97 protein-coding genes, 1 tRNA gene and 1 other RNA gene (1 of these 99 running past the window's edge) are annotated in these 115,343 nt (G+C 37.3%); 35 read left to right on the forward strand and 64 right to left on the reverse strand.

All coding sequences use genetic code 11. The features are described 5' to 3' along the window. Nucleotides 1-693 precede the first annotated feature (693 nt). From CBE70_RS08790 to CBE70_RS08805, 4 genes are all read left to right on the forward strand, one after another. Nucleotides 694-2,220, forward strand: coding sequence for an L-lactate permease (locus CBE70_RS08790; protein ID WP_100159048.1), 1,527 nt, complete (start codon nucleotides 694-696; stop codon nucleotides 2,218-2,220). 119 nt (nucleotides 2,221-2,339) lie between these two features. After that, a complete protein-coding gene (locus CBE70_RS08795) occupies nucleotides 2,340-3,059 on the forward strand; it encodes a (Fe-S)-binding protein (protein WP_100159049.1) in 720 nt (239 codons plus the stop codon). Nucleotides 3,060-3,071: 12 nt separating this feature from the next. Further along, nucleotides 3,072-4,493: a LutB/LldF family L-lactate oxidation iron-sulfur protein gene (locus tag CBE70_RS08800; RefSeq protein WP_075670932.1), complete on the forward strand. Its 1,422-nt coding sequence runs from the start codon at nucleotides 3,072-3,074 to the stop codon at nucleotides 4,491-4,493. 1 nt (nucleotide 4,494) lies between these two features. Beyond that, complete coding sequence (locus CBE70_RS08805; RefSeq protein WP_100159050.1) at nucleotides 4,495-5,199, forward strand: LutC/YkgG family protein; 705 nt, start codon at nucleotides 4,495-4,497, stop codon at nucleotides 5,197-5,199. A gap of 123 nt (nucleotides 5,200-5,322) precedes the next feature. Here CBE70_RS08805 and umoC read toward each other — a convergent pair whose 3' ends face one another. Further along, complete coding sequence (umoC, locus tag CBE70_RS08810) at nucleotides 5,323-5,727, reverse strand: lysozyme inhibitor LprI family protein (RefSeq protein WP_100159051.1); 405 nt, start codon at nucleotides 5,725-5,727, stop codon at nucleotides 5,323-5,325. A 453-nt stretch (nucleotides 5,728-6,180) separates the two neighbouring features. Between umoC and CBE70_RS08815 the strand changes: the two genes are divergently transcribed. Then, nucleotides 6,181-6,525, forward strand: a complete 345-nt coding sequence (locus CBE70_RS08815; protein ID WP_100159052.1) for a DMT family protein — start codon at nucleotides 6,181-6,183, stop codon at nucleotides 6,523-6,525. Nucleotides 6,526-6,931: 406 nt separating this feature from the next. Beyond that, complete coding sequence (locus CBE70_RS08820; protein ID WP_100159053.1) at nucleotides 6,932-7,315, forward strand: YkgJ family cysteine cluster protein; 384 nt, start codon at nucleotides 6,932-6,934, stop codon at nucleotides 7,313-7,315. 475 nt (nucleotides 7,316-7,790) lie between these two features. On the opposite strand, the gene CBE70_RS08825 is transcribed toward CBE70_RS08820, so the two are convergent. From CBE70_RS08825 to galE, 10 genes are all read right to left on the reverse strand, one after another. Beyond that, nucleotides 7,791-8,369, reverse strand: a complete 579-nt coding sequence (locus CBE70_RS08825) for a DUF1287 domain-containing protein (protein WP_100159054.1) — start codon at nucleotides 8,367-8,369, stop codon at nucleotides 7,791-7,793. A gap of 226 nt (nucleotides 8,370-8,595) precedes the next feature. Next, complete coding sequence (locus CBE70_RS08830; protein WP_100159055.1) at nucleotides 8,596-9,762, reverse strand: MFS transporter; 1,167 nt, start codon at nucleotides 9,760-9,762, stop codon at nucleotides 8,596-8,598. A gap of 398 nt (nucleotides 9,763-10,160) precedes the next feature. Further along, nucleotides 10,161-11,018: an alpha/beta hydrolase gene (locus CBE70_RS08835; RefSeq protein WP_232797382.1), complete on the reverse strand. Its 858-nt coding sequence runs from the start codon at nucleotides 11,016-11,018 to the stop codon at nucleotides 10,161-10,163. A 112-nt stretch (nucleotides 11,019-11,130) separates the two neighbouring features. Then, complete coding sequence (locus CBE70_RS08840) at nucleotides 11,131-13,167, reverse strand: IreA family TonB-dependent siderophore receptor (RefSeq protein WP_100159057.1); 2,037 nt, start codon at nucleotides 13,165-13,167, stop codon at nucleotides 11,131-11,133. Between the two features lie 257 nt (nucleotides 13,168-13,424). Continuing rightward, a complete protein-coding gene (locus CBE70_RS08845) occupies nucleotides 13,425-15,059 on the reverse strand; it encodes a sodium/sugar symporter (protein WP_100159058.1) in 1,635 nt (544 codons plus the stop codon). A gap of 323 nt (nucleotides 15,060-15,382) precedes the next feature. Beyond that, nucleotides 15,383-16,393 (reverse strand): substrate-binding domain-containing protein, encoded by a 1,011-nt coding sequence (locus CBE70_RS08850; protein ID WP_100159059.1) that lies wholly within the window; start codon nucleotides 16,391-16,393, stop codon nucleotides 15,383-15,385. 183 nt (nucleotides 16,394-16,576) lie between these two features. After that, the gene (galM, locus tag CBE70_RS08855) at nucleotides 16,577-17,647 is read right to left on the reverse strand and encodes a galactose-1-epimerase (RefSeq protein ID WP_100159060.1); all 1,071 of its coding nucleotides are present in this window, start codon (nucleotides 17,645-17,647) and stop codon (nucleotides 16,577-16,579) included. Next, nucleotides 17,647-18,807, reverse strand: a complete 1,161-nt coding sequence (gene galK / locus CBE70_RS08860) for a galactokinase (protein WP_100159061.1) — start codon at nucleotides 18,805-18,807, stop codon at nucleotides 17,647-17,649. The genes galM and galK overlap by 1 nt, the downstream gene beginning before the upstream one ends. Nucleotides 18,808-18,939: 132 nt before the next feature. Further along, a complete protein-coding gene (locus CBE70_RS08865) occupies nucleotides 18,940-19,995 on the reverse strand; it encodes a UDP-glucose--hexose-1-phosphate uridylyltransferase (protein ID WP_100159062.1) in 1,056 nt (351 codons plus the stop codon). A gap of 45 nt (nucleotides 19,996-20,040) precedes the next feature. Beyond that, entirely contained in the window at nucleotides 20,041-21,057 is a 1,017-nt protein-coding gene (gene galE, locus CBE70_RS08870; RefSeq protein ID WP_100159063.1) for a UDP-glucose 4-epimerase GalE, read from the reverse strand. A 680-nt stretch (nucleotides 21,058-21,737) separates the two neighbouring features. On the opposite strand from galE, the gene ghrB reads away from it, so the two are divergent. Then, complete coding sequence (gene ghrB, locus CBE70_RS08875; protein ID WP_100159064.1) at nucleotides 21,738-22,697, forward strand: glyoxylate/hydroxypyruvate reductase GhrB; 960 nt, start codon at nucleotides 21,738-21,740, stop codon at nucleotides 22,695-22,697. 94 nt (nucleotides 22,698-22,791) lie between these two features. Here the strand turns inward: ghrB and CBE70_RS08880 are convergent, their stop codons facing one another. Next, entirely contained in the window at nucleotides 22,792-23,706 is a 915-nt protein-coding gene (locus CBE70_RS08880; RefSeq protein ID WP_100159162.1) for a cation diffusion facilitator family transporter, read from the reverse strand. A gap of 534 nt (nucleotides 23,707-24,240) precedes the next feature. On the opposite strand from CBE70_RS08880, the gene CBE70_RS08885 reads away from it, so the two are divergent. Beyond that, entirely contained in the window at nucleotides 24,241-24,678 is a 438-nt protein-coding gene (locus tag CBE70_RS08885) for a universal stress protein (protein ID WP_023581562.1), read from the forward strand. 88 nt (nucleotides 24,679-24,766) lie between these two features. Here the strand turns inward: CBE70_RS08885 and eco are convergent, their stop codons facing one another. Further along, on the reverse strand, nucleotides 24,767-25,258 hold the full coding sequence (eco, locus tag CBE70_RS08890; RefSeq protein WP_100159065.1) for a serine protease inhibitor ecotin: 492 nt from the start codon (nucleotides 25,256-25,258) through the stop codon (nucleotides 24,767-24,769). A 252-nt stretch (nucleotides 25,259-25,510) separates the two neighbouring features. On the opposite strand from eco, the gene CBE70_RS08895 reads away from it, so the two are divergent. Both CBE70_RS08895 and CBE70_RS08900 read left to right on the forward strand, forming a co-directional pair. After that, nucleotides 25,511-25,726, forward strand: a complete 216-nt coding sequence (locus CBE70_RS08895; protein WP_023581560.1) for a DUF465 domain-containing protein — start codon at nucleotides 25,511-25,513, stop codon at nucleotides 25,724-25,726. A 110-nt stretch (nucleotides 25,727-25,836) separates the two neighbouring features. After that, on the forward strand, nucleotides 25,837-26,076 hold the full coding sequence (locus CBE70_RS08900; RefSeq protein WP_100159066.1) for a YecH family metal-binding protein: 240 nt from the start codon (nucleotides 25,837-25,839) through the stop codon (nucleotides 26,074-26,076). Between the two features lie 133 nt (nucleotides 26,077-26,209). On the opposite strand, the gene CBE70_RS08905 is transcribed toward CBE70_RS08900, so the two are convergent. Then, nucleotides 26,210-26,455, reverse strand: coding sequence for a DinI-like family protein (locus tag CBE70_RS08905; protein ID WP_036934877.1), 246 nt, complete (start codon nucleotides 26,453-26,455; stop codon nucleotides 26,210-26,212). Between the two features lie 179 nt (nucleotides 26,456-26,634). Here CBE70_RS08905 and CBE70_RS08910 point away from each other — a divergent pair, with 179 nt between their 5' ends. Beyond that, nucleotides 26,635-26,985 (forward strand): nitrous oxide-stimulated promoter family protein, encoded by a 351-nt coding sequence (locus CBE70_RS08910; RefSeq protein WP_100159067.1) that lies wholly within the window; start codon nucleotides 26,635-26,637, stop codon nucleotides 26,983-26,985. Here the strand turns inward: CBE70_RS08910 and CBE70_RS08915 are convergent. Together CBE70_RS08915 and CBE70_RS08920 are read right to left on the reverse strand one after the other, a co-directional pair. Next, a complete protein-coding gene (locus tag CBE70_RS08915; RefSeq protein ID WP_100159068.1) occupies nucleotides 26,942-27,520 on the reverse strand; it encodes a GNAT family N-acetyltransferase in 579 nt (192 codons plus the stop codon). The two genes, CBE70_RS08910 and CBE70_RS08915, sit on opposite strands and share 44 nt — an antisense overlap. Nucleotides 27,521-27,601: 81 nt before the next feature. Next, complete coding sequence (locus tag CBE70_RS08920; protein ID WP_226892275.1) at nucleotides 27,602-28,117, reverse strand: bactofilin family protein; 516 nt, start codon at nucleotides 28,115-28,117, stop codon at nucleotides 27,602-27,604. A gap of 1,211 nt (nucleotides 28,118-29,328) precedes the next feature. On the opposite strand from CBE70_RS08920, the gene CBE70_RS08925 reads away from it, so the two are divergent. Then, nucleotides 29,329-30,165: a helix-turn-helix transcriptional regulator gene (locus CBE70_RS08925; protein ID WP_100159069.1), complete on the forward strand. Its 837-nt coding sequence runs from the start codon at nucleotides 29,329-29,331 to the stop codon at nucleotides 30,163-30,165. A gap of 84 nt (nucleotides 30,166-30,249) precedes the next feature. Continuing rightward, a complete protein-coding gene (locus tag CBE70_RS08930) occupies nucleotides 30,250-31,125 on the forward strand; it encodes a T3SS regulon anti-activator ExsD domain-containing protein (RefSeq protein ID WP_232797383.1) in 876 nt (291 codons plus the stop codon). 59 nt (nucleotides 31,126-31,184) lie between these two features. On the opposite strand, the gene CBE70_RS08935 is transcribed toward CBE70_RS08930, so the two are convergent. Further along, nucleotides 31,185-33,887 (reverse strand): sugar transporter, encoded by a 2,703-nt coding sequence (locus CBE70_RS08935; protein ID WP_100159071.1) that lies wholly within the window; start codon nucleotides 33,885-33,887, stop codon nucleotides 31,185-31,187. A gap of 5 nt (nucleotides 33,888-33,892) precedes the next feature. Continuing rightward, nucleotides 33,893-34,390 (reverse strand): hypothetical protein, encoded by a 498-nt coding sequence (locus CBE70_RS08940; RefSeq protein ID WP_232797384.1) that lies wholly within the window; start codon nucleotides 34,388-34,390, stop codon nucleotides 33,893-33,895. Nucleotides 34,391-34,826: 436 nt separating this feature from the next. On the opposite strand from CBE70_RS08940, the gene CBE70_RS08945 reads away from it, so the two are divergent. The 3 genes from CBE70_RS08945 (at nucleotide 34,827) to CBE70_RS08955 (ending at nucleotide 36,602) form a co-directional block, all read left to right on the forward strand. Then, the gene (locus CBE70_RS08945; RefSeq protein WP_100159073.1) at nucleotides 34,827-35,375 is read left to right on the forward strand and encodes an NADPH-dependent FMN reductase; all 549 of its coding nucleotides are present in this window, start codon (nucleotides 34,827-34,829) and stop codon (nucleotides 35,373-35,375) included. A 505-nt stretch (nucleotides 35,376-35,880) separates the two neighbouring features. Then, the gene (locus tag CBE70_RS08950; RefSeq protein ID WP_098942235.1) at nucleotides 35,881-36,090 is read left to right on the forward strand and encodes a sigma-S stabilization anti-adapter protein IraP; all 210 of its coding nucleotides are present in this window, start codon (nucleotides 35,881-35,883) and stop codon (nucleotides 36,088-36,090) included. Between the two features lie 308 nt (nucleotides 36,091-36,398). Continuing rightward, nucleotides 36,399-36,602, forward strand: a complete 204-nt coding sequence (locus tag CBE70_RS08955; RefSeq protein ID WP_100159163.1) for a hypothetical protein — start codon at nucleotides 36,399-36,401, stop codon at nucleotides 36,600-36,602. Between the two features lie 400 nt (nucleotides 36,603-37,002). Here CBE70_RS08955 and CBE70_RS08960 read toward each other — a convergent pair whose 3' ends face one another. From CBE70_RS08960 to xerD, 8 genes are all read right to left on the reverse strand, one after another. Continuing rightward, the gene (locus CBE70_RS08960; protein WP_100159074.1) at nucleotides 37,003-38,553 is read right to left on the reverse strand and encodes a methyl-accepting chemotaxis protein; all 1,551 of its coding nucleotides are present in this window, start codon (nucleotides 38,551-38,553) and stop codon (nucleotides 37,003-37,005) included. A gap of 546 nt (nucleotides 38,554-39,099) precedes the next feature. Further along, entirely contained in the window at nucleotides 39,100-39,582 is a 483-nt protein-coding gene (locus CBE70_RS08965; protein ID WP_100159075.1) for a GNAT family N-acetyltransferase, read from the reverse strand. A 252-nt stretch (nucleotides 39,583-39,834) separates the two neighbouring features. Next, nucleotides 39,835-39,908 (reverse strand) — tRNA-Gly (locus CBE70_RS08970). 207 nt (nucleotides 39,909-40,115) lie between these two features. After that, nucleotides 40,116-41,630, reverse strand: a complete 1,515-nt coding sequence (gene lysS / locus CBE70_RS08975) for a lysine--tRNA ligase (protein ID WP_100159076.1) — start codon at nucleotides 41,628-41,630, stop codon at nucleotides 40,116-40,118. An 8-nt stretch (nucleotides 41,631-41,638) separates the two neighbouring features. Continuing rightward, a protein-coding gene (prfB, locus tag CBE70_RS08980) for a peptide chain release factor 2 (RefSeq protein WP_098942229.1) occupies nucleotides 41,639-42,737 on the reverse strand; the annotation gives its coding sequence in 2 pieces (ribosomal slippage) (nucleotides 41,639-42,661 and nucleotides 42,663-42,737; 1,098 coding nt in all). A gap of 170 nt (nucleotides 42,738-42,907) precedes the next feature. Next, nucleotides 42,908-44,641, reverse strand: a complete 1,734-nt coding sequence (gene recJ / locus CBE70_RS08985; RefSeq protein WP_100159077.1) for a single-stranded-DNA-specific exonuclease RecJ — start codon at nucleotides 44,639-44,641, stop codon at nucleotides 42,908-42,910. A gap of 9 nt (nucleotides 44,642-44,650) precedes the next feature. After that, complete coding sequence (gene dsbC, locus CBE70_RS08990) at nucleotides 44,651-45,358, reverse strand: bifunctional protein-disulfide isomerase/oxidoreductase DsbC (protein WP_100159078.1); 708 nt, start codon at nucleotides 45,356-45,358, stop codon at nucleotides 44,651-44,653. A 33-nt stretch (nucleotides 45,359-45,391) separates the two neighbouring features. Beyond that, nucleotides 45,392-46,330, reverse strand: a complete 939-nt coding sequence (gene xerD / locus CBE70_RS08995; protein WP_100159079.1) for a site-specific tyrosine recombinase XerD — start codon at nucleotides 46,328-46,330, stop codon at nucleotides 45,392-45,394. A gap of 108 nt (nucleotides 46,331-46,438) precedes the next feature. Here xerD and fldB point away from each other — a divergent pair, with 108 nt between their 5' ends. After that, a complete protein-coding gene (gene fldB / locus CBE70_RS09000) occupies nucleotides 46,439-46,957 on the forward strand; it encodes a flavodoxin FldB (RefSeq protein ID WP_100159164.1) in 519 nt (172 codons plus the stop codon). A gap of 16 nt (nucleotides 46,958-46,973) precedes the next feature. Here fldB and CBE70_RS09005 read toward each other — a convergent pair whose 3' ends face one another. Both CBE70_RS09005 and sdhE read right to left on the reverse strand, forming a co-directional pair. Next, nucleotides 46,974-47,381, reverse strand: a complete 408-nt coding sequence (locus CBE70_RS09005) for a protein YgfX (protein ID WP_100159080.1) — start codon at nucleotides 47,379-47,381, stop codon at nucleotides 46,974-46,976. Nucleotides 47,382-47,864: 483 nt separating this feature from the next. After that, nucleotides 47,865-48,140 (reverse strand): FAD assembly factor SdhE, encoded by a 276-nt coding sequence (gene sdhE, locus CBE70_RS09010; RefSeq protein WP_036913402.1) that lies wholly within the window; start codon nucleotides 48,138-48,140, stop codon nucleotides 47,865-47,867. Between the two features lie 264 nt (nucleotides 48,141-48,404). On the opposite strand from sdhE, the gene ygfZ reads away from it, so the two are divergent. Together ygfZ and CBE70_RS09020 are read left to right on the forward strand one after the other, a co-directional pair. Further along, on the forward strand, nucleotides 48,405-49,391 hold the full coding sequence (ygfZ, locus tag CBE70_RS09015; RefSeq protein WP_100159081.1) for a tRNA-modifying protein YgfZ: 987 nt from the start codon (nucleotides 48,405-48,407) through the stop codon (nucleotides 49,389-49,391). Nucleotides 49,392-49,422: 31 nt separating this feature from the next. Continuing rightward, a complete protein-coding gene (locus CBE70_RS09020; RefSeq protein ID WP_099074840.1) occupies nucleotides 49,423-50,025 on the forward strand; it encodes an HD domain-containing protein in 603 nt (200 codons plus the stop codon). A 90-nt stretch (nucleotides 50,026-50,115) separates the two neighbouring features. Here the strand turns inward: CBE70_RS09020 and gcvP are convergent, their stop codons facing one another. From gcvP to CBE70_RS09055, 7 genes are all read right to left on the reverse strand, one after another. Further along, a complete protein-coding gene (gcvP, locus tag CBE70_RS09025; protein ID WP_100159165.1) occupies nucleotides 50,116-52,992 on the reverse strand; it encodes an aminomethyl-transferring glycine dehydrogenase in 2,877 nt (958 codons plus the stop codon). 133 nt (nucleotides 52,993-53,125) lie between these two features. After that, nucleotides 53,126-53,518 carry a glycine cleavage system protein GcvH gene (gcvH, locus tag CBE70_RS09030; RefSeq protein WP_100159082.1) on the reverse strand — a complete coding sequence of 131 codons (393 nt, stop codon included), beginning with the start codon at nucleotides 53,516-53,518 and terminating at the stop codon, nucleotides 53,126-53,128. A 34-nt stretch (nucleotides 53,519-53,552) separates the two neighbouring features. Further along, nucleotides 53,553-54,647, reverse strand: a complete 1,095-nt coding sequence (gene gcvT, locus CBE70_RS09035) for a glycine cleavage system aminomethyltransferase GcvT (protein WP_100159083.1) — start codon at nucleotides 54,645-54,647, stop codon at nucleotides 53,553-53,555. A gap of 414 nt (nucleotides 54,648-55,061) precedes the next feature. After that, nucleotides 55,062-56,297 (reverse strand): FAD-dependent 2-octaprenylphenol hydroxylase, encoded by a 1,236-nt coding sequence (ubiI, locus tag CBE70_RS09040; protein WP_100159084.1) that lies wholly within the window; start codon nucleotides 56,295-56,297, stop codon nucleotides 55,062-55,064. A gap of 29 nt (nucleotides 56,298-56,326) precedes the next feature. Further along, complete coding sequence (gene ubiH / locus CBE70_RS09045) at nucleotides 56,327-57,499, reverse strand: 2-octaprenyl-6-methoxyphenyl hydroxylase (protein ID WP_100159085.1); 1,173 nt, start codon at nucleotides 57,497-57,499, stop codon at nucleotides 56,327-56,329. Between the two features lie 13 nt (nucleotides 57,500-57,512). Continuing rightward, nucleotides 57,513-58,823 (reverse strand): Xaa-Pro aminopeptidase, encoded by a 1,311-nt coding sequence (gene pepP / locus CBE70_RS09050; protein ID WP_100159086.1) that lies wholly within the window; start codon nucleotides 58,821-58,823, stop codon nucleotides 57,513-57,515. 51 nt (nucleotides 58,824-58,874) lie between these two features. After that, nucleotides 58,875-59,453 (reverse strand): YecA/YgfB family protein, encoded by a 579-nt coding sequence (locus CBE70_RS09055; RefSeq protein ID WP_100159087.1) that lies wholly within the window; start codon nucleotides 59,451-59,453, stop codon nucleotides 58,875-58,877. Between the two features lie 176 nt (nucleotides 59,454-59,629). Here CBE70_RS09055 and zapA point away from each other — a divergent pair, with 176 nt between their 5' ends. From zapA to CBE70_RS09085, 6 genes are all read left to right on the forward strand, one after another. Continuing rightward, nucleotides 59,630-59,959: a cell division protein ZapA gene (gene zapA, locus CBE70_RS09060; protein WP_023581530.1), complete on the forward strand. Its 330-nt coding sequence runs from the start codon at nucleotides 59,630-59,632 to the stop codon at nucleotides 59,957-59,959. A 109-nt stretch (nucleotides 59,960-60,068) separates the two neighbouring features. Then, a non-coding RNA gene (gene ssrS / locus CBE70_RS09065) (6S RNA) lies at nucleotides 60,069-60,252 on the forward strand. Between the two features lie 170 nt (nucleotides 60,253-60,422). Continuing rightward, a complete protein-coding gene (locus CBE70_RS09070; RefSeq protein WP_100159088.1) occupies nucleotides 60,423-61,016 on the forward strand; it encodes a 5-formyltetrahydrofolate cyclo-ligase in 594 nt (197 codons plus the stop codon). A 121-nt stretch (nucleotides 61,017-61,137) separates the two neighbouring features. Continuing rightward, the gene (locus CBE70_RS09075) at nucleotides 61,138-63,195 is read left to right on the forward strand and encodes a peptidase domain-containing ABC transporter (protein ID WP_100159089.1); all 2,058 of its coding nucleotides are present in this window, start codon (nucleotides 61,138-61,140) and stop codon (nucleotides 63,193-63,195) included. A 2-nt stretch (nucleotides 63,196-63,197) separates the two neighbouring features. After that, a complete protein-coding gene (locus tag CBE70_RS09080; protein ID WP_100159090.1) occupies nucleotides 63,198-64,559 on the forward strand; it encodes an HlyD family type I secretion periplasmic adaptor subunit in 1,362 nt (453 codons plus the stop codon). 16 nt (nucleotides 64,560-64,575) lie between these two features. Then, entirely contained in the window at nucleotides 64,576-66,690 is a 2,115-nt protein-coding gene (locus CBE70_RS09085; protein WP_100159091.1) for a type I secretion system permease/ATPase, read from the forward strand. A 97-nt stretch (nucleotides 66,691-66,787) separates the two neighbouring features. Here CBE70_RS09085 and serA read toward each other — a convergent pair whose 3' ends face one another. Both serA and rpiA read right to left on the reverse strand, forming a co-directional pair. Further along, complete coding sequence (gene serA, locus CBE70_RS09090) at nucleotides 66,788-68,038, reverse strand: phosphoglycerate dehydrogenase (RefSeq protein WP_100159092.1); 1,251 nt, start codon at nucleotides 68,036-68,038, stop codon at nucleotides 66,788-66,790. 272 nt (nucleotides 68,039-68,310) lie between these two features. Further along, a complete protein-coding gene (gene rpiA / locus CBE70_RS09095) occupies nucleotides 68,311-68,967 on the reverse strand; it encodes a ribose-5-phosphate isomerase RpiA (protein ID WP_072069239.1) in 657 nt (218 codons plus the stop codon). Between the two features lie 160 nt (nucleotides 68,968-69,127). On the opposite strand from rpiA, the gene CBE70_RS09100 reads away from it, so the two are divergent. Continuing rightward, entirely contained in the window at nucleotides 69,128-70,027 is a 900-nt protein-coding gene (locus CBE70_RS09100) for a LysR family transcriptional regulator ArgP (protein WP_100159093.1), read from the forward strand. Nucleotides 70,028-70,100: 73 nt separating this feature from the next. On the opposite strand, the gene CBE70_RS09105 is transcribed toward CBE70_RS09100, so the two are convergent. The 10 genes from CBE70_RS09105 to ampD form a co-directional block, all read right to left on the reverse strand. Next, complete coding sequence (locus tag CBE70_RS09105; protein ID WP_100159094.1) at nucleotides 70,101-70,835, reverse strand: oxidative stress defense protein; 735 nt, start codon at nucleotides 70,833-70,835, stop codon at nucleotides 70,101-70,103. An 86-nt stretch (nucleotides 70,836-70,921) separates the two neighbouring features. Continuing rightward, entirely contained in the window at nucleotides 70,922-71,545 is a 624-nt protein-coding gene (argO, locus tag CBE70_RS09110) for an arginine exporter ArgO (RefSeq protein ID WP_100159095.1), read from the reverse strand. Nucleotides 71,546-71,709: 164 nt separating this feature from the next. Next, the gene (gene mscS, locus CBE70_RS09115) at nucleotides 71,710-72,570 is read right to left on the reverse strand and encodes a small-conductance mechanosensitive channel MscS (protein ID WP_100159096.1); all 861 of its coding nucleotides are present in this window, start codon (nucleotides 72,568-72,570) and stop codon (nucleotides 71,710-71,712) included. 92 nt (nucleotides 72,571-72,662) lie between these two features. Then, on the reverse strand, nucleotides 72,663-73,034 hold the full coding sequence (locus tag CBE70_RS09120; RefSeq protein WP_100159097.1) for a YacL family protein: 372 nt from the start codon (nucleotides 73,032-73,034) through the stop codon (nucleotides 72,663-72,665). A 137-nt stretch (nucleotides 73,035-73,171) separates the two neighbouring features. Beyond that, nucleotides 73,172-75,769, reverse strand: a complete 2,598-nt coding sequence (acnB, locus tag CBE70_RS09125; protein WP_100159098.1) for a bifunctional aconitate hydratase 2/2-methylisocitrate dehydratase — start codon at nucleotides 75,767-75,769, stop codon at nucleotides 73,172-73,174. 489 nt (nucleotides 75,770-76,258) lie between these two features. Further along, entirely contained in the window at nucleotides 76,259-77,686 is a 1,428-nt protein-coding gene (gene lpdA / locus CBE70_RS09130) for a dihydrolipoyl dehydrogenase (RefSeq protein WP_100159099.1), read from the reverse strand. Between the two features lie 200 nt (nucleotides 77,687-77,886). After that, complete coding sequence (aceF, locus tag CBE70_RS09135; protein ID WP_100159100.1) at nucleotides 77,887-79,752, reverse strand: pyruvate dehydrogenase complex dihydrolipoyllysine-residue acetyltransferase; 1,866 nt, start codon at nucleotides 79,750-79,752, stop codon at nucleotides 77,887-77,889. Between the two features lie 12 nt (nucleotides 79,753-79,764). Beyond that, a complete protein-coding gene (gene aceE / locus CBE70_RS09140; protein ID WP_100159101.1) occupies nucleotides 79,765-82,431 on the reverse strand; it encodes a pyruvate dehydrogenase (acetyl-transferring), homodimeric type in 2,667 nt (888 codons plus the stop codon). A 163-nt stretch (nucleotides 82,432-82,594) separates the two neighbouring features. Then, nucleotides 82,595-83,365, reverse strand: coding sequence for a pyruvate dehydrogenase complex transcriptional repressor PdhR (gene pdhR, locus CBE70_RS09145; RefSeq protein WP_099074899.1), 771 nt, complete (start codon nucleotides 83,363-83,365; stop codon nucleotides 82,595-82,597). Between the two features lie 325 nt (nucleotides 83,366-83,690). Further along, nucleotides 83,691-84,233, reverse strand: a complete 543-nt coding sequence (gene ampD / locus CBE70_RS09150; RefSeq protein ID WP_100159102.1) for a 1,6-anhydro-N-acetylmuramyl-L-alanine amidase AmpD — start codon at nucleotides 84,231-84,233, stop codon at nucleotides 83,691-83,693. A 211-nt stretch (nucleotides 84,234-84,444) separates the two neighbouring features. Here ampD and ppdD point away from each other — a divergent pair, with 211 nt between their 5' ends. The 6 genes from ppdD to yacG all read left to right on the forward strand — a co-directional run bounded on the left by ppdD (nucleotide 84,445) and on the right by yacG (nucleotide 89,155). Then, nucleotides 84,445-84,888: a prepilin peptidase-dependent pilin gene (gene ppdD, locus CBE70_RS09155; RefSeq protein WP_100159103.1), complete on the forward strand. Its 444-nt coding sequence runs from the start codon at nucleotides 84,445-84,447 to the stop codon at nucleotides 84,886-84,888. Between the two features lie 100 nt (nucleotides 84,889-84,988). Further along, on the forward strand, nucleotides 84,989-86,089 hold the full coding sequence (locus CBE70_RS09160) for an ATPase, T2SS/T4P/T4SS family (protein WP_100159104.1): 1,101 nt from the start codon (nucleotides 84,989-84,991) through the stop codon (nucleotides 86,087-86,089). Continuing rightward, nucleotides 86,086-87,285: a type II secretion system F family protein gene (locus tag CBE70_RS09165; protein ID WP_100159105.1), complete on the forward strand. Its 1,200-nt coding sequence runs from the start codon at nucleotides 86,086-86,088 to the stop codon at nucleotides 87,283-87,285. Before CBE70_RS09160 ends, CBE70_RS09165 begins: the two co-directional genes overlap by 4 nt. Before the next feature lie 234 nt (nucleotides 87,286-87,519). Further along, nucleotides 87,520-88,143, forward strand: coding sequence for a dephospho-CoA kinase (gene coaE / locus CBE70_RS09170; RefSeq protein ID WP_100159106.1), 624 nt, complete (start codon nucleotides 87,520-87,522; stop codon nucleotides 88,141-88,143). After that, a complete protein-coding gene (gene zapD / locus CBE70_RS09175; RefSeq protein WP_100159107.1) occupies nucleotides 88,136-88,888 on the forward strand; it encodes a cell division protein ZapD in 753 nt (250 codons plus the stop codon). Before coaE ends, zapD begins: the two co-directional genes overlap by 8 nt. Before the next feature lie 54 nt (nucleotides 88,889-88,942). Beyond that, a complete protein-coding gene (gene yacG / locus CBE70_RS09180; protein ID WP_069367708.1) occupies nucleotides 88,943-89,155 on the forward strand; it encodes a DNA gyrase inhibitor YacG in 213 nt (70 codons plus the stop codon). Nucleotides 89,156-89,232: 77 nt separating this feature from the next. On the opposite strand, the gene mutT is transcribed toward yacG, so the two are convergent. The 4 genes from mutT to tnaC form a co-directional block, all read right to left on the reverse strand. Next, nucleotides 89,233-89,625 (reverse strand): 8-oxo-dGTP diphosphatase MutT, encoded by a 393-nt coding sequence (mutT, locus tag CBE70_RS09185; protein ID WP_100159108.1) that lies wholly within the window; start codon nucleotides 89,623-89,625, stop codon nucleotides 89,233-89,235. Nucleotides 89,626-89,750: 125 nt separating this feature from the next. Then, nucleotides 89,751-91,001 carry an aromatic amino acid transporter gene (locus CBE70_RS09190; protein ID WP_100159109.1) on the reverse strand — a complete coding sequence of 417 codons (1,251 nt, stop codon included), beginning with the start codon at nucleotides 90,999-91,001 and terminating at the stop codon, nucleotides 89,751-89,753. Nucleotides 91,002-91,073: 72 nt separating this feature from the next. Further along, entirely contained in the window at nucleotides 91,074-92,477 is a 1,404-nt protein-coding gene (locus tag CBE70_RS09195) for a tryptophanase (RefSeq protein WP_100159110.1), read from the reverse strand. Nucleotides 92,478-92,591: 114 nt separating this feature from the next. Further along, the gene (gene tnaC, locus CBE70_RS18700; protein WP_071788547.1) at nucleotides 92,592-92,696 is read right to left on the reverse strand and encodes a tryptophanase leader peptide; all 105 of its coding nucleotides are present in this window, start codon (nucleotides 92,694-92,696) and stop codon (nucleotides 92,592-92,594) included. 826 nt (nucleotides 92,697-93,522) lie between these two features. On the opposite strand from tnaC, the gene CBE70_RS09205 reads away from it, so the two are divergent. Together CBE70_RS09205 and hpmA are read left to right on the forward strand one after the other, a co-directional pair. After that, the gene (locus CBE70_RS09205) at nucleotides 93,523-95,208 is read left to right on the forward strand and encodes a ShlB/FhaC/HecB family hemolysin secretion/activation protein (RefSeq protein ID WP_100159111.1); all 1,686 of its coding nucleotides are present in this window, start codon (nucleotides 93,523-93,525) and stop codon (nucleotides 95,206-95,208) included. 33 nt (nucleotides 95,209-95,241) lie between these two features. Beyond that, the gene (hpmA, locus tag CBE70_RS09210; RefSeq protein WP_100159112.1) at nucleotides 95,242-99,975 is read left to right on the forward strand and encodes a calcium-independent hemolysin HpmA; all 4,734 of its coding nucleotides are present in this window, start codon (nucleotides 95,242-95,244) and stop codon (nucleotides 99,973-99,975) included. A 119-nt stretch (nucleotides 99,976-100,094) separates the two neighbouring features. Here hpmA and secA read toward each other — a convergent pair whose 3' ends face one another. Both secA and secM read right to left on the reverse strand, forming a co-directional pair. Next, nucleotides 100,095-102,803, reverse strand: a complete 2,709-nt coding sequence (secA, locus tag CBE70_RS09215) for a preprotein translocase subunit SecA (protein ID WP_100159113.1) — start codon at nucleotides 102,801-102,803, stop codon at nucleotides 100,095-100,097. A gap of 99 nt (nucleotides 102,804-102,902) precedes the next feature. Beyond that, nucleotides 102,903-103,430 (reverse strand): secA translation cis-regulator SecM, encoded by a 528-nt coding sequence (gene secM / locus CBE70_RS09220; RefSeq protein ID WP_100159114.1) that lies wholly within the window; start codon nucleotides 103,428-103,430, stop codon nucleotides 102,903-102,905. 45 nt (nucleotides 103,431-103,475) lie between these two features. On the opposite strand from secM, the gene CBE70_RS09225 reads away from it, so the two are divergent. Beyond that, the gene (locus CBE70_RS09225) at nucleotides 103,476-103,991 is read left to right on the forward strand and encodes a DUF721 domain-containing protein (protein WP_100159115.1); all 516 of its coding nucleotides are present in this window, start codon (nucleotides 103,476-103,478) and stop codon (nucleotides 103,989-103,991) included. Nucleotides 103,992-104,025: 34 nt separating this feature from the next. On the opposite strand, the gene lpxC is transcribed toward CBE70_RS09225, so the two are convergent. From lpxC to murF, 11 genes are all read right to left on the reverse strand, one after another. Beyond that, nucleotides 104,026-104,943, reverse strand: a complete 918-nt coding sequence (gene lpxC, locus CBE70_RS09230) for a UDP-3-O-acyl-N-acetylglucosamine deacetylase (protein ID WP_036913397.1) — start codon at nucleotides 104,941-104,943, stop codon at nucleotides 104,026-104,028. A 98-nt stretch (nucleotides 104,944-105,041) separates the two neighbouring features. After that, nucleotides 105,042-106,208 carry a cell division protein FtsZ gene (ftsZ, locus tag CBE70_RS09235; protein ID WP_023581499.1) on the reverse strand — a complete coding sequence of 389 codons (1,167 nt, stop codon included), beginning with the start codon at nucleotides 106,206-106,208 and terminating at the stop codon, nucleotides 105,042-105,044. A gap of 70 nt (nucleotides 106,209-106,278) precedes the next feature. Then, on the reverse strand, nucleotides 106,279-107,535 hold the full coding sequence (ftsA, locus tag CBE70_RS09240; RefSeq protein WP_100159116.1) for a cell division protein FtsA: 1,257 nt from the start codon (nucleotides 107,533-107,535) through the stop codon (nucleotides 106,279-106,281). Between the two features lie 45 nt (nucleotides 107,536-107,580). Continuing rightward, entirely contained in the window at nucleotides 107,581-108,366 is a 786-nt protein-coding gene (gene ftsQ, locus CBE70_RS09245; RefSeq protein ID WP_023581498.1) for a cell division protein FtsQ, read from the reverse strand. 1 nt (nucleotide 108,367) lies between these two features. Further along, a complete protein-coding gene (locus CBE70_RS09250) occupies nucleotides 108,368-108,724 on the reverse strand; it encodes a hypothetical protein (protein ID WP_100159117.1) in 357 nt (118 codons plus the stop codon). Between the two features lie 5 nt (nucleotides 108,725-108,729). Further along, nucleotides 108,730-110,193 carry a UDP-N-acetylmuramate--L-alanine ligase gene (gene murC / locus CBE70_RS09255; protein ID WP_100159118.1) on the reverse strand — a complete coding sequence of 488 codons (1,464 nt, stop codon included), beginning with the start codon at nucleotides 110,191-110,193 and terminating at the stop codon, nucleotides 108,730-108,732. 41 nt (nucleotides 110,194-110,234) lie between these two features. After that, complete coding sequence (gene murG, locus CBE70_RS09260; RefSeq protein WP_100159119.1) at nucleotides 110,235-111,317, reverse strand: undecaprenyldiphospho-muramoylpentapeptide beta-N-acetylglucosaminyltransferase; 1,083 nt, start codon at nucleotides 111,315-111,317, stop codon at nucleotides 110,235-110,237. Beyond that, the gene (gene ftsW, locus CBE70_RS09265) at nucleotides 111,314-112,507 is read right to left on the reverse strand and encodes a cell division protein FtsW (RefSeq protein ID WP_100159120.1); all 1,194 of its coding nucleotides are present in this window, start codon (nucleotides 112,505-112,507) and stop codon (nucleotides 111,314-111,316) included. Before ftsW ends, murG begins: the two co-directional genes overlap by 4 nt. Beyond that, a complete protein-coding gene (gene murD, locus CBE70_RS09270; RefSeq protein ID WP_100159121.1) occupies nucleotides 112,507-113,817 on the reverse strand; it encodes a UDP-N-acetylmuramoyl-L-alanine--D-glutamate ligase in 1,311 nt (436 codons plus the stop codon). The genes ftsW and murD overlap by 1 nt, the downstream gene beginning before the upstream one ends. Before the next feature lies 1 nt (nucleotide 113,818). Then, the gene (mraY, locus tag CBE70_RS09275; protein ID WP_023581493.1) at nucleotides 113,819-114,901 is read right to left on the reverse strand and encodes a phospho-N-acetylmuramoyl-pentapeptide-transferase; all 1,083 of its coding nucleotides are present in this window, start codon (nucleotides 114,899-114,901) and stop codon (nucleotides 113,819-113,821) included. Then, nucleotides 114,895-115,343, reverse strand: the 3' end of a protein-coding gene (murF, locus tag CBE70_RS09280) for a UDP-N-acetylmuramoyl-tripeptide--D-alanyl-D-alanine ligase (protein WP_100159122.1). Its footprint extends 934 nt past the window's final position; only the last 449 of its 1,383 coding nucleotides appear in the window; its start codon lies beyond the right edge, outside the window; the stop codon is at nucleotides 114,895-114,897. Before murF ends, mraY begins: the two co-directional genes overlap by 7 nt.

Consider the following 115,343-nt stretch of genomic DNA (forward strand, 5'->3'; position numbering starts at 1 on the left):
AATATAAAAATAATATAATAAAAAATAAATCTCAATATAATAATAAAAAACAAAATAATACTGATAGTAAGATAGAGTATTATAAAAATAAAACAAACGATAATTTAAATAGTTAAGATGGCAAAATTTATAATAATTAAATATTGAAATAAAAAATGTTTAGTTTATTTTTTAATAAAATAGGTAAAAAAATAATTCATTAATTAAATTAATACTTATTTTGAGCATCGATAGTCTTTTTTACCCTGAAAAACGGTATTTTAGACTTAAATTTATCTTTTTATTACATCGCTAAAACCATCAATATCGTTCTTTTTTTCATCAAAAACCAATTTAGTAACAACATTAGCAATCCAATTACATTGATGAACATCAAAAAATACGACAATTAACAAGCAAATAATGAGAAAAAAGGAATTTCTTTATATTTGTCACACAATTGATTTTATTCTATTACATCTAAATAAATATTCCCTACAATAGCCAACTAATCTAACCTGACAATTTCCTAAGTGATGATATTTTTCATTGTTTAGGTTAGTAACTATCTTTTTTTATTTATGATTTATCGTTTCAGCAAAGTAGAGCATTAATAAAACCTAGTACCCTACACAATTATATAATGACCAACTAATAGGTTTGCCAACGCAGTTATAAACGATAAAAATTGCAAACTTAAGGATAAAAATAATCATGTCAGACTATCTATCATTCTTATTAGGCATTGTGCCTTTAGCGGTTTTGATTTTTATGATCTTAAAAATGAAATCAGCCGTTCACCATGCTGTGCTTGTATCTTTAGTGATAACTGTTGCGCTTGCTATTTTCCATTGGAACAACACCATTCAATTTGCTTCAGTCTCTGTTCTTTATGGTGCAGTTAAAGGATTGTGGCCAATCATCATCGTTATTCTTGCTGCTATTTATAGTTATAACTTAATGCTAAAAACAAGTGGCATGGATGTACTTAAAGATGTGCTGGCGGGTATAAGTGATGATAAGCGAGTGCAAGTTCTGCTTATCTCATGGTGTTTTGGTGGCTTTCTTGAGGCTGTTGCGGGTTACGGTACTGCGGTTGCCATTCCTATCGGCATTTTAATTGCACTTGGATTTGATCCTTTTAAAGCAGCAGTTGCCTCTTTAGTTGCCAATACGGTTCCTACTGCTTTTGGTGCGGTTGGTATTCCAGTTTCAATTTTGGCGCAAAACACAGGGCTTGATGTATTAGTACTGAGTAAAACGATTATTATTCAGTTGGGATTATTTAATATCGTATTGCCTTTTGTCATCGTTGCCATTGCTGGTGGTGGAATTAAAGCGATTAAAGGTGTCGGATTTATTACCTTAATGTGTGGTATCAGTACACTAATCCCTCAATATATCGTTGCTGCTAATTTAGGTGCTGAATTACCAGCGTTTGCAGGTAGCTTAGTCAGCTTAATTGTGGTTATTTTCCTTGCTAAACGCATGAAAAACAATGGTAATAAACAGAAAAATGTCAAAAAACACACTGGCAAAGAGTTGTTAGTAGCAAGTTCTATTTACCTGTTTACCTTTATCTTTATTTTAGCGTGTTCACCTTTATTCCCTACACTCCAAAGCATGGCGGGTGCGATTTCCACAAAGATCCCATTTGTATTAAGTGAAACACAAACGGAATATCAAACCATTGCTTGGTTAAGTACGCCAGGGGTATTAATTATTCTCGCCAGCTTTGTGGGGGGCACCATTCAAGGTGCAAATGTTTCAACACTTATCTCTGTTCTGGTTAAAACGACTATCCAACTGAAAAACTCCATTATTGCCATCACGGCAATCGTAGCAATGGCAACCGTCATGGATTTCAGTGGCATGATTGGCAGTATCGCTGAAACCTTAGTCGATTTCACAGGTGCTGGATTTATCTTTATTGCTCCAGTGATCGGTGCGTTAGGAACTTTCGTAACAGGTAGTGACACCAACTCGAACGTACTGTTTGGTAAGTTACAAACCAGTGCCGCAGCTAAACTTAATATTGACCCATTCATTCTGGCCGCTGCCAATACCTCTGGTGCAACAGGCGGTAAAATGATCTCACCTCAAAGTATCGCCATTGCTGTTTCAGCGACAAAAATGGATGGCCAAAGCAGCGCCATTATGCGTGAAACCTTAAAATACTGTATCGCCTACATCGTTATTCTTGGGGCGAAGATCGGCATTATTTATCATCTAATGAATTAATTAATAAGGAGAAGGGAGCGTGCTCACCCCACTTCTTTCTCCTCTTATAACGAAGCAATAAAAGAATTTTATCTTTAGCAAAAATAATAACATCTGAGCGATGTTTTGGAGTTCGATTAATGAAAGTTAATTTTTATGCGACTTGTCTTGGTGATGTGCTGAAAGCAGATTCAGCCCGAGACACCGTCTTGTTACTTGAAAAATTAGGCTGCGAAGTCTTATTTCAAGAACGCCAAGGTTGCTGTGGTCAGCCTGCGCTTAATAGCGGTTATGTAAATAACGCAAAACCCGCCATGAAATCGTTAATTGAAACATTGGAAGTGAACGACTATCCCATTATTTCACCCGCAGGCTCCTGTACTTATGCTATTAAAGGTTATCCAACTTATCTTGCTGATGAACCACAATGGGCATTACGTGCACAAGGTGTTGCCAATCGCCTTATTGATTTAACCAGCTTTATTGTTAACACCCTTGGTGTTGTTGATGTTGGCGCTCGTCTGCCAGGTAAAGCGGTTTATCACCCATCTTGCAGTTTAACCAGAAAGTTAGGTGTCGTAAGTGAGCCTTTAACGCTGTTAAAACATGTTGAAGGTCTTGAAATGTTGCCTTTTGCAAACTCAGAAACCTGCTGTGGATTTGGGGGAACTTTCTCCGTGAAGATGTCTGAAATTTCAGGCGAAATGGTAACTGAGAAAGTCAAACATATTATGGATGTGAGTCCTGATTATGTCATTGGTGCCGATACAAGCTGCTTAATCAACATTCAAGGTCGTTTAAGTCGTGAAAAACGTCCTGTAAAAGTGTTGCATATTGCACAAGTTTTAATGAGCCAATAAAGGAGCCTGCTTATGTCTATCAAAACCAGTGATATAGATTTTAGACCTCGTCTAGAACATGAAATGAAAGACACAATCATGCGTAATGCGGTTGTTATGGCGCAAGAACGTATTGGGGCTAACCGTCAAATCATGGTGAAAGAACTGGGTAATTGGGAAGAGTGGCGTGATCGTGCTGAACAAATCCGTAACCATGTTCTTGAAAACTTAGATGCTTATCTCTATCAATTATCCGAAAAAGTGACTGAAAACGGAGGCCATGTTTATTTTGCTAAAACAGCAGAGGATGCCTCTCGTTATATTTGTGAAGTTGCCAAAAAGAAAAACGCGAAGAAGATTGTAAAATCTAAATCAATGGTCACCGAAGAAATTGGGATGAATAAAGCCTTACAAAATGAAGGCATTGAGATCATCGAAACTGACCTTGGTGAATATATTCTTCAATTAGATAATGATCCACCGTCTCATATCGTGGTTCCGGCGATCCACAAAGATCGTTATCAAATTCGCAAAGTTTTAAATGAAAAACTCAATTATGAAGGCAGTGAAACGCCAGAAGACATGACGCTTTTCATTAGACAACGTATAAGACAAGATTTCCTTTCTGCTGATATTGGCGTCACTGGCTGTAACTTTGCCGTGGCTGAAACAGGTACTGTCTGTTTAGTCACCAATGAAGGTAATGCAAGGATGACCACAACATTACCTAAAACCCATATAGCGGTTATGGGTATGGAACGTGTGGCTCCAACCTTTGAAGAAGTTGATCCGTTAATAACCATGTTATGTCGTAGCGCCGTTGGTTCACGTTTAACCAGCTATAACACTTGGGTGACAGGTCCACGAGAAGCCGGCAATGTTGATGGCCCTGAAGAGTTCCATTTAGTGATTGTGGACAATGGCCGTTCTGAAATTTTAGGATCACAATTTAAAGATATTTTACGTTGTATTCGTTGTGGCGCTTGCCTAAATACATGCCCTGCTTATCGTAATATTGGTGGTCATGCTTATGGCTCTATTTATCCTGGCCCAATTGGTGCAGTAATTTCACCACTATTAGGGGGTTATAAAGATTTCCACGATCTCCCTTATGCATGTTCACTATGTAACGCTTGTAATGTGGTTTGCCCAGTCAAAATTCCTTTAGCCCAACTGATTTTAAAACATCGCCGTGTAATGGCAGAAACAGGCCTTACACCAAAAGCAGAACGTCGAGTTACAGGTATGTTTAACTACCTCAATTCACACCCTGCCCTTTGGAAAGTAGGTATGAATGTCGGTGCAAAAATGGCGGGATTAATGATCAAAAATGGTTCTACACCAATCAAAATAAGTGTTCTTAATGATTGGATGGAATCGCGTGATCTCCCTAAACCTGATGGTTATAGCTTCCGTAGTTGGTTTAAACGCCATAAAGCAGAAGGAAAAAAATAATATGTTAAACGAACAAAACCGTAATGAATTTCTGCAAACTATTGCTGAAAAATTAGGGCGTCCTATTGCGCATAAGCCACAACCACAACCTACACCGGTGAATGATTTAGCGAAAACACGCTTAACTAATTTGACTCAAGATGAACTGTGCAAAGAATTTACTGACTTTGCACAGACTCAAATGGTGAAATGTGTTGTTAGCAAACCAGATGAAGTTATTAATAGCTTAATTGAGCTATGTGAAAGTTATGATTGTAAAGGCTCGGTGGTAATAAGTGGTGATGAGCGTTTAGATGCACTTGGCGTCACAAAAGCGGTTAGCGAAAAATATGAAACTTATATTTGGGATCCTACACTTGGGCATGAAAATATTGTTCATGCTGAACGCTCTCAAATCGGGATTGTTTTTGCTGAAGCGGGATTAACGGAATCTGGTGGGATTGTTCTATTTTCGTCTCCAGAGAAAGGGCGTGCCGTGAGTTTACTACCTGAAACCTCAATTGTAATCCTACGCAAAAGCGATATTTTACCTCGTGTGGCTCAAATTGCTGAGCGTTTACATAAGATGGCTCAAGAAGGTGTGAGAATGCCGTCTTGTATCAATTTAATTGGTGGTGCAAGTTCTACTGCTGACATTGAATTGATTAAAGTATGGGGTGTTCATGGCCCTGTACATGCAGCTTATCTGATTATTGAAGATTGCTAATTCAAGATAAAATAACGTTAAAACGATAACAATATAGCTAACAGTCAGAGTCGCTCATCGACTCCTTAATCAAACCCAAAAGATAAGTTAATGGCTTTTGGGTTTTTCTCTATTATTTACCAATTAATTATTCAATAAAACTTTTGCTCTCCATTGATTTAATTTTATTTCACATGCAAGTAAAACATCTCCTGCTCCCGAACCCCCCATTAATAATGCGGATTGTCGTTGGCATTCAGCGCTTCTAAATTGAATAAAATGCTGTTGAGAACTGGCTAATGCATCAATGGCGCTCTTTGCTGCAACAGAATCAGTATCTTCAAGATCACTCTTACTTTTGTCATAAATGACATTCATTTGCTGTTCTGTCAGTTTTAACTCATCCAATAAACAAGCTTGCACTGCTGTTCTCGGCTCGTTTGCGGTCACTTCATAACATTTTGCTAAAGGATCGTATTTACCTTGTGCCGAAGAAAAAAAGCTAACTGTAAGTAAACTACAAGAGATCAGAAATAAACTTATCTTCACACGAACTCCTTATAGAAATTTATAATAAAATTTATGTTCAACATAATGTATAAAATAACTAATATCACATCTATTAGTGCGAACAGCATCATTTTAGGATATATCGTATCTTACTCGATAAATTTAAATTTCAATCGAGTAATAATAAGAAAATATTATTAATATCTTTTTAATTTAAACGTATTCTGCTTATTCTTTATCAAATAAATATTATTTAACACAATATCAATAGATTGAAACTCAACCAATAATTTAAAAAATAGTCATTTGCTACTTTAACTTTACGTTTAATCGATAAAATCACAAATTTCCTTATACAAAAAAAATCCTGCCATTTTAATTTTCACTATTTTTTTCTTGGCATAGCAATAGAAAACCCTCTTTTTTTACAGTAATCTCATACCATTCTTATTGGCAATTTTTTGCCTAAAAACAACCAGTGGTATCACCAATATGCTCTACAAATTTACCCCCATTGTTCTTCTCATAATTTCCAACGTTTTTATGACATTTGCTTGGTATGGACATCTAAAATATGGCAATAAATCCCTTATTGTTGTCATTATTTTAAGCTGGTTAATTGCATTTGTTGAATACTGTTTTGCAGTACCCGCAAATCGCATTGGTCATAATTACTACAGTGCAGCAGAATTAAAAACCATACAAGAAGTGATCACATTAACCATTTTCGCTATTTTTTCTGTCACTTACTTGGGAGAAAATTTTACATTAAATCATTTTATTGGTTTTCTTTTAATTGGTGCAGGTGCTTTATTTATTTTCAAAGGCCCTTTTTAGAAAAACCTATTAGTAGATATCGTTAGCTCATTTTTCCAGCATGTTATCTACGCTTGTTTTGTTATCACCTTATCAAAACTGATAAGGTTTTTTTTATTCAAAATCTCACTTTATGATTATTTTTAATACTATTTATAGTGTGGTTTTTACGGAGAATTAAATAACACCACCTCTCATCATTAAGTTATATAGTCTGCTCAGAGTATTTTCACAAAATAATAGTCTGTTTTGTAATAAAAATATTCTATCTGTAGAAACATTTCTCTTGAAAAATATTTTTCATTCGGCGCATAATGATTGCTCTAAGAGAAGCATCGTTTCTCTGTCTTTTTTTGCCTCTCTTAAACTACCGCACCCTTAAAACGTGCGTTTTGTCACTTTAACGTCAGATAAAATGGTATCTGGTATGAGCAAACATTCTAACGATTTTATTTATATGCAGGATAATCCCTGTATGCATTGTGGTGCTTGTTGCGCCTATTTTAGAGTTTCGTTCTATTGGGCAGAAATGGTAAGTGGTGGAGGCGTGGTTCCAGATGAATTAACAGAACCATTAACGCCTTTTCTCTCTTGTATGAAAGGAACGAATTCTAAAAAACCACGCTGTGACAAACTGATTGGTGAAGTTGGGGAGTGTGTAAGCTGCTCTATTTACGAACAACGTCCTTCTCCTTGTCGTGAGTTTCAACAATCTTGGGTAAATGGCATTCCTAATGAAGCTTGTGATCGTGCGAGAGCGGCTTATGGTTTACCGCCATTAACTCACATCATCTTACCTCACAGCGCGTAAGACATCAGAGGGGTTAAGCCCCTCCTGATCATTTAGTAACATCCAACACGCTTTTTTATAAAAAATAAAACAACACCACAAAAAATCATTATTAAATAATACGTTAGTTTGACTTTATTTTTAAACAACCTAGTATATAAGGTAATGAATTAATAACGCATATTTAGTGAGGTTTTTTATTTAAAAATAGCAACATATTTGGAGGGTATTATGATCAGCAGCTCTTTTTTTATCCTTTTCCTTTCTTTTATCTGTTCTACTGCTGTCGTTAGTATGTTACTCGGTGGCTTAGAGGAATGATTATGAATATTTCTGATGAAAATATTCTTCCCCAGAAATAATGCCCATACTTTACATAAAATCAGTATGGGCATTATTTTACTTATCGCTTAAATTTAGATTTATTTTCACTATTATTATTTTTATTCTATTTTTTATAAAAAACTAAATATCCCAATTTTCCTCATTTACCTATTTAGTAGGTAAAATGCCCTGTTATTTTCCATGAAAATAAAACATCCTCAGCGACTTGCCCAAACCCAATATTATGCATAACTAGATAGCGCTGGTTATCCCAGCTTTTTTCATTTACTACAATGCCAATATGAGGTCGCCCATTATCTAGACGCCAGCTAACAATATCGCCCGGTACATAGTCTTCTGCATTTTTTGTAATCGGTTTTACTTTCCCTTTTCGTGTGAAAAAGACTTCTAAGTTGGGAACTCTACGGTGATCAATATTTGTATCGGGTTTATTCAATCCCCACATTCGTTTACTGGGGTAAGCGGAAAAATTGGCTTTAATATCTTCATGTAATAATTTTTGTAAATCGATATCAATTCCACGATAACTACGAATAATCACATCACTACATACTCCTTTATAAGCAGGCACGTCCCCCATTGGGTAGTCTATTTTACGATAATCAGAATCGTAAAATACGGCTCTAGGTAAGTCGGCAGCATACTCCACCAGCTTTTTATTTTGTTCTGAAGTTATCGCTTGAGCATTTGAAAAGGGAATAATGAGTAAGAGTAAAACGGTAATTTTCATTATTTTCACTGTCTGTTCTCCATGAAAAAGTTAAATCCATTATTTAAGAAAGGAATAACGTTATCTGTTTATACTGATAAAGCACAGCATAAAAATATCAGGGAAGTCTTAATTCGTTTTTAGATTAGTTTTTAGAGTAAAGATAAAAAAACCGAGCCACCTTTTGGTAAGCTCGGTCGATAAATAAGAGAAAAAATAAGAAAGAGAACAAGTAAGAGAAAACAGTTTAGTTCAACACAATATGGCTTTTACGGCGTAAACTTGCAAAGAGCATATAAATTGCCGTCACTAATAAAACCACAAAGAAGAAATTCATAATGCCGTTATTGGCTTGTGCCATAAACATCCCTGCTCCTAAAGGCCCAATAGCGGAGCCAATGCTATAACTTAATAGCATCACTTGTGTAATAGCGACAATGTAACTCGCATTCACATGGTCACATGCCAATGTAATAGCGATCGGATAAAGTGCAAAAGATGACATTCCCAATAGCGCTAGTGCAATAATGAGCACCATATAATCGCTAGAAAGGTAAGTCAGTCCCATGGCAAAAACGCCCACTAAACACATCATCGCTAATAACAGTGTCTTGCTTATCATCACAGACAATTTGCTAATAATAGGCTGGATCACCATTCCGCCTAAAATAATTGCTGCCATCAACACACCTATTTGGTCTGTTGTAAATTGCCCTTGATTTAAAGCCAATGGCATCATGCCATAAATACTGCCCATCACAACGCCAGACACCATACAGCCGACTAACGCTGCTTTATTTAATCGGCTCATCTGCTTGAGTGACAAACTTTTATGACAGTGCCCTTGTGGTTGCCCTTGTTTAAAAAGCAGAGGCGGTAATACGGCAATGAGTAACAAAACTAAAATCGCCATAAACGGAATAGCGCCTTGCGTACCAATCGCACCAATCGCCAATTGCCCTAATGTTGTGCCACCATAAAGCGAGGTCATATAAAAACCTAAGCGTTTAGCTCGCTCTTTAGGATTATCGCCAATTAATAGCCATGACTCGACAACAACAAATATACCTGCAACAGCCATACCACCAATAAAACGGAAAACCATCCATGCTGATAAATAAGGCATAAAAGGCAACACACCGACAGTCACTGCCAGTAATAATAAAAATACAACGAAAGAAAGACGATGCCCTATTCTTGCAATAATAGGTTCTATCATGACTGAACCTATTAACAATCCAATAAAATAAATACTTGCTAACCAACTGGCATAGAGTGTATCCATTCCAAAACTGCTCATAGACAGTGGAATTAAACTCATTAAATAGCCTGACGCGATAGCAAATACCGTTAACCCAGCCACAGGTACTAATGTACTGTCGCCTTTGCGTACCAAAGTAGTGTTCTGTTTCACTACCCTCGTCTCCACAATCAAAACGGTTGATGATGCGCTGTTTTCTCGATGCCTGATAGAGGCTGTTCTTTTATCTAGGAAAGATAAAAGAAACAAAGGTGAAAACAGTGGATGGCGTCCCAAAATTCAGGAGACGCGAATATAGCGTTTAAATGATGATAAATAAAATTATAAAATCTAATGTCAGAAAACAATTTTATTTATATCAATCATGATTATCGTCTTTTTCTACCAAAAGGAAATAGCTCTAATCTAATATTTATTTTTATTAAATGATAAGTATTTTTTATTAAGAAAATTACGATTAAATACGTACTAAATAAAATAGAAATAATAAATATTCATTACTATCCTATCGTTACTCGATAGGATAGCTAAAAACGAAGAGATGGTTTTGTTTATTCTACACTTTTTTCTAAAGCAATATTAATCGCATCAGGAATTGAACCACCATGACCTTTACCCTCAAACAGATAAAACTCACACTGTTTTCCCGCTTCCGATAAATATTGGCACAACTGACGTTGCGTTAACCAGCTACTACGCTCTTGATAATTTTTCTGTTGTTCTTCACTTAATCGGCTTAAATCTGGGTTTTCTTCTTTTTCACCCAAGGCTATTGTAATAGAAATATCATTAGGAATAGCTTGCCACTGCTCTTTTTTCACCCATTCGCCTTTTCCCCACCATAATGATGGGCTTGCTGCGATATAACGTTGAAATGTTTCTGGATGATTGAATAAAACATAGAGGGTAAATACACCACCGAAAGAGTGACCAAACAGCGATTGCTGAGTAATCGAAACTTTCTCTTTGGCGAGTTGCTCTAACGCATAAGGTCTTACTTGCGTTAAGAAAAATTGATAAAAATTCTCTGCATTTCCGCCTCGGCTAAATGCTTCTCCTGTTGCATTCGGTGTGTAATCATGCGTTCTTTCTGTAATAAAATAGGCTTTATCACCCACATACCCCACACTGATAATTGCAGGCAACGGCTTATTTTTCTGTTTTATGGCTTCGTTTACCATCAACGGAAACTGAGCATTTCCATCAACACTATAAATTAGTGCTGTCTTAGTGGTGTTTTTAGGAATAGCCAAAAAGAGGCGATATTGTTTTCCTTCATATGCCACTTCTTTATTTGTAATTTGATAATAAGAGTGAGCCTGAGACTCAATTTCAGGAACTTCTTGGTTAGGTCTAGCTTGAGCCACCGCAGATAACATAATCATTCCACATAACATTAGTATTCGCATAAATCAGATACTCTGTCGGTAATTTAAAAAATGAACCATTAAGATGAAAATAATAGAGAGGCATAAAAAAATAAACCCCATATTTAATGGGGTTTATTTCATTTAAGATCGATTAAAAGCTATATTTAATATTTGCCCAATAGCGACGACCTTCATCGACAACCCAGTTACCGCCTTTATCATTTACAGCAGGACCTGTTTCATCTGTAATATTTAATACTGCTAAATTCAGCATGGTATTTTTATTAAAGTTGTAAGTAGCCCCTAAATCAAAGGTGGTGTACCCACTACGATAACGCGCCCCAGTGTAACCATTACGCTGTGCTGCCCAAATTTGTTTTCCGGTATAAGCGGTATTGGCATAAAAACTGGTGGCTTCATCAAACTGCCAATCAATTCGTGCATTGGCGCTGTGTTTTGGTGTTAAGTCTAATGGGTAGCCTTTTAAGGATTCACCTGAACCTAGTTTTTCATCATCACTTTTACGCTCTGAGTCGATATAGGTGTAGTTTGCATTGACATGCCAACTTTCCGTAATTGGGAAACCGACTGCTGTTTCAATCCCTTTAATATTCGCTTTACCGACATTATCGTATTGATACAGTTTTAAACCTGTAATTGGGTCTATTTCACCGGTGTCATAATTCGTTAGCTTATCTTTAAAATCAGTATTAAAGAAAGTCACACTTGCAGTAAAACCATCCCCATTATCATAACCAATACCAATTTCTTGGCTAACTGATGTTTCAGGTTTTAAATCACGATTACCGTACATAATCGCACGGCCTTTTTCAGTTGAAGTGCCGTATTCAGGGCTGATTTCACGTAAACTTGGTGCTTTAAAGGCTTTCGCCACACCGCCTTTTAAAGTGAATTCATCCGTTAAATGATAAACGGCATAGGCTCTTGGGCTCCAGTGATTACCGTAATATTCATGATCATCAAGACGCACACCGCCAGTTAACGCGAGGTTGTCTGTTACGCTATATTCATCTTCAAGGAATAATGCTTTTTGATCAGCGGTAATAGTAGATTGCTTAATGCCAGAGCCAGTGGATGATTCATCTTTTAAACGTGAATATTGATATTGACCACCAAAGGTCATCACATTATCAGGTAAGAATGCAGTAAATTTAGCATCAAAAACAGTATTGGTAATTTCAGGACGACGATCTTCGTAATACTCTTCACGCTCCTTCGTCGTTTTATCAATCATTTCTGTTTTGGTGATGCGTTTAGTCTGTTCTTGATAAACACTTAGTTCTGAATGCAAAATATCAAACTGATTTTTATAGGTTAATGCCCAGTGATTACGGTCATTATTGGTTTCCAGCATTTTATTTTCATCCGCTTTTCCACCACGGATAGTAAATTCGCTCATGGATTTACCCGGCGTCGTTGTACGTTGTAACGTATTGCGACCCGCTTCTAATAAAATGGTTTGATTATCAGTCGGTGTGAATGCCAATTTTGCCGTAATGTTTTTATTATCATTACGACCTTGACCATAAGTGATTTTATCTTCGGCACGTAAATAGCTACTGCCGTAAAGCTGTAAGCCTAATTTATCTTCAATTAAAGGCCCTGAAAGATAAAAATCACCATTAATAGAATCGCCTGCATCACGGTTATGTTGCAATGTACCGCCAAGTGCAACAGAGCCATGCCACTCTTTTGTTACTGGTTTCGTGATGATATTGATAACACCACCCATCGCATCTGAACCATACAGAGATGACATTGGTCCACGAATAACTTCTATGCGTTCAATCGCATCTGCGGGTGGAATAAAACCACCTTCATAGCCACCACTCCCATTAGGGCGCGACTCACGGCTATTTTGGCGACGACCATCAACAAGAATAAGTGTGTATTCGCCTGGTAAACCACGCATCGTGATTTCTTGTTTATTAGCATTACCATTAATGCTAACGCCTTCAACACCTTTTACAGCGTCGGCTAAATCATGAACGGGTTTTTTAGCGAGTTGCTCTTTGCTGATCACAGTGATACTTGCTGGTGCATCTGTAATTTGTTGAGCAAACCCTGATGCTGATACAACAAGTTTTTCTTCTTTGTTTTCTTGTGCATACAGCGGGTAAGAGGCAGATAAAATACAGGCAGTTAAAACGCCCATTTTAAAGTTCATAGAGATCCCCTGAATCCATAATATTTATAATAATGAGAATGATTAATATTATCTTAATCAAATAATCATGAGAATGATTTTCTTTTCATATTTAGTGTTTTTTTTTAATCTGTATCAAAGCAAATTAGTGCTATTCCTATTAAGTACAGAAACAGCAGATCCTGAGTACAAAAAAAGCAGATGGCATAACCATCTGCTTTGTATCGTTTTGTAGGGTATTTTTAGATTTAGAAAATTAACAAATTACAATCTTGTGATTACCAGAATACGGCATAAAGCACACACAAAATGACCATAATGGCATAAGAAGCAATATTGAATCCGCTTTGTGTTTTAAAGGTTTTATCTGTTAATGCAATCGCCCCTACACTGTCATCCGTTTTAGTCGAGGTTAAACTCACTAAAGCAATCACAACCGTTGTAAACATAAAGGTGTACATCATTTGATCAAGGAATGGCATACCTAATGGCATTAATTTTAGGAATAATGCAAACGGTATAGATAAAACCACACCAATGATTGCACCTTTTGCATTCGTTTTTTTCCAGAATAAACCTAGCAGGAATACCGCTAAAATTCCTGGGCTGACTAAGCCTGTATATTCCTGAATATATTGGAATGCCTGATCGATACCACCTAATAATGGCGCAATAAAGCAAGCAATAATTAGAGCAACAACGGCGCTAATACGACCTACGTTCACTAAACGTGTTTCAGACGTTTTTGGCCCAATATACTCTTTATAGATATCCATCGTGAAAATAGTCGCGATAGAGTTAAGCATCGATGCCAAAGATGAAACTATTGCAGCAGCAAGTGCAGCAAAAACAATACCTTTTGCGCCTACAGGTAAGAACTGAGTTAACCAAGGATAAGCTTTATCTGCTTGTGATAATGTTGGAATATGCTCTTGTGCCATTGTACCTAAACCCGCCATTAATTCAGGGTTAGTCGTAATAACAAATGCAGCAATACCCGGCACAACGACAAGAACAGGCACTATGAGTTTTAAGAATGCAGCAAACACTAGCCCTTTTTGCGCTTCATTTATAGACTTAGCTGCTAAAGCACGCTGAATAATGTATTGGTTAAAGCCCCAATAATAGAGATTAGCAACCCATAAACCACCAATCAGTACTGCGATCCCCGGTAAGTTCATAAATTGCGGATTATCTTTCTCTAAGATCATTTTAAAGTGATCAGGCGCGGCTTGTGTCATTTTGCTTAAACCTTCCATGATCCCACCATCTCCACCAATATAGCTGACGGCTAATACAGTGGTAAATAAACCACCAAGGATAAGGAAGAACACTTGTACCACGTCTGTCCACGCAACAGCAGAAAGCCCGCCATAGAGTGAGTAGATAACAGCAAATAATGCTAAACCAATAATGGCATACATCATTGGTACGCCAAGGATGGTTTCTAATGCCAATGAACCTAAATAAAGTACCGATGTTAAGTTAACAAAGATAAATAATGCCAGCCAGAACACTGCAAGAATGGTTTTTAAGTTACGGCTTTTAAAACGATTCTCGACAAATTCTGGAATGGTATAAATACCCTTTTCGATAAAGACAGGTAAAAAGTATTTAGCAACAATAATTAATGTCAGTGCTGCCATCCATTCATAAGAAGCGATAGCAAGACCAATGGAGAAACCAGAACCTGACATTCCAATAAATTGTTCTGCTGAAATATTAGCGGCAATAAGCGAAGAACCAATTGCCCACCAAGGAAGAGTTTTACCTGCTAAGAAGTAGTCCTTTGTTCCTTTTTTCTCACCATCCTTTGAACGAGAAACCCATAACCCTAGACTAATAATGATAACGACATAGAGGGCAAAAATTGCATAGTCTATTGTGCTTAACCCAACACCTTCTGTATGCATAATATTTTCCTTTCAGACCCATAGAGAGAATAGGATTTTAATGTAAACGTTTTCACGGTCTTTTTCCGTTACTCTGTTCACAATTTTATCGCTTATGTTACGTAAATGGATCATAAAATAGGAAAACAAACGATTACCATAACGAGTAAAGCAATATTTAAGCTTAAAACACGATGATGGTTTTATTTTATAAATTTCCGACATTAAAATAATCGTTTAAAAAAGCTCTACAAATGATAACGATTACACCAGTTGGTTAAGTATGACCTCTTAATGTGAAGATCATTAAGAGGCTCAACTAGATTAAAAAGTAAATGAGGTAATTAAGAGAGGTGACTAAGATTAAAAACGGAATTACGTTGAACTAATGTTGGCGAAAAAATGCGTTGTTTTTGCTCTAGTACTTCCCCTTTAGAAAGCCTGATAGCGAGTGTTGCGGCTTGTTCTGCCATCATTTGTACGGGATAACGCACTGTGGTTAAACGAGGGTGAATATAGCGTGCAATTAATACGTCATCAAAGCCAATAACTGAGATTTTTTCAGGCACAGGGATTTCATTTTCATCCAAAACAGATAAAGCCCCTGCTGCCATAAAATCGTTGTAAGTCACTACGGCTGTAAAATCGATAGATTTCGTTAGCAGATGCATCATTGCTTTTTCACCGCCTTCACCTTCAGGCTCACCATACTCAATATAGCTTTCTGGCAATGAGATATTATTAGCTTCTAATGCAGCTTTATAACCAGCAAGGCGCTGAGTTGTATCTTCAATATGATGAGTAGATGAAATATATGCGATTTTAGTATGGCCTTGACGAATAAGATGCTCTGTTGCCATCCATGCCCCTTTATAATTATCTAAAGCGACACAACGTTCGGCAATTTCAGGAATAAAACGGTTAATCAATACCATGCTTTTAACTTCATGCGCATAAGCCAGCAACTCTTCATCAGAAAGTGCCTTTGAATGAATAACCAAACCATCACAGCGACTATTAATCAATAACTCGATAGATTGTCGCTCATCTTGAGCATCATGATAACCATTACAGACTAAGATGTGCTTCCCTGATTGTCTTGCAACGTTATCAACCGCTTTAACGAGAGTGCCAAAAAAGGGATCAGAAACGTCATGCACTAAAACACCCAAAGTTTGCGTACTTTGGCTAACCAAAGCCCTTGCTGCCGCATTAGGTCGATAGCCTAGCTTTTGCATCGCGACATTAACGGTTTCGATAGATGTTTGACTTGCTTTCGGCGAGTTATTAATGACTCTAGATACAGTCGCGACAGAAACCCCTGCTTCTTTCGCTACATCTTTGATAGTCGCCATATCCACCCCTTATGGATCACCTTTATTCATGGTTAAGAAATAACGAACCGTTAATCTACAAACAAAGAAAAAAGAGAGTAATAGAATTTAAGTGGCTTGATTATCAGCGAAGATGTGAAATTTAAAAAGTAAAAAGATCAAATAAATAGTGAAAAGGAAAGCGTTTACACTTTCCTTTTGTGGTTACGAGTAAAACTTATAGATTGTTTGGCTATTCCACGCGGTATTTGCAGGTAAAATACCTTGGTTTTCATGCCATTCTGGATGATTAGGGCCATCTGGGAAATATTGTGTTTCTAATGCTAATCCGGAGTAATTGCCGTAATGACGACTCTTTCCTCTAGTTCCAACCAAAAAGTTACCTGTATAGAACTGGACAGAAGGCATTGTTGTAAAAACATCCATTTTAAGTTCGCCTTCAGGGGCAATAACGGTCGCAATAGGGGTTTTATCCTCAATCGCTTTCTTATCCAAAATAAACGTATGATCGTAACCATTTGCAGCTTTTTGGCACTCATCAGCCATAAAATCAAGACCAACACGTTTTAATTTACGAAAATCAAATCCTGTTCCTATTACGCTTGCAAACTCTCCCGTAGGAATATTGCCTTTACCATTTTTTAAATAATGAGTCGCACAAATTTTTAAATCATGCTCAAGTGCAGTGCGCTCAGTATGTTCACCCGCAAGATTGAAATAAGCATGATTAGTTAAACTTAATGGCGTAGTTTTATCGCTCATCGCCTGATAATCAATACACACTTCATTATTATCTGTCAGTGTATAGGTCACGCTTACTTTCACCGTACCGGGAAAACCTTGGTCACCATCATTTGAAATTAGTGAAAAAGTGACGGATTGAGAAGATTGTGCGGTGATCCCCCAGCGAATATAGCTAAAGTTTTGCTTACCACCATGTAAGGTATTTTTACCTTCATTCGCACTAATTTTATATTCTTGCCCCTCTAATACAAACTTCGCCCCTGCAATACGATTAGCAAAACGCCCAACCGTTGCGCCTAAATACGCTGTTTGTTGTTTATGGGCATTCATATCCGCAGAGCCTAATAACACATCTCGACGATATCCATTAACTGGTACAATACAGGTTAACCAAGTTGCACCAATATCCATTAAAGAAATAGACATACCAAAACGATTTTTAAGCACCACTATTTGCGCAGATCTTCCATCTGATGCTGGTTGTGCTGTCATTTGTTCAGGTTCAAAAAAACGAAGCTCATTAGTCGCCATTATTTTGCCTCCGAATAGCCCGCTCCTTGGCTTGCAGAGCAGACATAGATAGTTTCTTTTAATCCCGTTTTAGCCTCATATTGCGCCTTAACAGAATCAACGACTTTATCAACTAAATCTGGTGTCACTAATGCTACGACACAACCGCCAAATCCACCACCTGTCATTCTTACACCACCACGATCACCAATCACCGATTTCACGATTTCAACCAATGAATCAACCTCGTTGACTGTGATTTCAAAATCATCGCGCATTGAGTGATGTGATTGCATCATTAACTGACTCAATGTGGTTAAATCACCATGGCGTAAAGCTTCTGCCGCATCTAATGTACGGCTATTTTCAGTGATAACATGACGAGCTCGACGATAAACCACGTCACTCATTAATGCTTTTTTAGCAAGTAAATCATCTAATGTGGCATCTCTTAATGCAGTCACATTTAGAATACGAGCGGCTTCTTCACACTGTTGACGACGAGTATTGTACTCACTATCCACTAAGCCACGCTTTTTATTGGTGTTGATAATCATCACGACCATATTTTCTGGCATTGTTACTGCCAACGTTTCTAATGAACGACAGTCGATTAATAGTGCATGATTTTCTTCACCACAAGCCGAAATAAGCTGATCCATAATGCCACAGTTACAACCAACAAATTGGTTTTCTGCTTTCTGGCCATTTAATGCAATCTCTTTTTGGCTAATAGGTAATTGATAAAGTGTTTTAAGCGTTTGACCAATGGCAACTTCTAACGCGGCAGAAGAACTTAATCCTGCACCTTGAGGAACATTTCCAGATATTGCGATATCCATACCATAAAAAGAATAGTTATCTTTTTGTAGAAAATGAATAACACCTCGAACGTAATTAGCCCACATTTTATTAGGTAAAAACTCAATGGTATTATCGAGGCTAAATTCATCCACTTCATTTTGATAATCAACCGCAATGACACGAATAGTATTATCTTCTCGTTTTGCAGCGGCAACGACCATTTGATAATTAATGGCGCAAGGTAAAACAAACCCATCATTATAATCAGTGTGTTCGCCAATAAGATTTACCCTACCTGGCGCTTGAATAAAATGTGTAGGTACGTAGCCAAAAATAGATGAAAATGAACGAGTCACATTATTAATAAGTGCCTGCATAATAAATCCTTAGCTTAAAATTAAGTAATAAAAACCCCACCACATCATTATGTAAATAATGAGATGTTCGATTTAATTTATTTCGTGCGCAAAAAGCAGATTAATTAAAATACCTTGCTATATTGCAGGTCATTAACATTGCTCTTTATAATGAATGTCACTTGATTGACGTAAATTATTCGCAGCTTGTTCTGGCGTTAGATCTCTTTGCGATTCTGCCAGCATTTCATATCCCACCATATATTTACGCACAGTGGCTGAACGCAATAATGGCGGATAATAAAGCGCATGTAATTGCCAGTGATCGACATTTCTATCATCTTTAAAAGCTGGCGCAAAATGCCATCCCATTGAATAAGGGAAAGAACAGTGGAATAAATTATCATAACGACTTGTTAATTTTTTCATTGCAATAGCAAGATCATCTCGCTGAGCACTATTTAATTCACTCATTCTTCGAATATGTGCTTTAGGTAATAACATCGTTTCATAAGGCCAAGAAGCCCAATAAGGTACTACCGCCAGCCAATGCTCTGTTTCAACTACGGTACGACTTGTATCTTTACACTCAGCATCAACATAATCGATTAATAGATTGCGCCCGTATTTTTCAAAATAAGCTTTTAATTGCGTATCTTTTCGCGCTAATTCATTAGGCAAAAAATCACTCGCCCAAATTTGTCCATGAGGATGAGGTTGAGAGCATCCCATCGTTTCGCCTTTATTTTCGAATACTTGAACCCAAAGATATTCTTTGCTGAGTTCTTCTATTTGATTATCCCAAGTATCAACGATTTTACGTAAGCTACTGACAGGTAATTCAGGAATAGTTTTTCCATGATCAGGTGAAAAACAGACGACTCGACTAATTCCTCTTACTGTTTGGGTTTGAAATAAAGGATTTGATGAAGGCTCAACATGATATTCGTCTTGCAACAACGCAGAGTGGTCATTATTAAAGACATACGTTCCTGTGTAATCTAGATTTTTATCCCCAGAGACACGGGTGTTGTTTGGACACAAATAACAGTGAGGATCATAAGAGGGAAGTGTCGCAATCTGAGGCTTTTCATCTTTGCCATTCCAAGGTCGTTTCGCTCTATGTGGTGAAACTAAAATCCACTGGCCAGTTAGCGGATTATAACGACGATGAGGATGTTCAACAGGATCAAAAATCAGTTTTGACATAACCTTCTCTCTTATTTATTCAAGATTATCTGAATACTTTAAGTCTTATTTCAGATAACCATTTGGGTTTTGTAACTGCCAACGCCAAGCATCTGCTGCCATATCATCAATTGAACGAATGGCTTTCCAGTGTAAATCTTTCTCTGCTTTTGCAGGGCTTGACCAACATTCTGCAATATCACCAGGGCGACGAGCTTGTAATTGATAAGGGATAGGTTTACCGCTGGCTTTACGAAATGCTTCAATCATTTCAATCACGCTAGTGCCGTTACCTGTTCCCAAATTATAAATGTGTAAACCCGCTTTTTTACCTAATGCATTTAATGCTGCGATATGACCATCAGCCAGATCCATAACGTGGATATAATCACGAACACCTGTGCCGTCTTTTGTTGGATAATCATCACCAAAAACAGCCACTTGTTCACGACGACCAATTGCCACTTGAGAAATATAAGGGGTTAAGTTATTTGGAATACCTTTAGGATCTTCCCCCATCGTACCTGATGGATGCGCCCCTACTGGGTTAAAATAGCGCAGCAAACTAATAGACCAACTTTCATCAGCGACAAATAAGTCAGATAAAATGCGCTCAACCATATATTTGCTCGTGCCATAAGGGTTAGTTGTTCCCCCTACTGGCGAATCTTCAGTAATAGGAACCGCTTGAGGATCACCATAAACGGTTGCAGATGAACTAAAAATAATACTTTTTACGCCCACATCACGCATACAACGCACAAGCACCAATGTGCCATTAACATTGTTGTCGTAATATTCAATTGGCTTCTGAACAGATTCACCAACCGCTTTCAATCCCGCGAAATGAATAACAGACTGAATAGAATGCTTAGCAAAAATTGATGCTAATAGCTGGTCATCACGAATATCACCGTTATAAAACAGAGGGCGTTTACCTGTTAGGGCTTCAACACGATTAAGTACTTCTTCATTCGCATTGCTAAGGTTATCTAAAATAATCGGTGTCATACCTGCTTCAATCATTTGTACGCAAGTATGGCTACCGATATATCCCATACCACCTGTTACTAATATTTCCACATTCACCTCTTTTGATTCAATTCAAAGGAAAAGCGCAAGACGGTTTCTGTTCACTGACACAGAGTTTAACAAGATCAGCGAAACCTTTTCGTGATCAAACCGACATTTAGTGTAAACGTTTACACTATTTTCGCGCTACTTAAATTTTATAAAAATCTTAGTTTAGAATTGTATTACAGTAAGTTAATATAATATGTAATACATCCCACCGCTTTAACACTAAAAATAACACACATTAAAAGTAAACGATTACATCTCATTTAATGTGCTAATTATATGATAAAACTGACATTCAATGGGTTTTATCATACCTTATTAACTTCCCTGCTAATATGTTTAAGCGGGGTAAGAACACTCTCAATAAAATGCTTACAGTTTAATAAGTGCTTTATTGCATAAACACTCTCAATAAATACTTACCGTTTAATAAGTGCTTTATTGCATAAACACTCTCAATAAATACTTACCGTTTAATAAGTGTTTTATTGCATAAACACTCTCAATAAATACTTACAGTTTAATAAGTGTTTTATTGCATAAATACTCTAAATAATTCAAATTACAGCTAGGCGACAAGTGAATGAGTCGCTAGGAGCATACATAAGTATGTGACTAGTGCGAATGAACGCAGTCAACAACGCTGTGATTTGAATTATGACGAGTATCGAATGGAGAACATAATGAAACCGATTGTCTTGCTCTATCAAGATCTTCCTGAAAAACTGTACAAAAAACTATCTGATTTTGCTGATATCAAACAATTTAAAACGCTCTCTTTAGACTCTAGTGATTTACGTTCAGCACTTGCCAATGCCTCTGGATTACTTGGTGCTGGTGGCAATATTGATGAAAAATTTATTAGCCAATCTCCTCATTTAAAAGCCGTTTCAACGGTTTCTGTAGGCTATGATAATGTTGATGTTAATGCACTTACCAAGCGTAATATTAAACTAATGCATACTCCAACCGTATTAACAGATACTGTCGCAGATACCATGATGGGATTAGTACTTGCCGTAGCAAGGCGTATTCCTGAACTTGCGGATAATATTAAACAAGGTTTATGGGTTAAAGGTATCACACCTGATTGGTACGGTACTGATGTTCATCATAAAACCATGGGTATTATTGGCATGGGGCGAATAGGCAAAGCTTTAGCACAGCGCGCGCACTTTGGTTTTAACATGAATATTCTTTATCACTCACGTACAGAATATACAGAAGTGAACGATAAATTTGCTGCAAAGCATTGCACTTTAGAAGTCTTATTACAGCAATCTGATTTCGTCTGTATCACGTTGCCATTGACACCAGAAACGCACCATTTAATAGGTCAAAAACAATTTTCGATAATGAAACCTGATGCTTATTTAATTAATGCAGGTCGTGGGGCTGTGGTAGACGAATTGGCACTAATCAGTGCATTAGAACAAAAAGAGATCGCGGGAGCTGGGCTGGATGTTTTTGAAAAAGAGCCTCTATCTTCATCGTCACCTTTATTAACGATGAAGAATGTCGTTGCTGTTCCGCATATCGGCTCTGCAACCAAAGAGACTCGCTATGCGATGGCTGAATGTGCAGTAGATAATCTGATTGCGGCGCTAAGTGATCAAGTAAAAGAAAACTGCGTCAATTTCTAAAGTAGTAAGTAACAAGTAACAAATAGCGTTTTTGAGACACAAAAAAAGGTAATGATAGTCTATCATTACCTTTTTATTCGATGTTCAAATGAGTTTAAGCAGGATCAACGTGAGCCATCACACTCAAAATCTGTTTATTTTGCAAAACATTATTACGTGCATTAACAACAATCGCATGACTTTCATTGACGGTGAGATCGCCTTTGATTTCAAGATGTACATCTACGAGTAAATAATCACCTGAACGACGCGTCTTTAAATCATGAATGCCTTGCACGCCCGGTGTTGAAACTAGCATCTGTTTAATCTCTTCCAACGTTTCTTCATCAGCCCCTCTATCCATTAAATCTTGTAGAGCTTGATAAGTAAAACGCCATCCCATACGACCGACAAATAATCCGACAATCAATGCTGCTAATGGGTCAAAAAATTTAAATCCAGCTAAACTTCCGATAATACCAATCGCAACAACTAATGAAGAAGCAGCATCAGAACGCGCATGCCAAGCATTGGCGACTAACATAGTTGAGTCCACTTTTTTTGCAACGGCGAGCATATAGCGGAATAATCCTTCCTTAGCCGCTAATGCAAGTAAAGCCACATATAAAGCAACACTATGAACTTCAGGAATAGTCGATGGATCTAAAATTTTATGAATGGCAGAAAACACCATTCCTAAACCAACAATTAATAAAATAGTCCCAAGAATAAGTGATGCTGCATTTTCATAACGAAAATGCCCATAAGGATGATCAGCATCAGGTTGTTTCTGACTACCTTTATTGGCAATTAAAACAACAAAGTCAGCAATAAGATCAGAAAGTGAGTGAATACCATCGGCAATCAAACCTTGAGAGTGTGAGAAAAAGCCCACTGTAATTTGCCAAATGGATAAAATAATATTGACAAAAACACTCACTAACGTGCTTTTTTTAGCTGCCTTAAATTTTTCAGACTGCTTATTATCAGCCCGAACCAACTCAATATCATCAATGTGATTATGTGTCATAATAATAATCTTATTTGGTTTTAAATAGCCTACTCTATTGCCATAGATAAATAGAGTTCCATAGGTTATTTCAGGTTCCATAACTCATTGGTGAGGATAAAGGACGACTCTGAATAACAATCCAGTTTAGGGACTAAGATTGCTGTCCAGACATCATATTGAGATGTCATTACCTATTAATATGCCATATTTAAATCTTCCTGTCTCTTATTTTTATCAATAAAATCTTATAGATACAGAACAATAATATAATTGATAATCATTCTTTTATGCATTTTCTATTTTTAATAAGAAAAAGAGAAATTTATTTTTAAGACAACATTATTAATTTCTTTTCTGTCAACAAGTTAAGGTGTATAACTTATTTTCATTATATTATTAATATTATTTCAGACTGTTTTTAATTTTTAATGCTTAATAATGTAAAGCAGTAAATAATCATTCTCACTCTTATTTAGAACACAGATCACAGCTATTTTTTACTATTAGGCGATAATGGTAAATATTTTAAACTAACGCTAAGTGAGGTTTGTAATGTATAAGAAAATCCTAGTTCCCATTGATATTTTAGAAGATGAACTTTCTCAGGAACTAATCGCTCACATTGAACAAATAGCAAAGGTGGGTAAACCTGAGATCCACTTCCTCACCGTTATTCCTAATGCTGAACTTTTCTTTGGTATCGAGTTTGCTGCTATTCCTGAAAAATTCAAAGATTCATCAGAACGTACTCGTCTTGCTTTTGTTGCATTACAAGAAATGATTAAAGATGCAAAAATTCCTGATGAGCAAATTATATGTAATGTTGGTGTCGGTAACGCAAAAGATGAAATTTTAGAATATGCCCGCCACATTGATGCTGATTTAATTGCGATTGCGTCACATAGACCTAATGTTTCCTCTTATTTATTAGGCTCAACGGCATCATCAATTGTACGCCATGCAAAAATGTCAGTTTTAGTTATACGTTAATATTTAGCTTAAATAACAACAAAGCCCTTTGTTTCAACAACAAAGGGCTTTTCAGTAAATTATGACCTAACCTAAATAAGCTTGACTGTTATTTTTTAACCGAATCTTGAGTAGTCTCAGCAGCTGACCAAATACGATATTTCACATCTACATCTTTTGGTGCATAAACAACAATAGGTAATTTGCTGTTATAACGGATGAAGGCATCTGATCCCATATTTGCCTGTACAAAGGCATCTTTTTTCGTATTGTCAGCACATCCCATCATTGTTGACATTGGGCCATTTAAATCGCCAACAACATAATAGCTATAACCCCAACCTTCTAAATTCTTTTCATCTAAATCCGCACCAAACCACTGATGGTTGCAATCTACTTTAAGTTCTTTACCAATAATTAATTCAACTTGGTAATTGTTTTCATTATCTTTTTTCTCTAACTCGATAACATGACGAACTTGATTTTCTTGAGCCTTAGGATAAGGTGCAACTTTATCTAAACTGTCAGTAGCTTGTGCACACGCAGATAAAGACATCGCTGCTACTAAAGATAATATTACTTTGTTCATCACTCTCTCCATTTTTACAGCGAACACTTCGCCGTTAACAAAATTAGTCAGATGTTTTTATTGCTCGTTATCTGAATACTAATATTTTTAGTGCCTAAATGCTAACATCTTAGTAAATAGTACTATGAGCGGATAATTCTGAATGTTTCAAAAAGAAAAATCACGTTTTTTCATGAAATGTAAATTTGTGATACATCACCGTGCAGATAAGCTATCTATGATTATACTGAAATAGAGACCCAATTTCTTTTCATAGGAGGTTATATGTTCTCAGATCAACAAGCCCTTGTTTCTCAATTAAGAAATAGTGATCCCCGCTTTGAAGCTCTCTACGATAAACATCATCGACTCGATCAAGAAATTGCTAAATTAGAAGGCCCTAACGGAGCTGGCTATAACGATGAAGTTGCCAAACTAAAAAAAGAAAAACTTCATCTTAAAGATGAAATGCAAAAAATACTTCAACGAAGTGAAAAATAAGGCTCTTTTTAAGCGATGATATAATGTCATCGCTTTTTATGATTAAAAACAAAGATAACGCCCCACAAAGATGCATAATAAATATATCTTTTATTCTTTAGGGGTTAAATATGTCATCAATTCATGGTCATGAAGTTTTGCAAATGATCCTTTCTTCAGAAACTGCATTTACTAAAACATCGCTGATTGATGCTATCCATAAACAATTCGGCAATGACTCACGTTTTCATACTTGTTCAGCTGAAAATATGACAGCGACAGAATTAGTTGATTTCTTAGAAAGGAAAGGTAAATTTATTCCATCAGAAGGTGGATTTACAACGAGTGAAAATAAGATTTGTCATCATTGATAGACATATTGCTTTAAAGCTCGATTGCCAGTGATTTCCTTTTCTATCTCATTGGCTTTTTATATAAATAAGTAAAAAGCCAATTCGTTCTGACAATCGTAATTACTTTATTTACTACATGTTTTACTACATTTTATTCATCGTCTGTTTGTAACCAGCCATCATCTTCCCAAACGCTTTGAATAAGTTCCATTATGTGTTCATGCTTAGTTTCATCTTTTATGCCCGTCACTTGAATCGAGTTCATGCTACTAAAGGCAATACGAAACTGCATATCTGGATATTCTGGAATGATCTTTTTTCTCAGTTCGTGTTCTAAGAGCGGAAATAATGAGTCGGTTATCTTAGATTGTTTATTAAATAAAATTTCCACACGCATTGGTTTCACCATTTAAAGGCAAATAGACTGTATATAAATACAGTATTATATTCTAAGAAAAAAGAAAAGACTTTTTGAGAAAATTTTTTATTAAATAGCATGAAATAAGTTTTTCGCATCTCCACAGGCTTAATGATAAGATGTATAATAAATACAACATACAATTAAGAGAGAAATGTATGTCGGGAAAAAGAATTAATCGAGAGAAAAAAACAATTCAAAAAATGGTTGCTCTTTATGCCCATTCACACCCTGAAGCTAAGTCAGATTATTATCAACAATTAGTCGATTATGCATATAAACGATTAGATAAATGTCGCTATGGTGAAGATAAGCCAGCCTGTAAACAATGCCCTATCCATTGCTATCAACCAGCCAAACGAGAAACAATGAAACAAATCATGCGTTGGGCTGGGCCTAGAATGCTAATTTATCATCCGATTCTTGCAGTAAGGCATCTTATTGATGATAAAAAACCCGTTCCGCCTATTCCGGAAAAACGGCGTTCGACTCGTTCGACAGAGAAATAAAATCTGTTCTTCTTAATCGATATAAAACATGTTCAGCCAAAGGATGTGTTTTATCTAATGCTGGATGAAAGAAATTATCAGATTGATGCATACCTAGTTTTTGCATTACACCTTGGGATGGAAGGTTTGAAACTGCGGTGAAAGCCACAACTTCCTCTAATCTCAACGTCTCAAAAGCAAATTTAAATACAGCTAAAGCAGCTTCATGGGTATAACCTTTTCGCCAAAACTTTTTCGCAATCCGCCAACCAATTTCTACACAGGGATTAAATGGCAAAGACGCGGCTGGAATATTTAATCCAACAAAACCAATAAACTCTTGAGTCTCTTTTAATTCAACCGCCCACATTCCCCATCCATTTTGTTGAATAAATTTTTCACGGATAGTCTCAACCATATTATCACTTTCTAATTGAGATAAAGTGCAAGGAAAATAGCGCATTACTTCAGGTGAAGAGTTGATTTCAGAAAAAAATGGCGCTTTATCGCTTTCACGCCATTCTCTTAGGTGTAGTCTGGGAGTATCTAAATTCATCGTTATTCTCTGTTTATATAAAACTAAGACAATAACGATAAAGTAGGATAAGCAACGAAAAATGAAAAGAAAAATGATACTTTATTTTTTATTTTCTTTTAGTTGGTTTTCTACTGGAGCAACAACTTTATCTTTATTTGCATTAGAGCTTTCTTTTATTGAAACGACGCGTTGTTGAGCTACCGACTTAGCTTGATGTTCAACTTGCTCTGATTGTCCAGTAAAAATACCGCCACGTTTAATAGACATACTGCCACAACGGCTAGTACCACGTAACTCACCATGTTCTAGAATATCTAAATTATTTGCAGCACAGATACCTTTTACAAAACCATCAATAATAATATCAGGTGCTGTTAATTCACCTTCAACTTGTCCAGCATGCATAACACGAATAACGCCATCTTTAACATTAATATTGCCGGCTACTTTGCCCCAAATTTGGATATCGCCTTCAACATTAATATCGCCTTGGAATACCGTTCCTTTTGCAATAATCGTGTATAGTTTTTGCTCTGGCATCGGTTTTTTCTCTTCTGTTATTACTGGTGCAACAGGCTCTGCTGCTTTTGGTGTTTCAGTTTTACGACTAAACATAGCGGCTTTTTTTAACCTCAACGTCATAGAATAAATAATAATGCTAAAAATTAGGATTAGAATAATCAAAAATTCGCCTGCCATCTGATAACGCCAAAAGGCAATTAAGGCAAGAGTCCAAATTATCCATATCCCGCTGAATATAATATTTCGCAGTGTTCGCTTATTCTCCATAATTAGCTATATCCTTACCTCCCTGACAATAAATACACTTATGCATTCATCATTTTAATAAATTAATAGCAAGTATAATGCCTGTAATAAGCCTATTATTACCTTTTAGTTTATTGATTTATTCCTTAGACGAAATAATATCTAATTAAAAAACATGAAGATTATCTATTTTAACCGTCAAATGTTAATGTAAATGATTTGTGAATACCAAATTCTTTTATAGATAAATATTTTTTAATGAAAATTAACATTTCACACTCATTTTCTTTTGCTTATAAAGCTTCATTCAAAAATATTTTTCATAACATGCTTATTCAATACAATTTTCCAAAATCAAAAATATGAGATATTCATCACAAGTAAGAAAGCAATAAAGTAAGAAAGTAAAAAATAACTAAGAAAAAATCTGTTCTCAGGGTCATGTCCTTATGCTTTTTATTAAAACTTCAACTTTTTTATTCTAAAATCATGAGAAAAAAGTAAAATTAATAACCTTAGTGAATATAGAAAATAATACTCTTTTTTTTAATTCTTATTTTATTTTTATAAATCCATTTAAAAATATCGTTTTTATTAAAAACAACATAACATTTAAATCACATAATCGACACAATAAAAAATGATGGTTATAATTATCTTTTGAACACTCCAATTGCTATTTTACACTGTAAAGAAAGTGAAATCGGATTAAATGCATGTTATATATGGTTTTTAACAAACCAATAACAAAGTGTAAATTATTAATTACACAAATATACTGGTTTCTCTTTATTGTCTAAAATAAAAAATTTCTCTCATTTAACTTTCTTTTGCAATTCATAAAGAATCCAATTAAATTAACAAAGTTACTTATCTTAAATCAGCAAAAGAAAATGCAAAGTCTAATATCTAAAAAAAAACCTCATCAAATTAAAGAAAATAGTCTATTTTTTATTTTTAATAGTACTCAATAATAAAGAAATGTTTTTATAGATATTCTTATATTTATCGTTATAAAAATACAGAGATACTTATATAATAATCTTTTTGGGCGAGTTATGAATACAATACAATATGACAGAAACAATCAAAATGATTGTGAAATTCAAAAAAAATCTTTTTTCTATCCACAATATCAAATACTAGAAAACGAACAAAAAGCACTCTTTCTTATTCGAAAAAATGCACTTATTTTACAAAATTGCACGGATACAATTACTGTGGATCAAGATCAAGTTCTTTTTTTACAACAAGGGAATTATACAATAAAAACACAAGGCATAGAGCCTGTAGATATTATTGCTATACCTCTTTCTGATGATTTTTTAAGAAATTTCATGTCAAAATACAATGATATTTTGTGTAATATAGAAAGAGATGAAGAATTCTCTGGCGCCTTTATTTGCTTTCAAAACTCTCCACTTATTCACTTTTGTAGCAATGGGTTTGAATACCTTACCACCCAATCCTGCCCTAAAGCGTTCACACAATTACGTATTGAAGAATTTCTAGTTCTTTTACTTTCAACAGAGCAAGGCTCAGATTTAATGGCATTACTACGCCAACTCAGCCATCGTCAAGTTGATAGATTAAAAATATTTATGGAAAAAAATCATTTAAAAAATTGGAAACTAAAACAATTTGCCCGTGAATTTGGTATGGGGTTAACGACATTTAAAGAACTTTTTAACCACGTCTATGGAACATCACCAAGAACATGGATCTGCGAAAGAAGAATTATTTACGCACATCAACTATTACTGACCACTGAAATGAGTATTGTTGATATTTCAATGGAATCAGGCTTTTCTAGCCAATCTTACTTTACACAAAGTTATCATCGTCGTTTTAATATGACGCCAAGTAAAGCGAGAAATATCAGATTAAAATTATAAAAAATCCGGCTGAATATCATAATATCTAAAAGTCATTCATAGTTAGAATACTTGAAATTTATTCTTATGAGTGAGTTCTATATCGTGATCAGAGAAAGTAACCATACCCTACAAGCCCATTATTATGACTATTTAGTCTTACTAAAAAAAATGATGGCAACCAATGATAAAAAAACTGTAGATGATTTATTTGATCTACAGTTTTCTTTTCGTTCGAATAAAAACATCGTTAATGCATGTAATGTTAATGAACAACAAATAAAAATACTAGCTCGTATTTTATGCCGCGAAAGCTTAGACAGTTTATTACAATCCACTTGGTTTTTACGAAAAAAATATTGCTTTGTTGATATCACTAAAGAAGAAATTCGTGATGTTGTTAGCTTGGCTCGTTCATCTCATACGCAACAAGCAAATTCTACGTTAACACCAATGGATTGGGATAAATCATTGAAGGCTACTGTCAATATCAATGAACATATGCGCTTAATTCAAGCTGTTATAAAACCTCTGTTTATTTGGTGGGTGAAGCATGTTACTCCCCAACTATTCACTCTTTATCAAACTAAAAGGGAGCTAGAGTCTCAAATTAAGCAGTGTGAAAATATTAAGTCATTCGAGGAAAAACAGCTATCAAATACAAGTGATTCTTTTTTATCTTTAGATGACATCAATATCAAACTAAATTCAGATAAAGTCAGATTAATTGTAATTAATGATCTACTACAAAAAGATGTTACGTTACTTTTAGATAACTGGAAAAATGAGCCAGTCTTTAATATTAAAATTAATAATACTTTAGACTACATCCAAAAAGTAACGCCAAATTCTGAATTAATAAAACCATTATGGGATATTTTAAATAGTATTCCGGAGCATCCTGAAAACTGTCAAAAATTAAAAGATTGGCTTCTGAAAAGAGAACTTTGCTTAAATAACGATGAATTTTTATGGCGATAATAAAATCTCAGCTCTTCTCTAAATAAAAAGAGAAGGGCTGATGTTAGCTTTTAATTATTCTATTTAATATCCAAGATCTCAATTGTCACAATAGACATGGATTCTGGAGGCACTTGTCCTGGCACTCCATTTTTTCCATAACCGCCACCAGGTTTTATATAAATTTTAGCTTTACCATTAATACCCGCTTTTGCAATAAAGGTATTCAGTGGTAATGGTAGTTGGCGGTAAGGTAAGATAAGCGGCTTAGCTTTATCATAATTAAGAGTTACAGTACCATCTGTTAACTCTTCATGCATTGTAAATACAACGGTTTTACCTGCAATTGAAGCCACTGGTTTACCCTGTTTTAATATTTTAAAATAGGTATTATCGTCATATTGTACGTAATTTTGTTTTTGGATCTCAGATAAAATGGATTTATTACGCTGGGCATTGTCTTTTCCAATAATCGAATAAGCATAAGCAAGCTGCCCAGCAATCATTTGCCCTTCACCCGCCATTTTCTCAAGCTGCTCTTTTAGAGTTTTATTCTCTTTTAAAATATTACTAGTATCTGTATGAACTTTCGCTAATTCAGCATCTTTTGCTTTAATTTGCTCATTTAATTTAGCAATAGCTTCTGTTTGCTGTTGCTTTAATGTACTAATTTGCTGTGTATTTTCTGTATTTTGTTTTTCTACTTGTACTTTTGCTTCAGCTAATTGAGCACTCAATTTATCCGTCATACTTTGCTTTTCAGCGAGTTGTTTTTCTAACAATGCTAAAGTTTTATCACTCTCTGTTTTGCTCGTGGTGACTTGAGCTAATGCGATATTATTCTCTTTAAATTGTGTATCTAATGTTTGGTATTTATTCAATAGCTCACTTTGCGCTTTCTCTAACTTAGCTATCAGATTATTTTTATCAGTAATTAAATTATCAACAGCTTTTTCACCCGCAGATAAACTCTTCTTCAAATCAGCTAATTCAGTGACTTTATTATCTAACTGAGATTTTAATTCTGGGATAGATTTTAATTTCTCATCCACTTGCTCTTTTTGCTGTTGTACAGCTAAAAGTGATTTATTAAGTTGAGCTTGTTCTTGGTTACTTTCTTCAACCTGTGTTTTTAGTTGTGCTATTTCTTTACGTTGTTCCTCGACAAGTTTGCTATTAGCATCTTGTTGCTTTTCTGCTTCTGCAACTTTTAATGTGAGTTCTTTAGATAAATCTTCACGTTCTGATGTGATCTTCAACAATGTGCTTTGTAATTTATCTATCTCTTTTTTCGCGGAGTCATCTTTTAGCAACAGTTGAGCCTGTGCAAATTGAGTCTGCACATCTTCTTTCTCTTTCTTTATTGTTGCTAATTGATTTTGTACATCTGTGAGTTGTTTAGTTAATTTATCTTGCTCCGTCGTTATTGTTGATAACGAACTTTCTAATGTTGCTATCTCTTTATTTTTCGCTGCTTCTAAATTAGCTAATTCTTGTTCTTTTTGTTTATTGTTATCATTTAGCGATTGCTGAGATTCAAGATACTGAGCTTGTATCGTTTCTTTTTCTTGTTCAATTTTAGCAAGTAGTGCCTGCTTTTCATTTAATTGGTTAATTAACTTTTCTTGCTCTACTTTTATGCTTTCAAGTGAACTTTGTAATTTATCAATCTCTTTTTTCGCAGAGTCATCTTTTAACAAAACCTGAGCCTGTTGATACTGAGATTGTAATTGCTCTTTTTCTTGCTCAAGCTGAGTATATTTCGCCTCTAAAGATTTAAGTATTCCCGCTTGTTTTTCAAAATCTTGTTGCTGTTTTGCTAACTCTGTATTTTTTACTGTTGTTGCCTGTAATACGTTCTCTTTTTCGGCTAATTGCTTAACTAATAAGTCACGCTCTTTGTTTATTGTTTCTAAATCACTTTGTAGTTTGGCAACAGCCTGTTTTAACGTGTCATCAGTAAGTAAGTTATTTGCCGTAGCTAATTTTTCTTCTGTTTCAGCCAGCGTTAATTCAAGTTGTTTAATTTGGTTATTTGCATTTTGAAGTTTTTCTAAATGCTCTTTTGTTATAGCAGCCTGCTCAGTGTATTTTTGATACAGCGTTTGGTATTTATTTCTCGTATCTGCTAAACGATTTAGTAGCTCTTTATTAAAAAGAGGTTGTTTATGATCGAGTACAGAGCGATTGAACTGATATGCAAAGTGAAAAGGGATGGCAGTAACAGAATAAAATGTTCCTGGAATAATATCTAACAAGAAGTTGTCATTACGTTGAGGCTTTGCATAACTCTCTTTTGAATAAAGAGCTAACGGGTTATAAACCGTTGCATTATTTCTGTAGCTATAACGATTAAGATCCTCTGGTGTAAATTGTGGTTTAATCGGAACAAATGAAAGCAACGGAGTTAAATAACGAGTGTAATCACTCTTTAATTTTGCATAATTAACAGGTAACACAGGGCAATTTTCTGCCAGCGTGATATCAGGAGTCTTAACAGGTTCGACTGCCTGATTATCTGTTTTAGCTGGCGTAGAAGGTTTAACTCGTTGCTCTGGTTTTGTTTGTTGAGTCGCTGTTGTGGTGCGGTTTACTCCACGATTAGCCTGACCGGTTCTCGTTGACGATGAAATTGTAGCAGATGTTTTAGGCTCAATTTTAATTGGCTCTTGCGTTTCAAAATAACGGTCAAAATCCTCAATAACAGAATTAAACTCATTATTGGCAAACGATAGTGTTGGAAACAGCATAAAAGCGAGACAAACACTCTGCTTTAATTTCATAGTAATTATTCACCTAATTTTTTTAGTGTCGAATTAACTGACATAATCGACAAATAGCGAACTTTTGCACATAAAACTTCTGTTTTTGATTCAATACTCATTTTTAATAAATCTAAGCTATCTTTACTTGCTGTACCTTGAACACTACGGTACATCGCATTGATTTCGCTGATTTCTTTAAATGAACTCATCATGGATTGATAGTCAGATGGAGAAAAAGTTTTTAAAGAATCAAGTTGTTTGATGCAAGCGCTTTGTGGTGCTAGCCCCAATTTTCTTGCATCTACGCCACTATCAGCAGGTTCTGCTGCAGGTGCCATAGAAAGTGGTTGTGCAACAGCTACTGGTTGAGTAGTTGCTACAGGCTGTGTAGTTTGTGTTGGCGCAGGCGCTGGCGTTTCAATTGGACGAGTGTGATCAGTCCACGCACACCCAGATAGGGCGAGGACGCTGGTTGCCATAAATACAGCGAGGACATTCTTTTTATTTTGTAATAAGGACATCATTTTTCCTTAATTCCGATCAGACTTAAATAAGTGCATATGAGTTGTCGCATTTTAAGCCATTTTATTATAATTTTCTATTACCTACTGCATACTAAATAAATAGGCTAACACTCTTGGTTGCAATGAGTGTTCCTATCATTTCATTTATTTTTTCTTAAAATACTACTTACATCACACTAAATGCATCAAATCTTGAATATCGGATTTATTTAGTAAAAATGTTGTCATAAAAACTGATCGTTTTTTATATTTATGGAATAGTACCAGATAATAATAAAAATAATAATACTAATTTTATCATTTATTTACACAATTTACGTGTAAAAATACGCTTATATTTTGTTGCTGTTTTTTAATACCAAGATAAACTCAAAAAATGAATATCTAATATAGGCATGATATTCATTTTATCCTTCAAAATAGGGGAACTAAGATGAGTCATTTTAAAATTGGTCTCGTTGTCGGTAGTTTAAGAAAAGATTCGTTTAATAAACAAACAGCACATGCCTTAATTAAGTTATTTCCTCAAGAATTTACCTGTCAGTTTATCGATATTAGTACTCTTCCTCTCTATAACCAAGACGATGACAGTCATACCCCCTCTTCTGTTATCGATTTCAAACAACAAATAAAAGCGTGCCAAGGCATCATCTTTATCACACCTGAATATAACCGCTCAATACCTGGTGCGCTTAAAAATGCAATTGACCAAGCCTCTCGTCCTTATGGAACAAATGCTTGGAATGAAATCCCAGCCGGTATTATTGGTGTTTCAACTGGTAATATTAGTACAGCTATAGCTCAACAGCATTTACGCAATTCGTTAGCCTTCTTAAATATGCCAACTCTAAATCAACCAGAATGTTATCTAAAATGGTATGACGGAATGGTTGAAAATGGGCAGTTTTCAGAAAAAACAGCAACTTTTATGCAAAACTGGGTTAATGCCTATGTTGCTTTTGTGAAGCAAAATAATCGATAATCAAATAAACTAAAAAGAGCTTTATGTTAAAAACATAAGCTCTTTTTCTTTTTGAACGTCAGAGTTAATGTAATTTATTTGGTTATAATATCTTTACTGACAAATAAAAGTTTTAATATTTCATAGATAAAAAATGATAATAATCTTGTTCACTTCAACATTTAATAACACAAGACAAAAATAGATTATCTTTAAAAGATATATTTTATTATTACAATTAAGAATTGTTTATTATATAACCAGAAATAAAGAGATTTAAATCGAATCAGACTTAAGATCAAATTTAACCATTTATCCTATTCGTTCTAAAGTCAGAGAATATCAATAGACTTCAATCTACTGCCACATATAAAATTTACAATTTGATAATTATTTTTAATAATTTATATTAGGTCAGAACGTTAGCCATAATGTGCGATACATCTCTAAATAATATGCTTCAATAATTGTGATAAACAAAAAAATTACCTATATTACTCATCCATTAAATACTGGCAGGTAAATCATGGATAAAAATTTAAAAGAAATTGAATGCGAAATTGCCGCTCTAAAAATTGTTATCAAGTCTTTACTTTCCACGCTAAGTGATAAACAACGAAGAGATATGTTGGGCAATATATCTATAGTGCTTGAGGATACATCAAACAAATACCCTCAGCTTAATGAAGTTATTAACTTAACTGAGCAATATGTAAAGAAGCTTACTCAAGCCTAATGAAAACGACATTTGCTATTGCTATTAAATTTATACCTTAATTTTTATAGGGTGCTAATAGCATCCTATTGATTATTTTGTATAGGATATACTGTGATTTTCCTTTCATTAACACAACACTAAGTTAAATTTACTAAATGTCTATTTCCCCCATCTAAAATATCTTCGCATTTACTGTTTTAATGAAAAATGCGATAAAATTGTATATTCTTTTATCAATTTAATTTTTCTTGGATTTAATTAAACAATTAATTAATATGAAAATAATTTATCACACAGCAATAAATTATCGCTCTTTTGAGGATCTTATGGAAAAAAAAGTTGTTAATATAGAGTATGAAATTGCAGCAGTAAAAGTAGTTCTAAAAGCCTTGTTATTGACTTTGACAGATAAACAAAAAGAAATAGTGATCCACGATATAAATAAGACCGTCAATGATGCCTATATCGATCATCCTCAATACCAAGATGTTATAAACAAGACCGAACAATATATAAAAAAAATACTCTAAACATTAAGAGCACATTCTTCAACCTCCTCTCTTTATTATTTATATCAGAGAGGATTTATATCTACATCTTTAAAAATCAATTTACTTCAAGCTTTAACATAATCACTGATTGATTGATTATTAAAGTTAAAATGGAAAGTACTTTTTTATTGATTGAGTATAAATGAAATAACATTATTATTTATGGTTCGCTTAATTTGGGTAATAATTTTCTGCTCTTCATAAAAAAAATTATAAACCATTGCTGTTTCACTACTCAATCAATGACTAAGTTAAATTTATTTCTACTTTTAAATAAAAGAGAGAATCATAAGAGTTTAAACTTTAAATTTATTATGTTTATGCGTCTAACGAGTAAAAACTTACCACCTTAGACACACTCTTTATAAATTTTTTTATATCAACGATGAGCAAGATTGAATTTTTGCACCGATAACTGTAATTCTTCGGTTTGTCTTTCTAATGAAATGGCTGCCGCAGAAACTTGTTCAACTAAAGAAGCATTCTGTTGTGTTACACCATCCATTTGAGTAATAGCCACACTCACTTGACCAATACCTTTACTTTGCTCTTCAGATGCAATTGTAATTTCTTTCATTATTGACGTTACCTGTTTAACTCCCGTCAAAATGTCTTCCATCGTGTTTTCCATATCACTCACTAATTTTGCACCTTTTTTTACACGCGCAGTGGAATCAGCAATAAGGACTTCAATCTCTTTAGCAGCTTTGGCACTGTCTCCTGCTAAATTACGAACTTCATTGGCGACAACCATAAATCCTCGTCCATGAGCTCCTGCTCTTGCTGCTTCTACTGATGCATTTAAAGCAAGTATATTGGTTTGAAATGCAATGTTATTAATAACATTGATGATATCTGCAATCTTACTTGAACTATTAGAGATCCCATCCATTGTTGTCACAACAGATTCCGCTAATTCATTGCCTTTTTCTACGGTCACTGATGCAATTTCAGCTAATTCTCTCGCTTGATAAGCATGTTCCATATTCTGAGTCACAGCGGCTGTTATCTCTTCCATACTTGCAGCTGTTTGCTCTAATGCCGTTGCTTGCTCTTCTGTACGAGAAGCCAAATCGTTATTTCCTTTGGCAATTTCAGATGCACCACGATAAATACTGTCGCTTCCCATTCGGATTGTACTTACCGCTTCATGCAAATTATTCTGCATATCATTTAATAATGGTATTAATCGCCCAGCGCAGTTATTCCCAAAAGGCTCTAGTGACTGACTCAGATCACCTTCGGTAATTTTCACAAAATGTTGGCGAATACTTTCAAGTGGTTTTTGTAACATTGCCACTAAATAGCGATCAGTGAGGAACAGAATAATCCCTCCTAAGATAGCACTTATAATAATAACAATTTGTGTCACTTCAATAAGCTCATTCACCCCTTCAATTGTTCTATCAATTTTTATATTTGCGACATTATTAAAGTTTTCACTCACATTACCTAATTCACGACTCAACGCAGGTGTTACATTTTTTGCATGATGTTGATATTGCTCGATAGTGCCATTGAGCGCCAATTCCATCTGCTTTTTTACTCCTTGCTCAAAAAGTGCTTGCCATACATCCATCAACTCTTTTGATACTTTTGCATCCATTGGTCCAGGAGAAACAGATTTCATATACATAATCTGTTTTTCCATATTTTCCATCGCCAGTTGTGCTTGTGTAAAATCGACGTCTTTGCCTTCTGCTTTCTCTTCAATGAGACGATTTAATCGAGAAGTGAATCGAAAATACTGATCATTTCCCTGACTGAGTGCAGCCATTTGTTTTATTATTTGATTATCAGATTGGTTGCCTTCAGATATTTGTGATAATGACCATGCGCTATAAAGACTGACACTGCCAAATAACACACATAAAATCCCCAGAATGATCGCCATCATCAGACGAATAGTAATGTTACGAAGTTTCTGCATCGAATTTCCCAACTAACAAGATAAAGTAAGCCCAATAGGGCGTAATGTACTCTTATCGACACTTTTTCAATTTATTTTAATTTTTTACTAAAGTTTTTTATAAATTGATTTTTTATTTTCCATACATAAAAGGAGTTAGATGAAAGAAGCAAAAATGTTACTTATATATCATTTTTTATAATTTAATATAAAAAAAATAAAAACATTTAAAATCATACTGTTGATATAATGATTGCGATAAGAACAAATAAGGATAGTTAAAGAAAAAATAGTTGAAGATAAAATAAATTTTAAAGTGTTCTTAATCTTTTAAACCCAATTCTTTCTATACGTAAGAGATGATTTAATGACACCCATCCCTATGTATGAGAAGGCGTAATTGCAGTCTATCTGACATTTTTCGTACATCGCATGGTTAAAAAAAGAGGTAAGAAATAATAAGTAAACAGGCTTATTTTGTGATTAATAAAGCATCTTTAGAAAGATAAAATAGAAAGGATATACATAAGGCGATAAAAACAACTCGCCTATTTAATAGGAATAGAATTAAACAACTCTATTTTTATCTGAAAATAATCTGAAGCGCTGAAAGCTAATATCATCAAAACAAACTTCCCCATCAGGTTTAAATCCATAACGAGAAACCGTTTTGGCTACCCTCCTTGAATGAGGAAGTAAAATTGTGATGCTTTCAATCTTCATTTCATCAAATGCTCTACGAATAATCTCTGCATAAATTATTTTACCTACTCCCCAGAAGTTGGGATGAAGAACTAAGGCAAGATCTGCATCATCTCCTTCTTTCTGAAGCCCACCCCATCCAGCAAATACACCATCAATAACAAATGCCCAAGGACCATATCCATTATCGTTCCATTGAGAATCTTTCTCTTTTGCCCATAAAATACTTTTTTCAATATCAAAATTAGGGCTACCCAGAGGCATTTGTCGTAAAACCGCAGGATGATTATTGAGTTCTACAATATGTAAGGGATCTATCTGTGAGAGTTTTTTAAACTCTAAATGCATATAATTTCCTTAATTAAATTGTATGTTAAGTAAAGAATACTAATATCCTAACCTTATGCTGATAAAAACACACCAAACCATATCATTTTATTATACCTTCAATTTATAAAAACAAATTATGCATATCAATTTCTTGTATCGATTTGGTAATATAGAAATACGTTATATCGTCGCTTAGATGAATTCCAATATAGTCACAAATTTGGAAAATAATGTATTTATAAAGGTTGGGAGATGAGTTGGCAGGTTATTTGGAGCGGGCGAAGGGAATCGAACCCTCGTATAGAGCTTGGGAAGCTCTCGTTCTACCATTGAACTACGCCCGCGGTAGATTTTTCTGATTATACGCCTCCTTGATTGAACGACAATCCCCTTCTTATTTAAATGATTATTTAATCATCGAGAAATAGGTAATCATTTGTTTTTAAAAACAATAAAGCCACCTTTCGGTGGCTTTATAACTATATTGATATTCGTTAATGCTATTGATTAATTAACCATTTATTTAAAACAACAGTTATTTAAAATAACAATTATTTATTAGGGCGCATTGCCGGGAATAAAATAACGTCACGAATAGTATGGCTATTAGTAAATAACATCACCATACGGTCAATACCAATACCTAAACCTGCTGTTGGCGGTAAACCATGTTCTAATGCCGTAATATAGTCATGGTCGAAGAACATCGCTTCAGCATCACCAGCTTCTTTTTGGCGAACTTGATCTTCAAAACGCTCTGCTTGGTCTTGTGCATCATTTAGTTCTGAGAAACCATTACCAATTTCACGACCACCAATAAAGAATTCGAAGCGGTCAGTGATAAATGGATTATCATCGTTACGACGGGCCAGTGGAGAAACTTCTGCTGGGTATTCAATGATGAAAGTTGGTTGAATTAAGTGGCTTTCAGCAACTTCTTCAAAAATTTCACACTGAACACGACCTAAGCCCCAGCTTTTCTCAATCTTAATACCAATAGATTGAGCAATAGCAACCGCTTTATCCATATCATCAAGATCAGTCATTACAGTTTCTGGACGATATTTGCAGATAGCTTCTTTCATGGTTAATTTGGCAAAAGGTTTACCAAAATCAAACTCTTGATCACCATATTTCACTAATGAAGAACCCAGTACATTTTCAGTTAATGTACGGAATAATTCTTCAGTTAACTCAATCAGGTCGCGGTAATCTGCATACGCCATATAGAGTTCCATCATAGTGAACTCAGGGTTATGACGTGGTGATACACCCTCGTTACGGAAATTACGGTTGATTTCAAATACGCGATCAAAACCACCCACAACTAAACGTTTTAAATATAATTCAGGTGCAATACGCAGATACATATCGATATCTAACGCATTATGATGAGTAATAAACGGACGCGCACTTGCTCCACCAGGAATGGTTTGCATCATCGGCGTTTCAACTTCCATAAAGCCTTTGTTCACCATAAATTGACGGATACCCGCCATAACTTGTGAACGAATTTGGAAGGTTTTACGCGATTCTTCATTAGAAATCAGATCTAGATAACGCTGACGATAACGCATTTCTTGGTCAGCTAAACCGTGGAATTTGTCTGGTAATGGGCGTAGTGCTTTAGTTAATAAACGCACTTCTGTACAGTGAACACTTAATTCACCAGTTTTCGTTTTGAAAACACGACCACGAGCACCTAAGATATCACCCAGATCCCATTTTTTAAATTGCTCGTTATAGATACCTTCTGGTAAATCATCACGAGAAACATAAAGCTGAATACGACCACCCATGTCTTGCAATGTAGCGAAAGATGCCTTGCCCATAATACGGCGAGTCATCATACGACCTGCAATAGAAACTTCCACATTCGCTGCTTCTAACTCTTCTGCACTCATTGCATCATACTTTTGATGTAATTCGTCAGACAGCGCATCTCTGCGGAAATCATTTGGGAATGCGTTACCATTATCGCGTAAAGCGGATAATTTTTCGCGGCGTGTTTGCAGTTCGTTATTTAAATCAGGTGCCTGCTCCGCACCTTGTTGCTGTTGCGACATGTTTTTCCTCACAGGCCCGCTTTTAAGCTAGCTTCAATAAATTTATCAAGATCACCGTCTAATACTGCTTGTGTATTACGCGTTTCCACACCAGTACGTAAATCTTTAATACGTGAATCATCAAGAACATAAGAACGAATTTGACTACCCCAGCCAATATCGGACTTGTTATCTTCCATTACTTGCTTGTCTGCATTTTTCTTCTGCATTTCCAGCTCGTATAACTTCGCTTTCATCTGCTTCATTGCCTGATCTTTGTTCTTATGCTGAGAGCGATCGTTTTGGCATTGAGTAACAAGACCTGTTGGAACGTGGGTAATACGAACCGCAGATTCTGTTTTGTTAACGTGCTGTCCACCCGCACCCGAAGCACGATAAACGTCAATACGTAAATCAGCCGGATTGATTTCAATATCAATATTGTCATCAACTTCTGGGTAAATAAAGGCAGAACTAAATGAGGTATGGCGACGGCCACCTGAGTCAAATGGGCTTTTACGAACTAGACGATGAACACCTGTTTCTGTACGTAACCAACCATAAGCGTACTCACCAATAATTTTGATAGTCGCTGATTTTAATCCTGCAACATCACCGTCAGATTCTTCAATAATTTCTGTTTTAAAGCCTCTTGATTCAGCCCAACGTAAGTACATGCGCATCAGCATACTTGCCCAATCTTGCGCTTCTGTACCACCAGAGCCAGCTTGTAAATCAAGGTAGCAATCCGCACTGTCATATTCACCCGAGAACATACGACGGAATTCTAATTGCTCAAGCTTTTTATTTAAACCATCTAATTCAGCAATAGCTTCGTTAAATGTTTCTTCGTCATCAGCTTCAACCGCTAATTCAAGTAAACCAGAAACGTCTTCTAGTCCTTGATCTAACTGATCGATTGTTTCTACGATAGCCTCAAGAGATGAACGCTCTTTGCCTAATGCTTGTGCCCTTTCTGGCTCATTCCATACATCAGGTTGTTCTAATTCGGCGTTAACTTCTTCTAAACGCTCTTTCTTGGCATCATAGTCAAAGATACCCCCTGAGAACATTTGTTCTTTCAGAGACTTCTTCAATTTGGTGTTTTACGGGGTTGATTTCAAACATATTTTTTCGTCTTTATGTTGTTTTCAAAAACAATTGGAATAAATTTTGAACCGCATATTGTAACGGATATATCAGCGGGTTTATAGCATTTATATACAATTGTCTATCAGATAGTTGTTACCATAACAACGTTACTCTTTATATCACGGTAAATTGTTTAATTATTTGTGTTAACAAGGCCAAATATGCTCAACAAGCAGTTGCGCATTACGTTGCCCTCTAAACTCATTTACATCTAATCGATAAGCTAACTCAACCGTTTTAATACTGTTATCAGGCCACATATTGATATCAACATTAAATGCAATTGCATCAATCATAAGATGACTATTTACTGGCTGAAGCATCATTTTTAAATGTTTACTACCCACAATACGTTGTTGTAACAGCGTAAATTTACCGTCAAATAAAGGTTCAGGGAAAGCCTGTCCCCAAGGACCCGCTTCTCTTAGCATTTCTGCGATAGGCAATGAAAGTTGATTATCGGTTAGTTCACCATCCGATAAAATAACACCTTGCAACTGTTCATCAGAAACCAACTCGGCCATTAAAGTTGAAAAATGACGCTGAAATAACGGGAATTTATCTTCTTCAAGTGAAAGTCCTGCCGCCATTGCGTGACCACCAAATTTCACCATCAAACCCGGATTTAATGTATTTAATCGTTCTAAAGCATCTCGAAGATGAACACCACTAATTGAACGACCAGAACCTTTTAATAGGCCATCACCACTAGGTGCAAAAGCAATAACCGGACGATGCAATTTTTCTTTAATGCGAGAAGCCAAAATACCCACAACACCTTGGTGCCACTCAGGATGATAAATTGCTAAACCATTGGGTAAATCATGTTGCGTTCCCATAAATTGGCGGAAAATGATTGAAGCTTCTTCTTGCATTCCCGCTTCAATTTCACGCCGAGTTTGATTTAATCCATCAAGTTCATTAGCAATTTCACGCGCAGAACCAATGTTGTCGGTTAAAAGTAAAGCGACACCCACAGACATATCATCAAGGCGTCCTGCGGCATTTAAGCGCGGGCCTAAAGAGAAACCTAAATCACTACTAACCAATTGAGATAGCTCTTTACGAGAAACCTCCGTAAGTGCTTTTATCCCTACACAACAACGCCCAGCCCTAATTCGGCGTAATCCTTCATAAACAAAAATACGGTTATTTTCATCCAGAGGAACAACGTCTGCCACTGTGCCTAGTGCAACTAAATCGAGAAAATCCGCCATGTTGGGGCGAGCTAAGTTTTGTTGTTCAAACCAACCTTGTTTTTCTAATTCGGCTCTTAATGCCGTCATTAAATAAAAAGTAACACCAACACCGGCTAATGATTTAGATAAAAAAGAACAATCTGTCAGATTAGGATTAATAATCGCATCAGCGGCAGGTAAGGTTTGTCCCGGTAAATGGTGATCGGTAACGAGGACACGAATACCATATTCATGAGCGGTATCCACACCTTCAAAAGAGGAAATTCCATTATCAACAGTGATAATGAGATCAACGCCTTTTCTAGCAACATCATGAACAACTTGAGGGCTTAAACCATAACCATCATCAAAGCGATTAGGAATATGATAGCTAACCTGCTTAAATCCCATTTGTCGTAATGCTTTAATCGCAAGTGCGGTACTCGTTGCACCATCAGCATCAAAATCGCCAACAATAACAATACGAGATTGTTGCTGTAACGCCTCAATCAGTAATGAAATTGCCGTTTCTATTCCTGTTAATGCTTGATAATGAAGTAAGCCTTTTAACGATCGTTCAAGCTGAACTTCAGATGTTATTCCACGATTAGCGTAAATTTGTCGTAATAAGGGATCTAAGTTATCTGGTAATTTAGTTACTTGTGCAATTCGACGACGCAGTGTCGGTTCAATAGTGACCATAAAACGTAATTACTTCTCTTTTTTATCTAATAATTCAACAAGGTTTTGAGCAGAAAGATATCCACCATAAATACTGGCATTAGGTAATACAATAGCAGGTGTGCCTTGGATCCCCATCATGGTGCCTAATTTAAAGTGTTCATTGATATTGATTTTTTTACATTCATCAATAGGAATAATTTTGTCCCCTTTAAATGCACTGTCTAATGATTTATTAGGAAAACCACTACACCACACTGCATTCATTTCTTTACTCACAATATTATTGCCAACACCGTTACGAGGAAATGCTAAATAACGCACTGTGATGCCCTGTTTATTCAGCTCAGGAACTTCTTGATGAAGTTTTTGGCAATAAGGGCAACTGATATCGGTAAAAATAGTGATCACATGGCGTTCATTACGCGCTTTATAAACAATCATTTCATTCTTAAGTGAGTCTACTTTTTTCATAATAACTTGATTAGCAATGCTAACTGGCTCACCACTACTAATGTTATAAATAGGCCCCGCAGTCAGATATTTACCATCATCTGTAATATAAAAAATGCCTTTGTCTGATAACACCGCATTTAATCCAACAATCGGTGTGGGTTGAATACTTTCTGCTTTAATTTGCATTTTAGCCAGTTGCGCTTCTATAGAAGCGTTGTCAGCAAGCACAGGCATTGACACCATGCTTAATAATATTGGCAACCAGAGTAATTTCTTTTTCATTTGAATTCCTATTTAACGCCTGCTCTTTAGCGGCTATCCCCTTGGATGATGTTGCTGATGAAGCGCTTTCAAGCGCTCTGTTGCAACATGGGTATAAATCTGTGTTGTAGAGAGGTCACTGTGCCCCAATAACATCTGTACAACACGCAAGTCCGCTCCATGATTTAAAAGATGTGTCGCAAATGCATGACGCAACACATGGGGTGATAGTTTTTCAGTATCGATCCCTGCTATCACTGCATAATGTTTTATCCGATGCCAGAACGTTTGTCGTGTCATTTTTTGCCCCCTTAAGCTAGGAAAAACAATATCGTCCGTTTTCCCTTGCATTAAGGTGGGTCTTCCATATTGCAGATATTGCTCTAGCCAGTAAATAGCTTCTTCGCCTAAAGGAACTAATCGTTCTTTATCGCCCTTACCAATAACACGCAGCACGCCTTGGCGTAAGCTAATATCAGAGAGGGATAATCCCACCAATTCAGAAACACGAAGCCCACATGCATAAAGGACTTCAAGCATTGCTTTATCACGCAATTCAAGTGGCTCATCAATACAAGGGGCATTGAGTAAATCATCAACTTGTCGCTCACTTAAATCTTTTGGTAAACGTTTGGGAAGCTTAGGGGTTGAAAGCAATGCGCTTGGATCATCTAAACGTAATTTTTCACGATATAAATATTGGAATAACCGACGCATTGTACTGAGTAATCGAGCTGCGCTGCTGGCTTTATAACCTTCATCTAAACGCGTTGCGAGAAAAGATTGCAAATCCAATGTAGTGACTGATAACCAATCTAATTGGTGATGTGCAAGCCATTGCCCTAATGCTTGTAAGTCTAAGCGATAAGAGCTAAGTGTATTTGCGGATAAGCCTTGCTCTAACCAAATATTGTCGAGAAATTGTTCAATGATAATATCAGTATCTTCATTGATACGAGTTGTCTTTTTTGTCGATAATTTGGTTTGTGACACAGTCTTACTCTCCCTCTCTTTAGTTTATCGCCTTTACATTATGCCTTATAAAAAAATTTTTCTGGTACAATAGTGACCTTTATTGGCAAAAATATCCTAAAAACCTTTATGAAAATTGGTCTATTTTACGGTTCCAGCACCTGTTACACCGAAATGGCAGCAGAAAAAATTCGTGATATTCTCGGTGAAGAGTTCGTTGATCTTCATAATGTTCAAGAGTGTGATATCACGCTTATGGAACAATATGACATCCTTATTTTAGGTATTCCAACTTGGGATTTTGGTGAGATCCAAGAAGATTGGCTCAATATTTGGGATACATTGCCGACATTGAATTTAAAAAATAAGCTGATTGCAATGTATGGAATGGGTGATCAGGTTGATTACAGCGAATGGTTTCTTGATGCATTGGGTATGCTTTACCATCATTTATTACCAAGTGGTGTTAAGTTTATTGGGTTCTGGCCTGTTGATGGATATGAATTTGTCAGTCCAAAACCTTTATCAGATGATGGTAAACATTTTGTTGGTCTTGCATTAGATGATGTAAACCAATTTGAAGAAACTGATGAACGTTTATCACAATGGTGTATGCAAATTCTACGTGAAGTAGAAGAAAAATTATAAATTTAATATCCAGATATTAAATGTCTGGATATTGCATTAATAACTGAGAAAAGTTACGCCACTCATTTTCAGTCATACTATCAAAAGCAACCCATAATGTGATTTGCTTTTTATTTAGAACAGAAGTCAACGTTATTCGAGTACCAAAACGGCTGATCCAAGGACGTTTTGTTATTTGCCATTCATGCAGTTTCCATTGAATTCGGTTGCCATTCAATAAAATAAAATCCCCTTTGATACGACTAATATTTTTTTGTGTGAAATACCAACTACCTATCAAGAAAAGTAACAATGGAACCCAAACATAAATAAAATCAGGAGGCCATGGATACAACAGTAAACCGATCACAAAGGCAACATAAACAACCGTTGAGAAGAGTTGAGTGAACCATGATACTGTGAGATGCGACTTCCATAAAATCACGAGTTATATTAACTCCTGCTGTAATTCTATACGGATATAAATAAGTTAAAGATAATAAAAACCAACCTATTTATAATGTAACTTCTTTCTTAACCTTGCAAATAGTTTATTTTATATTTTTAGCTTAATTATTTATTGTTACTTTTTCGATTTAATATGTACTCAAAAAAATATAACTTAATAATAAGTACGTAATTTCTATTCTTTTCTTAATTGCTGTTTTAATAAAATCAGCATACCTGATTTTTTTAAACATAAAGCAAAAAACATCGAAAAAAGGCAATTTAAGCGATCATTTTTAGAGATAGTGCGCAAATTTAACGCAACTACATTCTTTATTTCAGTAAATTTTAGAATGCCCTTAATGTTATTAAGTTTTTATATAAAAATAAAAAAGCCTTTATTTGATGAGAAAATAAAGGCGTCATTTTTAATCAATCTTAATTACTATTTAACCTATCGCTGATTTGATAATCTATTTTATTAATATTTATCAACGATCTCCGCCATTCTAGCTTTATTGCGATCTTGGATTAATTTCACCATATAATAGAGCGCATCATCATCAGGGCGTCCATGATTCATTAACCAGTTAAATAAATCAGGATCTGCACACTCTAGTAAACGAACAAAAAGCGCTTTATCGTTATCAGATAGCGTATCGTACTCATTCTCGAAAAAAGGCATGATAGAAATATCCAGTTCACGCATTCCACGACGACATGCCCAGTTAATTCGTGCTTTATTCTCTATATCGATAGTCATACTCTGCTCTTTACATTGTTCAAATCAAGAAATACCACTATTTCTTCCTAGCACTGATGATAGTCTTATCGCAAAATTTTTAACATCAAAATGATCACAGTTTGCAGGTTTAGTCTCATAGACAACCTATTGAACACACTTTCATTTGTTATTTATCAGATTCATTTTCTGTGCGTTAAAAATAATAATGACTTGCATTGTCTTGCCACTCTTTTACCATAACTGATGTATCTGATTAATTTAATATCTGGTGACATCATGACTCAAAATTCTACTCAGGCTAAACGCCCTCATGCAGCAATCAATTTGCCATTAACACTGGTTTCTTTAGATGAATGGTCACTGATAACAGCAACAGGTGCTGACAGTGAAAAATATCTACAAGGTCAGCTAACAACGGATATTGCAGCACTTCCAACAACAACACATACATTGGCTGCACACTGTGAAGCAAAAGGTAAAATGTGGAGTACACTTCGCTTATTCCACCAGCAAGACGGTTTTGCTTATATTTTGCGTAAAAATGTCGCACAAAAACAACTTGCTGAATTAAAAAAATATGCTGTGTTTTCAAAAGTAACCTTAGCTGAAAATACAGATAGCGTTTTATTAGGATTGGCGGGGCAAGGTGCTGCTCTTGCCCTAGCAGATTACTTTCCAAATATCCCTCGTAAAGCAAACGAAGTTGTTAATCACGATAATACTTATATTCTGCAACTCCCTTTACCTACTGAACGCTTTTTAATCGTAACAGACGAAGAAACAGCAAAAAATCTTGCAACAACATTAAAAGCAGAAGCCAGTGATAGTGAGCAGTGGTTAGCTTTAGATATTGAGGCTGGATATCCTATTATTGATACCCCAAATATTGAGCAATTTTTACCTCAAGCAACAAATCTGCAAGCATTACCACTGAGCATCTGCTTTAAAAAAGGCTGTTATACCGGGCAAGAGATGGTATCTCGTGCGAAATTCAGAGGCGCAAATAAACGTGCAATGTATCTGTTATCAGGTGGTGGAACTGAACTACCTGAGATCGGTGGTAGCATTGAATGGCAATTAGGTGAAGATAAATGGCGTAAAACAGGAACGGTATTAAGCGCTGTACGTATGGTTGATAATACTATTTTGGCTGAAGTTGTTATGAATAACGATATGGAACTAGATAGTGTATTTCGAGTTCAAAACGATAGCATCAGTCGTTTATCCATTAAACCACTGCCTTATTCTTTAGAAGAAGAGTAATTCTTATTTATCATAACCAATACGGACTTTTATGACACAATTACCTAAAGGGGCTTTTGGCCCCTTCTCTGATACTATTAACTTTATTATGGAGTTAGATAAACTAAAACGTGTTTATCGTAAAAATAATGTATTAGACAATAGTCGTTCCGAAAATACCGCAGAACATAGCTGGCACTTTGCCGTTGCAGCAATGAGTTTTCAGCCCTATGCAGGTGACATTGATATGGGACGTGCTATTCAGTTAGCCCTTGTTCACGATATCGTTGAAATAGATGCTGGCGATGTGATGGTTTATGACGTTGCCGCTCGCGAAGCGATTAAAGAGCACGAGCAAAAAGCCGCAAAACGTATTTTCTCTTTATTACCTTCCCCACAAAGTGAATATTTCCTCAATTTATGGCTGGAATATGATGCGGCTGAAACACCAGAATCTCAGTTTGCCAATATTCTTGATCGCACCATGCCGATGCTGATGAATTTACATAATGAAGGTCAAAGCTGGGTCGAAAATAATATCCGCTTAGAGCAAGTATTAGCGCGTAATCTGTTTATTGAAAAACAGTGGCCTGAATTTTGGCAATATCTCTACCCTCAATTATTAGAGGCACAGAAAAAAGGCTGGCTGAAGTAATCTATTTAATGCTGAATTTGTTAAATAAAAAATACCGATGGCTAACTTAACCATCGGTATTTTAATTTAAGAATATAGCTAGATTAAAACTTATTCATAGTCACTAATTGGCGCACATGAACAATGTAAATGACGGTCGCCATACACATCATCCAAACGTTTAACCGCTGGCCAATATTTGCTTTGCTTCGTTGCTTCACTTGGGAACACGGCACATTCACGACTATAACTATGTGACCACTCTTGCACTAATTCATATTGTGTATGAGGTGCATTAACTAATGGGTTGTCATCAATTGGCCATACGCCTTTATCTACCTGTGCAATTTCAGCACGAATAGAAAGCAGAGCTTCAATAAAGCGATCAATTTCAACTTTACTTTCAGATTCTGTTGGCTCAATCATTAATGTGCCCGCGACAGGAAATGACATGGTTGGAGCGTGGAATCCATAGTCAATTAAACGCTTAGCCACATCCATTTCACTGATACCGTAATTCGCTTTTAATGGACGAATATCGATAATACATTCATGTGCGACATAACCATCAGCACCAGCATAAAGAATGTCATAGTCATTTTTCAGACGTTGTGCGATATAGTTCGCATTTAAGATTGCCACTTGGCTTGCTTGTTTAAGCCCTTGTGCGCCCATCATACGGATATACATCCAACTAATTGGTAGTATTGAAGCACTACCAAATTGAGCCGCAGAAACAGCGCCTTGTGTAGTGACATTTTCCATTTCAACAACAGAATGCCCCGGTACAAACGGCGCTAAGTGTGATTTCACACCAATAGGTCCCATGCCTGGGCCACCGCCGCCATGAGGGATACAGAAGGTTTTATGTAAGTTTAAGTGAGAAACATCAGAGCCAATAAAGCCCGGTGTTGTGATCCCCACTTGAGCATTCATATTGGCGCCATCAAGGTAAACTTGTCCGCCATATTGATGAATGATTTCACAAACTTCACGAATACCTTCTTCATAAACACCATGTGTTGATGGGTATGTCACCATCACACAAGAGAGTTCAGCTTGATGTTTTTCTGCTTTGGCTTTTAAGTCTGAAATATCGATATTGCCATTATCATCACAACCAACCACCACCACTGTCATACCTGCCATATGAGCAGAAGCAGGGTTAGTACCGTGTGCTGAACTTGGGATCAAGCAGATATGTCGCGCACCTTCGCCACGGCTTTGGTGATAACGACGAATAGCTAATAAACCGGCATATTCACCTTGAGCACCTGAGTTTGGTTGCATACACATCGCATCATAACCCGTGAGTGCCGCAAGCCAATTGGATAGTTGTCCAATCATCACTTGATAGCCTTTCGCTTGATAGGCTGGGCAGAATGGATGTAGCTCTGTAAATTCAGGCCATGTGATTGGGATCATTTCAGCGGCAGCATTAAGTTTCATCGTGCATGATCCTAATGGGATCATCGCTTGATTCAATGCTAAGTCTTTATTTTCTAAACGATGCATATAACGCATCATTTCTGTTTCACTGTGATACTGATGAAAGTTTTCATGTGTCAGCACAGTGTCTTTACGTTGCATAGAAGCAGGGATTGATGCGGATGAAGAGGCAACTTGTTTATCAAGTGCATCAATATCACCAGCTAATGCTTTACCACTGATAATTTCAACGAGCTTTAATACATCTTCACGAGTTGTAATTTCGCTTAGTGTTACACCCACGGCACCCACAATATCGGTACGTAAGTTAATTTCGGCATCTTTAGCGCGTTGTAATACAGCGGCTTTATCTGCGGTATCAATCGTTAATGTATCAAACCAAGTTTTATGGCGTAATACCATACCGTTTTGTTGTAAACCGGCAGCTAAAATATCCGTTAAACGATGAATACGTTGAGCGATGGTTTTTAACCCTTCTGGCCCATGATAAACCGCATACATAGCCGCGATATTGGCCAGTAACACTTGGGATGTACAAATATTCGAGTTCGCTTTTTCACGACGAATATGTTGTTCACGCGTTTGCATCGCCATACGTAATGCGCGATTACCCGCAGCATCACGAGAAACACCAATAATGCGCCCCGGCATTGCACGTTTATATTCATCACGACAAGCAAAGAATGCCGCATGTGGGCCACCATAACCCATAGGAACACCAAAACGTTGTGCTGAACCTAATACGATATCAGCGCCTTGATGACCTGGTGCAGTGAGTACCACCAGCGCCATTAAATCAGCGGCAACACTGGTAATAATTTTACGCTCTTTTAGTGTGGCTAATAACTTGCTGTGATCATGAACTTCACCCGTTGTGCCGACTTGTTGCAATAGCACCCCAAAGACACCCTCAAGCTCTAAGACTTTTTCAGCTTTATCAACAACAACTTCAAAACCAAAGGTATCTGCACGAGTTCTGACAACATCTAAGGTTTGAGGGTGAATATCATCAGCGACAAAAAAACGATCCGCATTTTTCAATTTGCTTACACGTTTTGCCATTGCCATAGCTTCGGCAGCTGCTGTTGCTTCATCTAGCAACGATGCAGAGGCGAGATCCATTCCGGTGTAATCAATTGTCACCTGTTGGAAATTCAGTAATGATTCTAGACGACCTTGAGAAACTTCCGGCTGATAAGGTGTATAAGCGGTATACCAACCCGGATTTTCTAATAAATTACGCAAAATCACAGGAGGCAATACAGAAGGCGCGTATCCCATTCCAATGTAAGAAGTAAAACGTTTATTTTGGCTGGCAATCGCTTTCAATTCAGCCAAGGCTTCTTGCTCTGTTGCCCCTGCTCCCACATTCGGTGGTGTTTCTAATTGAATATTATCTGGAACAATTTTTTGAGTTAATTCATTTAATGAGGAGACGCCAACAGCACTGAGCATCTCTTTAATCTGTTCTGGTGATGAACCAATATGGCGACGAATAAATTCATCGCGATACTCTAACTGATTTAAAGTCTGTGTCATTGCAAGTAATTTCCTGAATTCACTATGAATGGATAGGTAAATAGCACAAGGCTTAAAGCGCATTGAGATAGCATTACGATAACAAGCTAACAAATAAAAACGCCCCGACATTGATTTGACGGGGCGCTTCATTTTACTCTTCGCTATCTACCAGTTCTTGATAACCGGCGGCATCTAGTAAGTCATCTAATTCGCTTTCATTATTTGCTTTAATGCGAAATAGCCAACCTTCTCCGTAAGGTGCACTGTTCACAAGTTCTGGAGAACCATCTAACTCTTCATTGACTGCGATAATTTCACCCGATAATGGTGCGTAAATATCTGATGCTGCTTTTACTGATTCCGCAACAGCACAATCATCACCGGCTGCGACTTCTCTACCCACTTCTGGTAGATCAACAAACACCATGTCACCTAATAATTCCTGTGCATGTTCAGTAATACCGATAGTGTATTCACCATTGCCTTCTGAACGGATCCACTCATGAGATTGTGCGTATTTTAATTCACTAGGTATTTGACTCATTGACCTTACTCTCCATTTAAAATAATTGTACGTGTTATACCAATGCTTTACCTGAACGAACAAAACCAGGTTTTACCACTTCTACTGGCATCTCACGATTACGCATTAATACAATTGCGCTATCTTTTATACCTGCAGGAACTCTTGCTAATGCAATACTAAAGCCTAATGTAGGCGAAAAAGTACCACTTGTAATAATACCTTCTCTTAACTCGCCTAAATCATCCGTAAAGTGTACGGCAGTGCCAGCACGTAACACACCTTTCTCTCGCATTACAAGACCAACAAGTTTATCTGTGCCTGTTGCGCGTAATTTTTCTAATGCTTCTCGACCAATAAATTGACGATCTTCAGGTGCCCATGCAATCGTCCATCCCATATTCGCTTCAAGTGGATTAATAGTTTCATCCATCTCTTGGCTATAGAGGTTCATTCCCGCTTCTAAACGTAATGTGTCTCTTGCACCTAATCCTGCGGGTTTAACTCCCACAGCTAATAATTTTTTCCAGAAATCGACCGCTTGCTCTTTTGGCATTGCGATTTCATAGCCTGCTTCACCGGTATAGCCCGTTGTTGCAATAAACAAGTCTCCAAGCTCTACACCATAGAAAGGCTTCATGGCAGAAACGACTTGGCGTTGTGCTTCACTTAATAAGCTTTGTACTTTCTCTTGTGCATGAGGGCCTTGTACAGCGATTAATGCCAAATCGTCACGAACAGTGATATCAACGACATAGTCTGAAGCATGTTGTTCAATCCATGCCAGATCTTTCTCACGAGTAGCGGAGTTCACAACAAGGCGATAGAAAGAGTCATCAAAGTAATAGACGATAAGATCATCAATTACACCACCTGAAGCATTTAGCATACCGGTATAAAGCGCCTTACCTTTTTCGGTGAGTTTAGCGACATCATTCGCTAATAAATAACGTAGAAAATCTTTAACTTGTGAGCCATGTAAGTCAACAATGGTCATATGTGAAACATCAAACATACCTGCATCACGACGTACAATATGATGTTCATCTATTTGGGAGCCATAATGCAGAGGCATCATCCAACCATGAAAATCGACCATACGAGCACCGCAGGCTACGTGCTCATCATACAACGGAGTCTGTTTTGCCATTCTTCCCTCTTTCTACTTTTACTTTAGATTATTCAGAGAACGTAATTTGTTAAATATAAAATTAAACTTGATTTGAAATCATAGTGTTAATCTCAAGCTTAAGTTTATTTTTAAACATAGATTTAACAAACACGAGCAATTAACGTACAACGCAAACGATACCATCCCCTTGAACTTAGCATTGTGAGAAAAAATAAACCATAAGTTAAAATAGGGTATTGTGTCTCTTAATCATAATGTAGACATATAGGTATGCAGAACTAATGATTGCAATTATGCGTATCAGCGCTCATTTTTAGCGAGGAATTACTGAAAAAAAGGAATTAGTGCAAAGAATAGACTGAAAAAATAGATTTTTTTAGTTCTATTTCTTCAGTCAGATATAAATAAAAGTAATGTGAAATAAGAGAGGAATTAGATTTTTTCAACTGAAGTGAAATTTTTATTACTTAACCATTCAGGTAAATCAGAAAGCCCCATTGCTTGCTCAAGTAACTTAGGTTTTACCCCCGGTAAACTATCTGCTAACGAAAGACCGATATCTCGAACTAGTTTTTTAACGGGATTATTGCCAGCAAAAAGTTCACGGAATCCTTGCATACTAGCCAACATTACAGCAGCCGCATGTTTGCGACGGCGCTCAAATCGTCTCAAATAGAGATATTCACCAAAATCCTTACCTTCTGCTTTTAATCGACGGATCTCACCGATTAACTCTGCAACATCCATAAAACCAAGGTTAACACCTTGTCCTGCTAAAGGGTGGATAGTATGGGCAGCATCGCCTAATAACGCTAAGCGAGGAGCGGCAAATTGGCGAGCATAACGACCTGTTAATGGTATGGTCATGCGATCACTGATTAATTCACATTGACCTAAACGCATATCAAAGGTCACACCTAGTGTGCGCTCAAATAGGTTTTTATCTGCGTTTTTATAACGTTCAGCGAGGTTGCTTGGTAAAGACCAAACAATAGAACAAGTATGAGGATCAGAAAGAGGTAGAAATGCCAAAATACCTTCGCCATGAAAAACTTGGCGAGCGATATTTTCATGAGGAAACTCAGTGCGAATAGTGGCAACTAATGCGTGATGTTCATAATCCCAAAAAGTCAGGGGAATATCTGCATGTTTGCGTAACCATGAATTAGCACCATCAGCTCCGACAACTAATCTTGCCGTCAACATTTCACCATCATTAAGGGTAATAAATGCATCATTTTCCCCCCACACCACGCGCTCAATCTGCGTTGATGAATAGAAGGTAATATCACTATGACTTTCACATTTTTGCCAAAGTACTTCACGAATAAGGTTATTTTCTATAATCGAGCCTAAGTGGCTGAACCCTTCTTTTTGTGCTGAAAACTCAATACGGCCAAAACTATCTTGATCCCAAACTTCCATGCCTTGATAAGGCGTAGTTCGTAATGCTTGTAAATTTTCCCAAACACCTAATTTTTTCAGTAACATTTCACTGGCTGTATTAATAGCCGATACCCTTAATGAAAAATCATCTTGTGGGTGAAAAAGCTTCGTTACTGGGTGATTTTCTATTATCGCTATACGTAATCCACACCCGTGTAATCCGCTGGCTAATGCAAGCCCAACCATTCCACCACCAGCAATAACAACATCAAATGATTTCATAATAAAAGTATCCTAAAAAGCGATTATATTTAGTCTGTCCAGCCAAGTGTTTGATGCGCCAATTTATCTCTCATCATTGGGAGCAATTCCATTGTCATTAACCCTAAGTTGCGAGAAACAATCAATGGTACACAACGATTTGCAAACACTTTCACCAACCCATCAGTAATAGAAATGGTTTTTTCTCTATCTTGTTGGCGAAGTTGTTGATATTGAGAAAGCACTCGATAACTACCAATATCAATATTGGCATTAATCGCTTGGGTGATTATATTAGCGAGTGCCATAACATCACGTAAGCCAAGGTTAAAACCTTGTCCTGCAATAGGATGAAGTGTTTGCGAGGCATTTCCAACTAACGCTAAACGATGACCAATAATTTGATTGGCTTTTTGTAGTGCTAAAGGGTAGCAATTTCGCTTGCCAATATGCTCTATCTTTCCTAAACGCCAGCCAAAATCACGCTGTAAATGAGCGATAGTTGTTTTATCATCCCACTGTGAGACTTCATCCAATTTTTCAATAGGATGACACCACACTAATGAACTACGCCCTTCACTCATTGGTAACATGGCTAATGGACCAAACTCAGTAAAGCGTTCGAAAGCTTTACCTTGAGGATCGATTTGCGTTTTAACATTAGCGATCACCGCCACTTGATGATAAGGCTCTCGTTGCCATTGAATATGGCACTGGTGACCAATAGGTGAGTTAGTACCATCAGCAGCAATCAGTAAATCACCCGATAATTGCGTACCATCATCAAGTGTTACCTCAACAGAATCGATATTACGTTGAACTTGTTCAACTTTAGCGGGGCAATAAAGCGTGATATTAGATTGTTTTTTTAACTTAGCAAAAAGCTGACGCCCTGCATCATGCAATTCAATAACATAACCCAGTGCTGAGATATCATAGTCTTGTGCATGAATATTAACAAAACCACAATGACCTTTATCAGAGACATGAACATGATTAATGGGGGTGACAAAAGGTTTTAATGTTGACCAAAGCCCGATTTGCTCTAACCGTTTCGCTGTTCCATGTGCTAATGCAATCGCTCTTGCATCAAACCCAGGGTGCCCATTGTCAGGCTCTCTTGCTTCAATTAACGAAATTGAAATCTTACCTTTATTTAATGCAGAGAGTGCAAGTGCTAATGTCGCACCTGCCATTCCACCACCCACAATAATCACATTCATGCTGATTTTAGCCTTAAATTTTTCCTGCCATCAGAGCTTCAATTTCATCCGGATCTTTAACGACAGATGCCGTTAAGTTCTCATTGCCTGTTTCTGTGATAACAATGTCATCTTCAATGCGAATACCAATACCACGATACTCTTGTGGCACATCTGCATCTGGCGCAATGTAAAGTCCCGGTTCAATGGTCAGTACCATGCCAGGCTCTAAAATACGGTCACGCTCCGTGCCATAATGTCCAACATCATGAACATCAAGGCCTAGCCAATGGCTTAAGCTATGCATAAAGAAACGCTGATAGGCTTTTGTCTCAATAAGATGCTCGATTTCGCCGTGCATAATGCCCAGTTTAACCAGTCCTTCGACCATGATATACACGACATGCTCAGTGACTTCTTTGATACTTGTACCAGGTTTGTACAATTCCAAAGAAACATTGATGGATTTTAAGACGATGTCATAAATTTCACGTTGTTGACGGCTAAATTTACCATTAACAGGGAAAGTACGGGTGATATCACCAGCATAACCTTCATATTCACAGCCTGCATCAATAAGAACTAAATCCCCATCGCGCATTTTGGTTTCATTTTCGGTGTAGTGCAAAATACAACCATTTTCACCACTGCCAACAATACTGTTATAAGAAGGGAAACGCGCACCATGAGAGACAAACTCATGTTCAATCTCACCTTGAAGTTGATATTCATACATACCCGGCTGACATTTTTGCATCGCACGCGTATGTGCTAATGCAGTAATTTTTCCGGCTTTACGCAGTAATTCAAGTTCAAAATCAGATTTAAATAGGCGTTGTTCATGAACAATTGGACGCCAATCAATGATAGTTTGTGGTGCTTTTAAGTTACGACGAGAACCTTTTCTTAAGGTTTCTAATGCACCAAAGACTATCTCATCAGCAAACGCATATTCACCTTGGGCATGATAAACAACATCTAACCCGTTTAATAATTGGTAAAGTTGCTCACCAACATCGTCATAAGGTAGTGCCTTATCAACACCTAATTTTTCGGGTGCTGCTTCTTGTCCAAGGCGACGACCAAACCAAATTTCAGCAGTTAAATCTCTAACGCGATTAAAAAGCACACTATGATTATGTGTTTCATCACTTTTAATCAGCACAAGAATAGCTTCAGGCTCGCTGAAACCAGTTAGATAAAGGAAATCACTATGTTGGCGATAAGGATACTCACTATCGGCATTACGTTGCGCTGGTGGTGCGGCAAAAAAGATAGCTGCACTCGCAGGCTTCATTTGAGCTAATAATGCCTGACGACGGGATAAAAATTCTTGCTTATTCATACCCACTCCTGTCTTTCATTTATCTTTATGGTTATCTAATTAATGATGAAATTAATGTAGTACACGTTGCTCATTTTTTTCGTCATTTCCTTTGTCTTTTGGTGCGACAAAAGTGATATAACAAAGTTGAACGGATACTTTTACATATTCACTGACTTCTTCAAGTGCATCTTCAAGTTCTTCTTGGTTTTCGTCTTCTTCGTAACCTAGCGCACCAATATTACGCAAATCAGTAATCACTTCCGTCAATTCTTTATGATCAGACAACTTAGGTTGAGCAACACCCAGACCTAAAAGAAAATGATTTACCCAACCTGCAAGAGCATCTGCTCTTGGAAAAACAGATTCAGATTCGTCAGGTACTAGCATAGAGAAGTTGAACACACTGTCATCGAGCTGTTCATAGGTGATGTGATAAAGCTCTTCAAGTGGCTCTGATAACGTTTTAGGAAAAGCTAAACCTTCATTGGTCAGATCATGTAATAAGGTTTTCCAACTGTTATCGCGCACTGCACCGCAAATAAATCCTGTAATCAAACCATGCATTTCAGCCGCGGTTAAAGGTACTGTATGTTGCTGTAATAATGCATCAATAGTTTGATAATTCGGTAATGTGTTCTGTTTTGACATAAGAATAAACGTCGCATTTAGGGGAATAGTTCAAGATATGCTACCATCAATAGAAGTCGCTGTACCAGTTAAGCCATGTTAATCATTGGAATTTTTGCAGTAATAGCGTTTAATACAGCGTTATAACCGTATACACTACTAAACACGTAGCACAGATTTTATGTCAGGAAGGAATCATGTCCGCACAACCCGTTGATCTTCAAATTTTTGGGCGCTCATTACGTGTCAATTGCCCACCAGAACAAAGAGATGCTTTACTGGCTTCTGCTGCTGAACTGGAACAACGATTACAAGATCTCAAAGAACGCAGTGGTGTTTCCAATACAGAGCACTTAATTTTTATCGTGGCATTAAATATGAGTCATGAGTTGGCAGAAGAAAAGTTAAAAACCAGAGACTATGCCTACAACATGGAAGAGAAGATAAAAATGCTACAACAATCCATTGAACAAGCTTTACACGATCAAGGCAAGCACCATGATCGCACTTTTTCAACAGCGAAGTAGATTTGTTCAGAAAGCATGCGTACACCACGAAATTCACAGATAATAGGTTGCTTTCTACAATTAAAATAATACAATAGTTCATAGATAAGGTGCTTAGCGCACCCACCAAATTTCTCTGAGATGTTTGCCAGCGGGCCAGTCCCCTGAGCCGATATTCGAAACACATAGAACGTGGTGATCTGTTGCTTGTGAGCATACCCGATTCGTTCAGGCAGCCTAATGGCAGCAACACTATGTTCACCTTGGACCATGGGTTCAAGGGTTACAGCTTGCGGCGGCATCTTGGAGACCCCTACTAAAGTTCTAAACGCTAAGTATTTTATAACTACTTAATGTTTAGAACTTTTTTTATGCCTCTATTCTCATATCTTCAACTTCTTCGCTTTCTTACCTCTAAAGTGTGATAAATTGATTAAAATGATGGTTTTTACTTAATGCTAACCACTTATTGATGGATTGATGAATGACGCATACTTCACTTTTTCAGCAAAGAGATGAAATCCGCAAAGCTATTCGCCAAAAACGACGTTTACTTACATTAGACGAGCAACAACAGGCTGCTGATAAATTGTGCGAGCAAGTTCTTACTCATCCAAAAATCAAACAAGCACCGACTATTGCACTGTTTCTTTCTTTTGATGGTGAAATTGATACGTCCCCTTTGATTTCCCAGCTATGGAGATTAAATAAACAAGTTTGCTTACCTGTATTACATCCATTTCATCGCCATCACCTCCTTTTTTTACGCTACACGCCTTCTACTGTGTTAGTAAAAAATCGCTTTAATATTTCTGAGCCTCCTTTAAATGTGAACATGGTTATTCCCATCTCAAATATTGATATCATTTTTACACCTTTAGTGGCTTTTGATGAACAAGGTCAACGATTAGGTATGGGGGGCGGTTTTTACGATAGAACACTAGAAAACTGGCAACAAAAGTCATTTTACCCAATGGGGCTTGCTCATACTTGCCAACAAGTTGAATATCTCCCTACCGCTAATTGGGATGTTCCATTACCTGAAATTATTACGCCAGAAAAGATCTGGCATTTTTAGTTTTATATTAGTACTAGATTAAGATTAATGATTATCATCTGTGTTTTTTTATATTTTTGATAAAAAAAATAATATTGAATACCTTTTTATATTTTCAGCTATACAAAGGTATTTTATTGAAATGGATCATAAAACAAAAAGCCGCCTAATAAAAAGCATTATTATTATTATCAATTTAACAAAAAAAAGAGAAATAGAAATAAAAAAAGGCTCTACTATAAACTCATTAGAAACTGAATATCAGTTTAAACTAAAAAAAACAAAAAAATCATTTATTTTAAAAAAAACAGAAAATCATATTATTTTTTCAGATAATAAAAATAATATGTTTATATTATTAAAAAAAAATAAAAACACATATCTTATTTATGATCTACAAGCAGATAAAACAGAAAACCTAAGTCAAAACCAATTCAATTCATTAAACATTTCACAATGCTATTATCTTTGTTTTAAAGAAAATCCATTTTTTAGTCTCTCATGGTTTTTTACAACAATAAAGAAATACAAAATTATCTTTATAAGCATCCTATTTCACTCACTCATCCTTCAACTATTAATGCTTACATCTCCTTTTATAATACAAATTATTATGGATAAAGTGGTTATCCATCAGGCTTTATCAACATTAGATGTTTTAATTATTGGATTAATTTTTATTGCTATTCTAGAAGGGACACTAAAAGGGGTTCGAGAATATATTTATCAACACACAGCGAATAAAATTGATATAAGGTTAAGTCTAAAACTCGCTCAACATTTATTTAAACTTCCTATCGGTTATTTTAAATCACGTCAAACCGGTGCCATTGTTGCTCGAATAAAAGAGCTAGATATTATTAGAGAATTTATAACAAAAACACTCTTACTGTTATTTATTGATTCTTCCTTTATTTTTTTATTTATATTTTCAATGTCAATATTATCACTAAAACTGACATTAATATTTATTTCAACAATTCCTCTTTATTTTATTTTAGCTAAATTACTTGCGCCAAAAATAGAATTTGCAGTTCAACATCTTTATCAAAAAATCGCGGTCAATACAGCATTTCTGACTGAAAGCTTAGGTGGCATTGAGACAATTAAAAGTCTTTCTCTTGAGCCAAGATTTACACAACAATGGTATACACAAATTCATAAACTAACAGGTGAAAACGAAAAGCTTCAAAATATTGATAATTTATCTCGCTTTATTGTGTCATTTATAAATAAAACAACAGTTGCACTACTCCTATGGGTAGGGGCTTGTGAAGTTATTTCGTTTTCAATGACAATAGGTCAGCTTATTGCTTTTATGATGCTACTTGGCTATTGCTTACAACCTTTAGCGACAGCTATTGATGTTTGGGGAAAATATATAAAAACAAAAATAGCAATCTATAACTTACAAGATATACTTAACCTTCCTAAAGAACAAAATAATTCAATATTAGAAACAAACATTAATGGTGAAATTACTTTTAATAATGTTAGTTTTTATTACCAAAATCATACACCTGCTATTTTAAATAATATTTCATTACATATAAATAAGCATGAAGTTATTGGTATTGTTGGAACATCAGGATCAGGAAAAAGTACTTTAGCACGCATGATCTCAGGTCTTTATATTCCACAATCAGGTCATGTCGCACTTGATAACATTCCTCTTTCGCAACTTAACTTAAATAAAGTACGACAGCAAATAGGTATTATTCTACAACAAAATTTTTTATTTAATCTAAGTGTGTTTGATAATATCCGACTCACTCGACAAAATGCCTCTTTAGAAGACGTTATTTACGTCGCAAAACTAACGGGCGCTCATGAATTTATTTTAAAACTGCCATTAGGTTATGACACTATTATTGCAGAGGGAGGACAATCCTTATCAGGAGGACAACGCCAACGCATTGCGATTGCAAGAGCCTTATTATCTTCACCTAAAATTTTAATCTTTGATGAAGCCACCAGCGCATTAGATGATGAATCTCAGTCCATAATCCAAGAGCACCTTCCTCTTATTGCAAAAGAGAGAACCGTTATCATTATTGCTCATCGTCTTTCAACGGTGAGAACTTGTAATCGTATTATTGTGTTGGATAAAGGCAACCTTATTGAAGAAGGATCCCATAAAGAATTAATTGCAAAAAACAGCCATTACAAGAGACTTTGGCAACGCCAACAAGGATGTTGAGTATGAACCTAAATATAAAATCTGCACTCTCTAACGTATTTCAACGTAAGAAAAAGAATATCAATTATGATTTCTACCCTAATCACATTGCACTTATTGAAAAACCTTTAACACCTTATAGTCGTTATATTGCGTCAATTATTTCATTCAGCGTTATCGCTTTTATTATGTGGGCTTATTTAGGCAAATTAAATGTACAATCACCTGCAACAGGTAAACTTATTGTTTCAGGGCATTCTCAAGTTATTCAAATTTATGAGCATAGTCGCCTTGCTGTCCTTCATGTAAAAGAGGGACAAAAAGTAAATCAAGGTGATGCATTGTTAACACTCGATATATTAGGTGTTGATGAAGAAGTTAAAGGAATACAGAAAAAAATAGATAGTCTGCTGTCATTTAAACTCCGTTACCAAGCATTAAGTCAAGGAACATCACCACAAAAACTTTATCATTTTAATAAGTTAGATGAAAAAATAAAAAAAACCATTTTTATCAGTTACCAAAAAGAGAAAGATGAATTTGAAAGTAATATAAATTTAATCGATGCTGAAATTGAAGTTAATAATAAAAATCAAACTATGATCTATAATGAATTACTGTCATTAAATGCATTAAAAGAAAATATTAAAAAACGTTTTATTCTTAAGGAAAAGCTTTTTATTAAAAAAATAATTAGTCAAATGGAATATCTAGAAAATGAAAAAGAGTTATTAGAAATAAACCGAGTCATTACAATTAAGAATGCTGAGTATCAGCTCATTAAAAGTCAAGAGAAACAATTAAATGAAAATTTGGATAAATTAGAGAAACAGAAAAAATTAGAATGGCATGATAAATATAAACAATATGAAAATGAACTATTAATTTATAGCCAAAATCTTAATCATGCTCAGAAACGACAACAGCTAAAAATTGTCCGAGCCCCCGTTACAGGTACTGTACAACAAATCAAAAATTACACACTTGGCAGTATCTTACAACCATCACAACAGGTGATGACGATAATTCCTGATAATCAACACAATATAGCAGAAGTTAATATTCTCAATAAAGATATTGGTTTTATTCATGTAGGGCAAAAAGCAATGATAAAAATAGATGCTTTTCCTTATACACGTTATGGCACTTTAGAAGGAAATATAACTAATATCGCCAGAGATTCTGTTCAACATGAGCAATTAGGTTTAGTTTATCCCGCAACAATTGAACTAAATACGCAAATGATAGAAAGCAATAATCAACAATATAACCTTGCTCCTGGAATGTCTTTAGTCGCTGAAATTATTATCGATAGACGTCGTGTTATTGACTATTTCTTAAGCCCAATAGAAGTTTACCGTCATAACGCACTAACAGAAAAATAATAAGGTGATTAATATCATGAATAATATTAATTTAGAGATAGAAAAAAAATATCACTCATCAATTATTGATGGGCTAATTTATTTCTCAAAAACACAAAATGGAAAGATAAAAAAAGAGCAAGTTATTCATTTTCTTGGTAAAGATGATCACCTTAATAAGTGGGATATTCTTGAAGCTATTCAACTTTTGGAATTAAAGGGTGATTTCTGCTTACTCGATTATAATGAGAATTTTATTATCAACACCCTTATCGAAATAAATAATTATTGGTATATTTTAAAAAAAACAAAAGAAAAAACATTAATTATTATAAACCCTACAAATAATATAAAAACTGAACATGTTATTGATAAAGAAAAAAAGCTGAATATATTACAACTTATTGCTAAAGAGCCCTCTTCATCATCATTATCAAAATTTAATCTAAACTGGTTTATTCCTTCTATACTAAAACAGAAAAAATCATTATTTCTATTTTTTATTTTATCTTGTTGCATTCAACTTTTTGCTCTAGTGAATCCCATTATTTTCGAAAAGTTTATCGATACTGTTTTAACAGGGAGAAATTTATCAAATTTACATCTATTTGGTTGCCTGTTCTTCTTAATTGCTATCACGGAGCCCATATATCTTTTTTTACGTGATAAGTTATATGCATTTATCTCTTGTCAATTAAGTGCTGAATTTTCAGGAAAAGCCTATCAACATCTCATCCGCTTACCGAACCATTTTTTTACTCAACGCCCATCTGGACAAATCATTGCTCGTATACAAGAGCTTTCACATATCAGACAATTTATTACAGGTTCAGCATTGATGATGGTGCTTGATCTTATTTTTGTTGCTGTGTTTATCTTTGTGATGTTTATTTATTCATCAAGCTTAACGTGGATAATATTAAGTTCTTTAGTTCTTTATTTTATATTTTGGCTTATTCTCGGACCTATCATTCGTTACTGGGTAAAGCAAGAATATCAAACCAACGCGGATAATATTAGTCTACTGACAGAAGCGATAAATGGCATAGAAACCATTAAAGTGACCGCAACAGAAAATCATTTTATAGAAAAGTGGCAATACAAGTTAACCGATCATATTAATAAACGTTTTTCAGGTACTAAAAAAGCGTTATTCGCTCAGCAATTTATTTTTATTATTCATAAGATCACTACTGCAATTATTTTATGGCAAGGTGTCAATTTCATTATTAATGCACAAATGACGGTGGGTGAACTTATCGCTTTTAATTTATTTGCCGCCCATATCACACAACCTATTTTACGTTTAGCACAATGTTGGCAAGATTTTCAACAAACAGCCATTTCTCTGCGTCGTATTGGTGATATTTTAAGTCATCCCACAGAACATCAATCTCAAGGATTAGCTACCGTTCCTAAAATAACAGGGAGCATTATTTTTTCAAATGTCTATTTTCGTTATACAGACAAGACACCTGATGTTATTGAGTCACTTTCTTTATCTATTCCAGCAGGAAAATTTATTGGTATTACAGGGCGTTCAGGCTCAGGAAAAAGTACTCTCACACGCTTAATTCAACGTTTCTATATACCTCAACAAGGAAAAATTTATATTGATGGCATGGATTTAGCTATCGCTGATCCTTTATCTTTACGCCAAAGTATCAGTATCGTTTTACAAGATAGCTTTTTATTTAGTGGCTCTATTCTTGAAAATATTCGTTTATCAAAACCGAATGCAAGTGAAAAAGAAATAACAGAAGCCTCTCAACTTGCGGGAGCTTTAGATTTTATTGAGCAACTCCCTTTAGGATTTAATACTCAGGTAGGAGAAAGAGGCGCTAATTTATCAGGAGGGCAATGCCAGCGTATTGCACTTGCTAGAGCCTTATTAACTAATCCACGTATTCTTATTTTAGATGAAGCAACATCCGCATTAGACTATGAGTCTGAAGCACAAATTTTAGCGAATTTACCTCAAATTTGTAAAAATAGAACAGTGATTAGTATTGCACATCGTCTTAATACTTTAACGCATTCAGATTATATCTACGTAATAGATAAAGGGCAGGTATTAGAAGAAGGCTCTCACTCTCATTTATTAGAAAACCATGCGCTCTATTACCAATTATGGAAGCAGCAAATCCAATAATTAGGAATTAAAAATCAATAATTAAAAATTAAAAATTAATAAAGAAAAGGCTCGATATTTCGAGCCTTTAATTTGTTATTGATAACAGCCTTAACAATTAATACAACATACGCGCGCGGATCGTACCCGGCAGAGCTTTGATTTTTTGTAACACTAATTCAGCTTGTGCTTTCGTCTGTGTTGTAATATCAATCACAACATAACCCACATTGCCTGATGTACGTAAATACTGTGCGGCTACGTTGATATTTTCTTCGGTAAACACTTTGTTGATACTATTCATCATACCTGGGCGGTTTTCATGAATATGCAGTAAACGGTTTACATCGTCGCCGTGACTTGGCAATGAAACTTCGGGGAAGTTAACTGCTGATAATGTAGAGCCGTTATCTGAATATTTGGCTAATTTACCCGCAACTTCGTAACCAATGTTTTCTTGTGCTTCTTGTGTTGAACCACCGATATGTGGTGTTAATATCACATTGTCGAATTTGATAAGTTCAGATACAAACGGATCGTTAGGATCATTATTTGCACCCGGCTCTGATGGGAATACGTCAACCGCAGCACCAGATAAATGTTTTGATTCTAACGCTTGAGCCAATGCTGGAATATCAACCACAGTACCACGAGATGCGTTGACAAGAATTGCTCCCGGCTTCATGCGTTGAATTTCTTCATGACCAATCATATTTTTGGTTGATGGTGTTTCTGGCACATGTAAGCTAACAATGTCACACATATTCAATAATTCAGATAAATGGCGAATTTGTGTTGCATTACCTAATGGCAGTTTGTTTTCAATATCATAAAAATAGACATCTAAACCCACACTTTCAGCCAAAATACCTAACTGTGTACCAATATGACCATAACCAATGATGCCCAGTTTTTTACCACGCGCTTCAAAACAGCCTTTAGCTTGTTTATCCCAAACACCACGATGAGCTTTCGCATTGGCTTCAGGAATACGACGCAGTAATAACAGCAATTCGCCAAGCACCATCTCAGCCACGGAACGAGTGTTTGAGAAAGGAGCATTAAAAACGGGAATACCGCGGCGAGCAGCGGCATCTAAATCAACCTGATTAGTACCAATACAGAAGCATCCCACAGCAACTAATTTTTCAGCTGCTGCAAAAATTTCTTCTGTTAAGTGAGTGCGGGAACGAAGACCAACAAAACGTGCATCACGGATAGCTTCTTTTAATTCTTCGTCCGATAATGCGCCTTTGTGATATTCAATATTGGTATAACCCGCTGCTCTTAAATTTTCTACTGCACTTTGGTGCACGCCTTCAAGAAGTAGAAACTTTATCTTTTCTTTTTCCAAAGATACTTTGACCATTTACCCTGCCCTATCGTTATTACATTTAATGAAAAACAAAATCCTGTCTCAACAACATAACAAAAATAGAGTTTGTGGCAATACAACCGATTGCAGTGATGACAGAATAAGCGATAAAGAAAGCGATTTTCTACCGAGTAAAATGATTTTGACTTTGAAAAAGGCAGGATTTTAAAGAGAGATATAACTATGGTGTGATATATATCACTGAATTTGCAGTTTCTAAAATAATTTTAAAAAGAGGTCGCCATCGCCACCTCTTTTTAGTCATCTTACTTAATGGTTTTAACGCCTTCAGAAGTTCCCATTAAAACGACATTTGCACCGCGGTTAGCAAATAATCCTACTGTAACCACACCAGGAATACTGTTAATTTTGTTTTCCAGTTCAATAGGGTTAAGAATTGTTAAGTTATGAACGTCTAAAATAACGTTTCCGTTATCTGTTACTACGTTTTCACGATATTCAGGCAAGCCACCCAGTTTAACCAATTCACGAGCTACATAAGAGCGCGCCATTGGAATAACTTCAACAGGTAGAGGGAATTTACCTAATACATCAACTTGTTTAGATTCATCAACGATACAGATAAATGTTTTCGCTACGCCAGCAATGATCTTTTCACGCGTCAATGCAGCACCACCGCCTTTGATCATCTGCATTTGATGGTTAATTTCATCAGCACCATCAACATAGATATCTAAAGAATCAACTTCATTACAGTCGAAAACAGGAATGCCGTAACTTTTTAATTTTGCAGTTGATGCTTCTGAACTTGAAACAGTGCCTTCAATTTGACCTTTCATTGTTGCTAATGCATCAATAAAGTGAGAAGCCGTAGAGCCAGTACCGACACCCACAATCGTGCCTGGTTTTACATATTCAAGCGCTGCCCAACCTACTGCTTTTTTCAATTCATCCTGAGTCATTTAAAAAACCTTATTTATCACGTTAATGGACTAAGAATAGCATATTGCATTCAAAACTAGCACGAGACACATCAAAAACTGAGAAGCAACATTTTAACTCATTACAACAAAAAATATGGCATAGTAAGCAATAGAATATAAAATCGAAGAGAGTCTGTTAATGAAACGCCCTGATTATCGAGCATTACAAGCCCTTGATGCCGTCATTCGAGAACGTGGTTTTGAAAGAGCTGCGCAAAAGTTATGTATTACACAATCTGCCGTTTCTCAGCGTATCAAACAGTTAGAAAATTTATTTGGACAACCGCTATTAGTCAGAACTGTTCCACCTCAACCTACAGAGCAAGGACAAAAATTATTAGCGCTATTGCATCAAGTAGAATTACTTGAAGAGCAATGGTTAGGTGATGAAAACAGCGGTTCTACACCTCTTTTACTCTCTTTGGCGGTGAATGCGGACAGTTTAGCAACATGGTTATTGCCCGCTTTACATCCCGTCTTAACGCAACTGCCTATTCGTCTCAATATTCAAGTGGAAGATGAAACTCGCACTCAAGAACGATTAAGACGAGGCGAAGTCGTTGGTGCAATCAGTATTCAGCCACAAGCACTACCAAGTTGCCTTGTCGATCAATTAGGCGCTCTCGATTACCTATTCGTTGCTTCTCCTGACTTTGCTCAACGCTACTTTGCTAACGGTGTAACAAAATCTTCGTTATTAAAAGCGCCAGCAGTCGCATTTGACCATCTTGATGATATGCATCAGGCATTTTTACAACAAAATTTCGGTTTATCACCCGGTAGTGTGCCGTGTCATATCGTGAACTCTTCTGAAGCCTTTGTGCAATTAGCTAAACAAGGTTCAACCTGCTGTATGATCCCTCATCTGCAAATTGCTAATGAACTAAAAAACGGGGAGTTGGTTGATTTAACTCCGGGGCTTTGCCAGCGACGTATGCTTTATTGGCACCGATTTGCACCAGAAAGTAGAACGATGAGAAAAGTGACAGACGCACTCATTGATTTTGGTCGTAAAGTTTTAAAACAGGATGAAGAGTAATACGCTATTTCATCTTAGTAACACAAAAAATAGGCTTCATATTGAAGCCTATTTTGTTTTTATCACAGCATGGTTATTTAGTGCGTTTTAATTCAAAAACCACATCAACATAATCTTTAAACTCGATGCTTTGCTGTTGATAAGTTTCTTGCACAGCAGCAGGTGCTTGCGTTTTTAATGCCATTGCATCCATACGCACTTGTGCAATTGGATAAGGCGTTGCTTCTGGTGCACGATAACTTACACTATAAACTGCACCTAAATCAGCGCCGAAACCTTTTGCAACTGAACTTGCTTGATCAATCGCGTTTTTAATCGCCACTTCGCGTGCTTTCGCTTTATATTGCTCTGGATTATTGACACCAAATTCAACGTTATTAATCTCATTTAAACCCGCCGCTAATGCACCATCAAGTAACGTATTAAGCTGTTCTAATTTCTTAATTTTAACATTAACAGTACGGGTTGCGGTATAGCCATTAATGACTGAACGTTCTGCTTTTTTATCATACTCATAGTTCGGTTGAGTGCGGATATTAGCAGCATCAATATCTTCCTTTACAACACCATTTTCTTTTAAGAAGGCAAAATATTTTGCAACACGCTCATCAACTTGTTTCTTAGCTTGAGCGGCATCTTTTGCTCTTTCATTAACCTGAATATTTAATGTTGCCATATCAGGAGCGGCTTTAATTGTCGCATTGCCCGATGTTGTAATATGTGGTCCTTCTGGCTCCGATGCAGCGAGTGCAATGGAAGGTAATCCCAGCGTAAACATGGATGCTAATACAATCGCTTTTAATTTCACAAAAACCCCCTGACAAAATAAATTTTAATGTCCTGTTTTTAGGACTAAGAAGAACATTAGCATATATGATGTAAAGTTCTTTAAGATTAAAAGAGAGTTTTCCATCCTTGTGCTGCTAATTGAACAGCAATAAACCACATTACACAGCCTACAAACAGATTAATAATACGTTGAGAACGTGCTTTACTTAATATTGGAGAAAACCAAGCTGCTAGTAGTGATAACACAAAAAACCAGCTTATAGAGGCAAATACCGCACCAAATGTAAACCAAGGGCGCAGTTCTGACGTTAATTGCCCACCAATACTGCCTATCACCACAAAAGTATCTAAATAAACATGAGGATTAAGCCAAGTGACCGCAACTAATGTCACAATCACACGCCAGCGACTTTTTACCTGATTTTCACTCTGTGATAATTCAATATCTTGTGAAAATGCAGTTTTAAATGCATTCCAGCCGTACCATAGTAAGAACGCCACTCCTCCCCAAGTGATCAGCAATAAAAGTGTTTCTGATTGACTAAGCAATGCACTTCCACCAAAGACGCCCGCCGTGATCAAAATAACATCACTCAAAGCGCATAATGATGCACTCATCAAATGAAACTGTTTTTTACTTCCTTGTTGTAAAACAAAGGCATTTTGAGCACCTATTGGCAAAATCATTGCTGCACTTAATAAAAAACCCTGAAAAAAAGTTGTGAACATGCAAAATATCCTAATAATTATTCATTTAATATTGGATGAATAATAAAGGGATTTTGATATTAGAGGAAATGAATCATTCTTATTGATAATAAGAAAAACTAATGACGATAAATGCAAAAAAGCCACGCTATTAACGTGGCTCGATGTCATCTATTTTTGTGAGACTATTCTGCTTTCGCTGTCGCACTTTGTGTTTGATGCATATAAACATCCATTTGTGGGAATGGAATACCGATATTATTCGCATCTAATGCGCGTTTAAAATCTTCCATTAAATCCCAATAAACTGGCCATGCATCACCATTGGTTGTCCAAACACGTACCACAAAATTTAATGAAGACGGTGCCATTTCATGTAAACGGATAGTCACGCCTTGATCATGTTGAATACGTTTATCTTTAGCAACAACATCACCCAGCACTTGTTTCACTTTATCAATATCAGCATCGTAAGCGACACCGACCATAATTTGTGTACGGCGATTAGGTTCACGCGTTAAGTTGATAACTTCACTACTGATAATTTTGCTATTCGGGATAACAATAATTCGGTCATCAGCTGAACGTAATGTTGTAGAAAAAATCTGCACATCTTTCACTGTGCCTTCTACCGCACCAATCATTACATATTCATTTGTACGTATTGGACGGAAGATAACAATCAATACACCGGCTGCAAAGTTAGACAGCGATCCTTGTAATGCCAAGCCAACGGCTAAACCGGCAGCACCTAATACCGCAATAACAGACGCTGTTTGAACCCCTAATCGCCCTAATACCGCAATTAAGGTAAAAGCCACAACAGTGTAACGAACTAAAACAGATAAAAATGTCACGACTGTAGCATCGATATGACGCAACGTAAGTACTCTTGCGACACCTTTGCCAATCATTTTTGCCACAAAAAGTCCAATAAATAGGATCAAGAATGCAGCCACAATATTCACAGCATACTGAATAAAGAGATCTTGATTAGCGACAAGCCAACCCGTTGCTTCATCTAAACTAGCAGGTAATTCATTCATTAGACCACCTTTTAAACTTAAAAACGTAATAAAAAGAAGAGTAATTCAATAGTATATTGTGGCAGATTTATTCCAAAAATATATAGGATTTGTTAATTTTTTCTATTTTCCAGAATAAATAACCGATATTTTTGTAGCATAGTAGCGAAATCATCTAACCCACAAAAAGCAATGCTCTCGTTATCGTAATAACTCATGCCTTCTTCCATTTCATCTGTTTCAAAATGTAATGTATTCGCTCTTACCATTACTTCTTCATCATCAATAGAAAGGCTGTATTCTTTACCGATTAACTCCCACTGTCTTTCACTACCTTTAATACCTTCCATTTCTTCAAGAATTTGATCTATGAGACTAATATCGCCCTGAATTTCATCATTTAGCCAATAGCCTATTGCTTCATGATCCATCGAAAAACGGGCTAATATACCGCCAGTGAGATCTCGCTGAAATTCATAATCCATGGTGTACGCCCCTTATTAAGCTCTCGCTTTTTTAATAAAAAATACCTTCTTCTTATTATGACAAAAATAACAAAAAACGGGAGGCATTTGCCTCCCGTTTGTTCATATTAAATACATTTAAAGCAATAAATTAATCGTTATACCGTTGTTTGGAAAATAACTTGGTCTGCTTTATCTGTATATTGTTCAAGTTGATCAAAATTCAGATAACGATAAGTATCTTCTGCGGTTTCATCCACTTTATTCATAAAGTCCAGATACTCTTGTGGCTCAGGCAAACGTCCTAATAATGACGCAACAGCCGCAAGTTCTGCTGAAGCGAGATACACATTTGCACCTGTACCTAAACGATTAGGGAAGTTACGTGTCGATGTTGAAACGACTGTTGCACCATCAGCCACTCGCGCTTGGTTCCCCATACATAATGAACAACCCGGCACTTCGATACGCGCACCGCTCTTACCAAAGACGCTGTAATAGCCTTCTTCCGTTAATTGTGCTGCATCCATTTTTGTTGGTGGAGCAACCCATAAACGTGTTGGTAATTGACCTTTATGTTGATCAAGCAGTTTACCCGCAGCACGGAAGTGACCAATATTGGTCATACAAGAACCAATAAACACTTCATCAATTTTACTGTTTGCCACTTCTGAGAGCAGACGTGCATCATCAGGATCATTCGGCGCACATAAAATAGGCTCTTTGATCTCATTTAAATCAATTTCGATCACTGCCGCATATTCTGCATCTGCATCAGCTTCAAGTAATTGCGGATCTTTCAGCCAGTTTTCCATTGACGTAATACGACGCTCAATAGTACGACGGTCACCATAGCCTTCAGCAATCATCCATTTCAGTAAGATGATGTTTGATTGCAGATACTCAATGATAGGTGCTTTATCCAGTTTAATTGTACAACCCGCGGCAGAACGCTCTGCTGACGCATCAGCAAGCTCGAACGCTTGTTCTACTTTCAGTTCTGGTAAACCTTCAATTTCAAGAATACGACCAGAGAAAATATTTTTCTTACCTTTTTTCTCAACTGTCAGCAAACCGTCTTGAATTGCGTAATAAGGAATAGCATGAACTAAATCACGCAATGTCACACCCGGTTGCATTTCACCTTTAAAACGCACCAGAACGGATTCTGGCATATCTAATGGCATAACCCCTGTTGCCGCAGCAAAAGCCACAAGACCTGAACCCGCAGGGAATGAGATACCAATAGGGAAACGGGTATGTGAGTCACCGCCTGTACCAACAGTATCAGGTAATAACATACGGTTTAACCATGAGTGGATAATACCGTCACCCGGACGTAGTGAAACACCACCACGGTTCATAATAAAATCAGGTAAGGTGTGATGCGTTGTAACATCTACTGGTTTTGGATAAGCCGCGGTATGACAGAATGACTGCATTACTAAATCAGCAGAGAAACCAAGACACGCCAAGTCTTTTAGCTCATCACGGGTCATTGGGCCTGTGGTATCTTGTGAACCCACAGAGGTCATTTTTGGCTCACAGTATTCACCAGGGCGAATACCGGTACGACCACAAGCACGACCAACCATTTTTTGTGCTAAAGAGAATCCGCGATTGCTTTCTTCAACAGGTTTAGCATGACGGAATAATGTGCTAACAGGTAAACCTAGTGACTCACGCGCTTTAGATGTTAAACCACGACCGATAATCAGTGGAATACGACCACCTGCACGCACTTCATCAATTAATACTTCTGTTTTCAGCTCAAAGGTTTCCAGTAACTCATTCGTTTCATGGTTACGGATTTCACCTTTGTATGGGTAAATATCAATAACATCACCCATATTTAATTTAGAAACATCGACTTCTATCGGGAGTGCGCCCGCATCTTCCATAGTATTAAAAAAGATTGGTGCAATTTTGCCGCCAAGAACAACACCACCACCGCGTTTATTAGGGACAAACGGAATGTCGTCTCCCATAAACCAAAGTACAGAGTTAGTTGCTGATTTACGTGATGAGCCAGTTCCTACAACATCACCAACATAAGCCAGTGGGAAGCCTTTCTTGTTTAATGCTTCGATTTGTTTAATAGGACCTACGCTACCCGGCTGATCAGGTTCAATGCCTTCGCGTGCATTTTTTAACATGGCTAAAGCATGTAATGGGATGTCAGGGCGCGACCAAGCATCAGGGGCTGGAGATAAGTCATCGGTATTAGTCTCACCAGTGACTTTAAAAACAGTAACTGTAATTTTTTCTGCTAATGCAGGACGCTCAGTAAACCACTGCGCATCAGCCCAAGATTGCATAATTTGCTTAGCATAAACGTTGCCTGCTTTCGCTTTTTCCTCAACATCATAGAAGTTATCAAACATCAATAATGTGTGAGAAAGCGCTTTGGCTGCAATTGGTGCTAATTTATCATTTTCCAGAGATTCAATTAAAGCATGGATATTATAGCCACCTTGCATGGTACCTAATAATTCAACAGCTTTTTCTGGTGTGATAAGAGGTGATGTGGTTTCGCCTTTCGCGAGGGCAGTTAAAAAACCCGCCTTAACATAGGCAGCTTCATCAACTCCGGGTGGAACGCGGTTAACAATTAAATCAAGAAGAAATTCTTCTTCACCTTTAGGGGGGTTTTTTAATAGCTCAACAAGTGCGGCTGTTTGTGTGGCATCGAGAGGTTTTGGAACGACACCTTCAGCTGCACGCTCTGCTACGTGCTTACGGTATTCTTCTAGCACGACTGTCTCCTCGCTTCTTTGTCATTTTGTATAACCCGGCTGTCTGCACCCTGTCTGTTGAAGGATGCCAGGTCAGAGGATCTTTTGCTCGCATAAAACATAAGAGGTTGTAAAATTATGCCCAGCTAAGGGCTATCAGCATAGCAAATCTTCAACACGATGTTAATTCGTTCACATAAAAGTAACATTAATCAGATTCAAATATCCACTTATTCAGATTAAAACACTTAAACAAAATATATAACAGGGACTTTTAACCAAGATTTTGGTTAATAACCACACTTTTTATAGTTTTTTTCATCCTTAAATTAGCACTAAAGCGAAATTACCGATTAAATAAACAACAAAAAAGCCTAATCGCTAATATTACCCTTCACTACGTAGCACTAGTCTCAACAAAAAAGCATAAAAAAAGAGCCAAGTTCTATAAAGAACTTAGCCCTTATCATTTAAACAACTTTAGTAAACTGTTTTCAGTAAACGAGTTGCTTATTTTTTCTTTTTCGCTTTTGGATTTGGAAGGTCAGTGATACTACCTTCAAATACTTCCGCAGCCATACCAATTGATTCGTATAACGTTGGGTGAGCGTGGATAGTTAATGCGATATCTTCAGCATCACAACCCATTTCAATTGCAAGACCGATTTCACCTAACAGTTCACCACCGTTAGAACCAACAATTGCACCACCGATAACACGGTTAGTTTCTTTGTCGAAAATCAGTTTAGTCATACCATCAGCACAATCTGATGCGATTGCACGACCTGATGCTGCCCAAGGGAAAGAAGCTACTTCATAGCTAACACCTTTCTCTTTCGCTTCTTTTTCAGTCATACCAACCCATGCAACTTCTGGCTCAGTATAAGCGATTGATGGAATAACTTTAGGATCGAAGTAATGTTTCTTACCAGAGATAACTTCTGCTGCAACGTGACCTTCATGGACACCTTTGTGAGCCAGCATTGGTTGACCAACGATGTCACCGATAGCAAAGATGTGAGGTACATTAGTACGCATTTGTTTATCAACATGGATAAAGCCACGATCATCAACTTCGATACCTGCTTTACCCGCATCTAACAGTTTACCGTTAGGTACACGACCGATAGCAACTAATACTGCATCGTAACGTTGTGGTTCTGCTGGGGCTTTTTTGCCTTCCATTGTTACGTAGATGCCATCTTCTTTTGCTTCAACCGCAGTCACTTTGGTTTCTAGCATCAGGTTAAATTTCTTGCTGATACGTTTGGTAAATACTTTAACCACATCTTTATCAGCAGCAGGAATAACCTGATCAAACATTTCAACTACGTCAATCTGAGAACCCAGAGAGTGATAAACCGTTCCCATTTCCAGACCGATGATACCGCCACCCATAACCAGTAAACGCTCTGGTACGGTTTTCAGTTGCAGTGCATCTGTTGAGTCCCATACACGAGGGTCTTCATGTGGAATGAATGGTAATTCGATTGGACGTGAGCCGGCAGCAACGATTGCATTGTCAAAAGTGATGGTAGTTACACCTTCAGCACCTTCAACAGACAATGTATGAGAACCAGTGAATCGTGCTTCGCCATTAACAACAGTAACTTTACGGCCTTTAGCCATGCCCGCTAAGCCACCAGTTAACTGAGAGATAACTTTATCTTTCCAGATGCGAATTTTGTCGATATCTGTTTTTGGTGCGTCAAATACAACACCGTGTTCAGATAATGCTTTCGCTTCTTCGATAACTTTAGCAACGTGGAGTAACGCTTTAGAAGGGATACAACCCACGTTCAGACAAACACCACCTAAAGTAGAGTGACGTTCAACTAAAACTGTTTCTAAACCTAAGTCAGCGCAACGGAACGCCGCGGAATAACCCGCAGGGCCTGCACCGAGAACCACTACCTGTGCTTTAATTTCAGTACTCATCGTGACCTCATTATTTATTTGTCCGGCGAGTCAGACGATAATCCATATTTAACACCGAGACTTACATACCGCATGCAGTTTACAGAAATGTTAATAAACTGAAAAGCGCTCTAACATGACGGATCTCACAACCTAAGATGTATGACTGTAAAATCCATCACTGTAATCAGAGAAACCGGCGCTAAGCACCGGTTTTAAAATTACATTACCAAACGACGTAAATCACTCATGTACTGATTAATCAGAGTGATGAATCGAGCACCGTCAGCACCATCGATCACACGGTGATCGAAAGATAGTGACATTGGTAAAATCAAGCGTGGTACGAATTCTTTACCATTCCATACAGGTTTCATAGAAGAACGGGAAAGTCCCATAATCGCAACTTCTGGTGCGTTAACGATTGGTGCAAAACCGGTAGTACCGATACCACCAAGGCTAGAAATAGTGAAACATCCGCCTTGCATATCTGCTGCTGTCAGTTTACCTGCACGCGCTTTCTTAGAAACTTCAGCTAACTCATAAGACAGTTCGATAATGCCTTTTTTGTTAACATCTTTGAAAACAGGAACAACAAGACCGTTAGGTGTATCTACTGCGATACCGATATTGATGTATTTTTTCAGGATCAGTTTCTGTCCATCTTCAGAGATAGAGCTGTTAAAGCGTGGCATATCTGCCAGAGCTTTTGCTGCTGCTTTCATTACGAAGACTAACGGCGTGATCTTAACATCCAGTTTTTTCTTCTCTGCTTCTTTATTTTGCTGCTTACGGAATTCTTCAACCTCAGTAATATCTGCTTCATCAAACAGATTTACGTGAGGGATCATCACCCAGTTACGGCTTAAGTTAGCGCCAGAGATTTTCTGGATACGGCTTAATTCAACTTCTTCAATTTCACCAAACTTGCTGAAGTCAATTTTCGGCCAAGGTAACATGCCCGGTAATCCGCCACCAGCATTAGCTGGCGCTGATTCAGCACGTTTAATTAATTCTTTCACGTAAGACTGAACGTCTTCACGTAAGATACGACCTTTACGACCTGTACCTTTTACTTTCGCTAAATTCACACCGAATTCGCGCGCTAAGCGACGAATAACTGGTGTTGCATGAACGTAAGCATCATTTTCAACAAACTCTTCTTTCGCAGCAGGCGCAGTCGCTTGTGCTTTAGCAGGTGCTGCTGGTGCAGAACTTGCTGGTGCGGCTGGCGCTTGTGCTGGTGCTTGAGCAACAGGTGCTGCACCGGCAACTTCGAAAGTCATGATCAGTGAGCCAGTTTTCACTTTATCGCCCACTGCAATTTTGATCTCTTTAACCACACCTGCAAACGGTGCTGGAACTTCCATTGAAGCTTTGTCGCCTTCAACAGTGATCAGAGATTGTTCTTCAGAGATGGAATCACCTACTTTCACCATCACTTCAGTCACTTCAACTTCGTCACCGCCGATATCAGGAACATTCACTTCTTTCACAGCAGATGCTGCTGGTGCAGATGCCGCTGGAGCGGGAGCTGCTTGAGCAACTGGTGCGCTACCTGCAACTTCAAATACCATGATAAGAGAGCCTGTGCTCACTTTATCACCTGTTGCAATTTTAATTTCTTTCACTACGCCAGCAAATGGTGCTGGAACTTCCATTGAAGCTTTGTCACCTTCAACAGTAATCAGTGATTGTTCTTCAGCAACGCTATCGCCCACTTTTACCATTACTTCAGTCACTTCAACTTCGTCACCGCCGATATCTGGAACGTGAACTTCTTTCAGTGCAGCTGTTGCAGGCGCTGCGGCTGGTACAGGTGTTGCTGCTTGAGCTGGTGCTGCTTGCGCGGCACCTTCTGCTTCAAAAATCATGATAAGAGAACCCGTTTGGACTTTATCGCCCACGGCAATTTTAATCTCTTTAACCACACCCGCTTGTGGTGATGGAACTTCCATAGACGCTTTGTCGCCTTCTACGGTAATTAAGGATTGTTCTTCCTCAATGCGGTCGCCCACTTTCACCATCACTTCGGTGACTTCAACTTCATCAGCACCGATATCTGGGACTTTAATTTCAATAGACATTCACTTTACCTCTTACGCCAGACGTGGGTTTACTTTTTCAGGGTTGATGTTGTATTTTTTGATTGCTTCTTCAACAACCTTCACATCAATCTCACCACGTTTAGCTAATTCACCTAATGCAGCAACAATCACATAAGAAGTATCAACTTCGAAGTGGTGACGCAGGTTTTCACGGCTATCAGAACGACCGAAACCGTCAGTACCTAATACGCGGTAATCATCTGCTGGTACATAAGTACGAACTTGTTCAGCGAACAGTTTCATATAGTCAGTAGACGCAACAGCTGGCGCATCATTCATAATCTGAGCGATGTAAGGTACACGCGGTGCTTCAGATGGGTGTAGCATGTTCCAACGTTCACAATCTTGACCATCACGAGCCAATTCAGTGAATGAAGTGACGCTATAAACATCAGAACCAATACCGTATTCAGCAGACAGGATTTGTGCTGCTTCACGTACATGACGCAGAATAGAACCTGAACCCAGTAACTGTACTTTACCTTTCGCGCCTTCCAGTGATTCCAGTTTGTAGATACCTTTGCGGATACCTTCTTCAACACCGGCTGGCATTGCTGGCATATGGTAGTTTTCGTTCAGTGTCGTGATGTAGTAATAAACGTTTTCTTGTTTATCACCATACATACGCTCTAAACCGTCTTGCATGATAACAGCAACTTCATAAGCGAATGCTGGATCATAAGAGATACAGTTAGGGATAGTCAGCGATTGAATATGGCTATGACCATCTTCGTGCTGTAAACCTTCACCGTTAAGTGTTGTACGACCTGAAGTACCACCTACTAAGAAACCACGTGCTTGTTGGTCGCCCGCAGCCCAACATAAGTCACCGATACGTTGGAAACCAAACATTGAGTAGTAGATATAGAATGGGATCATTGGCAGATTGTTAGTGCTGTAAGATGTTGCAGCCGCTAACCAAGATGCGCCAGCACCCAGTTCGTTGATACCTTCTTGCAGAATTTGACCTTTAACGTCTTCTTTATAGTAAGCAACTTGCTCACGGTCTTGAGGCGTATATTGTTGGCCATTCGGGCTGTAGATACCGATTTGACGGAACAGACCTTCCATACCGAAAGTACGTGCTTCGTCCGCAATAATTGGAACTAAACGATCTTTGATAGATTTGTTTTTCAACATCACGTTCAGAGCACGAACGAATGCGATAGTAGTAGAGATCTCTTTAGATTGTTCTTCCAGTAATTGGCTGAAATCTTCCAGTGCAGGGATATCCAGTTTTTCTTCAAAACGTGGACGACGAGCTGGTAGGTAACCACCTAAATCCTGACGACGTGCGTGCAGGTATTTGTATTCTTCTGATTCTTTATCAAAAGTAATATAAGGCAGGTCTTTGATTTGCTCATCGGCAACTGGAATATTGAAACGATCACGGAAATGGTGAACGCCATCCATGTTCATTTTTTTAACTTGGTGAGCAATGTTTTTACCTTCTGCCGTTTCACCCATACCATAACCTTTAATGGTTTGAGCTAAAATAACAGTTGGTTTGTTTTGAGTGTCTTTTGCTTTTTGGAATGCAGCAAAAACTTTCTTCGGATCGTGACCACCACGGTTTAATGCCCAGATTTCATCATCAGTCATATCTTTAACTAATGCAGCAGTTTCTGGGTAACGATTGAAGAAGTGCTCGCGAACATAAGCGCCATCACGAGATTTAAATGTCTGGTAGTCACCATCCAGAGTTTCATTCATTAATTGAATGAGTTTACCAGAGGTGTCTTTACGCAGAAGCTCATCCCAACGATCGCCCCACATTACTTTGATAACGTTCCAGCCAGCACCTGCGAAGATACCTTCTAATTCGTTAACAATTTTGCCGTTACCTGTAACTGGGCCATCAAGACGTTGTAAGTTACAGTTAACAACGAAGCACAGGTTATCTAATTTTTCGCGAACTGCGATAGTGATAGCACCTTTAGATTCTGGCTCGTCCATCTCACCATCGCCTAAGAACGCATAAACGGTTTGTTTAGTCGTATCTTTTAAGCCACGGTGATTCAAATATTTCAGGAATTTAGCTTGGTAAATTGCAGATAGTGGTCCCAGACCCATAGAAACTGTAGGGAACTGCCAGAACTCAGGCATTAATTTAGGGTGTGGATAAGAAGATAAACCTTTACCACCAATTTCTTGACGGAAGTTGTTTAATTGCTCTTCAGTTAAACGACCTTCTAAGAATGCACGAGCGTAGATACCTGGGGAGATATGACCTTGGAAGTAAACCAAGTCACCACCATCAGTTTCATTTTGCGCACGGAAGAAATGGTTAAAGCACACTTCATATAAAGTTGCAGAAGATTGGAATGACGCCATGTGTCCGCCGAGTTCCAAATCTTTTTTGGATGCACGCAGAACCATCATTACTGCGTTCCAGCGAATAGCAGAACGAATACGACGCTCTAATTCCAGATTGCCAGGGTAAGCGGGTTCATCTTCAGCGGGAATGGTATTGATATAATCACTGTGTACAGAACCGCCTAAAGCGATATTAAGACCACCATTACGGGCTTGTTTTAATACCTGATCAATCAGGAACTGTGCACGCTCAACACCTTCTTCACGGATGACCGAGTCGATCGCTTGTAACCAGTCGCGAGTTTCGATCGGATCCACGTCATTTTTCAGCATATCTGACATGGTGTATTCCTTATCTGTTATCTGTTTTTAATGGTTATGGGAGCCTATCTTCCCGTTCTACCCATCTGATATGACGGGAAGATAGGCCCTGCTGTTATTACCGCTTCCCCTGAAAATCACAGGGCGATAGGTAGTACAGACTCAGCGGTCAGGATCTGCGCTACTAAAATAAATCAGGGTGTTGTTGTAGCCGGCGCAAAGAGCGCTCACGGCGAGTATGTTCACGACTCATATCCAACAAAACATCTTCAATAAAGGCCAAATGGCGATGTGAGGCTTCACGCGCAGCTTCTGGCTCTCTATTAATAATAGCCTGATAAATCTGACTACGATGTTCACTTACTGCTGTTAACATCTCTTTACGAGTATAAAGAAACTCAAAATTCTGACGGATATTTTGCTCAAGCATTGGCACCATGCATCGTAATAGATGCAATAAAACGACATTATGAGCAGCTTCCGTAACAATTAATTGATATTGCAATACAGCTTCAGACTCAGCGGCTAAATCACCCTCTTCATGGGCTTTCAAAATGCAATCATGACTAGCTTTGATACGATCAAGATCTTCATCAGTGCCACGTAATGCAGCGTAATATGCAGCAATACCTTCAAGTGCATGACGAGTTTCTAAAAGATCAAATTGAGATTCGGGATGCCCGCTAAGCAGTTGAGCTAAAGGATCACTAAAACTTTGCCAGAGATTATGCTGAACAAAAGTACCACCGCCTTGGCGACGGAGTAAAAAACCTTTAGCTTCTAATTTTTGGATTGCTTCACGCAATGAAGGACGAGATACATCAAATTGCTTCGCCAGTTCACGTTCAGGTAAGAGTTTCTCTCCCGGACGCAGAGTACCTTCTAAAATCAGATGTTCAAGCTGTTGCTCGATAACATCAGAAAGCTTAGGTTGGCGGATTTTTGTATAAGCCATATCGCTGGAAGCCATTATTGGATAACTATTACCTTAGTGATTGGGTTGTCAATTGGTAATACCAATTTAATATAACGGATAATAAAGTAACAAAGTATTCACTAACTGTCCATACAGTTGTTGAGCGAAATCATAAAAACCTGCAAATTTTAACAAATTATTTTAAAAATTCATCAAATTTGATAACTAGATCGCATTATACGTAAACGCCAAAAATAAATTTTTTAACGTTTTTTAAACACATAAACAGTCAAACTGAAGCGTGACAGCAATATTATTTTGAATTTAAATTCGAAAATTATGATTTAAAATGCAATTTAAGCGGTCATTTTGTTAACAAACTGCGGTAATAAGCCCAATCAAAGTGAGGCCCCGGATCGGTTTTTCTATTTGGTGCAACATCACTATGCCCGGTAATGTTTTCTTCAATGGCAGGATAAAGAGCAATAAGCGATTGAGTTACCTTCACTAATTGTTGATATTGTTGCTGGGTAAAATCGCACTCATCAGTACCTTCAAGCTCAATACCAATAGAGAAATCATTACATTTTTCTCTGCCTTTATATAAAGAAACGCCAGCATGCCACGCTCTCTCAGTAAAAGGCACATATTGCACAATTTCTCCATCACGACGAATAAGACAATGAGCCGATACTCTTAAGTTAACAATCTCACTAAAAAAAGGATGATCTTGCTCTGATAATGTATTGGTAAAAAGCTGATCAATATAAGGTCCACCAAATTGACCAGGAGGCAAACTGATATTATGAACAATTAATAAAGAAGGAAGCTCACCTTCAGGCCTCTTATCATGATTAGGTGAAGGAACCTGTCTAGCATCGATTAGCCAACCTTGTTTAATTTCCACATCAACCCTCTTTTATTTTGTTTTATTCATTATCAATAATGTTATTAACTCATACTCATCAATAAATGCGAACTTTCCCTCAATAATAGAGGTTAATTATGTATATCTCCTTTTTCTTTTCGATATTTTACTCAAACTTTATTTTATCTATTCGCCAATAAAGTCCTTTTTTTTCATACTTCTAGTGTTTATTACTCAAGGAGGACGCTAGATGAATGTACTTAATTATCACTCTAATGAAAATGGTTTTACCCTTATGGAGCTTATGATTGTGATTGCTATCATCTCAATTTTAAGCTCTGTTGCTATTCCGGCTTATCAAGGTTATATCCAAAAAGCCGCATTAACCGATGTATTGCAAACACTGTCGCCCTATCGTTCTGCGATAGAATTATGTCGCTATGAAAACGAACCTCAACACTGTAATTCTGATTCAAGCTTTATGCCGCAACAATTTCGTAGTCGATATTTATCCGATATTAATGTGTTAAATGGCGTGATTAGTGCAACCGGAAAATCACAGCTTGATGGTCTGACGATCACTATGTCTTCAGAGAAAGGAATTAACGATCTTCTTCCGGTATGGAAAACACAATGTTCAGCAACAAATCTTGCATTACAAAAACAGTGCGGTGAGATTTTAAAATCATATTAGTGCTTTAGATATAAAGGAGCATTCATATTGAGTGTTCCTATTACACACTTTAAGCATTGAAGACAACGCAAATAAATCAAAAATTATAAAGAGGTGAAGAATGGATATCACACACTCTGCAACAGAATTTATTGAATATCTATTACGTGAAAGTATTTTAAAACGCGTCTCTGATTTACATATAGAGCCTCAGCAAACCAGTGTAAGAATTCGTGCCAGAATAGATAATCATTTATATCTATTATCGTCTCCTCCAGATGAATTTTCTGAAGAAATAGTCACTCGATTAAAGGTACTTGCTAACTTAAATATTGCAGAAAAGCGGTTACCTCAAGATGGGCAGTTTAGTTGGTCTTATAATAAAAAAAGCTATTCAATACGAATAGCGACACTCCCCACGCTGTATGGTGAAAAAGTTGTTTTACGGCTTATCAATAATTTACAACAACCAGAATTAAATCATCTAGGTTTTCAATCCTCGCATTTAACACTATTAAAGAAATATTTAAATTTACCGCAAGGAATGATTTTAGTCACAGGGCCAACGGGAAGCGGAAAAACACTCACTTTATATAGTTGTTTACACTATTTAAATAAAGAAAACCTAAATATAAATAGTGTTGAAGATCCGGTTGAATTACCTCTAAAAGGTATTAATCAAATTCAAATTTCTGAAAAATCAGGGATCTCATTCACAACAATATTGCGAGCATTGCTACGCCAAGATCCTGACATTATTATGGTAGGTGAAATACGCGACCAATCTACTGCTGAAATGGCAATAAAGTCTGCACAAACAGGGCACCTTGTATTATCAACCTTACATACTAATTCGGCTTCATCCACATTAATGCGTCTACATAATTTAGGGATTGAAAAAGATCTTATTCATTCCTGTATTAGTCTAATTATTTCACAACGATTAGTTCGTTGTTTATGCCCTCACTGTAAAATATGCTTACCCAATAAACTGCATATTAATATAAATAAAGAAGTATTCGAATTACCAAATTGGCAAGCCGTTGGTTGCCAGCAATGCTGTTCAGGCTATAACGGAAGAACAGCTATCTATGACTGCTTTGAACCATCAAAACAAACACACTCATCCCTTTATCATCTACTCTATTCCGGCTTCTCATTAATTAAACAAGGCATAACAACACTTGAGGAGGTTTATCAAACGCTAGGAGATATTGAATGAGATTACAGCTAATTTATCGCTATGATGCATTAACTTATCAAGGGGAATGGTGTACTGGAAAAATACTTGCATCCTCTAATAACGAAGCATTTATTAACTTAACTCAACAACAAAAAATTCCCATAAAAATCCGTTTATATAAAATCGTTTTATTTCAAGATGCTGATAAACAATATAGAATTCAATTATTCGAACAGTTAGCGTTATTACTTCATTCTGGCTTAGCACTTCTTCCTGCATTAACATTATTAAAAAATGAATGTCGTTATTTACATTGGCAATGTGTATTAGAAGATATTATTTTTAACTTAATGCAAGGAGGTTCACTTTCTAAACAATTAAATCGCTATCCACTTTATTTTCCAACCTCATTAAGCCGTTTTGTTTTTATTGGTGAAGAAAGTGGAAAGTTGGATGAAGTAATTACTCTGCAAATAATACAGTTAAAGAAACACCGAGAGATTGTAAAAAAAATCAAAAAAGCGTTTAAATATCCCATTTTTTTACTAACTGTATTAGTTTTTATTACCAGTATTATGTTGCTCTATGTTTTACCTGAATATCAGTCCTTATACAGCGCCTTTAATACAGAACTTCCTCTTTTAACACTAGCCCTTATTACTTTTTCACAATGGCTTACTGATTATATCAGCATAATAACGTTTATCTTTATCGGATTAATATTTGTTTATCGTTTAACTCGTTACTCTTTATCGTCCTTTTATTTCGCTGAACAAACTCTCTTTTTTCATCTTCCCTATTTAGGTAAACTTTTAAAGTATCAGCAATTACATCTTATTTTTCAGATAATCAGTATTACACAACAAGCAGGATTACCTTTATTACAAGGCTTAAAAATAGGAACAGAACAACTTACACACCCTATTTATAAGCGAGCCCTTTCTCAAATGAGTGATCACATTATGCAAGGTAAATCGTTGAGCTTATTTATGAAGAATGAGCCTCTTTTTACACCTATTTGTTATCAGTTTATTATTTGTGCAGAAAACTCAGGACAGTTGCTCTATTTTTGCCAGCAATTGAGTGATTGGTTTTATCATCAACTCGATGAACAATTAAATACAATTAGTGCTTGGTTAGAGCCAATGCTGATGACAGTCATTGCATTGATTATTGGCACATTAATCATTGCTATGTATCTTCCTATATTACAGTTAGGTGATACTATACAGTGAATCACAAATTTTATGAGTAACATGCTGTTACTCTGTATTGCACTAACTTATTGATTGATGGTAATTCTATTACATATTATGAGGTAGGATGTCAGGGTAGCAGAAAATCATCTATCATAATAACCGAATAAAACCCAAATATTGCGGTTATTATCTTGTGATAAAAACAAAATTAGGCTTTAGAATACCTAGACTAATAGTAAATTTTAATTCATTAAAAACAGATAAACACAAATGGCTTATACGGTTGCTCTTACAGGTGGAATAGGCAGTGGTAAAACTACCGTTGCTAATGCTTTTGCCTCATTAGGTGTACCTCTTGTTGATGCTGACATTATTGCTCGATTAGTGGTAGAGCCTAACTCCTTAGGACTAAATGCATTGCATCAGCATTTTGGTGACTGCATTTTACTACCCGATGGCTCATTAAACCGAGCACAGTTGCGCCAGATTATTTTTGAAAATAATGAAGAAAAATCTTGGGTTAACAATCTTCTTCACCCATTGATACAGCAAGAGACTCAAAAACAGATACAGCAAATTAAAGCGCCCTACTTTATTTGGGTTGTTCCATTATTAATTGAAAATAAATTAACGCATCTCGCCTCTCGGGTTCTTGTTGTTGATGTTACACAGGAAGAGCAAATAGAAAGAACCATGAAACGAGATGGTGTAAGTCGAGAGCAAGTTCTCAATATTTTAAAAGCTCAAGCTCAAAGACAGGAACGATTAGCCGTCGCTGATGATATTATTGAAAATCACGATAATAGCCAAAATATGATTGGAAAAGTTAAGCAACTCCATCAGCATTACTTAGAATTAGCTCAACAAGCGTTACAGGACAATTGCCATGAGTGATGACATCACAACAATCATCTTCGAACATCCCCTCAATGAAAAAATGCGTTCATGGCTTAGAATTGAAAACTCATTGATTCAAATTAATAGTTTTAGTGCGATTGATTCATTACCTACGGCACTCTCGTTTTTCCGTGCGATATCAGAATTTATTGAAGTACTTGATCGTGGCGAAATCCGCGCTGAATTACTTAAAGAATTAGAAAAAAGACAAAAAAAATTACAGCAATGGCTTTCATTCCCTAATGTTGATAAAGCGATTGTCACTCAAATTATTGATGAATTAGCTGAAAACGCCGCGGTATTAAGTAAAGCACCTCGCATTGGGCAACATTTAAAGCAAGATAAAGTCATCAGTTTAGTTAAACAGCGCCTAAGTATTCCTGGTGGATGCTGTAACTTTGATGTGCCCGCATTACATTTGTGGTTAAGCTTACCTCAAGCAACCCGTGATGAAAGATTGCAAAGCTGGCTGACGGGTTTATTGCCATTACAAAATGCATTAAATAGTTTACTCATGCTTATTCGCCAATCAGATACATTTAAGCCTGCTCTCAGTCACCGAGGTTTTTATCAAGACAGCGCTGAAGAAGGTGAATTGCTACGTCTTAAGATAGCCATTGATCACCAAATCTATCCTCAAGTCTCTGGGCATAAAAATCGCTATGCGATCCGCTTTTTACCACTTGATAGTGAAAATGGAACAGTACCTCTAGAACTACCTTTTGAGATCGCTTGTTGCTAACATTATGTTTATTGATATGAGCATAAATCGCACCGATGAAATCTAGGAGAGATAATGAGCGAAGAATTAGTTGTAAAATGCCCAACCTGTCAAACAGAAGTTGTTTGGAATGAAAGTAGCCCTTATCGCCCTTTTTGTAGTAAACGTTGCCAACTTATTGATTTAGGCGAATGGGCAGATGAGTCAAAGCGCATTCCAAGCCAAAGTGATATTAATGACAGTGATGATTGGAGTGAAGCTCCGCAACAAGAGCCTAAAGACTTTTAATTTTCCAATCCTGAACATAAAAATTAGCCACTCAATCGAGTGGCTAATTTATTTATAAACGCTTAGTTAACACTATTCTACTTTTGCAATAACGCCACAATAGTGCGGTTAGCAGGCGGAAAATCATCAGCATTTAACGATCCAATCGATATCCACTTGAATTCTTGCCCCTCTTTACCATAGGGCTCATTATCCCATTGCGTGACTAAGAAAAAGGATAAAGTAATGTGTCTATCTGGAAAATCATGCTCTACTGTTTCAAAAAGTGAGCATTGCGTTACATCAATACCGATTTCTTCTTGTAACTCACGGACTAGCGCCTGCTCTGGAGTCTCTTTATCTTCTAATTTTCCCCCCGGAAACTCCCAAAATCCCCCCATATGCGATTTTAGAGGACGTTGGGTGATAAAGACATTATTGTGTTGATCACAAATAATACCCGCAGCAATATGTAAATTTTTTTTATCCATTATAGACAACCTATTGAATATTCACGTCATTATAACAACTTAACGTTATTATAACGTATATCCAATGGCGCTACTCTGGTTTTCTTTCCCTGACTATCTCGATTAATTAACGATAACCCGATCAATTAACGATAAATAGGTAAGAAACCAAACTGTGCTAATGTTTGGCAAATAATCCCTACGGCACCAAAAGCGATAACTGCATAAATTAACCCTTTGCCTCCCCACACTTTGAAGCCTGAATTTGGGAATTTCTCGCGTGCTTTTAGCGCCATAACTGCAGGACAAATAATTGCCCATACACATGCTGCGGTTCCTGCGTAAGCAATTGCAATTAAGAAACCATTAGGGAAAAGTAAACATAATAGTAAAGGCGGAGTGAAGCATAAAACGCCAGATTTTAAGCGCCCTGTTTTATTATCTTCAAATTTTAGTGATGCTAAAATATAGTCGAATAGACCAATCGCCACCCCTAAAAATGAACAGAATACGGCACTAATAGAAAACCATAATAAAAAGCCTTCAATATATTTACTATTTAATACAGTGTATAAAGAATCAATAAAGGCATCTAAGTTACCGCCTTTTTGGATAATCGTAATAAATTGCTCACGAGGTAAATTCCCCATGGTGCCAATCATCCAAAGCAAATAAATCACCAGCGCTAACACACAACCAATAACACAACTCTTTACAACTTTTCTTTCATTTTCATGATAAAGCTTATAAAGGCTACAAACATTACCATGATAACCAAAAGAGGTTATAGCATAAGGTATGATGATAAAAATAAAGGGATAAAAATATAATTGGCTTTTACCTTCAAAGGTAGCAGTAAATAATAAATCGCCTCTCGCTTTGAAGAATAAGCCCGAGAATGCTAATACGAATAGAACAATCTTAATAAATAAAAATATTGAGGTTAAACGGCTTGCACAAGCGCCCCCCCACCATATTGTTGCCCCAAGTACTATGGTAAATACAAAGAATATCACTCTAAGATTTAGACTAATTCCATATAATGATGACGCTTCATAAATGATCGAGCCCGCGGCAGAGATATAAGCATAAATTAATATATACAATACAAATATTAAGGAGGCATTCGCGAGATAACACGCCCATTTAGGTAATAACTCTTTCGATATATGAAAGTAGTTTGTTCCTGCACCATATTTCGATATACATTCAAGAATATAAATTCCAGAATGAAACATAAAGAAGCAGACAATAAATAATATAAAGAGTGAATTAATAAACCAAGCACCAGACATTATTGTTGGTAGGCTAAACATTCCTGCACCAATCATGGCGCCGCCCAACACAAATCCCCCTACAATAATTGAGGGTTCTTTATTTACTGACTTATTTTCCATTTTTTAGTCCTTACTGAAATAAGGATAGGGCTCTCGCATTGCACGAGAGCCATTATTATTGTGGAGTATTATTTATTTGATAGGTTTTAATCTAGCAGTAAAGTGTCTTAACACAGGGGGTTCATATTCGAACTCAAGACCTTTAAGCGTTTTAAACTTCTCTTTTAAGCCGATAAGTGCGTCAGCAATATAATCCATATGGTCGTTGGTATAGACACGACGCGCAATGGTTAAACGCATAAATTCCATATCTGCGTGTTTTTGTTCACCCGTTGTAGGATCACGACCCAATAAGAACGAACCAATTTCAACAGCACGGACACCAGACTCTAAGTAAAGAGCGTTAATTACAGCTTGAGCTGGGAATTGATCGCCAGGGATATGCGGTACTAGTTTTTTACAGTCAACGAAAACAGCATGCCCACCAGTAGGATATTGAATTGGAATACCTGCTTCACGTAAACGATCACCCAGATATTGAACCTGACCAATACGATAGTGTAGATACTCTTCTTCAGTGCCTTCCTCTAAGCCTTGTACCATTGCCGCCATATCACGACCCGCTAAACCACCATAAGTCACAAAGCCTTCCATTGGTACACAGCGCTGTCTTGCTAATGTGAATACTTCTTCATTATCACGAATTGAGACTAACCCACCAATATTTAACAGTGGATCTTTCTTCGCTGACATTGTTAATGCATCAGCATATTTATACATATCTAAAATAACTTCTTTGATGGTCGCATTTTTATATTTAGGATCACGCTGTTTAATGAAATACGCATTTTCACAATAACGCGCTGAGTCCATAACAACAAAAATACCGTGTTGTTTTGCGATTTCGTAAACTTCTCTTAAATTATCCATTGAAACAGGCTGACCACCAGCACTATTACAAGTCACTGTTGAAACAATGGCAACAATGTTATCAGCACCATGTTTAGCAATATTTTCTTTTAATTTAGCAATATCAAAATTGCCTTTCCAATCATCATAGGTTTCTGAATCAAACGCTTTTTCAGTAACAATATTAATTGCTTTACAACCATTTAATTCAACGTGTGCTGCTGTTGTGTCAAAATGGAAGTTAGAAATAAATACAGGATTTTTCGCTTTTCCATCTTTTTGTTTATATTTTAATAATACTGGGAAAAGAATATTTTCAGCACCACGTCCTTGGTGAGCAGGAATAATATAATCGTAGTTAAATAACTCTTTGGCTTTATCTTTTAAATCATAATAGTTTCTTGAGCCTGCATAAGCTTCATCACCTGTTATCATTGCTGCCCACTGGTGATCACTCATTGCGTTAGTACCAGAGTCTGTTAATAAATCAATATAAACTGCATGACTTGGTAATAAGAATGGGTTATATCCTGCTTCTTTTAATGCGGCTTCACGTTCTTCTCTTGAAGGAACACGGATTTTCTCTACCATTTTAATACGGAATGGTTCTACGATTCTTTTAGCCATGATAATACCTTTAATATAAATTAAATAATAAAATTAGAATAAATAAAATAGTCTTCCCATTTAAATTAAACGGAAAAAGAGTATTAAATTATTTTGGATGGGTATAAAAAAGGATTATTTTTCAGGAAAGAAGAAGGCGAGTTCAGAATCAATATTAAACCATTTCTTCAATCTGAAGAAACCTCTTAATATTATCAAAACATTAAATGATGAGAACATACTTTAACCCTTATAGTCAGGAAATAGTACAATTTACACGTTAACTTATATAACAGTTAAACGTGTTTAGTAATATAACAATAGTATATTTTGGACAAAAATCACACTATTTATAATAAATGATATATTAACGTGATCACTATCACTTACTTCAATCTTTAATGAACTATTTTTTATAACTTAAATTTTTATTGATACCACTAAGTGGTAATACATGTATTTATATTGCATTTTCACAAAATAAAAATTGTATTTAAATAACCATACTTTTTATCATGATTACTAATTTAACAATAAAAACCTAATCTTTTTACTTCTTCAGCGCTCATTTTATTCATTAAAATGAAATAATAATTCATGAAATATTTATTCCATAATAAAACATTAATTAACTCATAAACAACAAATGAAAAGCCAATTAGCATTCTTTTTTTTATATCCTCGGATCTCCTCTCATTATTTATCTTCTCTTTATAAAAAATGAAAAAATTTTAATTAACATAGCTGAATCGATGTTAATTTAAACGAAAAAAAATAACACAGAAGATTATAACCATGAAAATCAATACACTAGAAGCCATTTAAATGAATCATTTGTTTAAGTAATACTATTTGAGATATCAATTATTTTGGTTATGTCGATATTTAATATCAAAACAGATAAAAATTTATCTTTATTTCATCGATTTTTAATTTCTTTTCATATTGAGAGTAGCCGGTATTTATTATTCTAAAATTAACGATAATATAAAAACATTAATTATTATCTTTCTATATTTAAGCAATATTATTTATATTTGAATTAATACCTTTATATTGAGGTAAAATGAGAAAAAAAGTTATTTTATTAACACTATTAAGTGGTTTTTCAACCAGTGGATTAACAGCAAATGACGCCGGTTATTTAGGCTCGATGGGAGAATCGCGGCGCGCATTACAAGATAGCCAACGTGAAATAAATCAACTTATTGAACAAAATCGCTATCAACAACTTCAAGAAAATGTATTAAAGGTTTCACCTACCCCCACACTTATTACTGAATCAGAACATTGTTTACCTATTAATGGGGTTTATGTTCAAGGAATTACTCTACTTAATGAAAAAGATCTTGATTCCTTAACACCATTGCCAGAGCAATGTATAAAAAGTGCTGACGTTAACCGTTTAGTTAAAGAGTTAACTCAACGCTATCTTCAACATGGTTATATCACTGCCAGAGTCCAGTTTTTACGTCCAAACCAAGAGCAACAACTTGGATTGTATGTTATTGAAGGTTTTATTGAAAAAATAGAAGGTAGCGATCGAGGCGTTAATACCACATTACTTTTCCCTCATCTTGAAGGAGAGCCGCTTAAACTTTCAAAATTGGATCAAGGGCTGGATCAAGCAAACCGCTTACAATCGAATAAAGTTAAACTAGATATATTGCCTGGTACGCAATTAGGTGGCTCTATTATTCAGCTCACCAATCAGCGACAAGCACCGTGGCACCTAAATATTTCAAGTGATAATTATGGGCAAAAAAACTCAGGGCGCTGGTTAGTTCGAACGAATGCAAGCTTAGACAGCCCATTAGGGCTATCTGATTTTGTTAGCTTAAATGCCAGCATTACCACTGATAATCCTAATACCCGTTTTAATCGTGCTTATACCCTACTCTATTCTTTACCTTATGGTGCATTGACGTTCAGTACTTTTGGTAGCTATTCCGAGTATGAATTTCATCAAGCATTACAAACACGTACCGTACGCTTATCCGGTGATACCACACAAGTTGGTTTAAGGGGCGATTACGCTTTTTATCGTAGTCAAAAACAGATTGATACCTTAAATATGCAGGTAACACATAAACGGATACGTAACTATTTCAGCCAAATCCGCCTTGATCTAAGTAGCCCTGCACTTACAACGGTAGAGCTAGGGATCAACCATTTACACATTATTCCAAGTGGTGTCATCAGCGTTAATTTAAGTGCTGAGAAAGCTATTGGTTGGTTTGGCGCAGACGAATCACCTCGTGTTGCTAATGGCAATGGTAATGACTATCGCTTTACAAAAGTTAAGCTTTTTGCCAATTGGCAACATCGTTTTGCTATATCGAATTCTACATTTTTATTCAATAGCGCCTTCTTTGGTCAATATAGCCCCGACACCTTACCTGGTGTGGAATGGCTTAGTTTAACGGATAAAAACGCAATCCGTGGCTTTGATCAAAGCACACTTTCTGGCGATAACGGCGGCTATTTGCGCAATACGCTTTCTTATCCTTATCGGATAAACACATTTTCAATCACCCCTCGAATTGGTCTTGATGCTGGCCGTGTTCAACAACATGGTAACTATGAAGGATGGCGTAGTGGCTATGGGCTAAGTTCGGGCTTAAACCTCCAATATCAAAAAGTACAATTCGATATTGACGTTGCCAAGGGGCATTTGCTTTACAACCAAACGAATTCCAATAAAACCAAAGACCCTACTCAAGTGTTAGTTAGATTTTCATATTTATTTTGATTCACACTCATAGCAATAAACGGAGAAAACTCTATGAAATCAAAAAACTTCAAGCTCTCTCCTTCGGGTAGGCTTGCTGCATCTTTAGCGATTATTTTCGTATCACTAAATGCATATGCTGGCGGTATTGTTCCTGATGCGGGCAATCAAGGACCGAATGTTTCATCAGTTAATGGTGGCACTCAAGTCATTAATATCGTTACACCAAATAACGAAGGTATCTCTCATAACCAATATCAAGATTTTAATGTAGGTAAACCGGGAGCTGTTTTTAACAACTCTTTAGAGGCAGGACAATCACAGCTTGCTGGACAGCTAAATGCCAACAGTAACTTAAATGGACAAGCAGCATCTTTAATTTTAAATGAAGTTGTTAGTCGTAACCCTTCATTCTTATTAGGTCAGCAAGAAGTTTTTGGTATAGCTGCGGAATATGTACTTTCTAACCCAAATGGTATTACCTGTGATGGATGCGGTTTTATCAATACAAGACGCTCTTCTTTGGTTGTAGGTAATCCACTGTTTGAAAATGGTGAGTTAAAGGGTTATAGCACGCTTAATAATACGAATTTACTTTCTATTGGTAAAAACGGATTACATGCCCCCGGTCTTTTAGATTTAATTGCACCTCGTATTGATAGCCGAGGTAAAATAACAGCAGCAGAAATTTCTGCATTAACGGGGCAAAATACGTTCTCTCAACGATTTGATATTCTTTCATCACAAAAACCTGCTTCTGCCTTAGATAGTTATTTCTTTGGAAGTATGCAATCTGGTCGTATCCGCATCATTAATACCGCAGAAGGGAGTGGTGTAAAATTAACAGGTAAATTTGTTGCTGATAACGAATTAAGTGTTAGAGCAGACAATATTCAAACAGACAGCCAAGTTCGTTATGACAGTTACGACAAAGATGGTAGTGAAAATTATCAAAATTACCGTGGCGGTATTGCAGTTAATAACAGTGGTTCAAGCCAAACTCTGACAAAAACAGAGTTAAAAGGCAAAAACATCACTTTAGTCGCTGATAATAAAAACCAAATCAAAGCCTCTGATTTAATGGGTGATGATATTTTATTACAAGGTGCTCATTTAACTGTTGATGGCAAACAGTTACAGCAAAAAGACACAGATACTGACAACCGTTGGTTCTATTCTTGGCAATATGATGTCACTAAAGAAAAAGAGCTAGTACAACAAGTTGGTAGCCATATTGATGCCAAAAATAGTGCAACATTAACGGCAACTAAAGGTGATGTAACACTTGAAGGTGCCAAAGTTAATGCCGGTAATACACTGGCAATTAATGCCAATAAAGATATCAATATCAACGGATTAGTTGAGAAAGAAAATCGCAGTGAAAATGGCTATAAACGCAACCATACTTCTCGTTTAGAGACAGGTAGCTGGAGCAATAGTCATCAGACAGAAACCTTAAAAGCGAGTGAACTGACCGCAGGTAAAACGCTGGGCTTAAATGCTGAAGGCTCTGTTACCGCTCAAGGTGCAAAATTACATTCTAATGAGAATGTTGTCGTTAACGCTAAAGAGAACATCAATCTTAATGTTCAAAATACCAACAATGATAAAACAGTAACCGACAATCATGTTGTTTGGGGTGGTATCGGCGGTGGTAATAATAAGAATAATAACAACAAACAAGAAGTCAGCCATTCAACACAATTAACGGCTGACGGACAACTGTTACTTGCAGCAGATAACAGTGTCAAAGTCACTGGTAGTCAAGTAAAAGGCAATCAAGGCGCCTTTGTTAAAACGACTCAAGGTGATGTTGTTATTGATAATGCGATTAGCGAAACCATCACTAAAACAGATGAACGTACAGGTACTGCATTTAACATCACTAAAAACTCCCATAAGAATGAAACTAACCAACAGCATTCAACTGGTAGTGAATTAGTTTCTGATGCAGAGTTAACTGTGGTCAGTGGCAAAGATGTTAATGTAATTGGTAGCTTAATTAAAAGTGCCGATGAGTTAGGTATTGAGTCTTTAGGTGACATCAACGTTAAATCTGCACAGCAAATCACGAAAATCAATGATGAAAAAACATCATTAGAGATCACAGGTCATGCTAAAGAAGTTGAAGACAAGCAATATAGCGCAGGTTTTCATATCACTCATACATCCAATAAAAACAATAGTACTGAAACTGAACAAGTAGGATCTACTATTAGTGGTGGCAGTGTTAAAGTTCAAGCGGATAAAGATGTCACTTTTGCCGGTTCTGATTTAAAAACAACCGCAGGTAATGCTACTGTTTCTGGTGACAATGTTGCTTTTATTTCAACAGAAAACAAAAAAGAAACAGACAGTACAGATAGAACCATTTCAGGTGGTTTTAGCTACACTGGTGGTGTTGATAAAATCGGTAGTAAAGCTGACTTCCAATATGACAAACAGCATACAACAACTGAGATCACCAAAAATAAAGGTAGCGAAACTCAAGTTGCAGGTGATTTAACCATTACTGCAAACAATGATGTGACGCATCAAGGTGCATCACACAAAGTTGACGGTGCGTATAAAGAATCAGGTGAAAATATCAATCACCTTGCTGCAAATGACAGTGCGACATCTAAAACAGATACCTTAAATATTGGTGTCGATGTAGGTGTCAATCTTGATTACAGTGGTATTACTCAGCCAATTAAGAAAGCCGTTGAAGATGGTGTTGATGCTGCCAGCCCTGACAGTAATAAAGGTATTGATAAAAAAGTCACCTTTAAAGATGCTATTAGTAATCTTGCTAACTTAAGTAACTTAGAAGCACCTAATGTAGGTGTTGAAGTTGGTATTAAAGGTGGCGGTAGCCAGAAATCACAAAGCGATAGCCAAGCGGTTTCAACGTCAATTACTGCGGGTAAAGTCAATTCTGATAGTAATAACAACTTACGTGACCAAGGTACTCATTACCAATCAACACAAGGTGATGTATCACTAACCGCAAATACTCACACCAGTGAAGCGGCGCAAAACAAACATCAAGAGTCCTTCCATGAAACAACGGGTGGCGGTCAAGTTGGCGTCAGCACAAAAACTGGTAACGACATTACTGTAGCGATTAAAGGTGAAGGTAAAACCACTGACACAAGCCTAACCACAACGAAAGCTGATGGTAGCCAGTTTAACTCAGCCGGCAATATCAATATTAATGTACGTGAAGATGCACATTATGAAGGCGCTAAGTTTGACGCTCAAGATGGCAAAACTGTTATTAATGCTGGCGGTGATTTAACGCTTGCACAAACAACAGATACTCATTCTGAAAGTCAACATAACGTGAATGGTAGTGCAAATCTGAAAGTAGGTACAACACCAGACAGTAAAGATTACGGTGGCGGCTTTAACGCAGGTGGTGCTAATCATCAAAAAGATCAGACAACAGCAAAAGCAGGTTCAGTAAATGGCTCTCAGGGTATTGAGTTAAATTCAGGTCATAATCTGACTTTACAAGGTACTCATTTAACCAGCGAAAATGATGTTGCTCTGACGGCAACTAATAAAGTTGATTTCCAAGCAGCAGAATCTCAACGTACTGAAACAGGTAAGAACTTATCTGGTGGATTACAAGCGGGCTTCGGTCAAAAAACAGGAGAAAAATCATCTTCTGTCAATGGCTTAGGTGGCGCTGAATTTGCTATTGGTAAACAAGATGAGAAAACAGTCTCTCGTGAAGGTGGATCAATTGCTAACCAAGGTAATTTAACTGTTAACGGTAGCTCTGTTAATCTTCAAGGTACTAAAGTTAATAGCAAAGATACGCAATTAACTTCTCAATCTGGTGATACCACGCTGACATCAGCACAATCTACTGATTACAAAAATAATTGGGGTACGGATATCTCTTTAAATGGCAAACAAACTAATACGACGCCAAAAGAAGTGACTGAAGAAAACCCAGCAACCTCTATCCACGATATTGGTGGCAAAGTTTTAGTAAACGTTGAAGATCAACAAAAATCCACACACCAAAATGCTTCAGTGGAAACAGGCACATTAACTGTAAATAGCGACAAAAACCTCGCTCTTTCTGGCGCAAATGTTTCTGCGGATAATGTAACGGGTAATGTGGGCGGTGACTTTACAGTGACGAGTCAAAAAGACAGCGATCGTCACGTTAATGTTGATGTAAATGTTGGTTACAACCACAACAATGATCCTAAATCTAGCCAAGTTGATAAAACAGCTAAAGCAGGTGGATCATTATTAGAAGACACTATCAAAGAAACTATTGATTCAGGTATTAAATCTGCAACTGATGTTATCTCTGATAAATACAATTCACTCTCTTCAACTATCGCAGATAAAACAGGTATCAGTGGCGAAACAAAAGCCAAAATTGATAAAGGCGTTGGTACAGTAGGTAATGGTATCAAAAATATCGTAACAGGTGCTGAAGGCCATACGGCGAATGCGGATATCAAAGTTTCTCATATTGATAATGATGCAGTTACTCAAACCACAACCTTAACAAGCAAAAATGACATTTCATTAAATGTAAGTGGTACAACTAAACTTACAGGTGCTGAAATTAAAAGCGAGCAAGGTCAAGTTGATTTAGGCGGTAGCAACGTTCAATTAAACAATATTGAAGGTCATCATTATGATGCTGGGGTCGATCTTGACTTGAAATCGTCTGCATTTGATTTAACCAAGAAGCTGACCAATGGTGATTTCTCTTTTAAATCACCCGTAAACGTCAATGATACGGTGAATACAAAGTCATCTATTTCTGAAAAGTAATCGATTTAATTATCGATAATTTTATCCGTAAATAAATTAATCCCGTAAACGAATAATGGCTCTTAAAGAGCCATTATTTTTTACCTTATTGATAATAAATTATCATAAAACAGTCATCATTAACCTAACTGACCATGACAATGTTTGTATTTTTTACCCGAACCACAAGGACAAGGTTCATTACGACCTACTTTTTTACCTGCAGCAACTTGACCATCGACTGCTGACATTTGAGACTCTTTTGTCACTTCATGGCTTAATTGTTGTTGTTTAGCTAAACGCTCGGCTTCTTCACGACGACGACGTTCTAACTCTTCAACTTCTTCAGGTAAACGAACTTGTACTTTGCTTAGTGTGCTAATCACTTCATATTTCAGTGATTCCAACATGTTAGCAAACATAGCGAACGATTCACGTTTATACTCTTGTTTTGGATCTTTTTGTGCATAACCACGTAAGTGGATACCTTGACGTAAATAATCCATTGCTGCCAAGTGCTCTTTCCACAGTGAATCCAACGTTTGTAACATCACGCCTTTTTCAAAGTTACGCATCATTTCAGCACTAACGATCTCTTCTTTCGCTTTATAAACTTCAATAGATTTTTCTAAAATACGTTCACGTAATGTTTCTTCGTGTAATTCTGGCTCTTTATCTAACCACTCTTTGATTGGTAAATTCAAATCAAAGTCTTTTTGTAGGCATGCCGTTAAGCCTTCAATATCCCACATCTCTTCTAGTGATTGAGGTGGAATATAGTTATCAATCATTGAAGTGAAGACGTCTTGGCGAATACTATCGATAGTTTCACTTACGTCTGCCACATCCAGTAATTCATTACGCTGAGTATAGATTGCACGACGCTGATCATTTGCCACATCATCATATTCAAGCAGTTGCTTACGAATATCAAAGTTGCGGTTTTCTACTTTACGCTGTGCGTTTGCAATGGCTTTGGTTACCCAAGGGTGCTCAATCGCTTCGGTTTCATTCATACCTAATTTACGCATCATGCCAGACACTTTGTCTGAAGCGAAAATACGCATTAAGGAGTCTTCCATAGACAAATAGAAACGAGAAGAACCTTCATCCCCTTGACGACCCGCACGACCACGTAACTGGTTATCAATACGACGAGACTCATGACGCTCAGTACCAATGATATGTAAACCACCGGATGCTAACACTGCATCATGGCGCTCTTTCCATTTAGCTTTGATTTCTTCAATTTGCTCTTCAGTTGGCTCTTCAAGTTTAGCCACTTCAGTTTGCCAGCTCCCCCCTAACACGATATCGGTACCACGACCTGCCATGTTAGTTGCGATAGTTACCGCTGAAGGTAAACCTGCGTTAGCAATAATGTCCGCTTCCATTGCGTGGAATTTCGCATTCAGCACGTTATGGTGAACATTCGCTTTAGTCAGCGCTTTAGAAATCTCTTCTGATTTTTCAATTGAAATAGTACCGACAAGAACAGGCTGACCATTTTGAGTACGTTCACGAATATCTTCAATAATGGCGGCAAATTTACCTTGCTCATTCATATAGACTAAGTCAGGCAGATCTTTACGTACCATTGGGCGGTTAGTTGGGATAACAATTGTTTCTAAGCGATAGATAGAGTTAAATTCAAACGCTTCTGTATCCGCAGTACCCGTCATCCCAGCTAATTTTTCGTATAAACGGAAATAGTTTTGGAATGTGATTGACGCTAATGTCTGGTTCTCATTTTGGATCTTCACACCTTCTTTTGCTTCAACAGCTTGGTGTAAACCATCAGACCAACGACGACCTTGCATTGTACGACCAGTATGTTCGTCAACAATGATAACTTCGCCATCTTTAACAATATAGTCAACGTCTTTGGTAAACAGTGCGTGAGCACGTAATGCTGCTGTCACATGGTGCATTAACATAATATTAGCTGGTGAGTATAAAGACTCCCCTTCTTTCATCATGCCTGCATCTGCTAATAACCCTTCTATTTTAACCAGACCGCGTTCTGTAATGTTCACTTGACGTGTTTTTTCATCAACAGAGTAATCACCTTCACCTTGGAAAGTATCTGAGTCTTCTTTTTCTTGAGAAATCAAGTGAGGGATCACTTTATTCATTTGGATATAAAGCTCAGAGCTGTCTTCTGCGGGACCTGAAATGATCAGTGGCGTACGCGCTTCATCAATTAAGATTGAGTCAACCTCATCCACTAATGCATAGTGTAATTTACGTTGAACACGCTCTTGAGGGCTAAATGCCATGTTGTCACGTAGGTAGTCGAAACCGAATTCATTGTTCGTACCATAAGTGATATCAGCATTATAAGCTTCGCGTTTTACTGGTGGTGCCATATTTGGCAAGTTGATACCAACGCTTAAACCTAAGAATTCAAACAGAGGACGGTTATTTTCGGCATCACGTTGTGCAAGGTAGTCATTGACAGTAACAACATGAACCCCTTTACCTGATAGCGCATTTAAGTATGCAGGTAATGTTGCTGTTAATGTTTTACCTTCACCTGTACGCATTTCTGCAATACAACGCTCATTTAGCACCATACCACCAATTAACTGTACATCGAAGTGGCGCATACCAAAGACACGCTTACTTGCTTCACGAACAGTGGCAAATGCTTCAGGTAAAATATCTTCTTCTTTTTCACCGTTTTTTAAACGTTCACGAAATTCGTTTGTTTTTGCTTTTAGCTCATCATCGGTCAGCTTTTCAAAAGCGGGTTCTAGTTTATTAATTTCAACAACAACTTTGCGCATACGACGGATTGAGCGATCATTACGACTACCAAAAATTTTGGTTACAATTTTACCTAACATAAATCTTTATTCTCATTTATGGCGTGAAACGCCGAAAAAAGCCTCTGTATCTATCAATAAACAGAGATAATCATAATCTGATTAGATTAAGTGACTCAATTAAGCTGTTAGGTAAGGCCCTGCACGAATACCGCGGATTTGTGCAAGCCATAATCCGGTATGATAGGAAATGGTATTCTGTACTAAAACATAGCCAGAAAGAGGAAGGTTACTTAGTGTCGATGATGGCGTCTCTGTCAATAAGGCATACAACGTATCGAGCATAACCGCTGCAACATTAGAAACAGGTAACGGTTCGTCTTTGGCTTTAACCATCAATTCAGGCGAATTAATGGTGAATGCAAAAGAGAGCTGTTTAATCACATTTTTTACTGCGTGTTGTTGCCAGTAATTAAAGGTGAAGGATGATGCAGGATTCTGTACACTTTGACGTAAAAATAAGTTATCAAACGCAATAAGTGCCTGACTTTGACGGTTTTGGGATGAAGGAGGATCAGTTTGCTGTGGATTTTCGGCATGGGCAGACAACAGCGAAGGTATTCCAATACCTGCTGCTACCATCCCTAAAAGCAGATGCGACCAAAAATATCGCCTGCCAAACTGTCGCCAAAAACTTATAATGCTCATTAACCTTCGTTGCTCATTAATCTTTATTTTGTGGAGTCAAAATCTATGCGGGATAGTTACCCACAATCATTGGAAAAAATCTTCATTGAACTTGAAGGTTCCAACAAGAGTACATTACAACTTATACAACAGCGCGCAACGATTTTACTAAAATTAAATCGCGCCGTCATGGCTCTTTTGCCCGTTCCTTTACGAGATAAGTGCCGTGTCGCAAATTATCGCAATGCTATTTTAATTATTGAAGTTGCAAACGCAAGTTGGTTAACTCGTTTACGTTATGAAACCCCGTCATTACTTTCCGCTTTGAGACAAGAAATTTTACCATCCTTATCCTCAATAGACATCAAAATAAATCCGTCTTTAGGAATAAAACAGGAAAAAAGATCTTTAATATCATCATTAAAAGAGCAAGAGCCCATAAAGAGACGTCACTTAAGTTTAGAAAGCGCACAGTCATTAAAATATTTGGCAGAGAAAAGCCCGAAGAAATTAAGAGAGAAATTAGAACGGTTGGCTGCACTTGCCGGAGAGAGTACAAGTACAGCCAAAGATGAACGTTAATTAGAGATAATTAACGTGCTTTCCTTCGCAGGAATTAAGCAAAGACCATTGAGGGAGCTTTGAATGCCACTGGCATTTGCGCTTCGTCTTCAAATGTGACGAATTCCCACGCAGATTCTTTTGCTAATACAGCTTGGAGCAATTTATTGTTCAGTGCGTGACCTGATTTAAACGCGGTGAATTCACCGATAATGTTATAGCCACACATAAATAAATCACCGATTGCATCCAACATTTTGTGACGAACGAATTCATCTTCAAAACGCAGGCCATCATCGTTGAGAACACGATAGTCATCAACTACGATTGCACAATCGAAGCTTCCGCCTAAACACAATCCTTTAGATTGCAGATATTCGATATCACGCATAAATCCAAAAGTACGAGCACGGCTAATTTGGCTCATAAAAGATTCAGCGGAGAAATCTAATTTATAACGCTGTGTACTTGCATCAATGGCTGGGTGATTAAAATCGATAGTAAAATCTAATTTAAACCCGTTGTATGGACGCATCTCTGCCCATTTGTCGCCATCTTCTACACGTACTGTTTCTTTGATGCGAATGAATTTCTTCGCAGTACGAAGTTCTTCGATGCCTGCATCAAGTAACAAGAAAACAAAAGGTGCCGCACTTCCATCCATAATTGGAATTTCAGGTGCATTCACTTCAATTACGATATTATCAATGCCTAAACCAGCCAGTGCTGCGTTTAAATGCTCAACGGTTGATATACGCACATCGTCTTCGTTTACTAAGCAAGTACACAACATAGTGTCACGAACTGATTTTGCGTCTGCTGGAAAATCCACCGGTGGATTTAAGTCAGTACGACGGTAGATGACCCCAGTGTTTGCTGGCGCCGGACGCATTGTAAGCGTAACTTTTTTACCCGTGTGAAGTCCCACACCAGTTGCTTGTACAATTCGTTTTAATGTCCGTTGTTTGATCATCATTTTATCTCGCAATGTTATCCGTCCTACCAATCATTATACTTATAATTGGCAGGACAGTTTAGCACAAAAAGCGGAGATGCCAATCTTTTTGGCGATTAATCAGCCTGTTTTCTCAGGAACGCAGGGATATCTAAATAATCCGGTTCTTTGTTTGCCTGAGTAGATTGTTCGTTAACGGCTTTTGCAGCAGGCTTGCTTTCTTCTACGGCAGAGAAAGAAGACATGCTATTTTGCATTTGCTGGTAACGATTCTCCATTGCGCTTTGCTGATTCTGTTTATTTGTTACCAGTGTAATTTCTGGACGTTTGTCCATACCAATACCTGTTGCAACTACAGTCACACGCAATTCATCATTCATTTCTGGGTCAAGGGATGTACCGATAACCACAGTCGCATTATCTGATGCAAATGCACGAATGGTATTACCCACTGTTTCAAATTCATCAAGACGTAAGTCAAAACCTGCGGTGATGTTGACTAACACACCACGCGCGCCAGATAAGTCGATATCTTCCAATAATGGACTTGAAATCGCCATTTCTGCTGCTTCTTCAGCACGATCTTCGCCTTTCGCAGCACCAGAGCCCATCATGGCATAACCCATTTCAGACATCACAGTTCTTACGTCAGCAAAGTCGACGTTCATTAAACCTGGGCGAGTGATTAGCTCAGCGATACCTTGAACTGCGCCTTTTAATACATCATTAGCTGCGCCAAACGCATCTAATAATGAAATTCCACGACCAAGTACTTTTAATAACTTGTCATTTGGAATAGTGATTAAAGAGTCAACATGTTTTGATAACTCAGTAATACCTTGTTCCGCAAATGCCATACGTTTTTTGCCTTCAAAATTAAAAGGCTTAGTCACTACAGCAACGGTCAAAATGCCTAATTCTTTAGCCACTTCTGCAACAACAGGCGCAGCACCAGTACCTGTACCACCGCCCATACCTGCTGCAATAAAGACCATGTCGGCACCTTCAAGTGCTGCACGTAACCCTTCGCGGTCTTCCTCTGCTGCATTACGGCCTACTTCAGGATTTGCACCTGCACCTAAGCCTTTCGTAATGGCATTACCAATTTGGATAGTCTGTCCGACCGCTGTTTTACGTAGCGCTTGAGCATCCGTATTGACTGCAAAGAAATCTACGCCTTCAATACGTTCACGAACCATGTGCTCAACCGCATTACCGCCGCCGCCACCAACGCCGATGACTTTAATCACCGCATCGTTGGTTAATTCCATAGGTTCAAACATAATTTCTCTCCGTTTTGTGCCTTCTCAGGGCCGCTTGCTCAAACGACCTCTTTTAAAATTTGTCTGATTATTAAAACTCTCTTTTTAGCCAACCAGCGAGTTTCTTAAATAAACCACTGACAGCAGAGCGTTTCTCGGTTTCAGTTTCCTCACCAAAGTGAGATTCTTTACCGTAATGCAAGAGCCCAACCGCTGTTGAGTAGTAGGGATCCTGCGCATAATCTGTTAGCCCGGTAATATTTAACGGTTTACCGATCCGTACTTGCGTGTGGAAAACACGTTGAGCACATTCAACAAGTCCATCAATCTGTGCAGCACCACCTGTTAGCACAATACCCGCGGCTAAATGATGCTTAATCCCTTGCTGGCGTAACTGTTCTTGAACTTTTAAAATCTCTTCATTAACAAGATTGAGCAGTTCGGTATAACGAGGCTCAATCACCTCAGCAAGAGTTTGTCGTTGCAGACTTCTTGGTGGTCTGCCTCCGACACTTGGAACTTCGACATTTTCATCTTTACCAACTAAAGATCCTAATGCACAACCATGGCGAACTTTGATAGCTTCAGCATCATTTGGCGGAGTGCCAAACGCGTAGGCGATATCACTGGTTACAACATTGCCTGCATAAGGAATAACGCGGGTATGTCTTAATGCTCCACCGGTATAAATAGCGATATCCATTGTACCGCCACCAATATCAACAACACACACACCTAATTCACGTTCATCTTCTGTTAATACAGCGAAACTTGAAGCGAGTCCCGCAAAAATCAGTTGATCCACTTTTAACCCACAGCGTTCAACTGCTTTTACAATATTCTTTGCCATATCGTTATGGCAGGTAATTAAATGAACTTTAGCCTGCATACGCACACCCGATAATCCAACTGGGTTTTTGATCCCCTCTTGATAATCAATGGCATACTCTTGCGGTATAACGTGTAAAACACGGTGTTCATCTTTTACTTTGACGGATTTCGCGGTATGAACCACGCTATCAACATCATCTTGAGTCACTTCTTCTTCTGAAATTGGCACCATACCAATCTCATTTTGGCAACTGATATGCTTGCCTGATAACGCCAAATATACTGAAGATATTTGACAGTCAGCCATCAACTCAGCCTGATCTACCGCCCGTTGCACACATTTTACGACGGATTCGAGATCATTAACGCCACCTTTATCCATGCCCCGAGATGGACAGCTTCCCACCCCGATAATATTCACTACACCATCAGGCAGGATTTCACCGACAAGGGTGGCTACTTTGGCCGTACCAATCTCAAGACCAACTACTAATTTTCTGTCCGTCGCTTTGATCATTATTGTTCTGCCTTCGCCTTCATCGTGTCATCTGCCACGTCTTGTTTATTCATTCTCAAGTAATAAAGGAGCCCATCCGACTGCACCACCACTGTCATAACGCAGATCTACGTAATCAACCCGTTTATCTGTTTGTTGTTGCAGTATCGGATACAACTCAATAAAGCGAGCGATCCGTTTTTCGTTATCCTTACGACCTAACTCCAATCGGACATCATTGTCTAAAACTAATTGCCATCCTTGACGTGCAGACATTGACGCTGCTTTTAAATTCAGGTTACTTGCAAGAAGCTGATCTCTCATTGCAACATAACCTGACAACACCATTTTTTCGCTTCCTTGAGGGCCATATAACAAAGGATAACTTCCTTTGGTTTCTAACTGTGTTGGCAGACTAAAAACGCGCCCTTCTTTATCAAGAAAGTAAGTGTCATTCCAACGGGTAAAGGGAACATACTCTACCAGATGGATTTTAAGTTCATCAGGCCACTGTTTACGAACAGTGACTTGCCTAATCCATGGCATGCGTTCAATTTGTTGCTGAATGATATTCACATCCTGTGTCATAAATGTACCCGGCTGTCCTAAAGACAAAATGGCCTGACGTACATCATCATTCGTTGTGTAATGTCGCTCGCCCGTTAATACAAGTTTTGAGATTGGCAGACGATTTGCGTCTTTCATCCAGTTAACCACTTGTATCCCACCCCAAATGATGGTGGCAATCACACATAAGAAAAAGATTAATCCTGATAAATAAGTACCATTACTCGGTCTGTCAGAATGTTGCTTCTCTTTGTGTTCTTTTATATTTAGCGCTGCTTGTGACATATTAACCCACTAACTCCTGAGCAACGTTTAAACAAGAGAATCGCCCATCCTTTTGTCCGATATTCCAGCGATTAATACTTTTCCTACATATATATACTTTATGAACACTTTTAGGTTTGATAATTAAATCACTAAATTGTTCAATCTGTTGAGAATTATTTACTTTAAAAGAAGAAATTGCGAATTTTTCTGCGTTTTTCTTACTTTTTAACTGAAATTTTTTCTCAACACAGATTTGAGCAAGCGAATTCTCGATCATTTTTTTCGCTAATACAGTGTTATTTTCCTCATAACACTCCATCATTACAGTTGTTTTATTGACTATTTCACCATAAATGATGTTCACTTGCTCAAACATCCGTCTTAATCCTCGCTGAAAGATGGCTGTAGTTTCGTATCTGCTAAGCGACGCGCTATTTTACCAATATTTCCAGCACCTTGAACTAAAACAAGATCATTATCTGTTAATACACCTGCCAATATTGATGAAATATTAGTCACATCAGAAACCCAGATAGGATCTAGCTTCCCACGTTGGCGAATTGTTCGACAAAGTGAGCGACTATCGGCACCAGCAATAGGCGCTTCCCCAGCAGAATAAACATCTGTTAATAATAAAATATCAACCTGATTGAGAACAGTGGCAAAGTCTTCATATAAATCACGAGTACGCGTATAGCGATGAGGTTGGAAAATCATCACTAGACGTTTATCAGGCCATCCTGCTCTCGCGGCTTTAATTGTTGCATCAACTTCTGTTGGATGATGACCATAATCATCCACTAACATCACTTCACCTTCTTGACCATTAACATGCTCAAGACCGTAGTTACCTAAGAAATCAAAACGACGTCCAGTACCTTGGAAGTTAAGTAATGCTGCTAAAATATGTTCGTCAGCAATGCCTTCTTCTGTGGCTACAGCAACCGCAGCTGTCGCATTCAATGCGTTATGGCGACCGGGTGCATTGAGTACAACTTGTAAATCTGGCATACCTTCACGAGAAATAGTGAAAAAGCCCTGAGCACCTTTTTGTTCATAATGCGTAATACGAACATCAGCATCTTCACTAAAGCCATAAGTCGTAATATAACGACCCACTTTAGGAATAATCGAACGAATGACATCGTCATCCAGACACATCACTGCACGACCATAGAATGGTAAATTGTGCAAAAAGGTAATAAACGTCTCTTTTAGATTGTCAAAATTACCGTGATATGTGTCCATATGGTCTGCTTCAATATTCGTAACGACAGCAACCATGGGTTGTAAATGTAAAAACGACGCATCACTCTCATCAGCTTCAGCAATTAAATAACGACTACAGCCTAAGCGAGCATGAGTGCCAGCCGATTTAACAAGCCCACCATTAACAAAAGTAGGATCTAAACCCGCTTGCGCATAAATATTTGAAATCATCGCTGTTGTTGTAGTTTTGCCGTGTGTTCCAGCAATCGCAACACCATGACGATAACGCATCAATTCAGCCAGCATTTCAGCACGACGAATAACGGGGATGCGCGCTTCTCTTGCTGCGATAATCTCAGGATTTTCAGCACTGATTGCTGTCGAAACCACAACAACACTTGCGCCACGAATATTTTCAGGGCGATGATTAAAATAGACTGTTGCGCCTAAGGCAACGAGCTGTTGTGTGACTACGTTTGGTGCTAAATCAGAACCGCTGATTTCATAACCTTCGTTAGCCAGCACTTCGGCAATTCCACCCATACCCGCACCACCGATGCCGATAAAGTGAATATGCTTAACTTTTCTCATTTCAGGCACAAACGATCTTAATTTTGCCAGTTGTTGTGTATTCACTATTTACTTCTTCACTCTAAGTTAATGGTTACAAGTTACGTTTATTTTTTTGCCACTTCGATTATCACATTTGCTACGCGCTCTGTGGCATCCGTAATCGCAACACTTTTTGCTTTCTCTGCCATCGCTAACAAGGTTTCTCTATCCCAATTTTTCAGGGTTTGTGCAATGACTTCTGGAGTTAAATCATTTTGTTCAATAATTCGCGCGGCACCCGCTTTTTCTAGCGGTAGTGCATTCCAATATTGCTGTCTATCTTTGTGCTGGAAAGGAACAAAAATAGCGGGTAATCCCGCTGCGGCAATTTCGCTGACCGTTAATGCACCAGAACGACACACAACAACATCAGCCCATTGGTAAGCTTGCGCTATATCATCAATAAATTCAGTAACTTTATATTCAGATTTAACTGAATTTTTTGCTAATTCATTCTGATAGCGTGTTTTTGTATCACTTTCGCCACCTTTTCCTGCTTGATGCCAGATTGTAACATGTTCACCTAGCAAACCTGCAACTACGGGTAAGGTGTGATTTAAAATTCTAGCACCTTGGCTACCACCAATAATCAGCACACGAACAGGCCCTGTTCTCTCTTTTAATCGCACTGAAGGTGCTTCAAGTGCCAAGACATCTTCACGAACAGGATTTCCAACAACCGGTGCTTTTGGAAATGCGCCCGGAAAAGCCTGTAATACACGTTTGGCAATTTTCGATAACCAGCGATTAGTTAATCCAGCGATACCATTTTGCTCATGCAAAATAACAGGGATCCCGCACATCCAAGCAGCAACACCACCGGGACCTGAAACGTAACCTCCCATACCAAGTACAGCATCTGGCTGGTAGCGTTTCATAATGGCACGAGCTTGGGAAATCGCTTTAATAATACGAATAGGTGCTGCGATTAACGCTTTAATACCTTTACCGCGTAAGCCTGAAATTCGAATGAATTCAATTTCGATACCATGCTTAGGGACTAAATCGGCTTCCATTCTATCCGCGGTTCCTAACCATCGGATTTCCCAACCTTGAGATTGTAGATAATGAGCAACAGCCAGTCCTGGGAATACATGTCCCCCAGTGCCACCAGCCATAACCATTAAACGGCGTCTACGCTCGCTCATTTCGGGCTCCTTACAAACGCCTGAGCTTGTGCTAGACGTGTTTCATAATCAATTCGTAATAACATCACGATGGCGGTTGACATAATAATCAAGCTAGAACCACCGTAACTAATAAGAGGAAGGGTTAATCCCTTTGTTGGCAACATGCCCGCTGCTGCGCCTACATTGACCAATGATTGGAATGTAAACCAGATCCCAATAGAACAAGCTAAAAAGCCTGAAAAACGTTGATCGAGGATCAGCGCACGTCGTCCAATTTGCATCGCGCGAAAAGCGATGAAGAATACCATTAAAAGCACCAAAACCACACCGATATAACCAAGTTCTTCAGCAAGAATAGAGAAAATAAAGTCGGTATGTGCCTCAGGCAAATATTCTAGTTTTTGTACTGAGTTTCCTAAACCTTGTCCAAGTAAATCGCCACGACCAAATGCCATTAGAGATTGCGTAAGCTGATAACCACTACCAAATGGATCTTCCCAAGGTTCTAAGAAAGAAGTAATACGTCGAACACGATAAGGTTCAACGATAATCAACATAACAACAGCTGCAATTCCTGAACCGATAATGGCTAAGAACTGCCAAATTTTAGCACCGGCTAAAAATAACAACGCTAATGTTGTTACGAATAAAACCACAACGGTTCCTAAGTCTGGTTGTAATAACAATAAAACAGCCAGTACTAACATCACGCCCATCGGCTTACAGAAACCCCAAAAGTTATTTCTAACTTCTTCAACTTTTCGGACTAAATAACTCGATAGATAACAAAACAGTGCAAGTTTTGATAATTCAGCAGGCTGGAAATTTAATGGTCCCACAGCAATCCAGCGTGAAGCGCCATTAACTGAACTCCCAACCCCCAATACCACTAATAAAAGAAGTATCGAACCAAACAGCATTAAGCTGCTATAACGTTGCCAAATTGCCATTGGAATGCGCATGGTGACTAACGCAATACAAAATGCGACAACGATATAGATGCCATCACGTTTAGCAAATAAGAAAGGATCTTCTGCAAGACGTTGACCAACAGGCATTGAAGCCGATGTCACCATAACAAAGCCGACAACCGCTAATCCGAAAGTAAACCAGAGCAAAGTGCGATCATACGGTACAAATGCCGTATTCTCAGTTTGATAACTGCCCACTAACCACTGTTTTAATCTTCGCATTGCGAATATGCTCATCAGCCAAGCTCCCTTGCTAAACGTGCAAATTCATCACCACGCTGCTCAAAACATTTAAACTGATCTAAGCTTGCACATGCAGGAGAGAGCAACACCATATCTCCTGATTTTACAGTAGGAGCTAAGGCTCGCATGGCTTCTTCCATTGTCACTGTTAATAAAGAAACATCTGGTCGTAGATTTGCCAATGCTTGCCCATCTTGTCCAAAACAGTACAGACGAATATTGTCGCCACTGATATAAGGCAATAAAGAAGTGAAGTCAGCAGATTTTCCATCACCACCTAATAAAAGATGTAGCGTGCCTTCAACTTCAAGTCCTCTTAATGCTGCTTCAGTACTTCCCACATTGGTGGCTTTCGAGTCATTTATCCAACGTACATTTTGATGTGAATAAACTAATTGAAAACGGTGAGCAAGACCGTGATACGTTTTCAATACCTCGGTTGCAGCTTTACGAGAAATACCCACTGCATCAGCAAGTGCTAATGCCGCTAATGCATTGGTATAGTTATGCTGTCCCGAAAGATACATTTCAGCCGTTGAAAGGACTTTTTCACCTTTCACTTTTAAAATGCGATTTGTGTTATCAAGCTGATAATCACCTTGTCCGACACCAAAACTAACACAACGATTATCTTTACCCGCTAAAGGTAACGTTAAGGCATCATCTTCGTTATAAACACAGGTTTTAGCGTTATTGTAGATACGTAGTTTGGCTTCACGATATTGCTCTAATCCTAACGGATAGCGATTCATATGATCTTCGCTAATATTTAATACCGTTGCAGCCGCCACTTGTAAGCTATACGTCGTTTCTAGTTGAAAGCTCGATAGCTCTAATACATATAAATCATAAGGCTCGGTTAATAAGGTCAGAGCAGGAACACCGATATTGCCCCCGACGCCAACGCGAATACCATCCGCGCTTGCCATTTCACCTACCAGCGTTGTCACTGTACTTTTACCGTTAGAGCCAGTAATCGCGACAATAGGTGCTTTCGCTTCACGGCAAAACAGTTCTATATCACCAACAATTTCAACGCCATGATTTGCAGCTTCAACAAGCTCAGGTGTTGAAAGTGCAATACCCGGACTTGAGATAATTAAATCAGCATCATTAAGCCATGCTTGATGAAAACTACCGGTATGATATTCAACGTCAGCAGGAAGCTTATCTAAGCCTCCTGGTTTTTGGCGTGTATCAATAACCTTAGGTGTAACACCTTGGCGGATAAAAAAGTCAACGCAGGAAAGGCCTGTTATTCCAAGCCCAACAACAACCACTTTTTTTCCCTGATAATTTGCCATCTTAACGTACCTTTAATGTCGCCAGACCAATAAGCACTAACATCAGTGAGATGATCCAGAAACGGACAATAACACGAGGTTCAGGCCAGCCTTTTAATTCATAATGGTGATGAATTGGAGCCATACGGAAAATACGTTGACCACGTAACTTAAATGAGCCGACTTGCAAAATAACGGAAAGTGTTTCAACAACAAACACACCGCCCATAATGACTAATAAGAATTCTTGGCGTAATAACACCGCAATCGTTCCTAATGCGCCACCTAATGCAAGAGAGCCTACATCGCCCATAAAAACTTGAGCTGGGTAAGTATTAAACCAAAGGAAACCTAAGCCAGCACCAACGATAGCGGTACAGACAATCACCAATTCCCCCGCATGCATCAAGTAAGGAATTTTTAAGTAGCTTGCAAAATTAACGTTACCTGTCGCCCATGCAACTAATGCAAAACCTGCGGCAACAAAAACGGTTGGCATAATGGCTAAACCATCCAAACCATCAGTTAAGTTAACTGCGTTACTTGTTCCAACAATGACGAAATAAGCCAGTAAGATATAAAGCATACCCAATTGAGGCATGACATCTTTAAAGAATGGTACAACTAGCTGTGTTGCTGGCGTATCTTTGCCAATGGCATACATACTAAATGCCACAACAAGTGCTAATACGGATTGCCAGAAATATTTCCAACGTGCGATTAAGCCTTTGGTATCTTTACGAACAACTTTGCGATAATCATCAACAAAACCAATCACGCCATAACCAATTAAAACCAGCAATACACACCAAACATAAGGGTTATCTAATCTTGCCCATAATAGTGTAGAGATGGAGATAGAGAACAGGATCATAATCCCGCCCATTGTTGGTGTACCACGTTTGCTAAAGTGCGACTCAGGCCCTTCACTTCGAACCACTTGCCCAATTTGCATTTTTTGTAACCATGCGATGAGATGAGGTCCCATCCACAAAGCAATAATTAATGCCGTCAATAAACCAACAATCGCCCTGAATGTCAGATAAGAAAACACATTAAAAAATGTATGGTATTTAACCAAATATTCGGCTAGCCAAACTAACATTCAAAGCACTCCTTTAATGCGTTCACGATATCTTCCATCGCGGAGCTTCGTGAACCTTTTACTAAAACTGAAACAACATCATGCTGCTGTAATAATGGAATTAATTGGGCAAGTAAGTCGGCTTTAAAGGCAAAATGCTCACCACCTTTATTTTCATCACTAATAAAATGGCTGTGATGTCCTACGGTAAATACGCTATCGATACCTACATCGTGTGCAAAACGACCAACATCGCGATGACATTTTTCTGAATCTTTACCTAATTCAGCCATATCCCCCGCAACAAAAATTTTATATCCCGGTAATTGAGAGAGCACTTGCAAACCCGCAATCATCGAGCCATCGTTCGCATTGTAAGTGTCATCTAGCACCATTTTTCCTGAAGTTAATTCAACAGGGTACAATCTTCCCGGTACCGCTTTTAATGTCGATAAACCAAGGC

Origin of the sequence: Proteus columbae, assembly GCF_002777965.1 — a bacterium.
Classification (GTDB): domain Bacteria; phylum Pseudomonadota; class Gammaproteobacteria; order Enterobacterales; family Enterobacteriaceae; genus Proteus; species Proteus columbae.

What these genes read in the sequence shown, in the direction of transcription:
- CBE70_RS08790 (WP_100159048.1), top strand. Translation starts at nt 694, where the DNA reads ATGTCAGACTATCTATCATTCTTATTAGGCATTGTGCCTTTAGCGGTT.
- CBE70_RS08795 (WP_100159049.1), top strand. Translation starts at nt 2,340, where the DNA reads ATGAAAGTTAATTTTTATGCGACTTGTCTTGGTGATGTGCTGAAAGCA.
- CBE70_RS08800 (WP_075670932.1), top strand. Translation starts at nt 3,072, where the DNA reads ATGTCTATCAAAACCAGTGATATAGATTTTAGACCTCGTCTAGAACAT.
- CBE70_RS08805 (WP_100159050.1), top strand. Translation starts at nt 4,495, where the DNA reads ATGTTAAACGAACAAAACCGTAATGAATTTCTGCAAACTATTGCTGAA.
- CBE70_RS08815 (WP_100159052.1), top strand. Translation starts at nt 6,181, where the DNA reads ATGCTCTACAAATTTACCCCCATTGTTCTTCTCATAATTTCCAACGTT.
- CBE70_RS08820 (WP_100159053.1), top strand. Translation starts at nt 6,932, where the DNA reads ATGAGCAAACATTCTAACGATTTTATTTATATGCAGGATAATCCCTGT.
- CBE70_RS08825 (WP_100159054.1), bottom strand. Translation starts at nt 8,369, where the DNA reads ATGAAAATTACCGTTTTACTCTTACTCATTATTCCCTTTTCAAATGCT.
- CBE70_RS08835 (WP_232797382.1), bottom strand. Translation starts at nt 11,018, where the DNA reads ATGCGAATACTAATGTTATGTGGAATGATTATGTTATCTGCGGTGGCT.
- CBE70_RS08840 (WP_100159057.1), bottom strand. Translation starts at nt 13,167, where the DNA reads ATGAACTTTAAAATGGGCGTTTTAACTGCCTGTATTTTATCTGCCTCT.
- CBE70_RS08845 (WP_100159058.1), bottom strand. Translation starts at nt 15,059, where the DNA reads ATGCATACAGAAGGTGTTGGGTTAAGCACAATAGACTATGCAATTTTT.
- CBE70_RS08850 (WP_100159059.1), bottom strand. Translation starts at nt 16,393, where the DNA reads ATGGCGACTATCAAAGATGTAGCGAAAGAAGCAGGGGTTTCTGTCGCG.
- galM (WP_100159060.1), bottom strand. Translation starts at nt 17,647, where the DNA reads ATGGCGACTAATGAGCTTCGTTTTTTTGAACCTGAACAAATGACAGCA.
- galK (WP_100159061.1), bottom strand. Translation starts at nt 18,807, where the DNA reads ATGCAGGCACTTATTAATAATGTGACTCGTTCATTTTCATCTATTTTT.
- CBE70_RS08865 (WP_100159062.1), bottom strand. Translation starts at nt 19,995, where the DNA reads ATGTCAAAACTGATTTTTGATCCTGTTGAACATCCTCATCGTCGTTAT.
- ghrB (WP_100159064.1), top strand. Translation starts at nt 21,738, where the DNA reads ATGAAACCGATTGTCTTGCTCTATCAAGATCTTCCTGAAAAACTGTAC.
- CBE70_RS08880 (WP_100159162.1), bottom strand. Translation starts at nt 23,706, where the DNA reads ATGACACATAATCACATTGATGATATTGAGTTGGTTCGGGCTGATAAT.
- CBE70_RS08885 (WP_023581562.1), top strand. Translation starts at nt 24,241, where the DNA reads ATGTATAAGAAAATCCTAGTTCCCATTGATATTTTAGAAGATGAACTT.
- eco (WP_100159065.1), bottom strand. Translation starts at nt 25,258, where the DNA reads ATGGAGAGAGTGATGAACAAAGTAATATTATCTTTAGTAGCAGCGATG.
- CBE70_RS08895 (WP_023581560.1), top strand. Translation starts at nt 25,511, where the DNA reads ATGTTCTCAGATCAACAAGCCCTTGTTTCTCAATTAAGAAATAGTGAT.
- CBE70_RS08900 (WP_100159066.1), top strand. Translation starts at nt 25,837, where the DNA reads ATGTCATCAATTCATGGTCATGAAGTTTTGCAAATGATCCTTTCTTCA.
- CBE70_RS08905 (WP_036934877.1), bottom strand. Translation starts at nt 26,455, where the DNA reads ATGCGTGTGGAAATTTTATTTAATAAACAATCTAAGATAACCGACTCA.
- CBE70_RS08910 (WP_100159067.1), top strand. Translation starts at nt 26,635, where the DNA reads ATGTCGGGAAAAAGAATTAATCGAGAGAAAAAAACAATTCAAAAAATG.
- CBE70_RS08915 (WP_100159068.1), bottom strand. Translation starts at nt 27,520, where the DNA reads ATGAATTTAGATACTCCCAGACTACACCTAAGAGAATGGCGTGAAAGC.
- CBE70_RS08920 (WP_226892275.1), bottom strand. Translation starts at nt 28,117, where the DNA reads ATGTTTAGTCGTAAAACTGAAACACCAAAAGCAGCAGAGCCTGTTGCA.
- CBE70_RS08925 (WP_100159069.1), top strand. Translation starts at nt 29,329, where the DNA reads ATGAATACAATACAATATGACAGAAACAATCAAAATGATTGTGAAATT.
- CBE70_RS08935 (WP_100159071.1), bottom strand. Translation starts at nt 33,887, where the DNA reads ATGAAATTAAAGCAGAGTGTTTGTCTCGCTTTTATGCTGTTTCCAACA.
- CBE70_RS08940 (WP_232797384.1), bottom strand. Translation starts at nt 34,390, where the DNA reads ATGTCCTTATTACAAAATAAAAAGAATGTCCTCGCTGTATTTATGGCA.
- CBE70_RS08945 (WP_100159073.1), top strand. Translation starts at nt 34,827, where the DNA reads ATGAGTCATTTTAAAATTGGTCTCGTTGTCGGTAGTTTAAGAAAAGAT.
- CBE70_RS08950 (WP_098942235.1), top strand. Translation starts at nt 35,881, where the DNA reads ATGGATAAAAATTTAAAAGAAATTGAATGCGAAATTGCCGCTCTAAAA.
- CBE70_RS08955 (WP_100159163.1), top strand. Translation starts at nt 36,399, where the DNA reads ATGGAAAAAAAAGTTGTTAATATAGAGTATGAAATTGCAGCAGTAAAA.
- CBE70_RS08960 (WP_100159074.1), bottom strand. Translation starts at nt 38,553, where the DNA reads ATGCAGAAACTTCGTAACATTACTATTCGTCTGATGATGGCGATCATT.
- CBE70_RS08965 (WP_100159075.1), bottom strand. Translation starts at nt 39,582, where the DNA reads ATGCATTTAGAGTTTAAAAAACTCTCACAGATAGATCCCTTACATATT.
- lysS (WP_100159076.1), bottom strand. Translation starts at nt 41,630, where the DNA reads ATGTCGCAACAGCAACAAGGTGCGGAGCAGGCACCTGATTTAAATAAC.
- recJ (WP_100159077.1), bottom strand. Translation starts at nt 44,641, where the DNA reads ATGGTCACTATTGAACCGACACTGCGTCGTCGAATTGCACAAGTAACT.
- dsbC (WP_100159078.1), bottom strand. Translation starts at nt 45,358, where the DNA reads ATGAAAAAGAAATTACTCTGGTTGCCAATATTATTAAGCATGGTGTCA.
- fldB (WP_100159164.1), top strand. Translation starts at nt 46,439, where the DNA reads ATGAAAATTGGTCTATTTTACGGTTCCAGCACCTGTTACACCGAAATG.
- ygfZ (WP_100159081.1), top strand. Translation starts at nt 48,405, where the DNA reads ATGACTCAAAATTCTACTCAGGCTAAACGCCCTCATGCAGCAATCAAT.
- CBE70_RS09020 (WP_099074840.1), top strand. Translation starts at nt 49,423, where the DNA reads ATGACACAATTACCTAAAGGGGCTTTTGGCCCCTTCTCTGATACTATT.
- gcvP (WP_100159165.1), bottom strand. Translation starts at nt 52,992, where the DNA reads ATGACACAGACTTTAAATCAGTTAGAGTATCGCGATGAATTTATTCGT.
- gcvH (WP_100159082.1), bottom strand. Translation starts at nt 53,518, where the DNA reads ATGAGTCAAATACCTAGTGAATTAAAATACGCACAATCTCATGAGTGG.
- gcvT (WP_100159083.1), bottom strand. Translation starts at nt 54,647, where the DNA reads ATGGCAAAACAGACTCCGTTGTATGATGAGCACGTAGCCTGCGGTGCT.
- ubiI (WP_100159084.1), bottom strand. Translation starts at nt 56,297, where the DNA reads ATGAAATCATTTGATGTTGTTATTGCTGGTGGTGGAATGGTTGGGCTT.
- ubiH (WP_100159085.1), bottom strand. Translation starts at nt 57,499, where the DNA reads ATGAATGTGATTATTGTGGGTGGTGGAATGGCAGGTGCGACATTAGCA.
- pepP (WP_100159086.1), bottom strand. Translation starts at nt 58,823, where the DNA reads ATGAATAAGCAAGAATTTTTATCCCGTCGTCAGGCATTATTAGCTCAA.
- CBE70_RS09055 (WP_100159087.1), bottom strand. Translation starts at nt 59,453, where the DNA reads ATGTCAAAACAGAACACATTACCGAATTATCAAACTATTGATGCATTA.
- zapA (WP_023581530.1), top strand. Translation starts at nt 59,630, where the DNA reads ATGTCCGCACAACCCGTTGATCTTCAAATTTTTGGGCGCTCATTACGT.
- CBE70_RS09070 (WP_100159088.1), top strand. Translation starts at nt 60,423, where the DNA reads ATGACGCATACTTCACTTTTTCAGCAAAGAGATGAAATCCGCAAAGCT.
- CBE70_RS09075 (WP_100159089.1), top strand. Translation starts at nt 61,138, where the DNA reads ATGGATCATAAAACAAAAAGCCGCCTAATAAAAAGCATTATTATTATT.
- CBE70_RS09080 (WP_100159090.1), top strand. Translation starts at nt 63,198, where the DNA reads ATGAACCTAAATATAAAATCTGCACTCTCTAACGTATTTCAACGTAAG.
- CBE70_RS09085 (WP_100159091.1), top strand. Translation starts at nt 64,576, where the DNA reads ATGAATAATATTAATTTAGAGATAGAAAAAAAATATCACTCATCAATT.
- serA (WP_100159092.1), bottom strand. Translation starts at nt 68,038, where the DNA reads ATGGTCAAAGTATCTTTGGAAAAAGAAAAGATAAAGTTTCTACTTCTT.
- rpiA (WP_072069239.1), bottom strand. Translation starts at nt 68,967, where the DNA reads ATGACTCAGGATGAATTGAAAAAAGCAGTAGGTTGGGCAGCGCTTGAA.
- CBE70_RS09100 (WP_100159093.1), top strand. Translation starts at nt 69,128, where the DNA reads ATGAAACGCCCTGATTATCGAGCATTACAAGCCCTTGATGCCGTCATT.
- argO (WP_100159095.1), bottom strand. Translation starts at nt 71,545, where the DNA reads ATGTTCACAACTTTTTTTCAGGGTTTTTTATTAAGTGCAGCAATGATT.
- mscS (WP_100159096.1), bottom strand. Translation starts at nt 72,570, where the DNA reads ATGAATGAATTACCTGCTAGTTTAGATGAAGCAACGGGTTGGCTTGTC.
- CBE70_RS09120 (WP_100159097.1), bottom strand. Translation starts at nt 73,034, where the DNA reads ATGGATTATGAATTTCAGCGAGATCTCACTGGCGGTATATTAGCCCGT.
- lpdA (WP_100159099.1), bottom strand. Translation starts at nt 77,686, where the DNA reads ATGAGTACTGAAATTAAAGCACAGGTAGTGGTTCTCGGTGCAGGCCCT.
- aceF (WP_100159100.1), bottom strand. Translation starts at nt 79,752, where the DNA reads ATGTCTATTGAAATTAAAGTCCCAGATATCGGTGCTGATGAAGTTGAA.
- aceE (WP_100159101.1), bottom strand. Translation starts at nt 82,431, where the DNA reads ATGTCAGATATGCTGAAAAATGACGTGGATCCGATCGAAACTCGCGAC.
- pdhR (WP_099074899.1), bottom strand. Translation starts at nt 83,365, where the DNA reads ATGGCTTATACAAAAATCCGCCAACCTAAGCTTTCTGATGTTATCGAG.
- ppdD (WP_100159103.1), top strand. Translation starts at nt 84,445, where the DNA reads ATGAATGTACTTAATTATCACTCTAATGAAAATGGTTTTACCCTTATG.
- CBE70_RS09160 (WP_100159104.1), top strand. Translation starts at nt 84,989, where the DNA reads ATGGATATCACACACTCTGCAACAGAATTTATTGAATATCTATTACGT.
- CBE70_RS09165 (WP_100159105.1), top strand. Translation starts at nt 86,086, where the DNA reads ATGAGATTACAGCTAATTTATCGCTATGATGCATTAACTTATCAAGGG.
- coaE (WP_100159106.1), top strand. Translation starts at nt 87,520, where the DNA reads ATGGCTTATACGGTTGCTCTTACAGGTGGAATAGGCAGTGGTAAAACT.
- zapD (WP_100159107.1), top strand. Translation starts at nt 88,136, where the DNA reads ATGAGTGATGACATCACAACAATCATCTTCGAACATCCCCTCAATGAA.
- yacG (WP_069367708.1), top strand. Translation starts at nt 88,943, where the DNA reads ATGAGCGAAGAATTAGTTGTAAAATGCCCAACCTGTCAAACAGAAGTT.
- mutT (WP_100159108.1), bottom strand. Translation starts at nt 89,625, where the DNA reads ATGGATAAAAAAAATTTACATATTGCTGCGGGTATTATTTGTGATCAA.
- CBE70_RS09190 (WP_100159109.1), bottom strand. Translation starts at nt 91,001, where the DNA reads ATGGAAAATAAGTCAGTAAATAAAGAACCCTCAATTATTGTAGGGGGA.
- CBE70_RS09195 (WP_100159110.1), bottom strand. Translation starts at nt 92,477, where the DNA reads ATGGCTAAAAGAATCGTAGAACCATTCCGTATTAAAATGGTAGAGAAA.
- tnaC (WP_071788547.1), bottom strand. Translation starts at nt 92,696, where the DNA reads ATGTTCTCATCATTTAATGTTTTGATAATATTAAGAGGTTTCTTCAGA.
- CBE70_RS09205 (WP_100159111.1), top strand. Translation starts at nt 93,523, where the DNA reads ATGAGAAAAAAAGTTATTTTATTAACACTATTAAGTGGTTTTTCAACC.
- hpmA (WP_100159112.1), top strand. Translation starts at nt 95,242, where the DNA reads ATGAAATCAAAAAACTTCAAGCTCTCTCCTTCGGGTAGGCTTGCTGCA.
- secA (WP_100159113.1), bottom strand. Translation starts at nt 102,803, where the DNA reads ATGTTAGGTAAAATTGTAACCAAAATTTTTGGTAGTCGTAATGATCGC.
- secM (WP_100159114.1), bottom strand. Translation starts at nt 103,430, where the DNA reads ATGAGCATTATAAGTTTTTGGCGACAGTTTGGCAGGCGATATTTTTGG.
- CBE70_RS09225 (WP_100159115.1), top strand. Translation starts at nt 103,476, where the DNA reads ATGCGGGATAGTTACCCACAATCATTGGAAAAAATCTTCATTGAACTT.
- lpxC (WP_036913397.1), bottom strand. Translation starts at nt 104,943, where the DNA reads ATGATCAAACAACGGACATTAAAACGAATTGTACAAGCAACTGGTGTG.
- ftsZ (WP_023581499.1), bottom strand. Translation starts at nt 106,208, where the DNA reads ATGTTTGAACCTATGGAATTAACCAACGATGCGGTGATTAAAGTCATC.
- ftsA (WP_100159116.1), bottom strand. Translation starts at nt 107,535, where the DNA reads ATGATCAAAGCGACGGACAGAAAATTAGTAGTTGGTCTTGAGATTGGT.
- ftsQ (WP_023581498.1), bottom strand. Translation starts at nt 108,366, where the DNA reads ATGTCACAAGCAGCGCTAAATATAAAAGAACACAAAGAGAAGCAACAT.
- CBE70_RS09250 (WP_100159117.1), bottom strand. Translation starts at nt 108,724, where the DNA reads ATGTTTGAGCAAGTGAACATCATTTATGGTGAAATAGTCAATAAAACA.
- murG (WP_100159119.1), bottom strand. Translation starts at nt 111,317, where the DNA reads ATGAGCGAGCGTAGACGCCGTTTAATGGTTATGGCTGGTGGCACTGGG.
- ftsW (WP_100159120.1), bottom strand. Translation starts at nt 112,507, where the DNA reads ATGAGCATATTCGCAATGCGAAGATTAAAACAGTGGTTAGTGGGCAGT.
- murD (WP_100159121.1), bottom strand. Translation starts at nt 113,817, where the DNA reads ATGGCAAATTATCAGGGAAAAAAAGTGGTTGTTGTTGGGCTTGGAATA.
- mraY (WP_023581493.1), bottom strand. Translation starts at nt 114,901, where the DNA reads ATGTTAGTTTGGCTAGCCGAATATTTGGTTAAATACCATACATTTTTT.